This window comes from Pseudoxanthobacter sp. M-2, assembly GCF_046156265.1.
GTDB lineage: Bacteria > Pseudomonadota > Alphaproteobacteria > Rhizobiales > Segnochrobactraceae > CAMDHY01.
In genome coordinates this window covers 167603-255814 of record NZ_JAWDIR010000046.1, presented here as the reverse complement: position 1 = coordinate 255814, position 88212 = coordinate 167603, and the positions used below count along the sequence as shown (strand labels likewise).

Genomic DNA, 88212 nt, shown 5'->3' with positions numbered 1-88212 from the left:
TCTCAGCCGCAAGGCGGCCGTCGCGGGGCCGCGGTTGGCGCTAGCCGTGTTGCCCGTGATCCAGTCCGCATGACCAACTGTGCAGGGTCTTCGGCCCTGTCAACGGCCCCGTTCCCCTCCGAGCCCTCCGTTCACGGCCGGAGCTCAAGAGGGAGGCCCGGGACCCCGTCAGGGGCGCCACGTCGGCTTTCCCTTGGGCTTTCCCTTGGACGTTCCCTTGGGCTTTCCCTCGAAGGCCTTCGGGCCCCGGCCTTTCGGTGGGCGCTCGCTCTTGCCCTGCCCCCACGGCTTGACCTCGCGCGGCGCCTCGCCCGCGGGCTTGCCGTGGTCCGCTCCGCCATCGGCCGGTTTTCCCGGCACGGGGCCCTTGCGGAACTTGCGTCCGTGGGCGGGCTTCTCGGACGGCGGCAGGGCGCGCGGCGGCTTGCCGTGGTCGAGGCGCTTCGCGTGGCCCGCTCCCGCCGGCGGGCCGGGCAGCGGCTCGATGACCACCTCGTCGCCGTCCAGCTTCTTGACCGCCTTGAAGCGGTCGGCAGCGGCGAGGCTGACCTCGAAGGCCGTCTCCTCGTCGAAGATGCGGATGACGCCGATGTCCTTGCGCGTCACGTTCCCGCGCCGGCAGATCAGCGGCAGCAGCCATTTCGGATCGGCATTGTTGCGGCGGCCGATGTTGAGGCGGAACCAGGCACTGCCGACGCCCGAAGCGCCGCCGAAATCCCGACCGGCGGCGAGGTCGCGCGCAGCCCGCGGCTCGCCGGGATCGGCGACCTCCTCCGGCGCCGGCAGGCCGGCCCGGTAGAGGCGCACCAGCGCGGCGGCGAGGTGCTCGGGCGAATGCGCGGCGAGCAGCGCGAGGCCGGCGCTGGCGTCCTCCTCGTTCGGCTCCTCGGCGATCACGGCATCGTGCAGCATGCGCTCGTGGTCGAGCTTGCGGATGTCTTCGGAAGTGGGCGGGCCCGACCAGGAGGTCTCGATGCCCAGTTCCCGCATCAGACTTTCCGTCCGGCGCCGGCGGAACGGCGGCACCAGCAGCACGCTGACGCCCTTGCGGCCCGCCCGGCCGGTGCGGCCGCTGCGGTGCTGCAGGCTTTCGGCGTCGTTCGGCAGGTCGGCATGGATGACGAGGCCGAGGTTCGGCAGGTCGATGCCGCGCGCCGCGACGTCGGTGGCGACGCAGACCCGCGCCCGCCCGTCGCGCAGGGCCTGCAGGGCGTGGTTGCGCTCGCTCTGGCTCAGTTCGCCGGAGAGCGCCACCGCGGAGAACTGCCGCTCCTGCAGCATCGCGTGCCGGCGCCGGACGGCCTCGCGTGTGTTGCAGAAGACGATGGCGCTCTGGGTGTCGTAGGAGCGCAGCACGTTGACGACCGCATGGTCGACCTCGGTCGGCACGACGCGGATCATCCGGTACTCGATATCGGCGTGACCGCCTTCGCCGCTCGCCACCTCGATCCGCAGCGCGTCACGCTGGTAGCGCTTGGCGAGCGTGGTGATGGCGCGCGGCATGGTGGCGGAGAACAGCAGGCTGCGCCGCTCCGGCGGGGTGGCGTCGAGGATGAACTCGAGATCCTCGCGAAAGCCGAGGTCGAGCATCTCGTCGGCCTCGTCGAGCACGGCGACACGCAGTGCCGAAAGGTCGAGGCGGCCGCGTTCCAGATGATCGCGGAGGCGGCCGGGCGTGCCGACGACGACATGGGCGCCCTGGTTCAGGAGCCGCTGTTCCTGGCGCGGATCCATGCCGCCGACGCAGGCCACGATGCGGGCGCCGGTCGCGGCAAAGAGCCAGGCGAACTCGCGCTGGACCTGCAGCGCCAGTTCGCGCGTCGGCGCCACCACCAGCGCCTGCGGCACCGTCGCGGCCTCGAACGTCTCGGAGACGCCGAGCAGCGTCTCGGCCATGGCGAGGCCGTAGGCGACGGTCTTGCCGGAGCCGGTCTGGGCAGACACCAGCAGGTCGCGACCCGACGCCTCGGGCGCCAGCACGGCGAGTTGCACCGGCGTCGGGCTGGTGTAATCCCGCTCGGCGAGGGCGCGGGCGAGCGCCGGGTTCGTCGTCATGAAGGGCACGGCTGGTTCCGCCTATCTCGCAGGATCGTCAGGCGTCGAGGGGGAGCCGTCGGAAATGTCTGTGGGACGCTTACTTAGTGGGCTGGCAGTCGACACGCCACAGCCGCCGGGGTGCGCTTCTACGGCGCATGGCGTCGCTTTCGTCAAGCTGCCGCCAGAGATTGCCGGCGGCGATGGCCGGGCCGGCGTCGAACGGCCACCGGGCACCCTCGACGACATCGCCCGACGCCTGCGCTGAAGCGCGTCGACGAGGGTCGTCATTCTGCCCCCGACCGGCATCTTCCGGTTGCGATCGAGCCGCCGGCGGCTATCGTCGTCCCTGGAGCTGGCGCTGACGAACACCGGCATCCGATGCTCTCAAGCAGGAGAAGTGATGCCGCCTGCCGTCCCCGACGCCGGAGCGCCTCGTCGCCTCAAGATCCATTCCGCGGGCTGGATCGCCGCTCTGGTCATGCTTGTCGCCGTCGTCACCACCGCCGCAGCGGCCGATCGGAAGGCGACGGTTCCTCTCGCCAACCTGGAGGAGCTTTCGGCCTGGACCCCCGAACAGGCGCCGTGGAATGCGGCGCGGCAGCCGTTGCGGCCGCGAGCCGCGGCTTCTCATCCGCTCGCCGACCTCTGGGTGTCCCGCACGCCGCGCCAGCGCGCCAAAGGCGGCGTCATCGCCATGCACGACATGGGGGCGGGCTATCTCCCGGAGCAAGACCGCTTTCCCGGTGGAAGCCACAACAAGGCCCTCTACCGCTTCACCCACTGGCAATACATCGACACCTTCATCTACTTCTCCCACGCCCGCGTCTCCTATCCGCCGCCCGGCTGGACCGACAGCGCGCACCGCAATGGCGTGCGAAGCCTCGCGACCTTCAACATCGAGGGGGAGAGCGGCGAGAGCCGTGCCGAACTCCGCGCGCTCCTGGACGACGCGTCACGCCGGCGTGCCTATGCGCGGAAACTCGCCCGGGTCGCCCGCGCCTATGGTTTCGACGGCTATCTCGTGAACATCGAGACGGAGCTTCCCGGCAATGCCGAGCGCAAGCGGCGGCGGGCCAAGTCGCTGCAGCGGTTCGTCGCCGAGCTCCGGCGCGAGATGCGCAAGGTGACGCCCGCCGCGACCGTCATCTGGTACGATTCGATCGTCCGCTCCGGCAGGCTGCGCTACCAGAACGAGCTCAACGTGCAGAACGAGCCGTTCTTCGCCGCGGCCGACGGCATCACCGTCAACTACGACTGGAGCCCGCCCTATGACGCGGGCTCTCCACAACACTCGGCTAAGGTGGCGGGCGACAGGGCCCGCGACGTCTATTCCTCGGTGGACGTGTTCTGCCGGGAGAGTGAACGCGAATACTGCGGCTTCCGCTCCTTCCTCGGCGCCCGCGCGGCGTTCCGCGGCGGCACGTCCTTCGGCGTCTTTGGACCGGCGTGGACCTACGAGGGGGACGGCGCGAAGCCGGACCGCAGCAACTTCGTCGGGCGCGACCACCGCTTCTGGATCGGGACCGATGGCGAAGCGGTGCCCCGCCGCGGCATCGCCGAGTTCGTCGCCGCACGCCCCATCCCGCACGCGCTGCCGTTCGCCACGCACTTCGACCAGGGCTTCGGCACCGCCGTCTACCGCGACGGCGCGGTTTCGAAGCGTGGAGCCTGGGGCAACGTCGGTCACATCGACGTCCTGCCGACCTGGCGCGACGTCGCCATGGCGGGAGGCTCGGGATTCCGCGCGGCGTTGACCACCGACGCGGCGTTCGAGGGTGGCAGCAGCTTCCGCGTCGCAGCGGACGGACGGGCGACGGGCTACACGCTGCGGCCACTGTTCCGCAGCGCCTTCGCCGGTGTCGAGACGGTGACGTCGACGGTGCGCGAGGACGGCCTGCAGGCCGCCATCATCATCGTAGCGGCCCATCCGGAAAAGCCGGATGCGCCTGAGGTCCTGGTGCTGCTGCCGCCGGGCAAGGACCGCGCTCCGGCCCGCGTCCGTTTCGGCCTGAGCGGCAAGGCGAAGGTCGTCCGTCTCGGACCGGAGCGGACGAAGCATCTGCACGGCTGGTCCCGGCGCAGCTACTCCATCGGCGCCACACTCGAGGGGCGGACGATCGCCGCGATCGGTATCCTCGCCTATCCGGGAGCGAGCCCCGGGGCGAAACCGAGCGTCCTTCTCGGAGAACTGGGCCTGCGCTGAAGCCCGCGGCGTCTGCCCGAGGGCGCCCGAAACGACCGTCCTCTCGCCCGTCACAGCGGTTGTACCGTGCAAGCGGCGCGCGCCGTGGCTAAAGTGGCAGTTACCCTCCGATCTCCCGACCGCTCCTCCCGCGCCGTCGGCCCCACCGCAAGACCGGATCGATGATCGAAATCCTCCTCATTCTGTTCGGCGGCGAAGCCACGCGTCGTCGCTGGTGGCTCGTCGCCCTCGTCGGCGGACTCTGGATGGCGCTCGGCGCGTACTTCTTCATCAACGCCTTCACCGCCGAGCAGCGCATCAACCCCGTCTGGTTCGCGCTGCCCTTGCTGGTCGACGGCGTGCTGTCGTTCGCCTCCGCCTTCGGCAAGGCGGGGGCGGGCAAGCGGCTCAGGTTCGGCAAGGCCGGGATCTTCATCCTGATCGGCGTCCTGATCATCGGCACGGCCGGTCGCGGCGAGATGATCGTCGGGCTGCTGGTCGGCACCTTCCTCGTCGTCGACGCGGGCTGGCGTGGCACCAGCGCCTATATCGTGCGCTACCCCGGCTGGCGGCGGATGATCGGGTTCGCCTGCATCGAGTTCCTGCTCGGCCTGTGGTCGTTCCTGCCGTGGCCGACGCACTACCAGGGCGAGGTCGGCTCGGACGTCGGCCTGCTCCTGATGATCTCGGCCGCCAACATCTGCTGGATGGCCTGGCGCCTCGCCAGCCTGAGGCCCGGCCAGCCGATCTCGCGGCCCGTGGCGCAATGGGTGGGCAGCGAGGACGGCCCGCCGCCGCCAACGACGGCCGCCCCTCGGACGGCGGCGACGGTGCACGTCTGGACGCCGACGGGGGCGCTCACCTCCCTCGACCACACGGTCAGCCGCTACGTGGCCGCTCGGGACGAGAAGGGCATGATCTCCACCGGCCATGCCGCCATGGAGGCCCGCGACATCTACATCAGCCACTATCCGGCGGTGGAGATCGAGCACGACAGCGACGACTTCCGCAGACTTTTGCGGGCGACGGTCGAGAACGACGTCGCCGGCCATTTCCAGCCGAGCTACGCCCAGGAGAGTGCCGGCTGGTGCCCGTCGACGATGCAGGTGCGGGTCGACGGCATCGACTTCGCCGCCCTGCAGCGCTTCTGGAGCGCCTACAGTGCGGACAGGACCTACAACCTGACGCACCGCAACTGCTCGAGCACGGTTGCCACCGCCCTCGATGCCGGGCTGGAGGGCGTGTTCGCGCCCTACATCAACTCGCCGGTGTTCATCGCGCGCCTGCTGATCAGCCCAGAGCTCTGGGTCGCGGCGGAGTTGCGGGCGCGCGCGCGGGCGATGGCCTGGACGCCCGGGATCGTGCTCGACTACGCACGGGCGCTCGCCTACCTGCTGGCGCTGCCCGATCGCCTCGGCAGGGTGCCGTCCCGGCGGGACACCGGGACGGCCTGAGTGACGGAAGCATCAGGCCTCGTGCCGGACGACGCCGTTCATCATCGTCATCGCGACGCGGGCCGCGTAGATCTCCGCCTGCGGGACCTCGAAGATGTTGCGGTCGAGCACGATGAGGTCGGCGAGCTTGCCGACCTCCAGTGAGCCGACCTTGTCGTCCAGCCGGATCTGGCGGGCGGCACCGAGGGTGTTGGCGCGCACCGCCTCCTCGACGGTGAGACGCTGGTCGGCCGGACTCAGCACGGGCGCGTCCGGCCGGCCGACGAGTTGGCGCGTGACGCCGACCTGGATCGAATCGAGCGGCCTGTAGGTCGAGAAATAGCCGGCCGCCGGCCAGTCGGTGCCGAACGCGATGTTGCCGCCGGTGTCGAGCACCACCTTCGGGCGATAGAGCTTGCTCTGGCGCTCGGGGCCATAGCGCTCCAGCATGTTCTGCATCGTGTCGGGGTCGGCCGACATCCAGTTGGCGGAGAACTGCGCGGTGACGCCGAGCTCCGCGAAGCGCGGGTTGTCGCTTTCCTCCACATAGACGAGGTGGGCGATGGCGTGCCGGCGGTCACGCGGCGGGTTCGTGGCGATCGCCTTCTCGATGGCATCGAGCGCGGTGCGGGCCGTCCGTTCTCCGCAGGCGTGTACGTGGACGTCGTAGCCGGCCGCATCGACGGCGCCGATCATCTCGTGCCATTGCTCTTCGCTGAATGGCGAGGCGCCGATGAAATCGGGCTTGTCCGCGTAGGGCTCGAGCAGCCAGGCCGTGTAGCCCTCCTGCGAACCATCGCCGACGATCTTGACGACATCGACATTGACGAGTTCGCTCGAGACCCGGCTGCGGACGTCTTCGAGCTCCTCGACGATCTTGTCGATCGGCGGCGTCTTCACCGAATAGGAGGCGACGACGCGGAACGGCAGCGCGTCGCGCTTCTCGATCTCGGTGTAGATGCCGATCACCGAAGCCTGGTCGTTGCCGACCGGCGGCACGCCGGCGTCGAACACCGAGGTTATGCCGGCGGCGGCGGCCTTCGGCAGCCAGATCTCCACCAGCCGGGCCATCGCCTCGGACGTGATCGGATCAACGGCATTGACGAGGCCGAGAACGGCATTCACCTCGAGCACGTAGCCCGTCGGCACGCCGTTCACGTCACGCGCATAGTAGCTGAAGCCCGGGATGGGATCGGGCGTGTCTTGCTTGACCCCGGCCATCTCCAGGGCGCGGCTGTTCGCCCACAGGCTGTGGCCGTCGATCGAGAAGAAGAAGGCCGGTCGGTCGGGCAGGATGCTGTCGAGGTCCGCCCGCGTCGGCCCCTCCGGCGGAAACATGTCGACGCGCCAGCCGAAGCCGCGAATCGGGCCGTCCGGGTTCTCCTTGGCGTAGCGCTCGATGGAGGCGAGCGCCTCGGCCAGTGTGGGATACTGCAGGTCGACACCCGCCGACATGAAGGCGCCGAGAATGGGATGCATGTGACCCTCGACGAAGCCCGGCATCAGCAGCCGGCCGCCGAGATCGACGATGCGCGTCTCAGGTCCGACGAGGGCCATGGCACCGGCCTCGTCGCCGACATGGACGAGGGTCTTGCCACGCACCGCGACGGCCTCGGCCCGCGGCTGTTGCTCGGACACCGTGTGGATGACGCCGTTGCGGAAGACGAAGTCGGCCGGAGCGTCGGCCTCGGCCCCCTGCTGGGCGAAGGCTTCCGTCGCACGGAACACTGGCGCCGCCGCCACGCCGGCCGCCGCCAGGGCCCCCGCCCGCAGCACCTGCCGCCGCGAGGCGACGACTCCGGATGTCCCATAGCCGATGAAGTGCTGCCCCCACGCACACGCCAAGCACATCGAACGCCTCCCCACTCCGATACGGCGCGCATCTCCCTTGTGGGCGCGCCGAACACAACCTGGCTTCGCTTCAGGACAAAAGGCAATGGCCCCGTGGGGATAGAGGCAGGCAATGACGGGTTCGTCGTCAACGTCGATGGAATGCCGGGGACGCTGCGAGCGCTCAGGATCGGCTGCGGGCGTCGGCTTCCGGGGAGACGTTTGCTGGTGCGCTCATTGGCTCGAACTCGTGGACGCCGGCCGTTTCTTGAAGGCGAGCGTCACAGCCCGCGGCGATCAGGCACACGCTTGTTGACATGGTATATTGATATCAATACAACTTGGCCATGGACGATTTCCGAACCATCGGCTCGCGGTGTCTGGCGCTTCATCTGCGGCGCGCCGCACGGCGCATCGGGCGGCTCTATGACGAGGCGCTGCGACCGGTCGACCTCAACAACGGCCAGTTCTCGCTGATGGCGATGCTGGCGGCGAAGGACGACTGGACGATGCAGTCGCTCGCCGATGCCCTCGGGCTCGACCAGAGTTCGCTGAGTGCCGCGGTGAAGCCGCTGATGCGGCGAGAGTTGATCCAGGTCTCTGCGTCGGCGGAGGACCGGCGCGTCAGGACACTCGGATTGACGCCGACCGGTCGGGCCTTGGTCGAGGAAGCTCGGCCGCTATGGCACGGCGCGCAGGACCGCGCCGAGAGCTTGCTCGGCGCTCACGCCCCCGACGACATCCGCGCCGCCCTGCGGTCGCTGGCATAGAAGGGCGCGCGCGGCGATATCCACGACCAGAAACATTGATATCAATTCAAATACCCGTCTGCGTCTCGCCACGCTGGCTCACGCCCCTTTCGCGCTTGGCACCGTCGCGACCCTGCAGATCGCCCCGTCCCCCGCTTTCCCACCTCGACCGGAAGGAACCGCGCCATGACCATCGCCACGCCGACCCTGTCGCCGCCGGATACCCGCGGCATCACAATCGCCCTGTTCCTGACCGGCTCCGTCTGGGCCCTCGCCGTCGCCGTCCTTGCTGATCGCGGGGTGTTCCTGGCGATGCCGATGCCGGCGATCGCCCTTCTCGTGGCGGTCGGCATCCTTGTCCCGACCGCCGCCTACTTCTTCAGCCGGCGACTGCAGGGCTATATCGAGGAGATCGGCCTCTACCCGCTCACCGTCCTGCACATCTGGCGGATACCGGCGGCGCTCGCCTTCTTCGTCTATGGCCTCGCCGGGCAGTTGCCGACCCTGTTCTGGGTGCTGGCAGGCGTCGGCGACCTCGTCGCCGGCCTCTATGCCTGGAAGCTCGCCGTCTCGAAGCCAGACGCCGCCGCCTATCTGCGCTTCCACCTGTTCGGTTTCTCCGACTTCTTGGTCGCGGTCGGCACCGGTTTGACCTTCACCCTGCTGCAGGATCCGAAGATGGCGACGATCGGTGTGCTTCCGCTGGTGCTGATCCCGCTGTTCGGCGTCGGCATCTCCGGTGCGACGCACCTGATCGCCTTCGATCAGCTTCGCCGTTCGCGCCGCCTGCCCTCTTCCGCGATGCCGCCGACGGAGCACCAATCCGCCATGCGGTCAGGCCGGCGGTGATCCGGGTCCCTTGCCGCCGGTCTCCGCCGCCATCGTGAAATAATGGTCCTCCACCTCGAACCCCAGCCGGCGGTAGAAGGCGATGGCGGCGGTGTTGCCGCGGTGGACCTCGAGCTTGGCGAAGGTGCAGCCGTTCGGGGCCTCGCGCGCCAAGGTGGCGTCCATCAGCGCCCGGCCGAGCCCGCTGCCCCGTTCGGACGGATCGACATAGAGGTCCTGCACGAACACGCCGGGCCGGCCGCGCCAGCTCGAGAACGCATAGGTGTAGAGGCAGAGGCCGACGGGACGGTCGCCGCGCTCCGCGATCAGGCCGTCGAACAGGCGGAGGCCGGTCGGGCCGAAGCGCCTCAGGCTGGCGAGGTCCGCGAGCGGCACGAAGCCGGGCTTCAGGTGGTGGGCGAGTTTGGCGAGCATCTCGACGATCGCGGCGAGGTCGGCCTCCTCCACCGGGCGGATCGTCGGCGCGGCGTCTGTCTCGGGCACGTCCATCCCAGTCTCCCCGTCTCTTCCGGCCGGCCGCCGTCCTGCCCTGGCCCGCCAGGTCCAGTCACCGCGAGCGTCGCTGAGCGGCTCGACCTGCCGGGTTGCGGTGGCCCCTACCGTGGGCGGCCGGCCGTTCTGCGCCGTTACGGCTCCATCTTCAACAGGCCCTCGGCGAGACGGCGGAAGGCCTCGACGGCCTTGGCGAGCACGGCGGGGGGATCGTCAGCGGCGGCGATCCACAGGGCGGCGTTGAGGGCCGCACCGTTGAGGAGGCGGGCGGCGGCCTCCGCGTCCACGGACCGGATGGTGCCGGCCTCGATGAGTTCCTCGATCGTTTGCGCGGTCGCGCGCAGGCAGGCGCTCTGGTTCGGCCAGCGCGACGGGTCGCCGAGCACGGCCGGCCCGTCGAGCAGCATGATGCGCTGGATCTCCGGCTCGAGCGCCATCTCGAGATAGGCGATGCTCTCGTCGAGAAGCCCCTGCCACGGCGTCGCCGCCCGCTCGCGTGCGGCGCGCATGCGCACCAGGATCTCTGCGTCGAGCTGGTCGATGACGGCCTGCAGCAGGCCCTTCTTGTCGCCGAAGTTGTGGTAGAGCGCGCCCCGCGTGAGGCCCGCCTCGGCGGTGAAGTCGTCCATGGAGGACGCCGCATAGCCCTTCTCGGCGAAGGCCTTGCGGGCGGCACGCACGAGCTTGCCGCGCGTCTCCTCGACCATCTCCGCCCGCCGTTTCGCGACCACGCCCGCACCTCGGAACTCTGCATACGCGTCGTATGCTAGTTGACATACGCAGCGTATGATGGATTATGCCGGCATCCGTGGACGCCAGCAAGGCCCGCTTCGGCCGGCCATCCGTGGCCAGCCATCCGCATCACGCCCGGAAGATGGGCCGTACGACACCAACCGCTCGTCCCCCGCCGGCAGGACGACCGCGCGCCCTCGCGCGGGCGGTCCACCGCATGCAATTGGAGACCACACCGATGACCAAGCGCGACGCCGTCTTTCCCGCCGGCCGGCAGGCCCTCTACGAGATCAACCGCTACTCGGCCGCCGTCCGCTCCGGCGGCTTCTTGTTCGTGTCCGGCCAGGTCGGCAGCCGCGAGGACGGCTCGGCCGAGCCGGACTACGAGAAGCAGGTCCGCCTCGCCTTCGCCAACCTCAACGCCGTGCTCGCGGCCGCCGGCTGCACGTTCGACGATGTCGTCGACGTGACGAGCTTCCACACCGATCCGGCCGCGCAGTTCGAGACCTTCATGGCGGTCCGCCAGGAGATGATCGGCGAGCCGCCCTACCCGAACTGGACCGCCCTCGGCGTCACCTGGCTCGCCGGCTTCGACGCCGAGATCAAGGTGATCGCGAAGCTGCCCGAGGCAGCCTGAGCGACGGCATCGGGCGACATCGCGCCGTGGCGCGACGGCCGCGCGGCGATGCCGCCGCAGCCGGCCTCATCCCATCAGCAGCGAGCGGTGGGTGGCGATGCCCGCCATGGCGCCGTCGCCGACCGCGAGCGCAACCGAGCCTGCCGGCCGCGCGGCGTCGCCGCCGGCGAAGACGCCCGCCACGCTCGTCTGCTTCATCGCATCGGTGACGATGAAGGGTCCTGTCGGCCCCTCCTCCAGCATGCAGCCGAGATCATGGGCGAGCGTGCCGTTCGGCCGTGTCCGACCGGCGGTGAACAGGCCGGCAAGCGCCACGACGCGGCCATCGGCGAGCACGACGCTCGCAGCGTCGACGAGATGCGAGACGGGGACTGGCTCGACCCGCACACCGCGCGCGGCGAGCTGCTGCATCTGCTCGGCGGTCGGCTCGAAGGCGCCGTTGGTGAACAGCGTCGTCGGCCCCCACTCCGGGATCAGCATCGCCTGGTGCATCGACAGCTCGCCCACCGCGAGCACGCCGAGCGGGCCGCCGCCACGCTCATAGCCGTCGCAATAGGGGCAGTTGTAGACGCCCTTGCCCCAGCGCTCGGCGAGCCCCGGTACGTCGGGCAGAGTGTCCTCGACGCCGGGGGCGAGCACGATGCGGCGGCCGGTCGACGTTTCGCCACCGGCGAGCGTGACGGTGAAGCCATCTGCGGTGGCGGCGGCGCCGGTCGCCTCGTCGGCCACAAAGCGCACGGTCGGATAGGCGAGCACCTGCTCGCGCGCCTTCGCCGCGATGGCGCCCGGCTCCCAGCCGTCGTGGCCGAGGAAGCCGTGGGCGTGGGCGGTGAAGCGGTTGCGGCGCCGGCCGGCGTCGATCACCAGCACGGACTTGCGGGCGCGGGCGAGCTGCAAGGTGGCGGAAAGGCCGGCATAGCTGCCGCCAACGACGATGACGTCATGGATCATTGGGGGTCCTCCGAGGACGCGAGGATGGGAGCGGCGCGGTGCGCGGCGAAGCGGCGGGAGAACTCCGCCGCAAGCGAGGCGAGCGTCACCGCCTGGAAGCGCGCGAGCAGCAGCGCCTCGGCGGCCCGGAAGGCGTCGTCCAGCACGGCGTTGACCGACTGCTCGACCAGGCAGGCCGGGCGGTCGTTGTGGTTGCCGATGGCGAAGACCGCCGGCTCGCCGAGCACGGCATGGACGTCGCGCAGCGTCACGGTCGCGAGGTCGCAGGCGATCGACCAGCCGCCGCCCGGCCCCTTGCCGGAGCGCACAAGCCCCGCCTCGCGCAGGTGCGCCATCGTCCGCCGCACGACGACGGGATGGGTGTTCATGCAGACCGCCAGCTGCTGCGAGGTCATCGGCGCCTCGGCGTCGGCCATGTGCAGGAGGGCGTGCAGAACGGAGGAGAGGCGGCTGTCACGGTTCATGTAACATTCGTTATTACGAATTGCCGGCGGCCGTCAACCGGCCGGCGCCCGCGGGAACGGAAGCCGTCGCCTCCCACCTGGCGCGCAGGGTGAGCGCGCGCGGCCGAAGTTTTTTTTTCGCGTGCCCGTGGACTAGCAGCGGGGGGCGCTCCGTATACGGGGCATGAGCGACACTCCCGACCGCTTCGATGTGCTGGCCGAGCTCGGCGCGTTGCGCCGCTATGCCGGGTCGCTGTCGCGCGGCGGCGAGGAGGCCGAGGACCTCGTGCACGACACGCTGGTGCGCGCCTACGAGCGCCGCGCCACCTTCCGGCACGACCGCAACCTGCGCGTCTGGCTGATGTCGATCCTGCACAACTGCTTCATCGACCGCCTGCGCCGGCGGCGGGGCGAGACGGCGGGCGCGACCCGGGTGGCGGAGGTGAGCGAGACGGCGGCGCCGGCGGCGCAGGAACATTCCGTGCGCCTCGCCGAGGTGCGCGAGGCCTTCCTGGCGCTGCCGGACGACCAGCGGGCCGCCCTGCATCTGGTCGCCATCGAGGGGCTCACCTACGCGGAGGCGGCAGCCTCCCTCGGGGTGCCGGTCGGCACGGTGATGTCGCGCCTCGCCCGGGCGCGCGCGGCGCTGAGGGCGGTGGAGGACGGCACGCCGCTGTCGGGTCCCGCGCCGCGCCTGAGGATCGTCGGAGGCAACGATGAGCCACACTGAACCGGTGAGCGAGTTCGAGCTCGACGCCTATGTCGACGACCAGCTGTCGGCACCACGCCGCATCGCCGTCGAGGCATACCTCTCCGGCCAGCCGGCGCTGGCGATGCGCGTCATGGCGGACCTGCGCACCCGTGACGAACTGCGGCTGGCGCTCGCCGAGACCGCCCTGCCCCGTCGCCCTTCCACCACCGATGCCGCCCGCCGGCTGCAGCGCGGGCTCCGGCGCGGGGTGGTGATCGGCCACGTCCGCCGCGCCGCCGCGCTGGTGCTGCTCGTCGGCGCCGGCTGGATCGCCCACGCCGAGTTCGGGGCGCTCACCGTCGGCGACGTCGCCGCTTCGACGCAGCCCCCCTCCTACGTCGCGGCCGCCGTTATGGCGCATCGCACCGTGCTGCTGCGCGCCGAGATGGCGTCCCAGCCGGAGGTGCGCACCTTCGACCCGCAGGAGATCCGCGCCGCCACCGCCGTGGTGCTGCCGGAGCTGCCGGAGGGCTGGCAGGTGCGCGACGTGCAGGTGTTCCCCTCCGCCTACGGGCCGAGCGTCGAGATGGCGCTGCAGTCGCCCGAGCTCGGCGCCGCCTCGCTGTTCGCGGTGCGGCCCGGCGGCTTCGACGTCGTTTCGCCGACGGTGACCACCGAGGGCGAGCTCAGCGCCGCCCACTGGCAGGTGGGCGACGTCGCCTATGCGCTCGTCGCCGCCACCGGCGAGGGCGACGATCTCGACCGGGCGGCCGACCGGCTGGCCCGCACCCTCCACTGACCCCTTCAACGCAACCGGACGAGGCTTCGCCCATGACCAACGCAGGTTTCGGCTTCCCGCGCGGCACCGTCGCCGCCCCCATTGACCGCGCCGTCTTCGACGAGGGCCTGCGCCGCCACATGCTGCGCGTCTACAACTACATGGGCCTCGGGCTGGTGATGACGGGCCTCGTCGCCTTCATCGTCGCCTCGACGCCGGCCCTCTACGTGCCGATCTTCTCCACCCCGCTGAAGTGGGTGGTGATGCTGGCGCCGCTCGCCTTCGTGTTCTTCTTCGCCTTCCGCATCCAGACGATGACGGCCGCCACCGCCCAGCTGATGTTCTGGGCCTTCTGCGCCGTCATGGGGCTGTCGCTGTCGTCGGTGTTCCTGGTGTTCACCGGCACCAGCATCGCCCGGACGTTCTTCATCACGGCGGCGATGTTCGGGGCGACCAGCCTCTACGGCTACACGACGAAGCGGGACCTGTCGAAGTTCGGTTCGTTCCTGATCATGGGGCTGATCGGCGTGGTGATCGCGAGCCTCGTCAACCTGTTCGTCGGCTCGACGGCGCTGCAGTTCGCCATCTCGGTGATCGGCGTCCTCGTCTTCGTCGGCCTGACGGCGTGGGACACCCAGTCGATCAAGGAGCAGTACGCCGAACACTTCGGCGACGAGTCCCTGCAGAAGCTCGCCGTTTCCGGCGCGCTGTCGCTCTACCTCAACTTCGTCAACATCTTCCAGCTTCTGCTGGCCTTCACCGGTCAGCGGGAGGAGTGACACCCTCTCGGTACCAGCACGGAGCCACACCGATGGACAACAGCGACCGCCAGGCGATCGAGGGCCTGTTCCAGCGCCTCAACCAGGTCGAGAGCCAGTCGCCGCCGCGCGATGGCGAGGCCGAGGCGTTCATCCGCGCCGAGATCGCCCGCCAGCCCGGCGCGCCCTACTACATGGCCCAGACGATCGTCATGCAGGACTACGCCCTGCAGTCAGCGCAGGCCCGCATCGAGGAACTCGAGCAGGAGCTTTCCGCCCGCCCGGCCGGCGGGGGCGGACTGCTCGGCGGCCTGTTCGGCGGCGGCTCCCGCGAGCCGGCGCGGCCGCGGACGGTGCCACGCGTCGGCATGGGGGCCCAGCCGATGGCGGCCCAGCCGATGGGAGCGCCCGGCATGGGGGCACCGGGTGCCGGTGCCGCCGGCATGGGAGCGGCGGGCATGGGTGCCGCAGGCATGGCGCAGCGTCCGGGCGGCGGCTTCCTCGCCGGCGCGGCGCAGACGGCGATGGGCGTCGCCGGCGGCATGCTGCTCGGCAGCGCCATCGCCGGCATGTTCCAGGGCGATCAGGCCCAGGCGGCCGAGCCCGCCGCACCGCCGGCCGACGAGCCCCCCGCCGACGACGTCGGTGCCGCGGACATGGGAGGCGGCGACGAGGGCGGCGGCGGCTTCTTCGACAGCTTCTTCGGCGGCGACGAGCTCTGATCGACCGCGCGGGTGCGCCTAAACGGGCTCGCCGTGCCCACGACATGAAACCGCCGCCCCGGCCACCGGGGCGGCGCCCTCGTCCGACATCTCCGACGGCGCGCTATCTCCGCGCAAGCTCCGGCGGGACGGCGAGGACATCGAGCGGCGACGTCCGCAGCACCTGCTCCGTCACGCTGCCGAGGAACATCCGTGCGAGCGACGTCTTGGCGTGGGTCGAGACGACGACGAGATCCGCCTTCAGCTCCGCCGCCGCCGTAAGGATCTCGTTGGCGACCGTCGTGCCGTCATGACGGGCGATCGCCGCCGCGTCCCCGGCTCCACACGCGGCCATCAGCTCCGCCAGGGATTGCAACGCCGCGGCACGCTCTTGGTGCAGGTAGTCCTCCTGGTCCTCGTTCGACAGCGAATGCGCCATGGCGAGGCGCAGCGCCGGCGCGGCATAGACATGCAGCACCGTCCGGGCCGCATGCGCGCCGAACTTCAGCCTGCCCATGACCTGCAGGGTCTCGCGGGAGCCCTCCGAGAGATCGGTGGTCAGCAGGATGTGCCGGTAGGGTCCGACGGGGGGCGCATTCACCATCAGCACGGGCGTGGTAACGGCGCGGATCGTGCGCTCCGCCGTCGTCCCGACGAAGACGTCCCTCAGCAGCCGCCGACGGTGCGACCCGATCACCAACAGGTCCGGCTCACCCTCGGCGACCGCCTGCAGGATGCCGGCGAACGGATCGGCCAGCATCACACGCGCCTCGCAGGCGACGTCGTCCACGCTGCGCACCGTGGCGGCGAGCTCCTGCAGCAACGCTTCGGCATCCACTCGGTCCCGCTCGACAATACGGCGCGGCCGGTCGTCATCGACCACATGCAAGAGAACCAACCCCGCGTCGATCTCCTTCGCCATCAGGATCGCCCGACGCAGTGCACGGTCGGATCTTTCCGAGAAATCCGTCGCAAGCATGATCTTCGGCATCCGACACTCCTCGCAGATATATTGTCTCCCGTGGCGAATTCAGCATACTGAATTTGATCTTGGGTTGACGCAAATCAATTGAACTGGTCGCTTCGACACTACGGTTGAGGACGGACATGCGGCTGTCGGCGCCCGGATCTCGATCGGGCGGGGGGACCGTCGGCCGCCGGCGGTGTCGGCGCACCGTCGCGCGCGACGCCCGACCGATCTCGACAACCACCGCCGGGGGCGGGTCCGCTCTCGCGGCCTCTCTCCGCATCGACGAGGAGAACCGATGCCGCTGATGACACCATTCGCCGAAGTGGCACTTCTGCTCGCCATGGCGGCCGGCATCGGTCTCGTCGGCCTCCTCATGCGCCAGCCGCTGATCGTCAGCTTCATCGCAGTCGGCCTGATCGCCGGCCCCTCGGCGCTCGACGTCGTGCGATCGAATGACCAGATCGACCTTTTGTCGGAGCTCGGGATCGCCGTTCTGTTGTTCCTCGTCGGCATCAAGCTCGACGTGAAGCTGATCCGGTCGCTCGGTGCCGTCTCGATGATGACGGGCCTTGGCCAGGTCGCCTTCACCGCGTTCTTCGGCTACCTGATCGGGCTCGCCCTCGGCCTCGGCCACGTCACCAGCCTCTATGTGGCGGTGGCGCTGACATTCTCCTCGACGATCATCATCGTGAAGCTCCTGTCCGACAAGCGCGAGATCGATGCGCTGCACGGCCAGATCGCGCTCGGCTTCCTCATCGTCCAGGACCTGGTCGTCGTTCTGGCGATGATCCTGCTCTCCGCCATCGGCGTCGGCACGCCGGGAGACGGGCATGGCGGCGGCTCGCTGGTCTCCGCACTCGCCTCGGGCATCGCCCTGATCGTCGGCGTCGTCGTGTTCGTGCGCTATCTCGCCGACCCACTGACCGAGCGGCTCGCCAGAGCACCGGAACTGCTGGTGATCTTCGCCATCGCACTCGCGGCGATGTTTGCGGCGATCGGCGATGCGGTCGGTCTCGGCAAGGAGGTGGGCGGCCTGATGGCCGGCGTGGCGCTCGCCTCCACCCCCTACCGCGAAACCATCGCCGCCCGGCTCGCGCCGCTGCGCGACTTCCTGCTGCTGTTCTTCTTCATCGCCCTCGGGGCGACGCTCGACCTCTCGCTGCTGGGGGCCCACATCACCGGCGCGATCGTCTTCTCGCTCTTCGTGCTGATCGGCAATCCCTTGATCGTGCTCGCGATCATGGGTGCCATGGGCTACCGCAAGCGGACCGGGTTCCTCGCAGGCCTGACTGTCGCGCAGATCAGCGAGTTCTCCCTGATCTTCATCGCCATGGGCGTCAGCCTTGGTCATGTCGGCGAGGACGCCCTCGGGCTGGTGACGATGGTCGGCCTCGTGACCATCGCTGCGTCCACCTACATGATCACCTACTCTCACCAGCTCTATGCGTGGTGCGAGCCGCTGCTCGGCGGCTTCGAGCGCAAGGGCACGCCGCGCGAGCCGAGCGAGGCGGGCAGCCACCAGGGTGACGCCTACACGGTGATCGTCTTCGGGCTCGGGCGGTTCGGCACGGCGCTCGGGCTGCGCCTGAAGAAGCGCGGCATCCGCGTGCTGGGTGTCGACTTCAATCCTCTGGCGGTCCGGCGCTGGCGCGAGCTAGGTCTCGATACGGAGTTCGGCGATGCGACGGATCCGGAATTCGTGACGGAACTGCCGCTGGCGGGCGCCGCGTGGATCGTCTCGACCGTGCCGATCCACCCCACCGGCCTCAGTCACGAGGATACCCGTCGGACCCTCATCCAGCTGACCCGCACGGCCGGCTTCAACGGCCGCGTTGCCGTCGCCTCGCACAGCGCCAGCGATACGCAGGTGATGCTGAGCGCCGGGGCGGACATGGTGCTCGAGCCGTTCCAGGACGCCGCCGACCGGGCGGTGGCGCTTCTGTGTGGCGCCGAGGCGGAGGAGCGAACGCCGTTTCCACGGATCGCCACCGAAGAGCGATTGGGCATCTAAGATATCGTCGCTCCTCGGCCCGGGTGATCGCTGGGTCAACAGCTCTCCGGAGCCTCCGTGCCGCGCCCGTCCCGTTCCTGCGCCGCCAACCGGCTTGATCTGCGTCAAGTTCAAGGATCGATATCGACTGTAATCTTCACCTTACAAGAAGGGGAGGCAGTCGCATGAGGATCTTGTTCGTCCACCCGAACTACCGGTCAGGCGGCGCCGAGATCGCTGGCACCTGGCCACCCGCTTGGGTCGCCTACCTCACCGGCCACCTGCGGCAGGCGGGGTTCGACGACATCCACTTCATCGACGCGATGACGGACAACATCCCGGACGAGGAACTCGCCCGCAAGATCGCCGCCTGCGCCCCCGACGTCGTCGGCGTCACCTCGATTACCCCCTCGATCTACCGCGCGGAGGAGGTGCTGCGCATCGCCTCCGAGGTGGCGCCGCGGGCGGTCCGGGTGCTCGGCGGCGTGCACGCCACCTTCATGTACAAGCAGGTGCTGAGCGAAGCGCCGTGGGTGGACGTCATCGTCCGCGGCGAGGGCGAGGAGATCTGCACGGCGCTGATGAGCGCCATCCGCGACGGCCGCTGGCCGGCCGACCGGCGGGCGATCCACGGCCTCGCCTTCAGCGATGGCGAGGAGATCGTCGCGACGCCCGCCGCCTCCACCGTCAAGGACCTGTCGAAGATCAAGCCGGACTGGTCGATCCTCGAGTGGGCGAAATACATCTACATCCCGCTCGGCACGCGCGTGGCGATCCCCAACCTTGCCCGCGGCTGCCCGTTCACCTGCTCGTTCTGCTCGCAGTGGAAGTTCTGGCGCGACTACCGCGTCCGCGAGCCGAAGGACGTCGTCGACGAGATCGAGGATCTCGTGACGAACCACGGCGTCGGCTTCTTCATCCTCGCCGACGAGGAACCCACCATCAACAAGAAGAAGTTCATCGCCTTCTGCGAGGAACTGATCGCCCGTGGCCTGCCGGACCGCGTCAAATGGGGGATCAACACGCGGGTGACGGACATCTACCGCGACCGCGACCTGTTGAAGTTCTACCGCAAGGCCGGCCTCGTCCATGTCAGCCTCGGCACCGAGGCGGCCGCGCAGATGAAGCTCGACCAGTTCAACAAGGAAACGAAGGTCGACGAGAACAAGACGGCGATCCGGCTCCTACGCGAGGCCGACATCCTCGTCGAGGCGCAGTTCATCGTCGGCTTGGACAACGAGACGGCCGAGACGCTGGAAGAGACCTACAAGATGGCGTGGGACTGGCAGCCCGACCTCGCAAACTGGTCGATGTACACGCCCTGGCCGTTCACCCCGCTGTTCCAGGACCTCAAGGACAAGGTCGAGGTCTTCGATTTCTCGAAGTACAACTTCGTCACGCCGATCATGAAGCCGGCGGCGATGGAGCGCGGCGAGCTGCTCGATGGCGTCATGAACAACTACCGCCGCTTCTACATGAAGAAGGCGCTGTTCCACTATCCGTGGCGGGGCACGGGCTTCCGCCGGCGCTATCTGCTCGGCTGCCTCTACGCCTTCCTGAAGGCGGGCTTCCAGCGCACCTTCTACGACCTCGGCAAGGCCGGCTACTGGGGGCCGCAGACGAAGGCGACGGTGGACTTCCACTTCGACGAGACGCGCCAGATCGCCGAGGCGCAGGTCGACGACTGGGAGGCCGCAGCCGACCGGGCGGCGCGCGCCACCGAGCGGCGCGAGGCGGTCCGGGCGCAGATGAAGGAGCGCGGCGCGGCCCGCGTCTGCGGGGGCGGCACCGAGCAGATGGAGGCGGGCTGAGATGGCGCCGCCCCGCTCACCGGATCACACGCCGGCCTGATCGGCCCCAACGCCGTCCTCCAGCTCGTCGCCGTCCTCGAGCGCCACGAGGGGCCGGAGCGCGCCGCAGGCCTCCTCGCCGACGCCGGCCTCAAGGGCCTGCCGGACGGCGAGCACATGATCCCCGAGGGTGACGCCGCCCGCCTGCACCGGCGGCTGCGGGCGGAGTTTCCCGCCCGCGCCCCGGACCTCGCCCGCGAGGCGGGCTTCGCCACCGGCGACTACATCCTCGCCCACCGCATCCCGCGCATGGCGCAGGCCGTGCTGAAGCTCCTGCCGGCGCCGCTCGCCGCCCGCGCGCTGTCGAAGGCGATCGCCCGCCACGCCTGGACGTTCGCGGGCTCCGGCACGGTCCGCGCCGTCGATCCGTGGACCTTCGAGATCGACCACAATCCGCTCGTCCGCGGCGAGCACGGCCCGGCGCCGCTCTGCCACTGGCACGCCGCCGTCTTCGAGCGACTCTATGCGCGCCTCGTGCACCCCGGCGTGCGCTGCGTCGAGACGCGCTGCGGCGCCCAGCCGGGATCGCACACCTGCCGCTTCGAGGTGGTGCGCTGGCGGCGGGCGGACTGAGCGACCAACGCCGCCGGAGCCGGCGATGGGCGGATGTCTTTAGCCGGGGCCGACGCACCAACGTCGCCGCCGTTCAGAACCTTGTGAGCGGGACGGGTGGCGCCGTCGCCTTTCCCGCCAAGCTGGTGTATGCCGTCGCCTCCCCGCCCGGCCGTCGGCCGCGCCGGCGGGCCGCGGAGCCTCGTCCCGCTCGTGCAGTCCGGCCGAACGGAGCGCCGTCATGGACGCGCCAGCTATCGCCGGTCGCCCCCCGACCGTTCCCGACAGCACGCCGCTCGCGGTCAGGGCGCGCGGGCTCGTCAAGGTCTTCGGGACGATGCGCGCCGTCGACGGCATCGACCTCGACGTGCCGCGCGGCATGATCTTCGCCATCCTCGGCCCGAACGGCGCCGGCAAGACGACGCTGATGCGCATGCTCGCGACGCTGTCGACGCCGGACGCCGGTACCGCCACGGTGATGGGCCACGACCTGGTGGCGGATGCGCAGGCGGTGCGCGGCGAGATCGCGGTGACCGGCCAGTTCGCCTCGCTCGACGAGGACCTGACGGGGCGCGAGAACCTGATCCTGCTCGCCCGCCTGTGGGGCTTCCGCGGCCGGAGCGCCGGGGCGCGGGCCGACGAGCTGCTCGCTGCCTTCGACCTCTCTGATGCGGCTTCCAAGCAGGTGAAGGACTATTCGGGCGGTATGCGGCGAAGGCTCGACATCGCCGCCTCGCTGGTGGTGACGCCGGGTCTGCTCTTCCTCGACGAGCCGACCACCGGCCTCGACCCGAAGGCGCGCCAGGACGTCTGGCGCCTCATCCGGGCGCTCGCCGCCGGCGGCGTGACGATCCTCCTGACGACGCAATACCTCGACGAGGCCGACCAGCTCGCCGCCCGCATCGTCGTCATCGACCACGGCCGCAAGATCGCCGAGGGCACCAGCCGCGAGCTGAAGGCCGCCGTCGGCTCAGGCTTCCTGCACGTGGCGCTTGCCGACCCCACGCGCCTCGATGCGGCGGCGGAGCTGCTCGCGGCCCGCCTCGGCGCGGTGGTCAAGCGCAGTCCGGAGGGCGCGCGGCTGTCGGTGATGGCCGGCACCCCGCAGGCGGCAAACGAGGCGCTCGCCGCCCTCATCGCGGCGGGCATCGAGCTGTCGGACTTCTCGATGGCCTCGCCGAGCCTCGACGAGGTGTTCTTCGCGCTCACCGGCGGCGGCGACTCGGCGCCGGCGCAGGAGGTCAGGCCATGAGCGATGCGCCGATGAGCGACGCGCCGATGACAGAGACCGGCACCCCGCTGCTGCGCCCCGTCGCGCGTCCGCGGCCGCCGTCGGCGTTCTCGAACGCCCTCGTCTTCGGCTGGCGGGCGGTGCTGAAGTTCCGCCACGTGCCGGAGCAGTTGTTCGACCTTGTGATGACGCCGATCATGTTCACGCTGCTGTTCACCTTCGTGTTCGGCGGCGCGCTGGCTGGCTCACCCGGTGACTACCTGCAGGTGTTCATCCCCGGCATCCTGGTGCAGACGGTGGTCTTCAACGCCGTCTATTCCGGCATGGGGCTGTCGACCGACCTCGGCAAGGGGCTGTTCGACCGCTTCCGCTCCCTGCCGATCTGGCCGCTCGCCCCCTTCGCCGGCCTGATGGTGGGCGACATCCTGCGCCATCTGATCGCCGGCGGCATCATCCTCGGCATCGGGCTCGCGCTCGGCTACCGGCCGGAGGCGGGCGTGGTCGGTGTCGTCGCGGCGTTCCTGCTGCTCCTCGTCATCGGCTTCGGGGTCGGCTGGATCTTCCTCGTCCTCGGGCTGCTCTTGAAGACGCCGACGGCGGTGATGACCATCGGCTTCGCCTTCCTTTTCCCGATCAACTTCGCCTCCAACATCATGGTCGACCCGGCGACGATGCCCGACTGGCTGCAGTCCTTCGTCGACGTCAATCCGGTGTCGTTCATGACGACGGCCATGCGCGGCCTCATGGCCGGTACCGCGACGGTCAGCGAGGTGGCGCTGGCGCTCGCCGCCCCGGTGCTGCTGACGCTGGTGCTGGCGCCCGTGACGCTGGTTCTCTACCGGCGGCGGTGAGGGGCGGGGTGGCGGGAAACAGGTGCCCGTGGCCACTGCTGCCGCCCCGCCCTCTGAGCCACCCGCCGACGAGCAGTCGTCATTCCTTCGCCGCCGCTTCAGTCATCATTTTCCTTCCTCTCCGTCGTCATTCCCGGCCTTGTGCCGGGAACCCATGCAACGACAGCCCCGCCCGACCCCCTCGCGATGTCCCACCTGCGGCACCGAATGGGTTCCCGGCACAAGGCCGGGAATGACCTCGAGAGCGGGGAGAGGGCCGTGGCAACGTTCGAGAGCCCCCACATTCCCGTTGTGATCGCCCCCGTCCGGTGCTGAAATGCACTCCGGTGGCCGTGGCCGCCGTTCGGGCCGTCGCCAGCGACGTCGCGGCCCATCCCTCACCGACAGAGGCGCCTTCGCCGTCCGCATTTGCGGGCAGCGGGCGCCTTTTTTGCTTGCAGGTCCGATCAAGGGGTCCGGTCGCCGATACCCGCACGGGAGAAGCCGATGCCGCTCACCGCCTACCGCATCGCCGCCGAGCCGTTCTACCGGCCGGTCGCCGACGAGATCGCGCTGTTCGAGGCGGCCTGGCACCACCGCCTGCCGGTGATGCTGAAGGGCCCGACCGGCTGCGGCAAGACGCGCTTCGTCGAGCACATGGCCTGGCGGCTCGGCCGCCCGCTGGTCACCGTCGCGGCGCACGAGGACATGACAGCCTCCGACCTCGCCGGCCGCTTCCTGCTCGCGCCCGAAGGCACCGTCTGGCACGACGGGCCGCTGACGCTCGCCGTCCGCCACGGCGCCATCTGCTATCTCGACGAGATCGTCGAGGCGCGCCAGGACACGACAGTGGTCATCCACCCGCTCACCGACGCCCGCCGCATCCTGCCGCTCGACAAGAAGAACGAGCTCGTCCACGCCCACGAGGACTTCCAGCTCGTCGTCTCCTACAACCCCGGCTACCAGAGCGCGGTGAAGGACCTGAAGGAATCGACCAAGCAGCGCTTCATCGCCTTCGACTTTACCTATCCCGCCGCCGCCATCGAGGCGGAGATCGTCGCGGCCGAGGCGGGCGTCGGGAGCGAGGTCGCGGGCCGGCTCGTCGACATCGCCGCCCTGTCGCGCAACCTCAAGGGCCACGGCCTCGACGAGGGTGCCTCGACGCGCATGCTGATCCACGCCGGGCGGCTGATCCGCGGCGGCGTCGGCATCGAGGCTGCCGTGCGCTCCAGCATCGTGCTGCCGATAACCGACGACCGCGACGTCCGCGAGGCGCTGTCGAGCGCCATCGCCGCAGCCCTCCCCTGAGCGGCCCGTGACGCCCCCGCCACGCCTTGCGGTCGTCACCACGCCGCCCGACCGCTCGGTGACGCGGCTGCACCGGCTGGTGCGCCAGCGCGAGGCACTCCGGCCGACCTTCCAGGACGCCTGGACACGGATCGCTAATGCCGCCGACGACGCGGCGCTCGATCGCTGGGCCGAGGCCGTCATCGAGCTCGCCTTCGTCAATGCCGGCCCGGCCTGCCTGATCGCCTTCTGGCGGGCGAGCGCCGAGCAACAGGCGGGACTGGAGACCCACGCCGCCGTCGGTCGCAGCGCGGCGGAAGTTTGCCGCCATGCTGGCCAGGCGGCGACGCTTGCCGCCCTCGACGCCCTGCCCCGACTCGCCCGCCGGCTGCCGCCGCAGGAGATGCAAGCGTGGTGGCGGGCGCTGGAGCGGCTCGCCCGGGCGGCGCCGGAGTCCGTCTCGCCGGCGGCCCGTGCCGTGGAGCGCATTCAGGAGAGCTGCGGCAGTGCGCACGGCTTCGAGGCCTTCGTCTCGGCCGGGCTCAAGGCCTGCGGCGGCGACAAGGGCAAGCGCCGGGCGTTCTTCGCGCTGGAGGACCCGGCGGCGCGCCAGGTGCTCGACCGTCTCGCCGGCAGCATCGGCTTCGCCGAGGTGGAGAGGCCGCTGAAGGTGCTTTTGACGGCGCTGTTCGGCGAACCGCCGCAGCTGCGCGCGCTCACCGCCGGCGCCGACCGCGCCCTGCCGCGGCGGGCGAACATCGCCGGTCCGCTGATCCGCCTGCCCGAGGTCTTCCGCGGCGTGCCGGCGGCGGAAGCGACGCGGCTCTACCGGGCGGCCGCCGTGCACGCCGCCGCCCACCAAGCCTTCTCCGGCCCGCCGGTGCCGGTCGGCACGCTGAAGCCCCTGCAGCTGGCGCTGACCGGCGTCATCGAGGACGCCCGCGTCGAGGCGCTGGCGATGCGCCGGCTGCCGGGCCTCCGGCGGCTGTGGGCGCCGTTCCATGTCGCAGCACCCGCGGGCTTCGCCACCGCCGGCACCATCCTCGCCCGCATCGCCCGCGCCCTGTTCGACCCGAATCACGCCGACGACAGCGGCTTCGTCGAGAAGGCGCGCGCGCTGTTCGCGGCCGAGGTCGCGAGCGGCAACCTCGAGGACCGCGCCATGAGCCGGCGCATCGGCGGTCTGATCGGCAACGATATCGGACAGGCGCGCCTGCAGTTCGACGCCAAGGGCTACGTGGTCGAGCCGGCCTATCGCGACGACAATCTCGGCCTGTGGGACTTCGACGATCCCTCGGCGCCGGTCGAGAGCGTCGAGGTGGCGGTCGACGCCGTCCGCCTCCGCCAGACGGAGGAGCCCGAGGAGGCCGACCGCGAGCGCGAGGAGACCGAGGAGCGCCGCGGCGCCGCCGGCCGGGCCCGCAGCGTCGCCGCCGACGACCGCGGCGTCGTCGTGGCCCGCTACCCCGAGTGGGACCGCGCCGCCGCAATCGAGCGGCCCGACTGGACCACCGTGCGCGAGGTCGCCGCTCCGCCGGGCGATCCGGCCGTGATCGAGCGGCTTCTCGACGGCGAGCCGGGCCTGCGCGCCCGCGTCACCCGGCTGGTGCGCGCCAGCCGCATCGGCCGCGCCGGCGTGAGGAAGCGCCAGCCGGACGGCTTCGACCTCGACCTCGACGCGGTGCTGGAGGCCGGCATCGCCCAGCGCACCGGCGAGCTCCCCGACGACCGCCTCTACCGCACCCGCGCCCGCCCCGCCCGCGACCTCGCCGTCTCGGTGCTGGTCGACGTGTCGGAATCGACCCGTGACCGCGTCGACAAGGGCGTCACCGTGCTCGACATCGAGCGCGCCGCCGTCGCCCACCTCGCCGAGGCGATGACGAGCCTCGGCGACCGCTTCGCCCTGTCCGCCTTCGCGTCCGCCGGCCGCGACGACGTCCGCCACGTCCGCATCAAGGATTTTGTCGAGCCCTACGACGGCGGCGCGCGGTCGCGGCTCGCTGGCCTCGCGCCGGGGCTCTCGACCCGCCTCGGCGCGGCGCTCCGCCATGCCGGCGCGGAGATCGCCGGGATCCGCAGCCACCGCAAGCTGGTGCTGGTGCTCTCCGACGGCGAGCCCGCCGACATCGACGTCGAGGACCCGCTGGACCTCGTCGAGGACGCCCGCCGCGCCGTGCTGGGTCTCAAGCACCGCGGCATCGACGTCTTCGGCATCGGCATCGGCGCAGGGACCGCGGGGGCGGGTGCGGCGGTGTTCGGCCGCTCGAACCACCTGGCACTGAGACGGATCGCCGACCTGCCGGCGCGGTTGTCGGAGTGCTACTTCCGACTGTCGCGGGCCTGAGCGGCCAAGCGGGCTTGGGCCTTAACCGGCCGATCCGTCTGCACGCCATCTGTGTTCACGGCGCCCGCGTGCATCCCCTTCTCCCACCGGCAGGTGGGAGAAGGTCCCGGCAGGGGGATGAGGGCGCGCGGCGTGAGCCGCGCGGGCGGCAAGTAAGGCCGACGCCCTGCCCGCGGCCCCCCTCCCTACCCTCCCCCACGAGGGGGGAGGGTTCGCGTTGCGTTTTTGGGCAGGCCGTTTGCCCCAAGCACAAGGGAAACCCTCCCCCCTCGTGGGGGAGGGTAGGGAGGGGGGCCCCACGGCATACCGCCTGCGGGGTTCGCGCGACTGCCGCGCAGACCGCGCGACCGGCGGCACATAGATATGAGAGCGATGGAGTCCGCGTCTTCCGCTCCTGCGGAGCGGCCCTCATCCGCCCTTCGGGCACCTTCTCCCGCTAGACGCGGGAGAAGGGATGCGTGGCCGCGCTGTGCCTACTTCCGCCGCCGCGCCGGCGGTGTCCCGAGCATCGCCTCGAACCCGACTGCGAACACGGCGTCCATCGCCCGCGCCAGCGCACCGCCGGCGGGCGCAAGAAGCCGCACCGCGAGGCCGGCGCCGTTCGGGGCGGGGCCGGTGCCGGCGATGCAGCCGTGCGCCGCCACCGCCGCCTCGATCGCCACCGGCGCCGGCAGCCGATCCGGCGGCGCCAACAGCAGCGCGGTGCCGAAGGCGGCGTAGCAGCCGAGGGGCGAGCGCGGGCCGGCAAGCTCCGCGCCGTCGACGCCGCCACGATCGGCGAGTAGCACGCGGCCGGCGGTATCGCGCACCACGGTCGCGCCGTCCCAGCGCTCGAACGCCGCGGCGTGGCCTCCCGGATCGTGGCGGCAGACGCCGTCGGTGAGGATCGCCATCGCGCCGGGCGCGAGATCGACGGTGATCTCGGAGGCGAAGGCGGCGCCGGGGAACATCACCACCGGGTCCGGCACGAAGGCGCAGAACGCCCCCTCCCCCACCGAAATCGACACCGCCTGCCGGCAGCCCTCGCCGCGGCTGTCGTGCACCACCGTCGCCGCCTGCGTGGTGACGTGCACCGCCGCGCCGGCGGCGACCTCCAGCGCCAGCGCCACGTCGTCGCCGCGATAGAAGCCGCCGGAGGCGGACTGCAGGTAGAGCGTCGCGAGCCCCGGCCGCGCCGCCTCGATGTGGAACGGCCGGGTGACGTGCACCGGATAGGGGACGTGCTGGCGGACGAGGCGGGTGCAGCCGCCGGCGACCGCGAAGGCGAGCCGCGCCTCGGCGCGGCGGCCGGCCGGTGGCGCGGGCGCCAGCATCAGTCGCGGAACAGGACGGCCGAGGCGATGGCGTCCGCCACGTCCTCGACACCGTGACCGGCGCGCAGGTCGGTGGCAATCACCGGCTTGCCCTGCCGAACCGCCCTCGCCTCGGCCAGCATGCGGTCGAGATCGACGCCGACGTGCGGGGCGAGGTCGGTCTTGTTGACCACCAGCAGGTCGCAGCGCACCACCCCCGGCCCCTTCTTGCGCGGGATGTCGTCGCCGCCGGCGACGTCGATGACGAAGATCCACCAGTCGACGAGGTCGAGCGAGAAAGTCGAGGCGAGGTTGTCGCCGCCGGATTCGAACAGGATCAGCTCGAGGCCATGGAAACGCGCCTCCAGCTCGTCGCCGGCGACGATGTTGAGGGTCGGGTCCTCGCGGATGACGGTGTGCGGGCAGGCGCCGGCCTCGACGGCGGATACCCGCGCCGGGTCAATCAGGCCGGAGCGGCGCAGCCGTTCGGCGTCTTCCTTGGTGACGAGGTCGTTGGTGACCACGGCGAGGTCGACGCCGCGTGCCGTCAGCGCCGGGATCAGCCGCTCGATCAGCGCCGTCTTGCCGGAGCCGACCGGCCCGCCGATGCCGACGCGGGCCGCCGAGGGTGCTGCCTGCGCGGCGGTGGCGGCGAGGGAGGGACGCATCGCGGTCATCGCAGCATGTAGCGCTGGGCAAGCGGCAGCACCGCCGCCGGCTCGCAGGTGGCGAGCACGCCGTCGACGAACACATCAAACGTCTGCGGGTCGACGCGGATGTCCGGGCAGGCGTCGTTGAACAGCATGTCGGACTTGCGCAGGGTGCGCGTGCCCGAGGCCGGCAGCAGCCGCTTCGACAGCCCGAGGCTGGCGGCGAGCCCGTTCTCGATCGCCAGCGGATGGACGAAGCAGGCCGACAGCGCCGGCGCGGCACGGCCGAAGGCGCCCCATTGCGGGCGCAGCATCACCGGCTCGCAGGTCATCAGCGAGGCCGCGCTGTCGCCCATCGCCCCCCAGGCGATGAAGCCGCCCTTGATGACGAGCTCCGGCTTGATGCCGAAGAAGGCCGGCCTCCAGACGACGATGTCGGCGAGCTTGCCGTCTTCCAGCGAGCCGATGTGCTCGGCGATGCCGAAGCTGCGGGCGGCGTTGATCGTGTACTTGGCGATGTAGCGGCGGATGCGGGCGTTGTCGCCGAAGCCCGGCCGGTCCTCCGGCAGAGGCCCGCGCTGGTCCTTCATCTTCGAGGCGAGCTGCCAGGTCCGGCAGATCACCTCGTGGATGCGCCCCATGCCCTGGCTGTCGGAGCCGAGCATGGAGATCGCGCCGATGTCGTGCAGCACGTCTTCCGCCGCGATCGTCTGCGGCCGGATGCGGCTCTCGGCGAACGCCACGTCCTCGGGGATCGCCGGGTTGAGGTGATGGCACACCATCGTCATGTCGAGGTGTTCGTCGAAGGTGTTGACCGTGTAGGGGTTGGTCGGGTTGGTCGACGACGGCAGGCAGTTCGCCACGCCGGCGACGCGGATGATATCCGGCGCGTGGCCGCCGCCCGCCCCCTCGGTGTGGTACATGTGGATGGTGCGGTCGCCGATCGCCGCCAGCGTGTCCTCGACGAAGCCCGACTCGTTCAGCGTGTCGGTGTGGAGCTGCACCTGGAAATCGAGCTCGTCGGCCACCGCCAGGCAGGCGTCGATGGTCGCCGGCATCGCCCCCCAGTCCTCGTGGATCTTCAGGCCCAGGCACCCGGTCTTCAGCTGCTCGACGAGCGAGGCCGGCTTGTGGGAGTTGCCGCGGCCGAGGAAGCCGAAGTTCATCGGCCAGGCTTCGGCCGCCTGCAGCATCTTGCCGGTGTTGAACGGCCCGCCGGAATCGATGCCGACCGTGATCGGCCCGAGCGAGCCGCCGAGCATCGTCGTGATGCCGCTCGAAATGGCGTGCTCGACGAGGCCTGCGGAATCGAAGTGGACGTGCACGTCGATCGCGCCGGGCGTGGCGATCAGGCCCTCGCAGTCGCGCACGGTGGTGGCGGCGGAGACGATCAGGCGCGGGTCGACGCCGTCCATGATCGCCGGGTTGCCGGCCTTGCCGAGCCCGACGATGCGGCCGTCGCGTATGCCGAGGTCGCCCTTGATGATGCCGAGAACGGGATCGATGACCAGCACATTGCAGAGCAGGAAGTCGAGCGCGCCCTCCGCACTGGTGACGCCGGCGGCCAGCCCGATGCCGTCGCGCAGCGTCTTGCCGCCGCCGTGCAGGCACTCGTCGCCGTAGACGGCATGGTCCTTCTCGACGACGGCGATGAGGGAGGTGTCGGCGAGGCGGACGCCGTCGCCGACGGTCGGGCCGTAGAGGGCGGCGTAGTCGCGGCGGGGGATGACGGCCATCCTCAGGCTCCCTTGAAGCCGGCGGCGCGGGCACGGGCGAGCGCGGCCGGCAGGGCGTCCGGTCCGGTGGCGCCGTCGGCGAGCGCGTTGAGGCCGGTCACCTCGCGCCGGCCGCCGAAGGTCACCAGCGGCACGGTCTTCTCCACGCCCGGCTCGAAGCGGACGGCGGTGCCGGCGGCGATGTCGAGGCGCATGCCGAAGGCCGCCGCGCGGTCGAAGTCGAGCGCCTTGTTGACCTCGAAGAAGTGGAAGTGCGAGCCGACCTGGATCGGCCGGTCGCCGGTGTTGACCACTGTCACGGCGGCGCGAGTTCGGCCGGCATTGAGCTCGACGTCGCCTTCGCCGGCGAGCACGGCGCCGGGCACCAGCGGGTCGGCAGCGGAGCCTTCGACCGGGCGGATCGGCTCGTGGACGGTGACGAGCTTGGTGCCGTCGGGGAAGACGCATTCGACCTGCAGGATCGGCACCATCGTCGGCACGCCGGCCATGACGTCGCCGGCCGTCAGGATCGCCGAGCCGAGGCCCATCAGCTCGGCCACCGTGCGCCCCTCGCGGGCGCCTTCGAGAATCTCGTCGGTGATGATGGCGACCGCCTCCGGGTGGTTGAGCTTCAGCCCTTTGGCGCGGCGCTTTCGGGCGAGCTCGGCCGCCGTGAAGATCGTCAGCCGCTCGAGCTCGGTGGGCGTCAGCAGCATCGCGTGTCCTCAGTTGGAAAAGAGCCGCACCTCGGCCGTGCCGTGGCGGGCGGCAGCGACGTCGAGGAGGGTGGCGAAGCTGCCGATCGGCTCGTCGTCGGCAACAGCGAGTGCTGCGAGCGGGGTGATGGTCGCGAAGCTCTCCGCCACAACCGCCTGCGCCTCGACGATGCCGATGCGGCCGAGGCGGACGGAGGCGGTGGCGAGGCCCTGCACCGCCGTGTAGGCCGACACCGCCACCGCCGCTTCCTCCGACAGCCCGGCCTCCCGCCACAGCGCCCCCTGCACGACTGCGATATGGCCGAGCATCCGGCCCGCCCGCAGCGCCACCTGCAGGTCGCTCGCGCCGGTGGTGCCGATGCGGGCGTGGGCAGCGACGAGGGCGGCCCCCTGGCGGCGCGAGCCGGTGCGCAGCGCTTCGACGAGCGTCGCCGCCTCCACCGCGGAGTCGATGGCCGCAAGCCGGTCGAGGTCGCCGGCGGCGTGGAAAGCGTGGACGAGGGCGACGCGGTCGGCGCTGCGCCAGCGGTGCTTCAGATGCATCTCGACCAGTGCCGCGAAACCCTCGCGCCCGTCGGCGGAGCCGAGCGCGACGGCGCCCTCGAGCCCGTTCGAGAAGGCGAAGGCGCCGCTCGGAAAGGCGGTGTCCGCCTGCCAGACGGCGGCGAGCAGGCCGGCCGCCGCGCTCACGCCGGCTCCTCGCCGGAAACGACCGAGGTGGCGACGCGGCGGTCCTCCATCAGTTCGCCGAGGCGCGTCGTGTACTGCTCGACCGGCGCCTCCAGCGCGACGAGCACCGCCTCGCCCTCGAAGCGGACGCGCCAGTGCAGGTTGCCGGCGTGATAGCCGAGCGCCAGCGCGTCGGCGATCGAGCGCGGTGCGAGGCGCAGCCAGCGCTCCGCCTTGGCGCGCACGACGATGGCGCGGCCGGGCTCCAGCACCAGCACCGCGCCGTCATAGAGCTTCTGGTCGCGCGGCAGCGCGATGGTGAGCTCGGTGCCGCCCCGCGTCGTCGCCCGGAGCCGCCGGCGCGCCATGTCCTCGGTCGCCAGCGTCAGCTCGTCCACCGCCCCGTGGTGCTCGAGATGGTGGAGCCGCTCGTGGAGATCGGCCTCGAGGCGGCTGCCGACGACGCTGTCGATGTGAAGCATGACGATCCGGTGCTCGGGTTGGGACGCGGGGCAAGGAGTCGCGAAACGGCGACGGGCGGGCTCAGCTCGCGAGCAGCTCCTTCAGCTTGCCGTCGAGGAAGTCGACGTCGACCGGGTTGGTGCCCGGGCCGCCGGCGAAGTGGCCCCAGATCGACGGTACCGGGATCAGCTCGGCGTTCGGCATGTTGGCGACCTCGAACTCGCTATCCGCCACGGGGAAGTAGAGGTCGGTCTGGCCGGGCATGACGTAGGCCTTCGCCTTGATGGCCCCCAGCGCCTTCTTGAAGTCGCCGCCGTAGACCTCGTTGGCGCTGATGTCGCCGTTCTGCCAGGTCCACAGCATGGTGAGCAGGTTGTTCGCGTCCTTCGGCAGGAAGAAGCCCTCCCAGAAGGCGACGAGGAAGTCTTCCAGTGACGAGTAGCCGAGCGTCTTGAGGTCGAGCTCGGCGCGGTAGAAGTCCTGCGAGAAGCCCCAGCCGGCATAGACGCGGGCCATGGCGCGCAGGCCCTTCTCGGGCTTCGACTTGTACCAGCCGTTGTCCCAGGCGGCGTCTGCCTGCAGGGCCGCCTTGACGCCTTCGAGGAAGACGAAGTTGTGGCGCGAGCACTTCGCCGAGCCGCAGAACGGCGCGATGGTGTCCATCATGTCGGGATAGAGCGCGCCCCAGTGGAAGGTCTGCAGCGCCCCCATCGACCAGCCGGTGACCAGGCGGATGTGCTCGATGCCGAACTTCTCGGTGACGAGGCGGTGCTGGGCGCGGACGTTGTCGTAGGCGGTCACCAGTGGGAAGCGCGCCGCGTTGTAGGGCTCGGGCGTGTTCGAGGGCGACGAGGACAGCCCGTTGCCGAGCATGTTCGGGATGATGATGAAGTACTTCGCCGGATCGAGCGCCCGGCCCGGTCCGATCAGCCACTCGTTGTCGTAGTGCTGGCCGGAATACCAGGTCGGATAGACGATGACGTTGTCCTTGGCGGGGCTCAGCGTGCCGAAGGTCTTGTAGGCCATCTTGCAGCCGCGCAGCGTCGCACCGCGCTGCAGGACGACTTCGCCGAGATCATGGATTTCGTAGTCGAGGCTCATTTTGTTTATCCCCAGTCGCAGTCACGGTGCCCGCCCTGCAGGAGGCGAGCCAGATCGGTCTTGAAGGCCGGCGCTCAGGCGTCGAGCACCGGCGGGCGAACATGCGCCCACGGACGCGCCTTCTCGAAGGCAGCGGACGCTTTCAGCACCAGCGCGTCGTCGAGGTGGCGGCCAATGATCTGCAGGCCGACGGGCAGACCGTCCTCGGTGAAGCCGGCTGGCACGGTTGCCGCCGGCTGGCCGGTCATGTTGAGCGGGAAGGTGAAGGCGAGCCACTCGGTGGTCGCCACCATCCGACCGTCGATCTTCTCGGGCCCCTGGATGTGGACCGGGAACGGCGGCACGGCGAGCGTCGGCGTCAAAAGCAGATCGTAGGTCTGCATCAGGCGCCACATCTTGTTGTTCACCGCCTTGCGCACCATCAGCGCGTCGGTGAGTTCCTCCGCCGTCCACGGCCGCGTCAGGAAGGCGACGAGGTGCGGCGACATCTTGGAGCCGTGCTCCTCCACCATCTTGCGCATGCCCTTGAGGTCGGTCTCGGCGGCGACGAGGCCCCAGAAGGCGCCGAAGGGGTTCTCCCAGCCGGGATGCGCCTCCTCGACGGTGCAGCCGAGGTCGGTCTCGAACGCGCGCGCCGCCTCCGTCACGATGCGGCGGACGGCAGGGTCGACGGCGGCGTAGCCCCAGTCGATCGACAGCGCCACCTTCAGGCCCTTGAGATCCCCCTTCACCGTCTCGCGCCAGTCATAGGGAGCGGCGGGCAGGGTGAAGCGGTCGCGCGGGTCGGGGCCGGCGATCACCGACATCATCAGCGCCGCGTCACCGACGGTGCGGCTCATCGGGCCGATGTGCTCGAGGCTCTCCCAGCTCGACACGCCCGGATAGCGCTCGTCCTTGGTGCCGGGATAGAGCGGCACGCGGCCCATCGAGGCCTTCAGGCCGTAGATGCCGCTGTGGGCGGCGGGAATGCGGATCGAGCCACCACCGTCGCTGCCGAGCGCGAACGGGCACATGCCGGAGGCCACCGCCGCGCCCGAGCCGGCGCTGGAGCCGCCCGGCGTCATGTCGAGGTTCCACGGGTTGCGGGTGGTCTCGAAGATCGGGTTGTGGCCGACGCCACTGTAGCCGAACTCCGGCACGTTGGTCTTGCCGAGGCTGACGGCACCGGCCGCCAGCAGGCGCTCGACGACGACGTCGTCCTCGTCCGGCACGAAGTCCTTGTAGGCGTAGGAGCCCGATGCCGTCCGCACCCCCTTGGTGCAGATCAGGTCCTTGATGCCGACCGGCACGCCGGCGAGCGGCCCGACCGGCTTGCCGGCCATGATGTCGGCGTCGATCGCCTTGGCGGTGGCGAGCGCCAGATCCGGCGTCGGCGTGCAGAAGGCGTGCAGCTTCGGCTCCAGCGCCTCCATGCGGGCGATGTGCGCCTCGGTCACCTCCACCGCGGTGATTTGCTTCGCCTTCACGAGGTCGGCGATGGTCGCCGCCTCCATGGCGCAGATTTCGTCGGTTGATTTCGAGGATGACGCTGACATGGGACCTTCGGCCTTCTTCTCGCCCGTGCGGGGCGTCGTCGGGAGCGGAGTGACTGGGCGGGCGTGGGTGGTGACCGGCGGCGGGGGCGCCGCCGGTCTCGTCGCGTGCGGGCGGACCCGCCTCAGGTCGTCGCGAGCTTGCGGGCGCCGAAGGCCGACAGCACCCAGTAGGCGATGCCGGCGACGATCATCGCCGAGAGCGCCGTCGACAGGCCGGGCATCATCTTCTCGACGATGAAGGCGACGACGGAGCCGATCACCCAGGCGCCGAAGGCGGTCGGCCGCCAGTCGGCCGAGGCTTCCACGCCGGGCCGGGTGACGAAGCGGTCGACCAGGATGATCGCGCCGATCGGCGGCACCAGGATGCCGAGGAGCGACAGCCACTCGATGAAGAAGGCCCAGACGTTGCCGGCGGCGACGACGATGCCGATGGCGCCGAGGATGACGGCGAGCAGCCGCATGTGGCTGCCGACGATCCGCGACCAGCCGGTGGCGGCGTTGTAGAGGCAGTGCGAGCAGACCGAACCGAGGTTGATGTAGAGGAACAGGAAGGCGAGCACCGAGAGCCAGCCGATCTGCATGCTGTTCATGTAGCCGAACATGTTGTCGGCGCCGAACGGGTTGGCGTTCGGAACGGCGAGCGCTGCCGTCATCACGCCGCCGACCAGCATGGCGACGAGGTTCGACACCGGGAAGGCACTGAAGGTCGAGATCAGCGAGTGGGTGGAGTTCTTCGCCCACCTGTTGAAGTCGGCCGTCACCGTGCCGGCATCGATGAACAGCGCGATCACCACCGTCAGCCCGACGCCCATCGACATCGAGGCGACGCCGTTGTTGCCGGCATAGGCAAAGATCGCGTCCCACGAGGTCGTCGCCGCGGCGTGGCCGGCGACGAAGATGCCGAGTACCAGGAACAGCGGGATCGAGACGACGCCGATCCAGTGCAGACCCTTCACGCCGACGAAGGTGATGGCGATGTAGAGGACGCCCGCCAGCACCGTCATCGCCACGTAGTTGAGGTCGTAGGTTGAGGAGACGAGCGCCCCGGTGATGCCGGTCTGCACGGCGTACCAGCCGAGCAGCAGCGTCGAGAGCAGGCCGGAGGCGAGGATGTAGCCCTTCTTGCCGAACACCTGGCTGGCGATGAGGGCGAAGTTCATGCCCGTCTTGGTGCCGAGATAACCGAGCGCGCCGACATAGGCGAACATCACGAGGTTGCCGATGATCATGGCGATCAGAGCGTTCGTGAAGCCCATGCCGAGGACGAGGATCGAGCCGGTCATCGCACCGGTGATGATCATCGGGAAGCCGGCCCAGACCATCGTCACCGAGAACAGCGAGTGCCGCGCCGCGAGCGGCACGGGCGTGTGTTCATATTCGGCGCCGAGGATGAGATCGACCTGGTCTTCGGCCTGCTCGAGGCCACCGTGTTTCGTCGCGTTGCCAGCCATTGCTGTAAACCCCATGTTGAGAGGAAGATTTTTCTGTCGCCAGTCCGGCTCGGCGCGCGGTCACCTTGGCGCGTGCCGTCCGGATACTCTTCTCGTCGGAGACGCTCGCCTCTCGGCGGGCGGGCCCGGGCATCCGTCACGCCACCCGGGCGTCGTTCGTGTCGGCGCTTCCTCGCGACGCGGCACGGCGGTGGCGGCACCGGCGGCGACTGCCGCCGGTGCCGCGCACCTCAGCGGTGCGCTGTCTTCTTGGTCGGGATGCCCTCGATCGGACACTCGTCGGTGCCGACCGTGCCGCGCGTGATGGATTCCACCATCTCGCGCGTGCCTTCCGGGTCGGTGACCCACTTCTTGTAGAAGTCATAGGGGCAGGCGGCGTCGCCGCGGACGTCGTCGCCGGAATTGATCATGCCGGTGTAGCCGCGGTGGACGAGCTTGAAGAGGTGGTTCTGCGACTGGCCGTTCTTGCGGGCGTCGCGGATCAGCGACACCGACAACTGCGCGTACTGGATGCCCATCTCTTCTTCGCCGCACTCGCCGAGGGTGCGGCCGTCGAAGCCGACGATCGCCGAGTGGCCGAAGTAGGAATAGACGCCGTCGAAGCCGGCGGCGTTGGCGACGGCGACGTAGACGTTGTTCGCCCACGCCATCGCCTTCGACATCACGACCTGCTGGTCCTTCGCCGGGTACATGTAGCCCTGGCAGCGGATGATCAGCTCGGCGCCCTTCATGGCGCAGTCGCGCCAGATCTCCGGATAGTTGCCGTCGTCGCAGATGATCAGCGAGATCTTCATGCCCTTCGGGCCGTCGGAGACGTAGGTGCAGTTGCCCGGATACCAGCCCTCGATCGGCACCCACGGCATGATCTTGCGGTACTTCTGGACGATCTCGCCCTTGTCGTTCATCAGGATGAGAGTGTTGTACGGCGCCTTGTTCGGGTGCTCCTCGTGGCGCTCGCCGGTGAGCGAGAACACGCCCCACACCTTGGCGGTGCGGCAGGCCTCGGCGAAGATCTCCGTCTCGTCGCCCGGAACCGTCGACGCCGTCTCGTACATCTCCTTCGAGTCGTACATGATCCCGTGGGTCGAATATTCCGGGAAGATGACGAGATCCATGCCCGGCAGGCCGAGCTTCATGCCCTTGATCATCTCGGCGATCTTGCCGGCATTGGCCAGCACTTCCGCCTTGGTGTGCAGGCGCGGCATCTTGTAGTTGACGACCGCGACGCCGACGGTGTCCTTGCTGGAAGAGATGTCACCGTGCAACATTTGCTTTTTCTCCTTGGGACGCGAGACTTGTCGCGGGTTGGCAGAGCCTGTTTGGGAATTGGAGACGGTCGTGACGCGAGCAATTCGACCGATCCGTCAGGAGGTGGCCGCAGCCGATGCCGGGGGCATCGGCAAGGGCACCGACGCCGCGGGCGGTCGAATTCCTCGCGCCGGAGGTGGAGTTCCGGCGGCCGCCTGCGGCGTCGGAACGGCTCCGCGATGCGCGGCATCGCCGTCGCCGCTCCTCCTTGCATCCGACTCGCCGGACCTCCATCACGACCGCCTCCAATTCCCAAACAGGCTCTCAGACCGCCATGTGGCGGTGAACGACGGTGTCGGTGAGGGTGTCGATCGGGCCGAAGGCGACGACGCGGCCCTTCTCCATCATCGCGAAGCGGTGGCCGGCGCGGCGGGCGAAGGCGACATTCTGCTCGACCAGCACCACGGTCATCCCGAGCTCGCGGTTGAGCCGGACGATGATCGCCTCGATCTCCTCGACGATGTTCGGCTGGATGCCTTCGGTCGGCTCGTCGAGGAGAAGGACCGAGGGCCGCGCCGCCAGCGCCCGGGCGATGGCGAGTTGCTGCTGCTGGCCGCCGGAGAGCAGGCCGCCCGGTCGGCCGAGATTGGCGGTGAGATAGGGAAAGAGCTCGCCGACGAGCTTCGGCACCTCGCGCCCGCCCCCGTTTGCGGCGAACGAGCCCATCAGGATGTTCTCGGCGACCGAAAAGTCCGGGATGATCTCGCGCCCCTGCGGCACGTAGGCGATGCCGGCGCGGGCGCGGCGGAAGGTCGGCTCCTGGCCGATCGGCCGGTCCTTCAGGCGGATCTCGCCGGTGGAGCGGTCGGTCAGCCCCATCAGCGTCTTCAGGAGCGTCGTCTTGCCAGTGCCGTTGCGGCCGAGCACGACGGTGATCTCGCCGGCCGGCACGCTGATGCAGACGTCGTGCAGGATGTGGCTGCGGCCGTAGAAGGCGTTGACGTCGACGAGTGTCAGCAGGGCGGGGGCATCCGTCATGACAGGATCCCCTTCGAGCCGAGATAGGCCGCGCGCACCCGCTCGTCGGATTCGATCGCCGCGATGTCGCCCTCGGCGAGCACCTGGCCGAGGTGCATGACGGTGATGCGCTCGGCGATCTCGCGCACGAACGCCATGTCGTGCTCGACGACGAGGAGCGTGTGCCGGCCCTTCAGCGCGTTGATGATGGCGGCGGTGCGCAGCGTCTCGGCCTGCGTCATGCCGGCCGTCGGCTCGTCGAGCAGTAGCACCTTCGGGTCCTGCACCATCAGGATGCCGATCTCGAGCCACTGCGTCTCGCCGTGGCTGAGGTTGCCGGCGAGGCGGTCGGCGGCGTCACCGAGCCCGGTCAGCGCCAGCACCTCGTCGACGCGGGCGCGCTCCTTCGCGGTGAAGCCGAAGCGCAGGTTGCGGAAGACGCTCGGGCTCGAACAGCTCGCCACCTCGAGGTTGCGGCGGACGGTGAGTTCCTTGAAGACGCTCGGGATCTGGAACTTCCGGCCGAGACCGGCGCGGGCGATGTCGTTCTCCTCGCGGTTGGTGATCTCGGCGTCGTAGAGGAAGACGCGGCCGCTTGTGGCCTTGGTGCGACCGGAGACGAGGTCCATGAGCGTCGTCTTGCCGGCGCCGTTGGCGCCGAGCAGCACGCGCAGTTCTCCCTCCTCCACCACCATCGACACCCCGTCGACGGCCTTGAAGCCGGAGAAGTCGACGCCGATGCCGTCGATCGTGAGGGCTGCCGCCATGATCGCGCCCTCCCCTACTCGGCCGCCTGGGCGGGCGCGGTGCCGCCACGCGCCGGATCGCCGGAGCGGCGACGGTTGAGCCGCGCCAGCAGGAGGTTGCTGAGGTCGTCGGCGAACCCGGCGATGCCGCGCGGCAGGAACAGCACGACGAGCACGAAGACGAGGCCGATGATCGCCTTCCACGCCTCGACGAGCGCCTCGGTCTCGCTCGCCGTCGCCTCGATGGTGTTGATGAGGATGGCGCCGATGCACGCCCCGAGCAGCGACGAGCGCCCGCCGACCGCCGCCCACACCACCATCGTGATGGAGAAGGTGAGGTCCATGAAGGTCGGCGAGGCGAACTCGGCGACGACGACGTAGAGCATTCCGGCGAGGCCGGCGATGAGCGCCGACACCGAGAAGAAGAACACCTGGTAGTGCGGCACGTCGAAGCCGAGATAACGCACCCGGTTCTGGTCGTCGCGGATCGCCTGCAGGATCAGTCCGGCGCGGGTCTCGACGAGAAGCCGCGTCAGGATCAGCACCACCGCCAGCGACCCGGCGACGACGTAGTAGGTCTCGACCATGTAGGGGTCGAACTCGAAGCCGCCGACGGTGAACCAGCCGAGGTCGGTGAGGCCGTTGAAGCCGTTGGTGATCGGCTGCAGATCAATGATGAGCAGGCGCACCAGCAGCACAAAGGCGAGCGTGATGATCGACACGAACACGCCGGCGATGCGCTTGCGGAAGACCACCCAGCCGATGGCGCCCGCCACCAGCGCCGGCACGACGAGGCCCATGGCGACGCCGAACCACTGACTCTGGAACGGGATCCACAGCCACGAGGCGCGGTTGATGCAGCAGAGATCGGTGACGGCGCCGGGCTCGGCGTTCCACAGCATGAAGTCCGGCACCGGGGTGTCGGAGCCCTGGGCGAGGCTCGTCGGGCTCGCGAGCTTCAGGGACATCGCCAGCATGTAGGCGCCGAGGCCGAAGAACAGGCCCTGGCCGAGATTGAGGATGCCGGCATAGCCCCATGACAGCGCGACCGCGATGCCGAGCATGCCGAAGACGAGATACTTGGCGACGCGGTTCAGCCAGAACTCGTCCATGACGAGCGGGGCCGCCATGATCAGGATGATGAAGATCGCATAGGCCGCGAAGTCGAGGTGGCGCTTCGTCAGCATCGCTCAGCGCCCCTTGTAGGAGAACAGACCCTTGGGCCTGAGCACGATGACGAGGATGACGACCCCGAAGACGAGGGCGCGGGCGAGGATGTCGTTGGAGAAGGAGGCGAAGACGCCGTTGATCTGGCCGAGGATGCCGGCCGAGAGCACCGTGCCGAGCAGGCTGCCGACGCCGCCCATGACGACGACGAGGAAGCCGTCGACCACCATCGCGGTGCCCATGTCGGGGAACACCGTCTTGAAGCCCGACATCATCACCCCGGCGACGCCGGCAAGGCCCGAGCCGTAGGCGAAGGTGAGCGCGTTCACCCGGGCCACGTCGATGCCGCAGGCGGCCGCCATCTTCGGGTTGCGCATGATGGCGCGCACCTGCACGCCGATGTCGGTGCGGTAGAGGATGAACCAGGTGACGAGCGCCAGGACTGCCGTCACCAGGATGATGAAGGAGCGGTAGACGTTGATCTCGACGCCGCCGAACGGCACCGCCCCCATCAGCCACGCCGGGACCGAGACGTTCTGCAGCCCCGGTCCGAGGCCCTCGATGTGGATGCCGAGGAAGGACAGGCCGAATTCGAGCCGCACCGCCTGCTGGATCAGGATCGCGACGCCCCAGGTGGCGAGCAGCGTGTCGAGCAGCCGCCCGTAGAGCCGCCGCACCACCACCCGCTCGATCACCCAGCCGAGCAGCGCCGTCACCACGAAGGCGAGCGGGATCGCGGCGAGGATGCCGAGGTTCAGCCAGATGCCCGCCATCACGGTGGTGTAGGCGCCGACCATCACGAGCTCGCCGTGCGCCATGTTGATGACGCCCATCGCCCCGTAGGTGATGGCGAGGCCAAGGGCGACCAGCAGGAGGATCGAGCCGAGGCTGAGGCCGATGAAGACGACGTCGATCATGCGGGCTCCGCATTGAGACGCGGGAGGAAGGGGTGGCCGGCGCGCGCGGGGGACACGCGCCGGCCGGGGCGAGCGTGGCTCGGCCCTCAGAGCTTGGCGGTGTCGAGGCCCTTTGCCGTGCAGAACAGGTTGTCCGCCGTCTCGCCGTAGGCGACGTAGGGCAGCGGGATCACCGGCTCGGGATAGGCGTCGACGATCTTGCCCTGGCCGTCCGCTTGCCACTCGGCGATGCGCGGTGTCAGGTAGGTGTGCAGGTTGTCGGCATCGACCTTCACGTGGCCGTTCGGCGCGTCGTATTCCTGGCCGCGCACGCCCTCGCGGATGGCGTCCGGCGTCGCCTCGCCGGCCTTCTCCACCGCCTGCTTCCACAGGAACACCTGGAAGTAGGACGACTCCAGCGCGTGGTGGGTCACCGCCTTCGGATCGTTGACGTATTTGCGGTAGCGCTCGATGAAGGCGTGGTTCACCGGCGTGTCGATCGCCATGAAATACGGGAACGAGGTGTAGCTGCCGACGGCGTATTCCGGCCCCATCGCGGCGATCTCGATCTCCGAGGTCACGGTGGCGCAGATCGGCAGCGTCTCGTGCGACAGGCCCTGGTTCTTGAACTCGCGATAGAAGGCGACCACCGAGTCTCCGACGACGTTGGACAGCACGACGTCGCAGCCGGACGACTTGATCTTGTTGACCATGGCGCCCCACTCGGAATGGCCGAGTTCGAGGTACTCGTCGGCGACCCACTCGGCGCCATTCTGCTCGATCAGGATCTTGCAGACCTTGGCCATCTCGCGCGGGTAGATGTAGTTGGAGCCGACGATGAAGAACTTCTTCTTGCCCAGGTTCTTGATGATCCAGGGAATGAAGTTGGAGAGCTGCTGGTTCGGGACGGCGCCGGTGTAGACGACGTTCTTCGAGCACTCGTACCCCTCGTAGTAGGTGGGGTAGAAGTACATGCTGTTGCGCTTCTCGAAGACCGGCAGCACCGCCTTGCGGCTGGCGGAGGTATAGGAGCCGAAGACGGTCGGCACACGGTCGCGGATGACGAGCTTGGACGCCTTCTCGTTGTAGGTTTTCGGGTCGGAGGCCCCGTCCTCGACGATCGCCTTGACCTGCTTGCCGAGCACGCCGCCGCTCGCGTTGATCTCGGAGATCGCCATCAGGGTGGCATCGGCGAGCGACTTCTCGATGATCGACAGACCGCCGGTCTGCGAGAACAGCACGCCCACCTCGATTTCCTCGGCGGCGAGTGCCGTGCGCGAGAAGAAGTAGGGGGCGGCAATGAGGCCGGAGGCGCCGAGCGCGCCGTTCCTGAGGAGAGTCCGACGGCTGATCGTCATCGTGGAAGGCTCCCTGGTCGTTGGTGCGCAGGCCGATCACCGTCCGGAGCGCACAGGTTTCCGGTCGTGACCGCGGTGAGCGATCACGTTGACTTCGCGGGCAAACCCAGAAGTGCGGCGCCGAGGCTCGCGCCCCGCGCCGAAAAGCTCGAGTGTTCGCGGCGACAACGCTGTCGACGCGGGATGCGAAAACAAAAAAGCCCGCACAGCTCTGATCGGAGCTGTCCGGGCTGCTTCGCCATACCGAACCAACGACGCTGGTGGCTCGGTCAGTGCAGGCGGGAGAACTTCACATGCTCATCCCGCGAGCACGGTCAAATGCTAATCACCCTTGCCGCGATAGGTCAAGAGGTCGTTTGCATTGATGATCGCCGAGGCCATCTCCTCCATCGGGATTCGCTTGGCCATCGCCTGCTGGCGGATGGTGGCGTAGGCGTCCTCCTCCGACAGCCCCTGGTTGGCGATCAGGATCGACTTCGCGCGCTGGATCTTCTGGATGCCGGCGAGCTTGCGCTCGAGCTTGCGGACGCGCCGCTCGGCGTCCTGGCGCTCCATCCACAGGCTGCGGGCGAGCGTCAGGTGGGTGAGCAGCCCGAACGGCCGCACCGGCCGCTCGATGACGGCGAGCGCGCCGGCCTCCAGCACGAGTTGCAGCGTGGACGGGTTCTCGTAGCCGACGATGGCGATGATCGTCGGCGGGATGCCGTCGACGGTCTTCAAGAGCTTGCGGATGGCGTCGCGGCTGTCGGAATCGACCGCGAGCAGCACCACGTCGGCCGTGCTGGCGAAGGCCTCGGGCACCGGCCACTGCGCCTCGACCGAGCAGCCGATGCGGCGCAGGTGCTCGACCAGGCTCACCCCCTCGCCATCCGGCGGGTGGATCACCTGGACCCTCAGTCCGCGCAGATCCCTCAGGATCTGGATCGACATCGCCCCGTCCCCCTCGGATGAGCGCCGCTAGGCACGGATCTGTTGCAAGCCGTCGGCCGACCAGTCGTCGAGGCTCTGCGACACGCAGTAGGGATCGGGCTTTACCCGCACGCCGGGGTTCCAGACGATCTGGAAGCGGCCGCGCGCGTCGAGACGGGCAATGCGGGGCCAGAGGTAGGTGTGGTTGTTCTCGCGGTCGATGCGGACCCGGCCCTGGGGCGCGTCGAACTCGGCGTCGCGGAGCTCCTGGCGGATCTGCTCGGGCTCGTCGGTGCCGGCCCGCGCCAGCGCGGCGGCGGCGAGATGCACCTGGAAATAGGCGCTCTCGGCCCCCGCCGTGACCGGTGCATCGCTGCCGGCGCGGCGCTTGAAGGCGGCGACGAAACGTTTCGCCGCCGGCGTCGCGATCACCTCGAAGAAGGGGGCCGCCGTGATGTGGCCCTCCGCCACCTCGGCGCTCATCGAGGCGACCTCCGCTTCCGAGGTGGTGAGGCTGGCGATCGGCATCGTCGCCGGGTCGAAGCCGGCCTTGCGGTAGGCCTCGTAGAACACCGCTGTCGACTGGCCGACGACAGTCGAGAAGATCACGTCCGGCCGCGCCTTGTCCGCCTGCTTCAGCGCCTTGGCGAAGTCGTCCTCGCCGGCATTCAGCGGCACGTAGATCTCGTCGACGACGGTGCCGCGCGACTGCGTGACGAAGTCGGTCATGATGCGGTTCGACTCGTAGGGATAGACGTAGTTCGAGCCGACCAGCAGGAAGCGGTTGCCGTAGTGCTCGAACAGGAACTTCGCCAGCTGCAGCGAATTCTGGTTCGGCGCGGCCCCGGTATAGATGCAGTGCGGCGAGTATTCGAAGCCCTCGTAGAGCGTCGGATAGAACAGCAGCCCGCGGCCGGCTTCCACCACTGGAAGCACCGCCTTGCGCGTTGAAGACATGTAGCAGCCGAAGATCAGCCGCACGCGGTCGACCTGCAGCAGCCGCTCGGCGAGCACGCGGAACTGCTTCGGGTTGGAGGCCGGGTCGTAGACGACCGGCTCCACCGGCCGGCCGAGCACACCGCCGCCAGCGTTGATCTCGTCGATCGCGAGCAGCGTCGCGTTGAGCTGCGAGCTCTCGATCGCCGACGTCACCCCCGTCTGCGAGAACAGCACCCCGACCTTCCAGGCGGCTCCCGCCTCCGCCGCATCCGTCATCCAGGCTCTCCCCAAGCGCCGCCGAGATCGCGTCGCGACGGCACAAAAAAGCCCTCGTCCCCGAAGTGTCGGGGCGAGGGCTGCACCACCCTGGACGCGGGGTCGCCACACTGCGACCCGCACTGGCGGCACCATAGCACCGCCGCGCGGGGATGGAAGGTGGCTAAACTGCGTAGGCGCGAGCGGGGCGACGCCCGCCCCGGCCGTCAGGCCGCCGCCGCTTCGCCGAAACCGAGAGCCGCGGCCCGCTCCGCGAGCCGCCGCCGCGTCGCCTGCGGAACCTGCCGCGCCGACTTCACCCGCGGCACCGCCATCTCCGGGATGCGCGCGGTCGCCGCCCCGAAGCACGCCTCGTAGTCGGCGGCGTTGTCGAAGCGCCGGCGGGTGACGGTGTCGAGGAAGCTCTCGGCGGGAACATCCTCAGCGAGAAGCAGCGCGTGCTCGTCGAGCTCGACGTGGACGTAGCGGAAGGTTTCCGGCACCTCGGCGACGCGGCAGACCGTGGAGCCGTTGACGAGGGCGCCGGCCTGCACGAGGGCGCCGTCGAGGAACAGCGCGTGGTCCGGTGAGACGAAGAGGTCACGCACCGGCAGGCCCTCGCCGAGGGCGCCGGCCGCGATGCGGATTGGGAAGGAGCGCAGCGGTTCCGCGAAGACCTTCACGATCGTCTGCACCCCGAGCCACCGAACCGGCACGGCCCGGCCGTCGGCGAGACGGACGAGGTCTCCGGCCGCCAGCGTCTCGACAGCGCGCGGCCCCTCCGGCGTCGCGATCATCGTGCCGGGGAGGAAGCAGACGGTGAAGGGGTTGGTGTCGGCGTTGATGACCGTGCCGTCCGCAATCGTGCTGTCGTTGGTGAAGAGCCAGAAGATGCCCTCGAGGGACTCACCGATCCACCCGGATCCGAAGCTGCCGACGAAGGTGTAGTCGTCCGGGTCGCCCTGGAGGTCGATGGTCTCCCCGAAGGTGAACTGCGTGTCGCCGAGGCCGTCGGATGCCGTGAGGCCCGCGGTCAACGGGGTGCCGTCGGTCTCGTAGACGTTCTCGCTGGTCTCGATCAGCAAGTACCGGAATTGACTGACGAACGTCGCCATGAAATCCCCCGATCTCAACGGGCCCTGCAGGGGCGATGGCAATCTAGGGCACGGGTCCGAGGAGAGGAAGAGGGGCTGCGCCTGCGCCCGGTGATGGCCGAGCGGCTCGTTTGACACCACCCCCTCATACGATTGTATTACGAGATGAGGGCAGTAAGCCTACGTCAGACCGAGGAAGCGTCGATGGGAGAGCGTGGCGTGAGCGAAGCAGGAACGAGCAAGGCAGCGGGCGCCGCACACGGCGGGCGGCCGCATACGCGGCGGTGGGCCGATCAGCGCTGGCTCGTCGACAACGTCATCCAGGCGAACGGCATCGACTGGGACCAGCCGCGCTCCGTCTACCTCAACGCCCCCTGCGGGCCGGAGGCGAACGCCGACTTCGCCGCGCTCCGGGCGCAGGTGAAGAAGTTCGCCGATGCCGCCCCCGCCTTCGAGGCGGCCGCCCGCCGGCGCCAGGCCAAGGCCGAGGCGGCGGAGGCCGAAGGCCGCCCCGTCACCGCACGTGAGAACTACTTCATCGCCTCAATCCTGTGGGGCGGCGCGCAGTGGCCGATCGACGAGGCCGACGAGACCAACCACCGCTACAACACGGCCAAGCGCGACTGCTACCGCGCCTACGCCCGCCTCGCCGACCACCGCGTCGAGGAGGTGTTCGTGCCCTTCGGCGACAAGGTGCTGCCGGCGTGGTTCCACCTGCCGCCGGGCTACACCGGCGGAAAGCTGCCGACGGTGATCTCCATCCCCGGCATGGACTCGTTCAAGGAAGGCGTCGTGTCGATGTACGGCGACCGCTTCCTGTCGCGCGGCATGGCGGTGCTCGCCCTCGACGGCCCCGGCCAGTACGAGGCGCCGCTGATGGACGTGTTCTTCAGCATGGAGAACTGGATCGCCACGGGACCTGCCGCCGTCGACTGGCTCGCCGCGCGGCCTGAGGTGGATGCGGGCCGCATCGCGCTCGCCGGTCGCAGCTTCGGCTCGTTCTTCGGCACGATCCTGACCGCCCACGAGCCGCGCATCCGCGCCTGCGCCGTCAGCGCCACCTGCCACGAGCCGGGTTGCCAGACGATCTTCGAGGAGGCCTCGCCGACCTTCAAGCAGCGCTTCATGTTCATGTGCGGCATGACCGACGAGGCGGAGTTCGACAGCTTCCGCCAGACGATCTCCTGGAAGGGCCACGCCGACCGCATCAAGGTGCCGTACCTCTGCATGGCCGGCGAGTTCGATGAACTGAGCCCGATCGAGCACACCCGCGGCCTGCTGGCGGCGCTCAGTGGCCCGAAGCAGCTCCTCGTCTACCAGGGTTCGCGCCATTCCGTCGGCGGCCCGGCGGCGGCGAACGGGCCGCACCCGCAGGGCTACATGGCCGACTGGATCGCCGCCCGCCTCGACGGCCAGCCGATGGCGAGCGAGGAGTGGTTCGTCGAATCCTCCGGCAAGGTCGTCAAGTCGCCGCTCTGAACCGGCCCACTCGGCGGCCCGTCGACGGCGGCCTTGATTTCCGCGGCATTCGCGCGCGAAATCGACGCCGTCACCGCTGGGGCGGTGCCGTCGGGGGACGGGGTCATGTGGCGTTGGCTGGCGGCGTTTGCCGCTCTGGGACTGTCGTGCGCGCCGGCGGCGGCGCTGCGCATCACCGACGGCTGCGAGCAGTCGCGGGAGTATTTCCACCAGATCATCGAGGCGGAGCGGGCCAAGAAGGTGGCCGCCGGGCAGAGCGCTGCCGACGAGGAGGCGATGGCGACGGCCCTCACCGCCAATCTCGCCGCCTGCAAGGCGCTCGATGGCGAGGCGGCCGTCCGCTTCGCCTTCGTCTCCTATTCGTCGTTCTATCTGGTGCTCGAGCCCGACGGCCGCGCCGCCCGCAAGGCGAACTGGCTGCGCCTCTGCGAGGTCGCGAACGCCGGCGCGGCGACGGGCGCCAAGCAGCGCAGCCTGATCTTCGTGCCGCTCGAGTCCGTCGGCCGCACCCAGACCTTCGGCCGGCTGACGCTCAACAACGACAACCAGTTCGCCGCCTGCGGCGGGCCGGAGCCGTTCTGGAAGTGAGGGCCGCCTAGCGCCGCCCGAGCTTCTCGAAGAGCGCCTGCAGTTCGCCGACGATGCCGCGGCGGAACAGGAGGACGACGACGACGAAGATCGCCCCCTGGATGATCGTCACCCAGGCGCCGAAGCTCGAGAAGTAGTTCTGGATGGTGACGACCAGCGCCGCGCCGACGGCCGGCCCGAGGATCGTGCCCATGCCGCCGAGCAGCGTCATCAGCACCACCTCGCCCGACATGTGCCAGTGCACGTCGGTCAGCGACGCGAGCTGGAACGTCAGCGCCTTCAGCGAGCCGGCGAGGCCGGCGAGCGAGGCCGACAGCACGAAGGCCATCAGCTTGTAGCGATCGGCGTCATAGCCGAGCGAGATCGCGCGCGGCTCGTTGTCCCGGATCGCCCGCAGCACCTGGCCGAACGGCGAGTGCACCGTGCGGTGGATGAGGAAGACCGCCGCGACGAACACCGCCAGCACGAAGAAGTACATGGCGAAGGGGTTCGACAGGTCGATGAAGCCGAGGAGGTAGCCGCGCGGCACCGCCTGGATGCCGTCCTCGCCGCCGGTGAACGGCGCCTGCAGGGCGAAGAAGTAGACCATCTGGGCGAGCGCCAGCGTGATCATCGCGAAGTAGATGCCCTGGCGGCGGATGGCGAGCACGCCGAAGAGAACGCCAAGTCCGGCCGCGACCACCACGCCGGCGAGGATGCCGAGCTCGGTCGGCAGCGCCCACACCTTCACCGCGTGCGCCGTCACATAGGCCGACATGCCGAAGAAGGCGGCGTGGCCGAACGACAGCAGCCCCGCATAGCCGAGCAGGAGGTTCAGCGCGCAGGCGAACAGCGCGAAGCACAGCGCCTTGATGACGAAGACGGGGTAGAGCACGAAGGGTGCAGCCACAGCGAGCACGACGCAGACGGCGACGATCGCCACCGTCTTCATCGACAGGCCGGACTTTCCGGCAACAGAAGCCTTGCCGGCGGCGGGAGCTTCGAGGGAGCGGTCGACCATGGTCCGTCTCCTCAGGCCGCGCGGCCGAACAGGCCTGCCGGGCGGACCAGCAGGACGATCGCCATGATGACGAAGATCACGACGCTCGCCGCCTCCGGGTAGAACACCTTGGTCAGCCCCTCGACGAGGCCGAGGGCGAAGCCCGTGACGACTGAGCCGAGGATCGAGCCCATGCCGCCGATCACCACCACGGCGAAGACGACGATGATGAGGTTCGAGCCCATCAGCGGGTTGACCGAGTAGATCGGCGCGGCGAGCACGCCGGCGAAGCCCGCGAGCCCGACGCCGAGCCCGTAGGTGAGCGTCACGAGCTTCGGCACGTCGACGCCGAAGGCACGCACCAGCGTCGGGTTCTCCGTCGCGGCCCGCAGCAGTGCGCCGAGGCGGGTGCGCTCGATCGCCAGCCACACGACGAGGCAGACGACCACCGCCGCCACCACCACCCACGCCCGGTACCAGGGCAGGAACATGAAGCCGAGATTGACGCCGCCGGAGAGCTCCGGCGGGATCGCATAGGGCAGGCCCGAGACGCCGTAGGCTTCGCGGAACACGCCCTCCATCAGGAGCGCCAGTCCGAAAGTGAGCAGCAGCCCGTAGAGGTGGTCGAGGCCGGCGAGCCGGCGCAAGAGCACCCGCTCCATCAGCGCGCCGACGATGCCGACGATCACGGGGGCGATCAGGAGCGCCCCCCAGTAGCCGACGCCGAGATAGGTCAGCGTCATCCAGGCGACGAACGCCCCCATCATGTACTGGGCGCCGTGGGCGAAGTTGATGATGTTGAGGAGCCCGAAGATCAGCGCCAGCCCCATCGAGAGGACCGCGTAGAAGGCGCCGTTGATCAGGCCGAGCAACAGCTGGCCGAACAGCGCCTGGGGCGGGATGCCGAGGAGTTCGAACACGGGCGGGCTCCGGGGAACGTCGACGAAACGTCGACGGGACGTCGGGCAATCGTCGGCCGGGCGGCCCGCCGCCGCACGGGGCGGCAGCGGGCGCTGGCGTCAGCGTGCCGTCACTGGGTGACGAGCGGGCAGTCCGTCGAGAGCGGCTTGTAGGCCTGGTCGCCCGGGATGGTCGCGACGATCTCGAAATAGTCCCAGGGCTTCGTCGACTGCTCCGGCTTCTTCACGCGGGCGAGGTACATGTCGTGCACCAGCCGGCCATCGACGCGCAGTTCGCCGTTGCGGGCGAAGAAGTCGTCCACGGGCATCTCGTGCATCTTGGCGGCGACCGTCTTGCCGTCGTCGGTACCGGCGGCATCCACGGCCTTCAGATAGTGGAGCACCGAGGAATAGACGCCGGCGTGCACCATCGTCGGCATCTTGCCGGTCTTCTCGAAGAAGCGCTGCGCGAACGGCCGGCTCTCGTCGTCGAGATCCCAGTAGTAGCCGGTGGTGAGCAGCAGGCCCTGCGCGGCCGGCAGGCCGAGGCTGTGCACGTCGGAGATGAACATCAGCAGCGAGGCGAGGCTCTGGCCGCTCTCGACGATGCCGAACTCCGCCGCCTGCTTGATGGCGTTGGTGGTGTCCTGGCCGGCGTTGGCGAGGCCGATCACCTTGGCGCCGGAGGCCTGCGCCTGCAGCAGGAAGGAGGAGAAGTCGGAGTTCGGGAACGGATGGCGGACGGCACCGAGCACCTTGCCGCCGTCCTTCTCGATCACCGCCGAGGTGTCGGCCTCGAGCGCGTGGCCGAAGGCGTAGTCGGCGGTGATGAAGAACCAGGTGTCGCCGCCGTTCTTCACGGTGGCGCCGCCGGTGCCGTTCGCCAGCGCCGCGGTGTCGTAGGCCCAGTGGAAGCCGGTCGGCGAGCACGCCTTGCCGGTCAGCGCCGTCGTCGCGGCGCCCGATACCATGTCGATCTTGCCGCGCTCGCGCGCCACTTCGCGCACCGCAAGCGCGGTCGCCGACGTCACCAGGTCGAAGATCGCGTCGACGCCCTCAGCGTCGTACCACTGCCGCGCCGTCGCCGAGGAGATGTCAGCCTTGTTCTGGTGGTCGGCGGAGACGACCTCGACCGTCTTGCCGTTGAGCGGCTTGCCGAAGTCCTCGATCGCCATCTGGGCGGCGACGACCGAGCCCTGGCCGGCGATGTCGGAATAGGTGCCCGACATGTCGGTCAGCACGCCGATCTTGACGCCGTCGTTCTGGAAGCCCTGGGCGGCCGCGCTGCCGGCGAGGATGCAGGCGCCGGCGGCGCCGAGCAGAAGGGTTCTGAAGGTCATTTGCGTTCTCTCCCTTGAAGTCTGTTGCGGGCTCCCGCCCGTGGGTGGTGAGAGGTCGCCGGGGGCGGCGTCCGCTCAGATGCCGAGGTATCCCCTCAGACGTTCGAGGTTCGCCGGAAGGCCAGCCCGGTCGAAGCTGTCGACGACGGTACCGTGCTCGACGACGTAGTGCCGGTCGGCCACCGCCGAGGCGAAGGCGAGGTTCTGCTCGACGAGCAGCACGGTGAAGCCGCGCGTCCGCAGGTCCTCGACGATCGCCTGGATCTGCTGGACGATCACCGGGGCGAGGCCCTCGGTCGGCTCGTCGAGCAGGAGCAGCGTCGCGCCGGTGCGCAGGATGCGGGCAACCGCCAGCATCTGCTGCTCGCCACCCGACAGCTTCGTGCCGGGGCTCTCGAAACGCTCGGCGAGGCGCGGAAACAGCTTGATCACCTCGGCTTCCGACATGCCGCCGCGCTTCACCACCGGCGGCAGCAGCAGGTTCTCGCGCACGGTGAGGCTCGCGAAGATGCCGCGCTCCTCCGGGCAGAGCGCGATGCCGAGGCGGGCGATGCGGTTCGACGGCAGGCCGATCGTCTCGGTGCCCTCGAACGTCACCGAGCCCTTGCGCTGCCCGAGGATGCCCATGATCGCCTTCAGCGTCGTCGTCTTGCCGACGCCGTTGCGGCCGAGCAGCGTCGCGACCTCGCCCTTCTGCACGTCGAAGCTCATGCCGTGCAGGACGTGGGACTCACCGTACCAGCCGTTGAGATCGCGCACCGACAGCAGCGGCGCAGCGGCGCCGGCCGGCCGCGTAGCGGTTGCAGTCATTGCCTCAGCCATGACCGGCTCCTGCGAGGGCTGCCCCGTGGCCGGAGCCCATGTAGGCCTGCACCACTTCCGGGTTCTTCGAGACGACCGCGTAGGGCCCCTCCGCCAGCACAGCGCCGCGCTGCAGCACGGTGATGGTGTCGGAAAGGTCGGCGACGACGGAGATGTTGTGCTCGACCATCAGCACCGTGCGGTCCTTGGAGATGCGGCGGATGAGGGCGGCGGTGCGCTGGATGTCCTCCTGGCCCATGCCGGCCATCGGCTCGTCGAGGAGGAGCATCTCGGGCTCGAGCGCCAGCGTCGTGGCGATCTCGAGCGCCCGCTTGCGGCCGTAGGAGAGGTCGCCGGCGGCCGTATCCAGGAACTCGGCGAGGCCGACCCACTCGGCGAGTTCGGCGGCGCGGCCGTCGAGGCGCTTGAGCGTCTTCTCCGAGCGCCAGAAGTCGAAGGAGGCGCCCTCCCGCCGCTGCAGCGCGACGCGGACGTTCTCGCGCACCGACAGCCGCGGGAACACCGCCGAGATCTGGAACGAGCGCACCAGCCCCATGCGGGCGATCCGCGCCGGCCGGGTGCGGGTGATGTCGTGGCCGTTGAAGACGATCGTGCCGGCGGTCGGCTCGAGGAACTTCGTCAACAGGTTGAAGCAGGTGGTCTTGCCGGCGCCGTTCGGCCCGATCAGCGCGTGGATGGTGCCCCGCTTCACCGCGAGGTCGACATTGTCGACGGCGCGGAAACCGCGGAACTCCTTCACGAGCCCCTTCGTCTCGAGGATGACGTCGCCGGCCGCCGTCATGTCAGCGCCTTCGCCTGTTCGCGGAGCTGGAACTTCTGGATCTTGCCGGTGGAGGTCTTCGGCAACGGCCCGAACACCACCGTCTTCGGCGCCTTGAAGCGGGCCATGTTGTCCCGCGCCCAGGCGACGATCTCCGCCTCGCTCACCGTCGCGCCGTCCTTCAGCGCGATGAACGCGCACGGCGTCTCGCCCCAGGTCGCATCGGGCCGCGCCACCACCGCCACCTCCTGCACCGCCGGGTGGCGGTAGAGGATGTCCTCGACCTCGATGGACGAGATGTTCTCGCCGCCGGAGATGATGACGTCCTTGGAGCGGTCCTTCAGCTGGATGTAGCCGTCGGGGTGCATGACGCCGATGTCGCCGGTGTGGAACCAGCCGCCGGCGAAGGCTTCCGCGGTCGCCGTCGGGTTCTTGAAGTAGCCCTTCATGACGATGTTGCCGCGCATCATCACCTCGCCCAACGTCTCGCCGTCCGGCTCGACCGGCGTCATTGTCGAGGGATCCATCACCGAGAGCCCGTGCTGGACGTGGTAGGTGACGCCCTGGCGGGACTTCTGGCGCGCCCGCTCCTCCGGCGGCAGACCGTCCCACTCCTCCTTCCAGGCGCACATCACCGCCGGCCCGTAGACCTCGGTGAGGCCGTAGACGTGGGTGATGGCGAAGCCCTCCGCCTCCATGCTGGCAATGACCGCGGCGGCCGGCGGGGCGCCCGCCGTCATCACCTTGACGGCGCGCGGCAGCGGCCGCTTCTCGGCGGCCTTGGCGTTGATCAGGAAGGTCAGCACCGTCGGCGCCGCGCAGAAGTGGTCGACCTTCTCGGTCTCGATCGCCTCGTAGATCGCCGCGGCGCTGATGCGGCGCAGGCAAACCGCGGTGCCGGCGAGCATCGCCAGCGTCCACGGGAAGCACCAGCCATTGCAGTGGAACAGCGGCAGCGTCCAGAGATAGCGCGGGTGCGCCGGCATCTGCCAGGCGAGCGCATTGCCGATGGCGTTGAGGTAGGCGCCGCGGTGGTGGGTGACGACCCCCTTCGGGTTGCCGGTGGTGCCGGACGTGTAGGAGAGCGCGATCCCCCGCCACTCGTCGTCCGGCAGCGACCAGGCGAACGCCGGATCGCCCTCGGCCAGCAGCGCCTCGTAGTCCGGCAGCCCGGGGTTCTCGACGCCGGAACCGTCGTCGATGACGATGATCGGCGGCTTCGTCACCGACAGTGCCACGGCTCGCTGCACGACCTCGAGGAACTCCGCCGCGACGATGAGGATCTTCGCCTCGGCATGGTCGAGGATGAAGGCGATCGCCTCGGCGTCGAGGCGGGTGTTGATGGTGTTGAGCACGGCGCCCGACATCGGCACGCCGAAGTGCGCCTCCATCATCGCCGGGATGTTGCTCGCGACCACCGACACGGTGTCGTTCAGCCCGAGCCCGCGCTGCTGCAGGGCGGACGCGAGGCAGCGGCAGCGCGCGTAGGTCTCCCGCCACGTGTACCGCTCGTCGCCGTACACGACCGACGGCCGGTCCGGATAGACGAAGGCGGCGCGCTCGAGGAAGACGAGCGGCGACAGCACGGCAAAATTGGCGTCGTTGCGGTCGAGACCGATCTCGTACGGATCGACGGCGCGCGCCGGACGCTCCATCTTGTTCACGGCGCCCTCCCCTCATGTTTGTTGCGGGACTCTTGGGCCCCGATCTTATCGACAATCGGTCCGGAATGTAACGCGATTGTAACAAGCTCCGCGTCGCGCTTGATCTACACGCGCCGGCGGCGCAACGATCGTATCCGAACGACAATCCCGGCAAGGGAGAGGCAGGGGTGCCTAATCGCAGGCGAGCAGAACCGGACGAGGCGACGTTCCTCCTGATCCAGGCCGGGCTCGACCACATCGACCAGGGGATCACCATCTTCGACCGGAAGCTCGAGCTGGTCGCGTGGAACCGCGTCTTCTTCCAGATGTTGGAGTTTCCCGAGAAGCTGGCGCGGCGCGGCACGCCGTTTTCCGCCTTCATGCGCCACAACGCCGAGCGCGGCGAATACGGGCCGGGCGACGTCGAGACGCTGGTGACCCAGCGCGTCGAGACCGCCCGCCGCTTCCTGCCGCACGCGATCGAGCGCGTCCGTCCGAACGGCCGCATCATCGCGGTCCGCGGCGAGCCGCTGCCGGACGGCTCCGGTTTCGTCACCGTCTATTCCGACGTCACCGAACAGCGCCTGCAGGAACGGCGCATCCTGGCCGAGAAGGTCGGGCTCGAATCGCGCCTCCGCCTCATCACCGATGCGGTGCCGGCGCTGATCGCCTATATCGACCGCGACGAGCGCTACCAGTTCGTCAATCGCGGCTATGCCGAGTGGGTCGGCCGCCGCAAGGAGGGTGTGCTCGGCCGCAAGGTGCGCGCCATCCTGGGCCCGCGCGTCTACGACGCCATCAAGCCGCACATCGATGCGGCCTTCCGCGGCGACCGCGCCACGTATGAATACTCCGCCGAACGCGCCGGCCGCACCGTGCACGCCCGCTCCACCCTCGTTCCCGAGGTGCTCGACGACGGCGCGGTGGCGGGCCTGTTCGTGCTCTCCTCCGACATCACCGCCGAGAAGGCGGCGCAGGCGGCGCTGGTGCAGGCGCAGAAGATGCAGGCGATCGGCCAGCTCACCGGCGGCCTCGCCCACGACTTCAACAACCTCCTCACCATTGTCATCGGCAACCTCGCGACGCTCGCCGAGCGCCCCGACACGGCGGAATTCGTCGAGCCCGCGCTCGCCGCCGCCCGCCGCGGCGCCGACCTCACCCGCCGCCTGCTCGCCTTCGCCCGCCGCCAGCCGCTCGCCCCGCAGCCGACCGAGATCAACGCGCTGATCGCCTCGATGGTCGGCCTGCTGGATCGCTCGCTTTCCAAGGACGTCGAGATCGCCCTCTCCCATCGCGCCGGCACGGCCTATGCTCTGGTCGATCCGCACCAGATGGAGAACGCGCTGATCAACCTTGCCCTCAACGCCCGTGACGCCATGCCCGACGGCGGCCGGCTGTCGATCGCCACCAGCCTCGTCGACGCCGCCGCGCTCGACGGCTTCGACGATACGGTGGCGCCGGGCCCCTACGTGCGCGTCGACGTCACCGACACCGGCACGGGCATGGATGCCGAAACGCTGTCGCGCGCGCTCGAGCCCTTCTTCACCCGCAAGCGCCCCGGCACCGGCAGCGGCCTCGGGCTGCCGATGGTCTATGGCTTCGTCAAGCAGTCCGGCGGCCACATCCGCCTCGCCTCCGCCCCCGGCGCCGGCACGACGGTGACGCTGCTGCTGCCGCGCGCCGAGGAGCCCGCCGCCACCGTCGAGGCGCCCGAGATCGCCGCCGCCCTGTTGAGCCGCTCGCCGCTCGCCGAGCAGCGCCTCGTCCTCGTCGTGGAGGACGAGCCGGACGTGCGGGCCCTCCTGCGCCGCCAGCTCACCGAGGCCGGCCATGCCGTCCTCGTCGCCGCGAGCGGCGCCGAGGCGCTGGAGCTGATCGAGACGGTGGAAGACCTTGACGTCCTCGTCACCGACGTCGTCATGCCCGGCCGCCCCGATGGCCTCAGCCTCGCCGCGATCGCCCGCCGCCGCCGGCCGGACCTCAAGATCATCGTCGTCACCGGCCACGCCGAACGCCTCGCCGCGCCCGGGCGACCCGCCGCGCCCCTGCCCTATCCGGTGCTGATGAAGCCCTTCACCGCCGCCGAGCTCGCCGCCGCGGTGGCCGCCGACGGGCCGGCGCGCCGGTGAGCGAGGCCGCCCCCCTCGTCTTCCTGCTCGAGGACGAGGACGACATCGCCGCGCTGGTGGTCCGAGCGCTCGAATCCTTCGGCATGCGGGTGGAGCGTTTTGCCCGCGGCCGCGACTTCCTTGCCCGCTTTGGGAAGGAGCCGCCGGACCTCGCCATCCTCGACCTCGGCCTGCCCGACGTCGACGGCCTGGAGATCGTCAAGGCGGTGCGCCGCCAGGGGGGCACCGGCATCCTCGTCGTCACCGGCCGGGCGGACACCGCAGACCGCGTCCTCGGGCTGGAGCTCGGCGCCGACGACTATGTCGTGAAGCCCTTCGAGCCGCGCGAGCTCGTCGCCCGCGCCCGCTCCGTTCTGCGTCGCCTCGCGGGCCCCGATACGGCGATGGCCGCCAGCGCCACCGAGGTCGCCCGCTTCGCCGGCTTCACCTTCTCCACCGCCACCAACGCGCTGACGACCCCCGCCGGCGAGACGCGGCCGCTCAGCGTCGCCGAGGCGGCCCTCCTCGTGCTGCTCCTGAAGGCGCCGAACCGCATCCTGTCGCGCGACCAGCTGATGGACGGCCTCGGCATCGCCGCGCAGCGCACCCCCTTCGACCGCTCCGTCGACGTGCGGGTATCGCGTCTCCGCCGCAAGCTCGACGACACCGCCGCCGAGCCGACGCTCATCCGCACCGTCTACGGCGCCGGCTATCTCTTCAACGCCCGCGTGACATGGGGCGCCGGCGAGTAGGGCGGCGGCGGAAGGGGAGGCCTTCCCGCGGCAGTTGCAACCGGCCGACGGTGGAGGGGCGAACCCGCATCGGCTATCGAGGGCCCCGCTTTCCGGGGGGCCGTGCCGAGGCGATCCGCGGCGGTTCGGGTCCCCACCGCGGAGGCAGCGAAGCCGCGCCGATGATCGGGCCGCATCGGCGTCGCAAGAGTGTCGCGAGGATCCCATGAAGCTTCCGAAGCCGTCGGCGAAGGCCCTCGTCCCCGTGGCAGAGCGCTGGGCGGATCCGAAGGAGACCTACGGCCACGCCAACCCGCAACGCGCCCGTGAGGTGGCCGACAAGCTCATCGCCTTTGGTGTCACAAGCGTTCTCGACATCGGCTGCGGGAACATGAAGCTCGGCGAGCTTCTGGGGCCGGCCGGCATCGGCTACGTCCCGGCCGACGTCGTCGCGCGCTCTCCCGAATGCCTGGTCGTCGATCTCAACCGGGACCCGGTGCCGGTCTGCGACGCCGAATGCGCGGTGATGATCGGCGTCCAGGAGTTCCTCGACGACCCCGCTCGCGTGCTGCAGGACGTCGCGGCCAAGTACGCGCGGATCCTGATCACGCTGTCGCCGCTGCAGACGATCTACGAACAGGTGTGGCACGGACGTCCGCACGCGATCACCAGCACCCACGTCACCGCCTTCAGCCTCAAGGACTACAAGAAGATCTTCGCTCGCCACTTCGTCATCGAAGACCTCGACGTCATGTCCAACGGCCAGTACGTGCTGCTCGGCCGCTCGAAGCAGGTCCTGCGGCCGGCCGCGCCAGCCGTCGCAGCTTCGGGACCCGAGACAGCGACGACCCAGCCCGGCGTCGTCGGCAACGACATCGACTTCGACCAGCTGGCGAGCCGGTTCGAGGCGCATATCTTCAAGTCCGTGCCCTTCCACGGCGTGTTCCTGCGCACCGCGGCGATGCTCGCCGCCAGCGTGGTGCGGCCAGGCACCGTGTGCCTCGACCTCGGGTGCTCGACCGGGCGCTTCCCCCGGCTGTTGCGCCGCCAGCTGCGCGGGATCGCCCCCGTGCAGATCGTCGCGGTCGACAACTCGCCCGAGATGATCGCCGAGGCGCGGCGGCGCGATCCGAGCCCGCTGACAGAGTACGTGCTGGAGGACATCGTCAGCTTCGAGTTCCCCGCGTCCCCCGTCTTCGTCTCCTCCCTGTTCACCCTGCAGTTTCTCGACACCCCGGACAGGCAGACCGTTCTCGCCAGGATCCACGACGCGCTGGAGTGGCGCGGCTGTGCCGTGATCGCCGAGAAGGTCCTGGAGGAGAGCGGCAAGGGCCAGATGACCAACCACTACATGCTCAACGCCTACAAGCGCTCGATGGGGCTCTCCGATCCCGAGGTGCTGGAAAAGGAGCGTGCCGTGCGCTCGACGCTCCGACCCCTCAGCCGGCGGGACAACGAGGCGCTGTTCCGCGACGCCGGCTTCCACAATGTGCACGTCGCACTGTCGGCCTTCGGCTGGGACCTCTATCTGCTCGAGAAGGTCTGAGCAGGCGAGGCCGTCCGCCTCGCACTCGCCACGACCCTCACCTATATGCGGCCAGCACCGCGAGCACGCGGCGGCGCGGCAGGACGGGACGACGGACAGGATCATGGCGAACGAACGCGTCTCGCGCTTTCTCGGCGGCTCGCCCTTGCGGGTTCTCGTGCAGCTCCTGCTCTTGTCGCTCGTCGTCGGCGTGGTGATGGCGGCGCTCGGGCTGGAGCCGTTCGATCTCGTGAACTGGATCGTCCGCGCCGCCGAGCGCATCGTCGACATGGGCTTCGGCGCGGTCGAGCAGGTCGGCCGCTACCTGCTGCTCGGCGCTGTCGTGGTGATCCCGATCTGGCTCATCCTGCGCCTCGTCAACGCCGGCAAGAGCTGACTGGCGACTGAACTTCGCAACGGAGGCGCCGCCTCTTCCTTCTCCCGCTCGCGGGAGCAAGATCCGCGGTGCTTCTCCCTTCTCCCGCCCCGCGGGAGAAGGTGGCGCGCAGCGCCGGATGAGGGCCGGCGCACGCGAGTGCGCCGGAACCCACGGGTGCCCAGGCTTTCGTCAGCGACACCCTTCCGCGCGTTCCGCGCGGCCCTCATCCGCCCTTCGGGCACCTTCTCCCGCTCGCGGGAGAAGGAAGCCGCCCTCTCACGCATCCCCGATCAGCGTCAGCCAGCCGTCCTCGTCGATCACCTCGATGCCGAGCTCGGCCGCAAGCTTGAGCTTCGAGCCGGCGCCCGGCCCGGCGACGACGAGGTCGGTCTTCTTCGACACCGAGCCCGCCACCTTGGCGCCGAGCGTCTCCGCCCGCGCCTTAGCCTCGTCGCGTGTCATCTTCTCGAGCGCCCCGGTGAACACCACCGTCTTGCCGGCGACCGGCGAGCCCGTCGCCTTCGGCGCCTCGACCTTCTCGACGCTCACCTCGGCGAGGAGCCGGTCGAGCGCCTCGCGGTTGTGCGCCTCCTGGAAGAAGTCGACGACGGCTTCGGCCAACGTCTCCCCGATGCCCTCGATGGCATCGAGCTCGGCCACCGCCGCCTCCGCCGACTGCCCGGTCATCGCCGTCCAGAACGCCTCCCACGTCCCGTAGGTGCGGGCGATCAGGCGGGCCGTCGTCTCGCCGACGTGGCGGATGCCGAGCGCGAAGACGAAGCGGTCGAGGCCTACCCGCCGCCGCGTGTCGATCGCCTTGAAGAGGTTCGCGACCGACGTCGCCCCGAACCCCTCGCGGTCCTTCAGCTTCTTGAGCGCCGCCTTGTCGCGCGCCTCCAGCGTGAAGATGTCGGCCGGCTCGTTGATCAGTCCATCAGCGTGGAAGGCGGCGATCTGCTTCTCGCCGAGGCCCTCGATGTCGAAGGCATGGCGCGACACGAAATGGCGCAGCCGCTCCACCGACTGCGCCGGGCAGATCAGCCCGCCGGTGCAGCGCCGCACCGCGTCCTCCTTGCCGGTGCGCGGGTTGATCTCGCGCACCGCGTGGCTGCCGCAGGCCGGGCATACCGTCGGGAAAACGAACGGCTCTGCCCCCTCCGGCCGGCGTTCAAGCACCGGGCCCACCACCTGCGGGATGACGTCGCCCGCCCGCTGCACGATCACCGTGTCGCCGACGCGCACGTCCTTGCGGGCAATCTCGTCCTCGTTGTGCAGCGTCGCGTTGGCGACGACGACGCCGCCGACCGTCACCGGCGTGAGGCGCGCCACCGGCGTCAGCGCGCCGGTGCGGCCGACCTGGATCTCGATCGCCTCCAGCACCGTCGTCGCCTGCTCGGCCGGGAACTTGTGGGCGATCGCCCAGCGCGGCGAGCGCGAGACGAAGCCGAGGCGGGCCTGCAGATCGAGCCGGTCGACCTTGTAGACGACGCCGTCGATGTCGTAGCCGAGCCCGGCCCGCTCCGCCTCGGTCTCGCGATAGTAGGCGATGACGTCTTCGACCGTCTCGCAGCGGCGGATGCGCGGGTTGACCGGGAAGCCCCAGGCGCGGAACAGCGCCAGCATGTCCGACTGCGTCTCGGCTGGCATGGCGCTCATCTCGCCCCAGGCATAGGCGAAGAAGCGCAGCGGCCGGCTCGCCGTGATCGCCGGATCGAGCTGGCGCAGCGACCCCGCTGCGGCGTTCCTGGGATTGGCGAACACCCGCCCGCTCTCCGCCATGCGCGCGTTCAGCGCCGTGAAATCGGCGTGGGACATGTAGACCTCGCCGCGCACCTCGACGACCTCGGGCGCGCCCTTGGGCAGCGTGTCGGGGATCTCCGCGATCGTCTGGACGTTCGCCGTGACGTTCTCGCCCACCGACCCGTCGCCGCGCGTCGCCGCCGTGACGAGCCTCCCGCCCTCGTAGCGCAGCGACAGCGACAGGCCGTCGATCTTCGGCTCGGCGTCGATGACGAGCGCCTCCTCGGCCGGCCAGCGCAGGAAGCGGCGGATGCGGGCGACGAAGTCGGCGACGTCCTCTTCGGCGAAGGCGTTGTCGAGCGACAGCATCGGCACGGCGTGCCGCACCTGGCCGAACGCCTCCGACGGCGCCGCCCCCACCGTCTGGGTCGGGCTGTCGGCGCTGACGAGCTCGGGGTGCGCCGCCTCGATCGCCGCCAGCCTCTGGCGGAGCGCGTCGTACTCGGCGTCGGAGACCGTCGGCGCGTCCTCGCGGTAGTAGCGCACGTCGTGGCCGCGGATCTCCTCCGTCAGCCGCGCGTGCTCGGCCGCCGCATCCTCCATCGTCAGGTTGGCGACATCGTCGCCGGCCGCCGCCGCGGCCGTCTCCGCCGCGCCGTCCGCCTTCCCCGTCCCCCGGTCTTTGGACCTCGCCATCGCCGGTTCACTCCCGCTCGCCTGCCGTGCCCTCCATAACCCGAAGCGACCCCGTTCCGGCACCCCCCGCCGCGCGGTCACCGGTGGAGGGTTTGGCGACGGCCGCGAGCGCGCTATGGATGCGGCCGCCGCGCACGCGGCGGTGCACGCATGGAGGGTGGGCCTTGCCGGAGATCGTGGCGGTGCTGGCGGAGATCGCCGATCAGATGGCGCGCGAGAGCGAGCGCGGCCGGGTGGCGAGCTACATCCCGCAGCTCGCCCGCGTCGATCCGAAGAAATTCGGCATCGCCGTCGTCACCGCCGAGGGTGCCGTGCACGTGGCGGGTGACGCCGAGGAGCCGTTCTCGATCCAGTCGATCTCGAAGGTGTTCACGCTGACGCTGGCGCTCGGCCGCGTCGGCGACACCTTGTGGCGCCGCGTCGGCCGCGAGCCCTCGGGCAACGCGTTCAACTCGATCGCCCAGCTCGAGCGCGAGAACGGCGTGCCGCGCAACCCTTTCATCAACGCCGGCGCCATCGTCGTCACCGATGTCGTGCTGTCCGGCCATCCGCCGAAGGAGGCGCTCGGCGACATCGTCCAGTTCATGCGCTTCCTCGCCGGCAACGAGGAGATCGTCGTCGACAAGGCGGTGGCGCAGTCGGAGACGGCGACCGGCTACCGCAACGTCGCGCTCGCCAACTACATGAAGGCCTTCGGCAATATCGAGAACCCGCCGGAGATGACGCTCGGCGTCTACTTCCACCAGTGCGCCATCGCCATGAGCTGCCGCGACCTTGCGCACGCCGGCCGCTTCCTCGCCGAGGACGGCCACCACCCGGCGACCCGCCGCCGCGTCGTTTCACGCGAGCGGGCGCGCCGCATCAATGCGCTGATGCTGATGTGCGGCCACTATGACGGCTCGGGCGACTTCGCCTTCAAGGTCGGCATCCCCGGCAAGAGCGGCGTCGGCGGCGGCATCCTCGGCATCGTGCCGGGCGAGGCGTCCATTTGCGTCTGGTCCCCGGGCCTCAATGCCACCGGCAACTCCCACCTCGGCTCGCTGGCACTGGAGCGCCTGACCAAGGCGATGGGCTGGTCGGTCTTCGGGGCGTGAGGGGGGGTTCCCTACGGTTCTCCGAGCGGTCGATGTTCGGTTTGGATCGAAGTGGGTCTGGCTTTGGAGCATAGCGCAGGCGACGACGACGAGGTGGTCTGCGGGATGGGCCCTTCGAAAGGTGTGCATCCCGCAGCCTCGCGGGGGAGGGAAAGCGCCGCCGTCCCCGCGCTCACCGCCTCACGCCGCCATCGCCGCCTCCGGCGCGGTGAACGTCTGCCCCAGCGCCGCCGCCACCGCCGGATGGGTCACGCGGCCGCCGGAGACGTTGAGGCCGTTGCGCAGGTGGGCGTCGTCGGCGAGCGCCTGCTTCCAGCCCTTGTCGGCGAGCGCCAGCGTGAAGGGCAGCGTCACGTTGTTGAGCGCGAACGTCGAGGTGCGCGACACCGCGCCCGGCATGTTGGCGACGCAGTAGTGGACGATGCCGTCGACGACGTAGGTCGGCTCGGCGTGGGTAGTGGCGCGGCTCGTCTCGCAGCAGCCGCCCTGGTCGATCGCCACGTCGACGATGACGGCGCCGGGCTTCATGCGCTTGACGAGGTCGCGGGTGACGAGCTTCGGCGCGGCCGCACCCGGCACCAGCACCGTGCCGATGACGAGGTCGGCGTTGGTGACGAGGCGGTCGATGGCGTCGCGGGTGGAGAACACCGTGCGGATCTCGGTGCCGAAGCGGTCGGCGGCGCGGCGCAGCGCCACCGGCGAGCGGTCGACGATCGTCGTCGTGGCGCCCATGCCCAGCGCGATCAGCGCGGCGTTGGAGCCGGCGACGCCACCGCCGAGGATGACGACGTCGCCCGGCGGCACGCCCGGCACGCCGCCGAGGAGCACGCCGCGGCCGCCGTGCGCCTTTTCCAGGCAGGCGGCGCCGACCTGCACCGACATGCGGCCGGCGACTTCCGACATCGGGGTGAGCAGCGGCAGCGTGCCGTCCGCGGCAGTCACCGTCTCGTAGGCGATGCAGGTGGCGCCCGACGCCATCAGGTCGCGGGTCTGGTCGGGATCGGGAGCGAGGTGGAGGTAGGTGAAGAGGATCTGGCCGGGGCGCAGGCGGGCGCGCTCGACGGCGAGCGGCTCCTTCACCTTGACGATCATCTCGACGGCGGAAAACACCTCCTCCGCCGTGGCGGCGATGGTGGCGCCGGCGCGGACATAGTCGTCGTCGGAGAGGCCGGCGCCGAGGCCCGCCCCGGTCTCGACCATCACCGTGTGGCCGTGCAGGACGAGCTCGCGGACGCTCGAGGGCACCAGCCCGACGCGGTACTCGTGGACCTTGATTTCCTTCGGAACACCGATGCGCATGACGGCCTCCCCGCCGTGGGTTCTAAAACGATGGGAGAGAGGAGCACGGGGGCGGCGAAATGTGCTGCCGAAGTGGCCGAATGGGCACCGCCGGACGCAATACGATTGCGTGATGGCGCCGTTTCTGGGAGATTTCTGCGAAGCCTGTCCCGGGGAGCCGCATGATCGACGTCGATGGCCGCGACCGGGCGATCCTGACGGCGCTGCAGAAGGATGGCCGGCTCAGCAATCTCGACCTCGCCGCCGCGGTCGGGCTGTCGCCGTCGGCGTGCCTCCGGCGCGTCAAGGCGCTGGAGGATTGCGGGCTGATCGCCGGCTACGCGATGCTGCTCGACCCGAAGGCGGCGGGGCTCGCCGGCAACGCCTTCGTGTCGATCTCGCTCGACCAGCAGGGCCGACAGGCGCTCGACCGCTTCGAGGCGGCGGTGGGCGGCATTCCCGAGGTGATCGCCTGCTACCTCATCGCCGGCCAGGCCGACTATCTGCTGCAGGTCGCCTACCGCGACAGCGCCGACTTCGAACGCATCCACTCGGAGATCCTGACGCAGCTGCCGGGTGTCGTGCGCGTGCAGTCGACGCTGGCGCTCAGGACCGTCAAGCGAACCACGGCACTGCCGATCTAGACTCCCGGAGCTTGTCGGGGCCGAGCGCGGCGGCTAGTCACGGCGGCGCCCTCTTGCGCCACACGAGCACCCTCCCGATGCCCCACCCGTCCATCTCCGCCATCCTGTTCGACAAGGACGGGACGCTGCTCGACTACCAATCGAGCTGGGGTCAGATCAACCGGCGGGCGGCGATGATCGCAGCAAAGGGCGACGCGGCGTTCGCCGCACAGTTGATGCGGTTCGGCGGCATGGACCCGGACAGCGGCATCACCTTTGCCGATGGGTTGCTCGCCGCCGCGACGGCGCGCGAGATCGCCACCGCCTGGGTGGCGGAGGGCGCGCCGTTTTCCGCCGACAGGCTGACCGCCCTGCTCGACGAGGAATTCTGCAATTCCGTCGGCAGCGTCGTGCCGGTGACGGACCTCGTCGCGCTGTTTTCGCGGCTGAAGCGGCGCGGCATGACGCTCGGCATCGCCTCCAGCGACGGCAAGGCCTCGATCGAGAAGACGGTGGAGCGCTTCGGGCTGGTGCCTTTCGTCGACTTCATCGCCGGCTACGACAGCGGCTACGGCGTGAAGCCCGGCGGCGGCATGGTGACGGCGTTCTGCGCCCACACGGGCGTCGCGCCGTCCGCGGTGGCGGTGGTCGGCGACAACGGCCACGACATGGAGATGGCGCACGCTGGCGGCGCGGGCCTGCGCATCGGCGTGCTCACCGGCACCGGCACCCGCGAGAGCCTGACGCCTATGAGCCACATGGTGCTGGGGTCGATCGAGGAACTCGAGGGCGTGCTGTTCGGGTAGAGTTCAGCCGGCTCCGAACAAGCGGCGGTGATCGACGGCCACGTGAAGGACACGCAGGATCAGAACGACCTCGGCCGACGCCCTGTAGAAGATGAGATAGTTGCCGAAGACCCGTCGCCTGACGCCCGTTCTCCCGAGGCGTGGCGCCAGCGGGAAGGCGAGCGGGCGGCGAGCCACGCCATCGCAAGCGGATCGCAGCTCATCGACAAAGGTCGCCGCACGCGCCGGATTGGATTCGGCGATGTGCGCGGCGAGGCTCTCCAGATCAGCCTCCGCCTTGTCGGTAAACGCGAGGCGCAGCGCGCTACTCGGCTGCACCGTACTTCGCTTGCAGACGGGCAAAGACCTCTTCGGCCGGCTTGATGCGCCCGGCGTCCGCGTCTGCGAGGCCTTCCATCACGGCGGCATCGATGCGCGCCAGGACGGCCTCGCGCTCCTCGACGAGACGAAGCCCATCGCGCAGAACCTCGTCTACGGAGGCGTATCGGCCAGAGGAGACGAGGTCTGCGACCAACGTCTCGAAGTAGTGCCCGAGCTCTGCCCTGATTGTCACGGCGTGTGCCCTTCGGTCCAAAGAGGCCCCGACTCTAGCAGCTTGGTCGGGCACGGCAACGCGAGCGTGCGCTTTACCGTGACCGACCTTGGCAGCCTCGCGGACCGCCCGCGCCTACCTCAGCTTCTCGATGTAGGCAACGAAGGCGGTGAGCTGGGTGGTGATGAACTGGCGGGTCGGCTCGTCCGTGAGCTTGCCCGTCGCGGCGTCGATCTTGTTCTGGCCCTGGCCGATCATCACCTCGGGCTTGTTGAGGACGTGGGCGTCGAGGAAGACCAGCGCCTGGCGCAGGTGGTACTGCATGCGGGCGCCGCCGAGCGTTCCGCCGGAGACGGACTGGATCGCCACCGGCTTGCCTGCGAAGGGCTGCCCCTTCAGGCGGGAAATCCAGTCGATGGCGTTCTTCAGGCCGCCCGGCATCGAGTAGTTGTACTCCGGCGAGACGATGACGACGCCGTCGGCGGCGCGGATCGCCTCGCCCGCCTCCTCCACCACCGCTGGGATGCCCTCGGCCTGCAGGTCGGCGTCGTAGATCGGGTAGCCGGCGATGGAGGGCAGGGCGGCGAATGTCATGCCGGCCGGCGCGAGCTCCGGCAGGGTGCGGACGACGGCGGCGTTGAGCGAGCCCTTACGCAGGCTGCCGAGCAGGGTGACGAGGTGGAGCGGCTGGACGTCGGTCAAGGGTGTTTCTCCTTGCAGGGTTGAAAGCGCGACGCCACTTCAGGGGGAGGAGGCTGGCGTCGAAAGGGCGGGCAATGGGTGCGTGAGGCGAAGGGGGCGTGCGGAACCCTCTCTCCCGTATCAACGTCATCCTCTCGTGCAACAGTTCCGTTACGCTGGCAGCCGATAAGATCACGACTTCAGGGTCAGCCGCGGTGGCCATGGCCCTGTCGCATCCTGAGGTCTGCTACGCACCGTGAAGGGACCGGACATCCTGACGCCCGACCAGACCAGAGGCGGCGCCCCGAGGGGCCGGAGGATCGGCCTCCCCAGTGCGCTTCGCGCGCAGGCGTGCGGCGGCACCGCGGCGGCTCGGGTCCGATGACCTCTCACGAATACACCGACGGCCTCGCCGGAGCGCCGCCACACGAGGAGCGGCGGCTGTCGGCGATCCTGGCGGCGCTGGTGGCCGATGGCACCCGCACGCGCATCGGCATCGGCGAACTCGTCGGAGCGATGCAGGGCCGCGCCTTCGGCGTCTTGATGTTCATCTTCGCCATTCCGAACGTGCTGCCGACGCCGCCCGGCGTCTCCTCGGTGCTCGGGGCGCCGCTCCTGCTCCTGTCGCTGCAACTCGCGCTCGGGCGGCCGGCGCCGTGGCTGCCGAAGTTCATCGCCCGGCGCTCGCTGCCGGCGGCAGAGTTCGGCGCGGTGGTGCGGCGGGTGGTGCCGTGGATCGCCCGCGCCGAGCGGCTGCTGAAGCCGCGGCTCGGAACTCTGGCGCGGCCGCCGGCGGAACGGCTGATCGGCTTCGTCTGCCTGTTGCTGGCGATCGTGCTGTTCCTGCCGATCCCGCTCGGCAACATGCTGCCGGCCTTGGCGATCTCGATTTTCTCGCTGGCGATCCTGGAGCGCGACGGCGTCGCCGTGCTGATCGGCTACGTGACGGCGGCGGTGTCGGTGTTCGTCGTCGCCGGCGTCGTCTATGCGATGGTGGTGAGCGCGATCTTCCTGCTGAGGCACGCCGTCGGCTGGCTCTGAGCGGGTCGGCCCGCCGTCAGAAGCCGAGCGCCGGGCGCCAGCCGTCCTTCTCGAGCTTGGCGCGCAGGCCGTTGCACGGGGCGATGCGGATGCCCGGCAGATAGGGCACGCGCCGGCCCTTGTTGGCACGAGCCAGGCTGTCGGCGGATTCCTTGCAGACGATGACGACGAGATCGGGGTGCTTGCGCTTGATCTCCATGTACTCGCGCTGCACCACCGCGACGCCGCGGACCGCCGAGAGCACGCCGTAGCCGTCGAGCATGATCTGGAAGCTGCGCCCGGACCCGCCGGCGAGGAAGTCGGCGCCGGTGCGCAGCGCGTTCGAGAACTTGTTCTGGTCGTGGTCGTACTGAACGACGTAGTGCCGGTCGCCGATGCGGGCGGCGTCCGCGGGCGCGACCAGGGTTGCCAGCGCGAAGGCGGCCGCGACGGCGCCGCGAATGGTCGCGCAGGTCACGGCTCGTGGCCCGCCAGTCGCTGGGCAAGCGCGTCGAAGTCGCCGCCGTCAACGGCCGCGGCGACGTCCTCGCCGGTGAGCGCGCCGAACTTGAAGCCGTGGCCGGAGCAGGCGCTGACGAACACGGCGCGGCCGTCGCGCAGGAGCACGAAGCGCTCCTCCGGCGCCATCGTCCAGAAGTTGGTCGGGGCGGAGCGCACGGTGAAGCGCTCGATGCCGTGGAAGCGGCCGCCATAGGCGGCGCGCACGCCGGAGACGTCGGCCGGCAAGGTGCCGCGCTCGTGGTCGGGGTCGCCCCCCCGCGAGCGCTCGCCGGCGCCGAGCTTGAGCGACAGCCCGGCGACCGGAGGCATGCCCCACAGCTCCTCGTCGGTGCCGAGGTCGACCCACGACGGCGCGCCCTCCCAGAACGAGGCGAGGTCTTCCGGCGGGTCGGCATAGAGGACGGTGGTGCGGTAGGGCACGAGCTCGGGCTTGCCCGGAAAGGCGAGCCTGGCCGCGCCGACGCCGGCGGCGACGATGACGCGGTCGGCGGCGAGGCGTTCGCCGGCGGCGGTGACGACCGCCCCGCCCTCCCCGTCGATGGCGGCGACGGGCGTGTCGGGCCGCAGCTCGGCGCCGCGCGCGGTGAGCAAGCGGACCAGCCCGTCGAGGATCGCCTCGGCCATCAGCGCGCCGCCCTCGGGCGTGAAGAGGGCGTAGCGGACGCCGGCGGCGTTGACGAAGGGCAGCCGCGCCGAGATCACCACGGGATCGAGGATCTCGTGCGCGACGGCCAGCTCCTCCATCATCGGCCGGCAGCGGTCGGTCCAGTCACCGTCCGCGCGCGACAGCGCGAAGACGCCGGTCTCGACATAGTGGCGCTCGCCGAGGACGCCCCACAGCCGCTCCCAGGCGGAAAACGCCTCCGGGATGCGGCGGGCATAGACCGGGCGGTCGGGATAGTGGTGGCGGATCAGCCGGTGGTGGTCGAAGGAGGAGGCGGTCGGGTTGGGGATCGCCCCGCGGTCGAGAACGGTGACGGTCCAGCCGCGCTCGGTAAGCTGCAGGGCGGTCGACAGGCCGACGATGCCGGCGCCGACGATCAGGGCGTGCATGGGTGGTCTCCGGAGCCTGTCGCCGCGGTCACATCCGGAACACGCCGAAGCGCGTCTCCGGGATCGGGGCGTTCAGCGTCGCCGCGAAGGCGAGCGCCAGCACGCGGCGCGTCTCCGAGGGGGCGATGATGCCGTCATCCCAGAGCCGCGCGGTGGCGTAGTATGGGTTGCCCTCGGCCTCATAGCGGTCGCGGATCGGCGCCTTGAAGGCGGCCTCCTCCTCGGCGCTCCAGGTACCGCCGTCGGCCTCGATGTTGTCGCGCTTGACGGTCGCGAGCACGCTCGCCGCCTGCTCGCCGCCCATGACGGAGATGCGGGCGTTCGGCCACAGGAACAGGAAGCGGGGCGAGTAGGCGCGGCCGCACATGCCGTAGTTGCCGGCGCCATAGGAGCCGCCGACGATGACGGTGATCTTCGGCACGGCCGCGCAGGCGACCGCGGTGACGAGCTTCGCCCCGTCCTTGGCGATGCCGCGGCTCTCATAGTCGCGGCCGACCATGAAGCCGGTGATGTTCTGCAGGAACAACAGCGGCACCTTGCGGCGGCAGGCGAGCTCGACGAAGTGGGCGCCCTTCAGCGCGCTTTCGGAGAACAGGATGCCGTTGTTGGCGAGGATCGCCACCGGCATGCCGTGGATGCGGGCGAAGCCGCAGACGAGCGTGGTGCCGTAGAGCGCCTTGAACTCGTCGAACTCCGAGCCGTCGACCAGGCGGGCGATGACCTCGCGGGCGTCGTACTGGCGGCGGAGGTCGACCGGCACGACGCCGTCGAGCTCGGCCGGGTCGTAGAGGGGGGCGCGCGGCGGGGCGAGCGACAGGTCCGGCGCCTTGGCGGTGTTCAGCGTCGCGACGATGCGGCGGGCGCGGTCGAGGGCCTGCAGGTCGTCGAGGGCGTAGTGGTCGGCGACGCCGGAGATGCGGGCGTGCACGTCGGCGCCGCCGAGGTCCTCGGCAGAGACCTCCTCGCCGGTCGCCGCCTTCACGAGCGGCGGCCCGGCGAGGAAGATCGTGCCCTGGCGGCGGACGATGATCGTCTCGTCGGACATCGCCGGCACGTAGGCGCCGCCGGCGGTGCAGGAGCCCATGACGACGGCGATCTGGGCGATGCCGGCCGCCGACATCTGCGCCTGGTTGTAGAAGATGCGGCCGAAGTGGTCCCGGTCGGGGAAGACCTCGGTCTGGTTCGGCAGGTTGGCGCCGCCGGAATCGACGAGGTAGACGCACGGCAGCCGGTTCTCGAGCGCGATCTCCTGGGCGCGCAGGTGCTTCTTCACCGTCATCGGGTAGTAGGTGCCGCCCTTGATGGTGGCGTCGTTGCAGACGACCATCACCTCGCGGCCCATGACGCGGCCGATGCCGGTGATCAGACCGGCGCCGTGGATGGCGTCGTCATAGAGGCCGTGGGCGGCGAGCGGCGACAGCTCGAGGAACGGGCTACCGGGATCGAGCAGGCGCATGACGCGCTCGCGCGGCAACAGCTTGCCGCGCTTCAGGTGGCGGGCGCGCGACTTCTCGGGGCCGCCGAGCGCCGCCTCGGCGCGCTTGGCCTGCAGCGTCTCGACGAGGGCGTGCATCTCCGCCGCCTGGGCGGCAAAGCCGTCGGATGCCGTGTCGATGGCGCTCTCGAGGATGGTCAAGCCGGGCTCCCTGTCCGCCCCTCCCGCCGCGGGAGAGCGGGCGCGAGACTAGCGCGCCGCCGGTGCGGCGGCCAAGGGCGGGAACGCGGGCCGGGATCGACGGTGCTGGGCGTGCCTCAGATCGTCACCCAGGCGCCGCTGTCGGCCGAGCGGGCGACGGCGTGGATGACCCGTTCGACCTTCAGCCCTTCGGCGAAGTCGAAGGCGGGGGCGCGGGTGCCGGCGATGGCGGCGAGGAAGTCGGCCAACTCGATCACCTTCAGGTCGTTGAAGCCGAGGCCGTGGCCGGGCGCCGGGCAGAAGCGGCCATAGGGCGGGTGAACCGGGGCGGTGAGGATGGTGCGGAAGCCGCGCGTCGCCTCGTCGCCCTCGGCGAGGAACAGCGACAGCTCGTTCATCCGCTCCTGGTCGAAGCGGAGCGTGCCGCGGGTGCCGTGCAGCTCGATGCGGATGGCGTTCTTGGTGCCATGGGCGGCGCGGCTGGTGGTGAGCACGCCGGTGGCGCCGGAGGCGAAGCGCAGGAGCGCACTCGCGACGTCGTCATTGTCGGCGACGCCGCGCTCGCCCGGCTTGCCAGCGATCGGCCGGGTCGGGTGCGCCGTCGCCATGTCGGCGACGACGGCGTCGATGGGGCCCGCGAGCATCGTCAGGATGGCGACGGCGTGGCAGCCGATGTCGCCGAGGGCACCGAGCCCCGCCTCGCTGCGCCGGCAGCGCCACGACCACGGCAGCTCCGGGTCGGCCATGTAGTCCTCGTCATAGAGGGCGCGGACATGGACGAGGCGACCGAGGGTGCCATCGGCGACGAGGCGGGCGGCGTGGGAGAGCGCCGGGTTGGCCGTATAGTTGTAGCCGAGGCGGGTGAGGCCGGCGGCGGTGGCGGCAGCGGCAGCCATGCGCTCGGCGTCCTCGAGGCTCACCGCCATCGGCTTCTCGCAGTGGACGTGCTTGCCGGCTTCGAGCGCCGCGATCGCCATCTCGGCGTGGACGGCGTTCGGCGTGGTGATCGAGACGATGTCGACGTCGGGATCGGCGACGACGGCGCGCCAGTCGGTCGACGAGCGCTCGAAGCCCCAGGCAGCCGCCGTGGCGGCGGCGTGGCCGGCCTCGACGTCGCAGAGGACGGCGAGCCGCGGCCGCGGCAGGCCCTCGAAGGTGGCGCCCACGGTGCCGTAGGCGAGCGCGTGGCACTTGCCCATGAAGCCGGTGCCGATGAGGCCGAGGCCGGGTCGCTTCATCTGTCGTCAGCCTGTTCGGTGGGGGAAGGAGCGCATGGGGTGGGCAAAGAAAAAGCGGCCGCCGCCTGCCGCGAGCAGTCCGTGCGGCGGCCGAGTTTGGGAGGGTGTCCGGAGCTCAGACGGTGCCGCCGAGCTCCATCGAGAGGTCCTGCAGTTCCTTGTCGCCGGCCATCAGCTGCTGCAGGGCGTCGATGTCGATCTCCGCCTTGTCAAAGGTGCCGAGGGTGCGGCCGCGGTTCAGCACCGTGAAGCGGTTGCCGACGGCATAGGCGTGGCGGACGTTGTGGGTGATGAAGATGACGCCGAGGCCGCGCTGGCGGACCTGGTGGATGTATTTCAGCACCATCGAGGTCTGGGCGACGCCGAGCGCGGACGTCGGCTCGTCGAGGATCAGCACCTTGGCGCCGAAATAGACGGCGCGGGCGATCGCCACGCACTGCCGCTCGCCGCCCGACAGCGTGCCGACCGCCTGGCTGGCGTCGCGCACGTCGATGCCGATGCGGGCCATCTCCTCGCGCGCCACCCGGTCGGCGTGGGCCATGTCCATGAACGCGAACGGCCCGAACTTCCTGACCGGCTCGCGGCCCATGAAGAAATTGCGCGAGATCGACAACAGCGGGATCATCGCGAGGTCCTGGTAGACCGTGGCGATGCCGGCATCGAGCGCCTCGCGCGGGCTCGCGAACGCCACCGGCCGGCCCTCGACCAGATAATCGCCGCCGCTCGGGCGGTGGCAGCCGGACAGCGTCTTGATGAGGGTCGACTTGCCGGCGCCGTTGTCGCCGAGCAGGCACATCACCTCGCCGGCGCGCACCGTCAGCGAGACGCCGGCGAGCGCCACCACCGGGCCGTACTGCTTGGTGATGTCGCGCACCTCGATCAGCGGCGCGGCCGTGGCGGCAGCGTGCGCGGCGGTGCGGACGGCAGCGGTCTGCATGGATGCGGCCATCTCAGCGCTCCCCCGTGACGCGGCGGCGGATGACGTTGTTGAAGAGGACCGCAACCAGCAGCATGGCGCCGAGGAAGACGCGGAACCAGTCGTTCGGCACGCCGGTGAACAGGATGCCCATCTGCACGACGCCGAAGATCAGCGCGCCGAGGCAGGCGCCGATGACGGAGCCGTAGCCGCCGGTGAGCAGCGAGCCGCCGATCACCGCCGCGATGATCGCCTCGAACTCCTTCAGCATGCCGCGGTCGGCCGCCGCCGAGCCGAACTCGAAGACCTGGCAGGCGGCGTAGATGGTGGCGCAGAAGGCGGTCGCCATGAACAGGCCGATCTTCACCCGGTCGACCGGCACGCCGACGTTTCGCGCCGCATTGGCGTCGCCGCCGGCGGCGAAGATCCAGTTGCCGACGCGCGTCTTCGTCAGCACCACGTGGCCGACGATGGCGATGAGGAGCGCCCAGACGATCACCATCGGAATGCCGTTCACCACCGGGGCGCCGTTCGGCAGCCGGCCGATGACGCCGGCGTCGGCGAGCCAGACGAAGACGGGCGCGCCGATCTTGCCGCCGAACATCCAGGCGACGAACGAGTCTCCCGCCGCATCGCGGACGCCGGAGACGATGGTGCGGTTGGTGAACATGATCGACAGCGCGATCGTCAGGCCGCGCAGGATGAACAGCGAGGCGAGCGTGACGATGAACGACGGCAGCCGCGTCTTCACGACGATGATGCCGTTGAGGTAGCCGATGAACAGCGCGCCCACGAAGGCGAAGAGGACGCTCGCCTCCACTGGCCAGCCGAAGTAGACGGTCGGGATCGCGATCATCATGCCGGCGAAGCCGATCATCGAGCCGACCGAGAGGTCGAACTCGCCGCCGATCATCAGGAGGGCGGCGGCGACGCCGATGATGGCAAGCTGCGCCGAGACGGTCGTCCAGTTGAGGATGCCGTCGGCGGCGAACATGCCGGTGCCGGACGCCGTGACGGCGAAGAAGGCGAAGACGAGAATGGTGCCCGCGAGCGCGCCGAGCTCCGGGCGCGCCATCAGTCGGCGCAGGCCGGTCTGGCGGCGCAGGCGCTCGTCGGCCGGGGTGGCAGGGGTGGCCTGGGTGGCGGGCGCCACCATCCCCACGTCCGCCGCATCGCTGCGATTTGCCATGCGATGTCCTCCTGGGACTCAGGTCTCGAAGCTTGCCGGAGCACGTCCCTCCCCTGCCAGGGGGAGGGACCGGCCGCGAAGCGGCCAGGGTGGGGCCTGTCAATCCAAACGCAGGTTCGCATTGGGATTGACGGGCCCCACCCTGACCGGCTGCGCCGGTCTGTCCCTCCCCCTGTCAGGGGAGGGACGGAAGCACGCGTCTTGCCCGCCCACTCTCAGCGGAACTCGCCGGCGAACTCCTCGACGAGGCCGATATTGTCCTTCGTCACGAAGCCCGGCCCGGTGTTGATGTCGTTGGCCGGGACGAGGCCGTAGCGGGCGTTCATGGTGAGGAACACGACCGGCAGGTAGCCCTGCATGTAGGGCTGCTGGTCGATGGCGGATTCGACGACGCCGTCCTTGATGCCCTGGGCGATATCCGGCGACAGGTCGAAGGAGATGAAGTTGTACTTGCCGGCCGAGCCGGTGTCGTTCAGCAGCTTCAGCGTCGGCTCGGCGGAGTTCGGCCCGAGCGTCAGGATGCCGTTGGTGTCCGGGTGCTGGGCGAGGTGCGCCTTCACCCGGTTGTAGACCTCGGTCGGGTCGATGCCGGAATCGATCATCTGGTCGCCGAGGGGCACACCGAGGGCGTCGGCGTAACCCTGGCAGCGCTCCACCGAGGCCGGGTTGGTGATGTAGTGGTTGACGCAGACGAACTTGGTGACGCCGGCCGCCTTTGCCCGCTCGCCGGCGCCCTTGCCGGCGTCGTACTCCGGCTGGCCGATGTGGACGAGCGCGCCGAGCTTCTTCGACTGCTCGGCGGTGCCGGAGTTGACGGTGATCACCGGGATGCCCTTGGCGATCGCCGCCTGCACCGGCCCCTCGAGCACGTCGTAATCGGCGATGGTGATGATCAGACCGTTCGGGTTGGTGGCGGTCGCCTGCTCGATGATGCGCGCCATGTCGGCGAGGTCGCCGGTCGGCGGGTTGCGGTACTCGACCGAGACCTTCTGGTCGGCACCGGCATTGTTCAGCGCGTTCTTGATGACGTTCCACCACGAGTCGGAATCCGGCGCGTGGCTGACGAAGACGAAGCGCTCGCCGTCGGCATGGGCCGGTCCGGCGAGGCCGACGAACGGCAGCGCCAGGGCTGCGGCGGCGGCGATGGTGCGGATGATGGCGGTGGTCATGGCTGTCTCCTCCCTTGTGTCGCTCCCGGGGCCGCGCACGCGGCCGCCGGCCTCCCCCGCGCGGCACCCTTGGGGCGCGGCGGTGTACGGCGAGGTGCGCCGGTGACGGCGGCCGAAAAGGGTGGCCGGGGGCGGGCGTTCCTGCCGGGCTGGGCCCTTCCCTGCCCGCGGCCGCCCGGTCCCTCCCGGCGGCGTTGGACAGAATGAATGGACCCATTTATTCTTCTCTTGGAACTTTTATTCCATTACCCGCCGCCGGCTGTCAAGGGTAGCGTGGGGCCAGAGCACGGTGCCGCGGCGGGCGGCACGACAGGGGGGCGCCGATGGCGAGCGAGACGACCGAGCCACCGCGCGACTTCGAGGCGCTGAAGGAGCTGCTGCTCGCCCGCCACGACAGCCTGCCGCGGCGGCTCGCCCAGGTGGCCGCCTTCGCGCTGGAGAACCCCGACGAGATCGCCTTCGGCACGGTGGCGAGCGTCGCCCAGCAGGCCGACGTGCAGCCCTCGACGCTGATCCGCTTCGCCCAGCAGCTGGGGTTCGCCGGCTTTTCCGACCTGCAGGAGGTGTTCCGCCAGCAGCTGCGCTCGCGCTGGCCGGACTACCGCGAGCGCCTCGCGCGGCTGAAGGTGGACGGGCCGCAGGCCTCGGGCGGCGGCGCGGCGGCCCTGCTCGCGGGCTTCGTGGAGAGCGCAACGGTGTCGCTGGAGCGGCTCGGCGACACCGTCTCGGCGGAAGAGGTGGAGCGGGCGGCGGGCATCCTCGCCGGCGCCGACACGATCTTCCTGCTCGGGCTCCGGCGTGCCTTCCCGGTCGCCGCCTACCTCGCCTATGCGCTCGGCAAGCTCGGCCTGCGCGCCGTGCTGGTCGACCACGTCGCGGCGCTGGCGCCGGAACAGATCGGCGGCGCGCGGCCGGGCGACGCGGTGGTGGCGATCTCGTTCTCGCCCTACACGCCGACGACGATCGAGCTCGCCGCCCGCGCCGCCGAGATCGGCGTGCCGGTGGTGGCGATCACCGACAGCCCGTTCTCGCCGCTCCGCCCGAGCGCGACGGTGCAGTTCGAGGTGGCGGAGGCGGACTTTTCGGCGTTCCGCTCGCTGTCGGCGACGCTGGCGCTGGCGATGGCGCTCGCGGTCGCGACCGGAGCGCGGCGCGGCGGGGGGTAGAGCGGCCCCTCCCCTGCCCCTCTAGCTCTTGTCCTGGCGCAGGTAGATCGAGCCGAGCGCGGCCGGCTCGGCGGTGTCGCGGCGGCCGATCAGGCTCGACAGCACCAGCACGATGAGCGTCAGCGCATAGGGCAGCATCATCATCAGGTAGGTCGGCACCGGCGCGCCGACCGCCTGCAGGCGCGGGCCCAAGGCCTCGGCGGCGCCGAAGATCACCGCGCCGAGGAGCGCCCGGCGGGCGTCCCAGCGGGCGAAGATGACGAGCGCGACCGCGATCCAGCCGCGGCCGGCGATCATCCCCTCCACCCAGACGTGGCTCGCCGCCACCGAGAGATAGGCGCCGGAGAGGCCGCAAAGCGCACCACCCGCCACTACCGCGCCGATGCGGACCATCTGGACATCGACGCCGGCGACGTCGGCGGTGCCGGGGTCTTCGCCGACGGCGCGCAGCTGCAGTCCCGCCCGGGTGCGCTCGAGGAACCACCAGACGGCGACGACCAGCACCAGCGCCACCAGGATCAGTGGGTCCTGCTGCAGGAAGAAGCGCTCGAAGGCGTTGGTGGCGGGCGCCGCGTCGGCGCCGAAGCGCTCGATGCCAGGGAACGGTTTCTGCACGAAGTCGCGCCCGAGCACGCCGGCGAGGCCGATGCCGACGGCGACGGTGGTGAGGCCGGCGAGTGTCTGGTCGCCACGAAAGACGACGACGACGATCGCGAAGACGAGCGACAGCCCGGCCCCGGCGGCGACGCCGGCGAGAATGCCCAGCGTCGGCGCGATGCCGCTCAGCACGACGGCGGCGCCCGTCATCGCGCCGATCGCCATGACGCCCTCGGCGCTGAGGTTCAGCACGCCCGCCCGCTCCGACAGGATCAGGCCAAGGGCGGCGAGCAGCAGCGGTGCGGCGTAGGCGGGAATCGCGGCGAGCCAGCCGACGAGGAAGCCGCTCATTGGGTGGCTCCCCAGTTCGCCCGCGAGATGCGGTAGGCGCCGAAGAACTGCGCCACCAGCACGCCGAACAGCACGAGGCCCTGCAGCAGCACCACCACCGCCTCCGAGATCCCGTAGAACACCTTGAAGACGTCGCTCGCGGTGAAGACGCCGCCGATGATCACCGCCACCACCACGGTGGCGAGCGGCCGGAAGCGGCCGAGGAAGGCGATGACGATGCCGGAGAAGGTGTAGCCGGCGCCGAGCGTCAGGCTCATCCGGTGCTCGGTGCCGGCGACGATCAGCCCGCCGGCGAGCCCGGACAGGGCGCCGGAGAGGAGCACGAAGGCGCAGGTGACGGCGATGACGGGAACGCCCGCCGCCCGCGCCGCCTCGATGTTCTCGCCGACGGCGCGGCCGTAGAAGCCGAGGCGCGTCACGTCGACGAGGAACCAGACGAGCAGCGCCGCGGCGAGCGCGATCGGCAGGCCGAGGTGCGTGCGGCCGAAGCCGAGGGCGGAGAGGCGCTCGGCGGCATCGAAGGCGAGCGAGATCGGAAAGCCGGTGGCCGGGTCGCGCCAGGCACCGAACAGCAGGTGCTGGGCGAACAGGAAGGCGATCGAGCCGAGCAGCAGCGTCGTGATCACCTCGTTGACGCCGAGGCGGAGCTTCAGCACCAGCGGCAGCGCGATCCAGGCAGCACCTGCGAGCGCCGCGGCGAGAAGCATCAGCGGCAGGCGCGTCGCCTCCGGGCCGACATCTCCCAGCGCCACGGCGGTGGCGCCGAGCGCCCCGAGCCAGAGCTGGCCCTCAATGCCGATGTTCCAGAAGCGCAGGCGCAGCGCCACCGCCGCCGAAAGCCCGACGCAGATGAGCGGGGTGGCGAAGGTCAGCGTCTGGGCGAGGCCGGACGCGGTCATGAAGGCCTCGCCGATCACCTCGTCGAACAGCGCCGAGGCCGGCACGCCGATGGCGACGAGGAGCGCCGTGGCCATCGCGAGGCCCGCGGCGATGCCGGCGAGGAAGACCAGCGCCGACAGCCAGGCCGGCGTGTCGAAGCGGCGGGTGATGACGAGACCGTCAAGCATGGCCGACCATCAGGGCTCCGAGCGCCGCGGCAGAGGCCGCCTCGACGGGCATCTCGCCGACGATGCGGCCGCGGTTGATCACGGCGATGCGGCCGGCGAGCGCCATCAGTTCCTCGAGGTCCTCGCTGATCAGAAGGCAGGCGACGCCGCGCTCGGCAGCAGTCGCGATCGCCGCCTGCACGGCCTGGGCGGCGCGCACGTCGAGGCCGCGGGTCGGCGAGTGGGCGACGAGGACGCGCACGGCGTCGTCGAGCTCGCGGGCGAGCAGCACCTTCTGGGCGTTGCCGCCGGAGAGCAGGCCCGTCGAGCGGCCGGGGGTGGCGCCGTGGATCTCGTGGTCGCGGATGGCCGCTTCCGCGTCGCGGCGGATGCGGCGGCGGGCGACGCCGAGCGGCGAGCCGTAGCGGCCACGTCGGAGAGCCGCGAGCGCGAGGTTGTCGGCCACCGTGAAGCCGCGGATGAGGCCGAAGGCGAAGCGGTCGGCCGGCACGACGCGCAGGCCGAGGTCGCGGCGCGCCGCAGGCGAGGCAGTCGTCACGTCATGGCCGGCGAGCGCGACGCTGCCGGCGCGTGGCGTGGCGAGGCCGGCGAGGCAGGCGACGAGTTCGCTCTGGCCGTTGCCGCCGACGCCGGCGAGGCCGAGCACCTCGCCTTCGCGGACGGCGAGTGTCAGTCCGTCGAGGGTGACGCCGCCGTCGTCGCGGCGGTGGGCGAGGCCATCGACATTCAGCGCCGGTCCGCCGGGCGCCCGGCGCGGCCGCGCCACCGGGGCAACCGTGGCGCCGACGGCGAGGCGTGCCACTTCCGCCGGCGTGACGCTGGCGATCGGCGCGCCATCGAGGACGGTGCGGCCCTGGCGCATGACGGTGACGCGGTCGGCGCGCGCCGCCACTTCGCGCAGCTTGTGGGTGATCAGCACCACCGAGCCGCCCTGGGCGGCGAGGCGGGCGGTGAAGGCGAGGAGAGCGTCGGACTCCTGCTCGGTGAGGACCGCCGTCGGCTCGTCGAGGATGAGCACGCGGGCACCGAGCAGCAGGACCTTCAGGATCTCCGCCCGCTGGCGCTCGGCGACCGAGAGGTCGGCGACACGGGCGTCCGGGCGGACGGGGAAGCCGATCTCCGCGGCCTTGGCGGCGACCAGGGCAGCGGCGGCAGCCGGCGAGCCGGCACGGCGCCCGAGGGCGAGGCGGACATTCTCGGCGACGGTGAAGCGCGGCACCAGCCGAAAGTGCTGGTGGACCATGCCGAGCCCGGCGGCGGCGGCATCGACGGGCCCGCGGATGCGCACGAGCTCGCCATCGACGAGTTCGCGGCCGGCGTCCGCCGCATAGACACCGGTAGCGACGTTCATCAGCGTCGACTTGCCGGCGCCGTTCTCGCCGACGAGGGCGTGCACCTCGCCGCGGCGGAGCGTGAAGCCGGCGTCGATCAGCGCCGGCTTGCCGTCGAAGGCCTTGTGGACGCCGGCGAGCTCCAGCGCCGGCGGCGTCCCCGGAGGAGCGCCGACGCCAGAGGATACGGGGCGGCCGTCGCCCGCGGGATGGGCGATGGCCGTCTCCGTCATTGCGCGGCGGGCATCGTTCCGATGGCGCCTTTCACGAAGTAGTCCATCGACCACAGCGCCTCGTCGGAGACCTTCTCGCCGGCCGGCACGGCGACCGAGCCGTCCTGCTTCTCGATCGGTCCGGTGAAGGGGTCGAACTCGCCGGCCACCATCTTCGCCTGGACCTCCTCGATCTTCGCCTTGGCGGCGTCCGGCACGCGCTTGCCGAAGGGGGCGAGGCCGATCACGCCCTTGTCGATGCCCTCGAAGGCACCGTACTCCTGCGGCGTCCAGGTGCCATCGGTGATCGACTTGATGGTCGGCACCAGGTAGCGGTCCCAGTGGAAAACCACCGAGGTGAGGATGCCCTCGGGCGCCGCGTGGCTCATGTCGAGCTGGTAGCCGACGGACGAGGCGCCGCGGCGCTCGGCGGCGGCGAGCGGTGCCGTCGACGACAGGTCGGTGGCGATCACGTCGGCATTCTGGTCGAGGATCGCCTCGGCGACCTGGCCTTCCTTCACCGGGTCCCACCAGGAGTTGGTGTAGACGACGACCGTCTCGATCGACGGGTCGACCGAGCGGGCGCCGAGGATGAAGGCATTGGCGTCCCAGTTGACGACGCCGACCGGGAAGCCGGCGACCATGCCGAGCTTCTTCGACTCGGTCACCGAGCCGGCGGCGATGCCGGCGAGATACCAGGCCTGGTAGGTGCGTGCGTAGAAGCTCTCGAGGTTGGCGCCGTTGGTGGTGCCCGAGGCATTCAGGAAGGCGACGTCGGGATAGGCCTTGGCGGCCTCGGCGATCGGCTCGGAATAGCCGTAGGTGGTGCCGACGATGATGTTGAAGCCGCGCTTGACGAACAGGTCGATCGCGGCGCGGAGCTTGGTGGCGTCCTCCGGCACGTTCTCGGCGACGGCGACGGTGAGGCCGAGGTCCTTCTCGACGGCGGCGCGGCCAGCGTCGATCGCCTCGTTCCAGCCGCCGTCCTTCGCCGCCGCCGCGTAGATGAACGCGACCTTCGGCTCGGCCTTCAGCTCGAACGACCAGGCCGAGGTCGCCGTGCCCGCGAGCAGCGTCGCCGTGGCGCCAAGCGCCAGCAGGCCGGACGCAAATGACTTCACCATCTCTTTCCCCTTTTCTTTGAGATCGAACGCCTCTTCATCGGAGGCTGCGATCACGAGCCGAAAGCGTTGCGGAACCGGACATCACTGCTGTCGAATTCGGACGATATAGCCTGACATTGTTGCCGTCACCGCTTGCGGCGGCCCCCACCTTGAGATTATGATCGTCCACACATTGGAGCTTCTCAAGCTCGTTTTTTGATCACTTCGGCCAAAAATATGGACGGTGGCATGGACTTCGAGGCGCTGCGCTGCTTCGTGCGGATCGCGGAGGGTCAGTCGATCTCCGCGGCGGCGAAGCTGCACGGGCTGCCGAAGTCGACGCTCAGCCTGAAGCTGCGCCAGCTCGAGGCCGACGTCGGCTCCGACCTGTTCGGCCGCGACGGCCGGGCGCTGCGTCTCACCGACGCCGGCGAGGAACTGCTCCGCCACGCCCATGCCATCCTCGCCGCCTGCGAGAGCGCCCGCTCGGCGGTGGCGGAGGTGCGCGAGGAGATCGCCGGCACGCTGCGCGTCGGCTTCTCCGGCGAGTTCGGCACCGCCTTCAACGCGCAGATGCTCTACGCCTTCCGCCGCCGCCACCCGAAGGTGAAGCTCGACCTCGTGTTCTTCTCGGCGAGCACGCTGTTCGACCTCGACCGGCTGCAGGCGATCGACGCCATCGTCGCCTGGGACGCCGTCGGCGCGGGCGGCCACGACAGCGTGCGGCTGTCGTCGACGCGCTTCGGGCTGTTCGCGAACCCCGCCTACCTCGCCGAGGCCGGCGTGCCGGAAGCGCCGGCGGACCTGCGCCGCCACCGCGGCGTGCTCTACCGCACCGCCACCGGCCTTCAGAGCTGGCGGCTCTGCAGGGACGAGGAGACGGTCGACGTGCTGCCGGCCGACGACCTCGTCGCCAACGAGTACTGGACGGTGAAGTACTTCGCCGTCGGCGGCGACGGCATCGCCTACCTGCCGCGCTTCTTCACCCGCATGGAATGCGCCCGCGGCCATCTCGTGCCGGTGCTGCCGGACTGGCTGTCGGAGGAGCGCTTCGTCCACCTCTACTTCCCGCGGGGACAGGACAGTTCGCGCAAGTCGGCCGCCTTCCGCGACTTCTGCGCCGACTATTTCCGGCCGGAGTTCGCCTTCGACGGGCCGGAATACTACTTCGAGGCCCTGAGCGGGCCGGACATGAAAGGGCCAGCGACGACGGGGCCCGAAAGGAGAGTGGCATGAAGGTTCTGCAGACGGGCAACGGCGCCCGCGCCGTGTCGGCGGGGCTCGAGCCGCGCCAGGCGAGCCGCGAGGAGATCCCGATCCTCGACCTCGAGCCGATGTTCACCAACAGCCCGGCCGGCAAGGCGGAACTTGCCGCCGCGTTGCGCCAGGCGTGCACGAATTCCGGCTTCTTCTACATCCGCAACCACAACGTTCCCCAGGCGGCGATCGACGGCATTTTTGCAGCTGCCCACGGCTACTTCGCCCAAGGTACAGAGGCGAAGATGGCGACCCACGTCGCCAAGTCGCGCAACAACCGCGGCTATGCGGCTCTCTTGGAAGAAAACACCGACCCGACGGCGCGCGGCGACCTGCACGAATCCTTCGACATCGCGCTCGAAGTGCCGGCGGACGATCCCGACGTGCTCGCCGGCAAGGTGCTCTACGGGCCGAACCAGTGGCCGGCGGGCGAGCCTGGCTTCCGCACGGCGCTCGAGACCTACCACAAGGAGATGATCGCGCTGTCGCATCATCTCCTGCACGCCTTCGCGCTCGCCCTCGACCTGCCGGAGACCTACTTCGACGGCTTCGTGAAGAAGCCGCTCGCGACGCTGCGCGTGCTGCACTACCCGCCACAGTTCGGCGAGATCGACGACCGCCAGATCGGCATCGGCGCCCACTCCGACTACGAGTGCTTCACCATCCTCGCCCAGGACGGCGTGCCCGCCCTGCAGGTGCTGACGAAGTCGGGCGAGTGGATCGCGGCGAACCCGATCCCGGGCTGCTTCGTCGTCAACATCGGCGACCAGATGGCGCGCTGGACGAACGACCTGTTCGCCTCGACCGTGCACCGGGCGATCAACCGCTCCGGCCGCGAGCGCTACTCGGTGCCGTTCTTCTTCGGGCCCGACTACGACACCCTCGTCGAGGCCCTGCCGTCCTGCGTGTCGGCCGAGCGGCCGGCGAAGTACGAGCCGATCACCTCCGGCGACTACGTCAACGGCCGCTTCGCGGCGACGCTCGCCCACTACGACCCGGCATCGAAGGCGCCCTGAAGGGCCGGCCACTCCGCCACACCATCAGAGTCTGACCGCGGCCGCCGATCACCCGATCGGCGGCCGTTGGCGTAGAGAGGGCACGGCGCCGACTACACTTTTTTCGTGTATCAATGCAGTAATACACTTTTAACTTGCTCGTCCGCATCCTGTGATGGAAAGTGGCCTCGTCACCCCAGGGGGGAGGAGCGGGGCGCAATGGCGGGGACCGGGAAACTGCGGACCGTGCTGATCGGCACGGTCGTCGCCTCGATCGCGCTGCAGGGCTGCGCCACCACGTCGGGCGCACCGGGGGTCGCCGGCTCGACGGCCACGGAGCAGGCGATCGGCCAGTGCGCCGCCAGCCTGATCATCTCCGCCGGCGTCGGTGCTCTGATCGGCGCCGCCATCGGCGGCAGCAACAGCGCCGGCACGGGGGCGCTGGTCGGTGCCGCGGTCGGCGCGGGCGCGTGCGCCGTGCTGCTGCAGGTGGCCGACGAGGAAGACAAGCGGCAGATCCGCGAGGCGGAACGCGCAGCGGTGCTGGCGAACGCCAGCCGCTCGAAGACGATCCGCACCAAGTCCGGAAAGACCGCCGAGGTCACCACCAAGGTCACCGCGGCCCCGATCCCCCGCGCCCCGCCGGCGGACGGCGGGACGACGACGACCGTGGCCTCCTCCGAGCCGCCGGCGGCCTTCACCAACTGCCGCTACTCCGAGCAGACGATCTCCGTCGACGGACAGTCCGCCGGCAGCGGCAAGCAGCTGTGGTGCCGGCTCGACACCGGCGACTGGCAACCGATCAAGTCGTAGGAGCGCGCCCGTGTCCCTCCTCGCTCCGCCGCCCTATCCGCAACTGCCGAGCGCCGTCGACACCTACGTCGCCATCGACCTGTCACCGGATGGCGAGCCGGCGCGGAGCCTGTTCGCCGAGGTCGACGACGAGGCGCGCAACAAGGCGATCCAGCTCACCGACCATGTCGGTCCGCTGCCGAGCAACCTCACCCCGGCGATGGCGCGCTGGTACGCGGCCCACGTCGCCGGACCACGCAGCGCGGCGCTCGACCAGGTTGCCGCCGTGCTCGGCGAGAACGATGCCGAAGCAGGCACCCGCGGCACGTTCCTGGAACGCGAGATCTCACGGGCCGAGGATCTGCGGCTCGCCGGCAAGCGGCAGGTCGTCAAGGCGCACCGCGAGAAGAACGAGGCCGACTACGAGCGGCTCGCCGAGGCGCGCATCCGCTGGCAGAAGGCGCGCAACGCCTACGATGAGCTGCACGCTCGCCACGGCCGGGAGGCGCGGTTGCCGTCGTGGTGGTACATCCCCTCGCTCCTTGTCATCGGCGCCGCGGAAATGCTGGTGAACTACGAGAGCTTCGCGGCCGTGAAGTTCTTCACGCCCGCGATCGCCACCGGTGCGACGATCGTCGTCGCCGCCGCCCTCGCCTTCTCGTCCCACCTCTACGGGACGTTCCTTCGGCAAGTGGAATCCCGCTTCGGCCCGCACCGGCGCGACGGCGACCGCGCCGCGGCGGCGCGGATGTTCGGGCTCGGGACCTTCTGCCTGTCCGTCGTGCTCGGCTCGGTCTGGTACGCGCGGACGAGCTACCTCGCCGACGAACTCATCGAGATCGCGGTAATCGGCGGGGCGGCGCCGAGCTGGATCTCGATCGTCGGCGGCTCGATGATCATGAACATGGTCGTCTGGATCGTCGGCGTGATCCTGGCCTTCTTCGCCCACGACGAGGATCACATGTATCCGGTCGCCCTGAACGACCGAAACAAGGCCGAGAAGGCTTTGCGGGCACTGCAGAACCGCATCAACCAGCCGATCCAGCGCCAGTTCGAGAGCGTCGACGCCCAGGCCGACCGCAACATCGGCCAGTTGCGCACCAAGGAGCAGTCGCTGGCGAGTTCGCCCCGGCACGCCGAGGGGCGCAAGCTCTTCGCCCGCATCAAGGAGCAGGACGCGCGGGTGCTGTCGGTGATCGACGCCTATCGCGGCAAGCTGCGCAGCCGCGCCCGCGAGAACCCGATCGTGTTCCGCAAGCAGGCCGAGCTTCCGTCCCAGCCCGCGGGCACGCTCGACGCCGACCAGTACGCGGCCGAGCCGATCGTCATGAAGTACGGTTGAGGAGAGCCCGATGCGAGCCCTGGCGCTCCTCGCGCTGCTCAGCGCGATCCTCCCCGTCTCCGCCGGCGCGCAGACGCTCGTCGACGAGAGCGCCTGCCGCGCATCGGCGCCGGACCAGCACCGGCGTCAGACCGTGCTGGTCGTCGACGGCGGCATCGTCGTGCCGGACGGCCCGGAGGGCCCGTCGGAAGCGAACCGGCCGTGGCGGCACTTCGTGTCGCTGTTCGTCGACGCCGAGAACCCGGTGATCCAGCAGCTCGTCGGTCCGGCCGAGCGGCTCACCATCGCCATCGCCAACGCCGACGGCTCCGGGCTGACGACCTTGTTCGGCGGCTGCGTGCCGCTCGTCGATCCACAACAGGCCGCCCGCCTCGACGGCGAGACGTCGGGCGTCGCGACCTTCTTCGGCACCGACTGGCGGAGCCAGCAGGGCAAGCTCGCAGAGAGCTTCGCGCGCTCGGCCCGGCTGTCGCTCGTCGAGGGTGTCGGCCGCGCGAAGGTCGGCGCACCCTCGCGGCAGCCGTTCGCCTCGGGCGGCCTCGTCCGCTCGCTCGCGAAGTTCCGCGGGTTCACGCTGGAGGCGGGACTGCCGCGGCTCGTCATCGTCACCAACGTCGGCCTCTACGAGTTCCCGAGCGGCACCGTCGAGGCGGCGCGGCGGCAGGCGCGCGCCGACGCGGAGGCCTCCGGGCTCGACCTCGCGCGTGCGGAGGTCAATTTCTTCAGCGTCGGCCCGGATGCGACGGACGCGACGGCGGCCTATCTCTCGGCCTTCTTCCTCGCCGCCAAGGGCAAGCTCGAAACCACCGGCGGTCTCGGCGGCACGCCGTCGTCGAACAAGCTGCCGATCGTCGTCGACGTCTACCAGGGCTCCGTCGCCTACCCGGACGGCGAGTATCCCGTGCGCATGCGCCTCGCCCGCGACCGCAACGGCTCCGTCATCCACTCGTGGCTGGAGGTGCAGTCCGACCGCGCCCGTTTCGTGCCCTTCGCCGGCCTGCTCAACTGCACCGGGCCGAACGACTGCGACTATGTCGGCGACCGCGTCTTCGCGCAGATCTGGAGCGACAAGCCGGATCCGGACCCGGAGTGCGAGGCATGGATGCCGTTCGCCGGCCTGCGGGAGCTGAGCTTCCGCATCAATGGCGACGGGCTCTCGGGGAAGATCACCGACTCCGGCTGCTACGTCGCCGGCAAGGAGGACGGCCTCGAATTCGAGATGAAGCGCGTGCCGAATGGGATCTTCTAGCCGTCTCGCCTGCCTCGCGGCGGCGGTTCTCGCCGGGTTCGCGGTCTTCGCCTGTGGACCGTCGCGCGCCCAGCCGGCGTGCGGGACGCCGGGCGGCCTGCCGTGCGTGCAGGAGCCGTGGCAGACGGTCGGGCTCGAGCATCGCGACCGCGTCGCGCGGCTGCACCGCCTCGCCGACCGGCGCGTCGGCTTCGAGTTCTTCGAGGAGACGATCACGCCGCAGGAACACGGGCTCGCCAACTTCCCGACCGAAATCCCGATCCTGCGCATCGTCGCCCGCCAGAACGTGTTCTTCGACAGCGGCCGCGACGTCATCCGCGCCGAGGCGCTGCCGCTGCTCGACATCATCGCCGAGAGCCTGAAGCGCGAGCCGCCGGACGTCGCGCTGTTCGTCGCCGGCCACACCGACTGGGACGGGTCGGACGCGTACAACATGGAGCTCGGCCTCGCCCGGGCCGACCGCGTCGCCTCGGCGCTGGTCCGCCGCGGCGTCTACCAGGCGGCGATCTACCGGGTCTCGTTCGGCGAGCACGTGCCGATCGCCTCGAACGAGACCCGGGTCGGCAAGGCACGCAATCGCCGCGTCGAGTTCCTGTTCGGTGCGCGCACGGAGGCGGTGACGACGTACATCGTGAAGCAGAAGGTCGACTTCTGCCCCGAGCACCGGCGCGACCCCTTCGGATCGTGCCGGATCGGCGTCGTCACCGAGGCGGTCAAGGTCTCCGTGTCGATCGAGGACGCGGCCGAGATCAGCCGCCTCGACAGCGAGGTGAAGTCGCTGACGCTGCGATCCGATCTCGACCAAAGCGAGATCGTCACGCGCCGGCAGCAGATCGAACTGCAGCGCAACAAGATCCCCGTCATCCTCAGCACGAAGAAAATCATCGTCGAGCTCGATTGATGGTCCGCCGCCGCCATCCCGGCCTCGCAGCGGCTGCATGGCTCGGCGCGGCGACGGTGTCGCTCTGCATGGCGGTTGCGGGCTGCCAGGCCATGACCGCGCACCCGGATGACCGGATCGCGCCGCCCATCGCCGCCTGCCGGGCCGAAGACGAGGTCGGCGCGCCCAACCCGAACGCCCCCGGCGGCTGGAACCTCGTCCGCAGCGGCTCCATTGACGTCCTCTGCCTCACCGGCACGCTGGAGGCCGTCCGGGTCGCCGACGTCGCGGCCGCCCTGCGGCGGCGGCCGGGGTCGCTCGCGATCGTCGTCCGCTCGACCGGAGGGCCGGTTCCCGTCTGGCTCGGCCTCGCCGAGCACCTCGTCGGCCGCGTCGGGCTGCTCGTCGTCGACGATGCCTGCATGTCGAGCTGCGCGAACTACATGGTGCCACTGGCGGACACCGTCCTCGCCACCCCCGACAGCCTCGTCGTCTGGCACGGCGGACCGGTCGGCTCCGTCGGCGCGATCGAGCGGCAGGGGATCGACGACATCGGCACGATCGTCGCCTATGACGAACTGGCCAGGCGCACCGACGCGCTCTACGGGCGCCTGGGGCTCGACACCGCGATCCTCGAAGTCTCGGCCGAGCCGCCTGAGGGCGGCAAGCTCCGGCGGACCATCGCGGCCCTCGGACGGCAGCACGACGCGCCCCGCACCGTCGGAGGCTATGCCTTCGCTCCGGCCCGGCTCGCGCGCTGCTTCGGCTTCCGCAATGTCGAGCGGATGTGGCACGCCGGCGACGACGTCGCGGTCGCCCGGCTGACCGGGCAGCGCGTCCCGGGGCTGATCATCCTCGAAAGCCCCGGCGACCGTTCGGCCCCGGCG

81 protein-coding genes (1 of these 81 running past the window's edge) are annotated in these 88212 nt (G+C 70.2%); 34 read left to right on the top strand and 47 right to left on the bottom strand.

The features are described 5' to 3' along the window. Nucleotides 1-168: 168 nt before the first annotated feature. A complete protein-coding gene (locus RUR49_RS24085; protein WP_409149004.1) occupies nucleotides 169-2055 on the bottom strand; it encodes a DEAD/DEAH box helicase in 1887 nt (628 codons plus the stop codon). Between the two features lie 382 nt (nucleotides 2056-2437). On the opposite strand from RUR49_RS24085, the gene RUR49_RS24080 reads away from it, so the two are divergent. Beyond that, nucleotides 2438-4240 carry an endo-beta-N-acetylglucosaminidase gene (locus tag RUR49_RS24080; RefSeq protein ID WP_409148987.1) on the top strand — a complete coding sequence of 601 codons (1803 nt, stop codon included), beginning with the start codon at nucleotides 2438-2440 and terminating at the stop codon, nucleotides 4238-4240. Nucleotides 4241-4401: 161 nt separating this feature from the next. After that, nucleotides 4402-5673: an HdeD family acid-resistance protein gene (locus tag RUR49_RS24075; RefSeq protein ID WP_409148986.1), complete on the top strand. Its 1272-nt coding sequence runs from the start codon at nucleotides 4402-4404 to the stop codon at nucleotides 5671-5673. A 12-nt stretch (nucleotides 5674-5685) separates the two neighbouring features. Here the strand turns inward: RUR49_RS24075 and RUR49_RS24070 are convergent, their stop codons facing one another. Continuing rightward, the gene (locus RUR49_RS24070; RefSeq protein ID WP_409148985.1) at nucleotides 5686-7503 is read right to left on the bottom strand and encodes an amidohydrolase; all 1818 of its coding nucleotides are present in this window, start codon (nucleotides 7501-7503) and stop codon (nucleotides 5686-5688) included. 326 nt (nucleotides 7504-7829) lie between these two features. Between RUR49_RS24070 and RUR49_RS24065 the strand changes: the two genes are divergently transcribed. Next, entirely contained in the window at nucleotides 7830-8252 is a 423-nt protein-coding gene (locus RUR49_RS24065) for a MarR family winged helix-turn-helix transcriptional regulator (RefSeq protein ID WP_409148984.1), read from the top strand. 165 nt (nucleotides 8253-8417) lie between these two features. Beyond that, nucleotides 8418-9080: a permease gene (locus RUR49_RS24060; protein ID WP_409148983.1), complete on the top strand. Its 663-nt coding sequence runs from the start codon at nucleotides 8418-8420 to the stop codon at nucleotides 9078-9080. Here RUR49_RS24060 and RUR49_RS24055 read toward each other — a convergent pair. Both RUR49_RS24055 and RUR49_RS24050 read right to left on the bottom strand, forming a co-directional pair. After that, a complete protein-coding gene (locus tag RUR49_RS24055) occupies nucleotides 9066-9569 on the bottom strand; it encodes a GNAT family N-acetyltransferase (RefSeq protein WP_409148982.1) in 504 nt (167 codons plus the stop codon). The genes RUR49_RS24060 and RUR49_RS24055 overlap by 15 nt on opposite strands. 137 nt (nucleotides 9570-9706) lie before the next feature. Further along, nucleotides 9707-10279 carry a TetR/AcrR family transcriptional regulator gene (locus RUR49_RS24050; RefSeq protein WP_409149003.1) on the bottom strand — a complete coding sequence of 191 codons (573 nt, stop codon included), beginning with the start codon at nucleotides 10277-10279 and terminating at the stop codon, nucleotides 9707-9709. 263 nt (nucleotides 10280-10542) lie between these two features. On the opposite strand from RUR49_RS24050, the gene RUR49_RS24045 reads away from it, so the two are divergent. Then, the gene (locus RUR49_RS24045; protein ID WP_409148981.1) at nucleotides 10543-10941 is read left to right on the top strand and encodes a RidA family protein; all 399 of its coding nucleotides are present in this window, start codon (nucleotides 10543-10545) and stop codon (nucleotides 10939-10941) included. A 66-nt stretch (nucleotides 10942-11007) separates the two neighbouring features. Here the strand turns inward: RUR49_RS24045 and RUR49_RS24040 are convergent, their stop codons facing one another. Next, entirely contained in the window at nucleotides 11008-11892 is an 885-nt protein-coding gene (locus RUR49_RS24040; protein WP_409148980.1) for an NAD(P)/FAD-dependent oxidoreductase, read from the bottom strand. Continuing rightward, complete coding sequence (locus RUR49_RS24035; protein ID WP_409148979.1) at nucleotides 11889-12356, bottom strand: Rrf2 family transcriptional regulator; 468 nt, start codon at nucleotides 12354-12356, stop codon at nucleotides 11889-11891. Before RUR49_RS24035 ends, RUR49_RS24040 begins: the two co-directional genes overlap by 4 nt. Nucleotides 12357-12519: 163 nt before the next feature. Between RUR49_RS24035 and RUR49_RS24030 the strand changes: the two genes are divergently transcribed. From RUR49_RS24030 to RUR49_RS24015, 4 genes are read left to right on the top strand one after another with little or no spacing between them, the layout of a single operon-like run. Continuing rightward, complete coding sequence (locus tag RUR49_RS24030) at nucleotides 12520-13065, top strand: sigma-70 family RNA polymerase sigma factor (protein ID WP_409148978.1); 546 nt, start codon at nucleotides 12520-12522, stop codon at nucleotides 13063-13065. Further along, nucleotides 13052-13825 (top strand): anti-sigma factor family protein, encoded by a 774-nt coding sequence (locus RUR49_RS24025; RefSeq protein ID WP_409148977.1) that lies wholly within the window; start codon nucleotides 13052-13054, stop codon nucleotides 13823-13825. The genes RUR49_RS24030 and RUR49_RS24025 overlap by 14 nt, the downstream gene beginning before the upstream one ends. A 32-nt stretch (nucleotides 13826-13857) precedes the next feature. Further along, on the top strand, nucleotides 13858-14583 hold the full coding sequence (locus RUR49_RS24020) for a Bax inhibitor-1/YccA family protein (protein WP_409148976.1): 726 nt from the start codon (nucleotides 13858-13860) through the stop codon (nucleotides 14581-14583). Between the two features lie 32 nt (nucleotides 14584-14615). Beyond that, on the top strand, nucleotides 14616-15284 hold the full coding sequence (locus tag RUR49_RS24015) for a DUF2076 domain-containing protein (RefSeq protein WP_409148975.1): 669 nt from the start codon (nucleotides 14616-14618) through the stop codon (nucleotides 15282-15284). A 103-nt stretch (nucleotides 15285-15387) separates the two neighbouring features. On the opposite strand, the gene RUR49_RS24010 is transcribed toward RUR49_RS24015, so the two are convergent. After that, nucleotides 15388-16254 carry a universal stress protein gene (locus tag RUR49_RS24010; RefSeq protein WP_409148974.1) on the bottom strand — a complete coding sequence of 289 codons (867 nt, stop codon included), beginning with the start codon at nucleotides 16252-16254 and terminating at the stop codon, nucleotides 15388-15390. 283 nt (nucleotides 16255-16537) lie between these two features. Here RUR49_RS24010 and RUR49_RS24005 point away from each other — a divergent pair, with 283 nt between their 5' ends. From RUR49_RS24005 to RUR49_RS23975, 7 genes are all read left to right on the top strand, one after another. Then, entirely contained in the window at nucleotides 16538-18244 is a 1707-nt protein-coding gene (locus tag RUR49_RS24005; protein ID WP_409148973.1) for a cation:proton antiporter, read from the top strand. 164 nt (nucleotides 18245-18408) lie between these two features. Next, entirely contained in the window at nucleotides 18409-20034 is a 1626-nt protein-coding gene (gene bchE, locus RUR49_RS24000; protein WP_409148972.1) for a magnesium-protoporphyrin IX monomethyl ester anaerobic oxidative cyclase, read from the top strand. Between the two features lie 36 nt (nucleotides 20035-20070). After that, a complete protein-coding gene (gene bchJ / locus RUR49_RS23995) occupies nucleotides 20071-20646 on the top strand; it encodes a bacteriochlorophyll 4-vinyl reductase (RefSeq protein WP_409149002.1) in 576 nt (191 codons plus the stop codon). A gap of 220 nt (nucleotides 20647-20866) precedes the next feature. After that, entirely contained in the window at nucleotides 20867-21877 is a 1011-nt protein-coding gene (locus RUR49_RS23990; RefSeq protein ID WP_409148971.1) for an ATP-binding cassette domain-containing protein, read from the top strand. Then, nucleotides 21874-22707 carry an ABC transporter permease gene (locus RUR49_RS23985; RefSeq protein WP_409148970.1) on the top strand — a complete coding sequence of 278 codons (834 nt, stop codon included), beginning with the start codon at nucleotides 21874-21876 and terminating at the stop codon, nucleotides 22705-22707. The genes RUR49_RS23990 and RUR49_RS23985 overlap by 4 nt, the downstream gene beginning before the upstream one ends. Before the next feature lie 486 nt (nucleotides 22708-23193). After that, a complete protein-coding gene (locus tag RUR49_RS23980) occupies nucleotides 23194-23994 on the top strand; it encodes a CbbQ/NirQ/NorQ/GpvN family protein (protein ID WP_409148969.1) in 801 nt (266 codons plus the stop codon). Between the two features lie 7 nt (nucleotides 23995-24001). Continuing rightward, nucleotides 24002-26317 (top strand): VWA domain-containing protein, encoded by a 2316-nt coding sequence (locus RUR49_RS23975; RefSeq protein ID WP_409148968.1) that lies wholly within the window; start codon nucleotides 24002-24004, stop codon nucleotides 26315-26317. A gap of 473 nt (nucleotides 26318-26790) precedes the next feature. Here RUR49_RS23975 and RUR49_RS23970 read toward each other — a convergent pair whose 3' ends face one another. From RUR49_RS23970 to RUR49_RS23885, 18 genes are all read right to left on the bottom strand, one after another. After that, nucleotides 26791-27630 carry an urease accessory protein UreD gene (locus tag RUR49_RS23970; RefSeq protein WP_409148967.1) on the bottom strand — a complete coding sequence of 280 codons (840 nt, stop codon included), beginning with the start codon at nucleotides 27628-27630 and terminating at the stop codon, nucleotides 26791-26793. Then, on the bottom strand, nucleotides 27630-28277 hold the full coding sequence (gene ureG, locus RUR49_RS23965) for an urease accessory protein UreG (protein WP_409148966.1): 648 nt from the start codon (nucleotides 28275-28277) through the stop codon (nucleotides 27630-27632). Before ureG ends, RUR49_RS23970 begins: the two co-directional genes overlap by 1 nt. A gap of 5 nt (nucleotides 28278-28282) precedes the next feature. After that, nucleotides 28283-29995, bottom strand: coding sequence for an urease subunit alpha (gene ureC / locus RUR49_RS23960; RefSeq protein ID WP_409148965.1), 1713 nt, complete (start codon nucleotides 29993-29995; stop codon nucleotides 28283-28285). Nucleotides 29996-29997: 2 nt separating this feature from the next. Continuing rightward, nucleotides 29998-30690, bottom strand: coding sequence for an urease subunit gamma (locus RUR49_RS23955; protein ID WP_409148964.1), 693 nt, complete (start codon nucleotides 30688-30690; stop codon nucleotides 29998-30000). Nucleotides 30691-30699: 9 nt separating this feature from the next. Further along, on the bottom strand, nucleotides 30700-31380 hold the full coding sequence (locus tag RUR49_RS23950) for an urease accessory protein UreF (protein WP_409148963.1): 681 nt from the start codon (nucleotides 31378-31380) through the stop codon (nucleotides 30700-30702). Beyond that, nucleotides 31377-31841: an urease accessory protein UreE gene (gene ureE / locus RUR49_RS23945; protein WP_409148962.1), complete on the bottom strand. Its 465-nt coding sequence runs from the start codon at nucleotides 31839-31841 to the stop codon at nucleotides 31377-31379. The genes RUR49_RS23950 and ureE overlap by 4 nt, the downstream gene beginning before the upstream one ends. A 61-nt stretch (nucleotides 31842-31902) precedes the next feature. Further along, complete coding sequence (locus RUR49_RS23940) at nucleotides 31903-32922, bottom strand: alpha/beta fold hydrolase (RefSeq protein WP_409148961.1); 1020 nt, start codon at nucleotides 32920-32922, stop codon at nucleotides 31903-31905. Between the two features lie 74 nt (nucleotides 32923-32996). Further along, nucleotides 32997-34457 carry an amidase gene (locus tag RUR49_RS23935; RefSeq protein WP_409148960.1) on the bottom strand — a complete coding sequence of 487 codons (1461 nt, stop codon included), beginning with the start codon at nucleotides 34455-34457 and terminating at the stop codon, nucleotides 32997-32999. Between the two features lie 122 nt (nucleotides 34458-34579). Continuing rightward, complete coding sequence (locus tag RUR49_RS23930; RefSeq protein ID WP_409148959.1) at nucleotides 34580-35908, bottom strand: purine-cytosine permease family protein; 1329 nt, start codon at nucleotides 35906-35908, stop codon at nucleotides 34580-34582. 230 nt (nucleotides 35909-36138) lie between these two features. Continuing rightward, entirely contained in the window at nucleotides 36139-37176 is a 1038-nt protein-coding gene (locus RUR49_RS23925; protein ID WP_409148958.1) for an aliphatic amidase, read from the bottom strand. A 304-nt stretch (nucleotides 37177-37480) separates the two neighbouring features. Continuing rightward, on the bottom strand, nucleotides 37481-38176 hold the full coding sequence (gene urtE / locus RUR49_RS23920) for an urea ABC transporter ATP-binding subunit UrtE (RefSeq protein WP_409149001.1): 696 nt from the start codon (nucleotides 38174-38176) through the stop codon (nucleotides 37481-37483). A gap of 14 nt (nucleotides 38177-38190) precedes the next feature. Beyond that, nucleotides 38191-38943: an urea ABC transporter ATP-binding protein UrtD gene (urtD, locus tag RUR49_RS23915; protein WP_409149000.1), complete on the bottom strand. Its 753-nt coding sequence runs from the start codon at nucleotides 38941-38943 to the stop codon at nucleotides 38191-38193. Nucleotides 38944-38954: 11 nt separating this feature from the next. After that, nucleotides 38955-40106 (bottom strand): urea ABC transporter permease subunit UrtC, encoded by a 1152-nt coding sequence (urtC, locus tag RUR49_RS23910; RefSeq protein ID WP_409148957.1) that lies wholly within the window; start codon nucleotides 40104-40106, stop codon nucleotides 38955-38957. 3 nt (nucleotides 40107-40109) lie between these two features. Further along, nucleotides 40110-41003, bottom strand: a complete 894-nt coding sequence (urtB, locus tag RUR49_RS23905; protein WP_409148956.1) for an urea ABC transporter permease subunit UrtB — start codon at nucleotides 41001-41003, stop codon at nucleotides 40110-40112. 86 nt (nucleotides 41004-41089) lie between these two features. Next, complete coding sequence (locus RUR49_RS23900) at nucleotides 41090-42340, bottom strand: ABC transporter substrate-binding protein (RefSeq protein ID WP_409148955.1); 1251 nt, start codon at nucleotides 42338-42340, stop codon at nucleotides 41090-41092. Nucleotides 42341-42661: 321 nt separating this feature from the next. Beyond that, nucleotides 42662-43270, bottom strand: coding sequence for an ANTAR domain-containing response regulator (locus RUR49_RS23895; protein ID WP_409148954.1), 609 nt, complete (start codon nucleotides 43268-43270; stop codon nucleotides 42662-42664). Nucleotides 43271-43297: 27 nt separating this feature from the next. Beyond that, the gene (locus RUR49_RS23890) at nucleotides 43298-44464 is read right to left on the bottom strand and encodes a transporter substrate-binding domain-containing protein (protein WP_409148953.1); all 1167 of its coding nucleotides are present in this window, start codon (nucleotides 44462-44464) and stop codon (nucleotides 43298-43300) included. A gap of 206 nt (nucleotides 44465-44670) precedes the next feature. Further along, on the bottom strand, nucleotides 44671-45558 hold the full coding sequence (locus RUR49_RS23885) for a Hint domain-containing protein (protein ID WP_409148952.1): 888 nt from the start codon (nucleotides 45556-45558) through the stop codon (nucleotides 44671-44673). Between the two features lie 198 nt (nucleotides 45559-45756). Between RUR49_RS23885 and RUR49_RS23880 the strand changes: the two genes are divergently transcribed. Beyond that, nucleotides 45757-47016 (top strand): alpha/beta hydrolase family protein, encoded by a 1260-nt coding sequence (locus tag RUR49_RS23880; RefSeq protein ID WP_409148951.1) that lies wholly within the window; start codon nucleotides 45757-45759, stop codon nucleotides 47014-47016. 105 nt (nucleotides 47017-47121) lie between these two features. Next, nucleotides 47122-47604 carry a hypothetical protein gene (locus RUR49_RS23875; RefSeq protein WP_409148950.1) on the top strand — a complete coding sequence of 161 codons (483 nt, stop codon included), beginning with the start codon at nucleotides 47122-47124 and terminating at the stop codon, nucleotides 47602-47604. A 7-nt stretch (nucleotides 47605-47611) separates the two neighbouring features. Here RUR49_RS23875 and RUR49_RS23870 read toward each other — a convergent pair whose 3' ends face one another. The 6 genes from RUR49_RS23870 to RUR49_RS23845 all read right to left on the bottom strand — a co-directional run bounded on the left by RUR49_RS23870 (nucleotide 47612) and on the right by RUR49_RS23845 (nucleotide 54059). Next, entirely contained in the window at nucleotides 47612-48604 is a 993-nt protein-coding gene (locus RUR49_RS23870; RefSeq protein WP_409148949.1) for a branched-chain amino acid ABC transporter permease, read from the bottom strand. A gap of 11 nt (nucleotides 48605-48615) precedes the next feature. After that, entirely contained in the window at nucleotides 48616-49503 is an 888-nt protein-coding gene (locus tag RUR49_RS23865) for a branched-chain amino acid ABC transporter permease (RefSeq protein WP_409148948.1), read from the bottom strand. Between the two features lie 110 nt (nucleotides 49504-49613). Further along, a complete protein-coding gene (locus RUR49_RS23860) occupies nucleotides 49614-50822 on the bottom strand; it encodes an ABC transporter substrate-binding protein (protein WP_409148947.1) in 1209 nt (402 codons plus the stop codon). Between the two features lie 75 nt (nucleotides 50823-50897). Next, nucleotides 50898-51644, bottom strand: coding sequence for an ABC transporter ATP-binding protein (locus tag RUR49_RS23855; RefSeq protein WP_409148946.1), 747 nt, complete (start codon nucleotides 51642-51644; stop codon nucleotides 50898-50900). Continuing rightward, nucleotides 51637-52425, bottom strand: a complete 789-nt coding sequence (locus RUR49_RS23850; RefSeq protein WP_409148945.1) for an ABC transporter ATP-binding protein — start codon at nucleotides 52423-52425, stop codon at nucleotides 51637-51639. Before RUR49_RS23850 ends, RUR49_RS23855 begins: the two co-directional genes overlap by 8 nt. After that, nucleotides 52422-54059: an acyl-CoA synthetase gene (locus tag RUR49_RS23845; protein WP_409148999.1), complete on the bottom strand. Its 1638-nt coding sequence runs from the start codon at nucleotides 54057-54059 to the stop codon at nucleotides 52422-52424. Before RUR49_RS23845 ends, RUR49_RS23850 begins: the two co-directional genes overlap by 4 nt. A 176-nt stretch (nucleotides 54060-54235) precedes the next feature. Here RUR49_RS23845 and RUR49_RS23840 point away from each other — a divergent pair, with 176 nt between their 5' ends. From RUR49_RS23840 to RUR49_RS23825, 4 genes are all read left to right on the top strand, one after another. Beyond that, nucleotides 54236-56176, top strand: a complete 1941-nt coding sequence (locus RUR49_RS23840; protein ID WP_409148944.1) for a PAS-domain containing protein — start codon at nucleotides 54236-54238, stop codon at nucleotides 56174-56176. After that, nucleotides 56173-56907 carry a response regulator gene (locus RUR49_RS23835; protein WP_409148943.1) on the top strand — a complete coding sequence of 245 codons (735 nt, stop codon included), beginning with the start codon at nucleotides 56173-56175 and terminating at the stop codon, nucleotides 56905-56907. The genes RUR49_RS23840 and RUR49_RS23835 overlap by 4 nt, the downstream gene beginning before the upstream one ends. Before the next feature lie 205 nt (nucleotides 56908-57112). Then, nucleotides 57113-58432, top strand: coding sequence for a methyltransferase domain-containing protein (locus RUR49_RS23830; RefSeq protein WP_409148942.1), 1320 nt, complete (start codon nucleotides 57113-57115; stop codon nucleotides 58430-58432). Between the two features lie 103 nt (nucleotides 58433-58535). Beyond that, the gene (locus RUR49_RS23825) at nucleotides 58536-58808 is read left to right on the top strand and encodes a DUF6460 domain-containing protein (RefSeq protein WP_409148941.1); all 273 of its coding nucleotides are present in this window, start codon (nucleotides 58536-58538) and stop codon (nucleotides 58806-58808) included. 258 nt (nucleotides 58809-59066) lie between these two features. Here the strand turns inward: RUR49_RS23825 and ligA are convergent, their stop codons facing one another. Further along, nucleotides 59067-61226, bottom strand: coding sequence for an NAD-dependent DNA ligase LigA (ligA, locus tag RUR49_RS23820; RefSeq protein ID WP_409148940.1), 2160 nt, complete (start codon nucleotides 61224-61226; stop codon nucleotides 59067-59069). Nucleotides 61227-61390: 164 nt separating this feature from the next. Between ligA and RUR49_RS23815 the strand changes: the two genes are divergently transcribed. After that, nucleotides 61391-62320 carry a glutaminase gene (locus RUR49_RS23815; protein WP_409148939.1) on the top strand — a complete coding sequence of 310 codons (930 nt, stop codon included), beginning with the start codon at nucleotides 61391-61393 and terminating at the stop codon, nucleotides 62318-62320. Nucleotides 62321-62500: 180 nt separating this feature from the next. On the opposite strand, the gene ald is transcribed toward RUR49_RS23815, so the two are convergent. Then, a complete protein-coding gene (gene ald, locus RUR49_RS23810) occupies nucleotides 62501-63619 on the bottom strand; it encodes an alanine dehydrogenase (RefSeq protein ID WP_409148938.1) in 1119 nt (372 codons plus the stop codon). Between the two features lie 161 nt (nucleotides 63620-63780). Here ald and RUR49_RS23805 point away from each other — a divergent pair, with 161 nt between their 5' ends. Then, nucleotides 63781-64242, top strand: coding sequence for an Lrp/AsnC family transcriptional regulator (locus tag RUR49_RS23805; protein WP_409148937.1), 462 nt, complete (start codon nucleotides 63781-63783; stop codon nucleotides 64240-64242). Nucleotides 64243-64319: 77 nt separating this feature from the next. Continuing rightward, nucleotides 64320-65027: an HAD family hydrolase gene (locus RUR49_RS23800; RefSeq protein WP_409148936.1), complete on the top strand. Its 708-nt coding sequence runs from the start codon at nucleotides 64320-64322 to the stop codon at nucleotides 65025-65027. Between the two features lie 3 nt (nucleotides 65028-65030). On the opposite strand, the gene RUR49_RS23795 is transcribed toward RUR49_RS23800, so the two are convergent. The 3 genes from RUR49_RS23795 to RUR49_RS23785 form a co-directional block, all read right to left on the bottom strand. Continuing rightward, the gene (locus RUR49_RS23795) at nucleotides 65031-65345 is read right to left on the bottom strand and encodes a type II toxin-antitoxin system RelE/ParE family toxin (RefSeq protein WP_409148935.1); all 315 of its coding nucleotides are present in this window, start codon (nucleotides 65343-65345) and stop codon (nucleotides 65031-65033) included. Further along, nucleotides 65332-65580 carry a type II toxin-antitoxin system ParD family antitoxin gene (locus RUR49_RS23790; protein WP_409148934.1) on the bottom strand — a complete coding sequence of 83 codons (249 nt, stop codon included), beginning with the start codon at nucleotides 65578-65580 and terminating at the stop codon, nucleotides 65332-65334. The genes RUR49_RS23795 and RUR49_RS23790 overlap by 14 nt, the downstream gene beginning before the upstream one ends. Before the next feature lie 114 nt (nucleotides 65581-65694). After that, nucleotides 65695-66261: an NADPH-dependent FMN reductase gene (locus RUR49_RS23785; RefSeq protein ID WP_409148933.1), complete on the bottom strand. Its 567-nt coding sequence runs from the start codon at nucleotides 66259-66261 to the stop codon at nucleotides 65695-65697. Nucleotides 66262-66621: 360 nt separating this feature from the next. On the opposite strand from RUR49_RS23785, the gene RUR49_RS23780 reads away from it, so the two are divergent. Continuing rightward, a complete protein-coding gene (locus RUR49_RS23780) occupies nucleotides 66622-67281 on the top strand; it encodes an exopolysaccharide biosynthesis protein (RefSeq protein WP_409148932.1) in 660 nt (219 codons plus the stop codon). A 16-nt stretch (nucleotides 67282-67297) separates the two neighbouring features. On the opposite strand, the gene RUR49_RS23775 is transcribed toward RUR49_RS23780, so the two are convergent. From RUR49_RS23775 to RUR49_RS23745, 7 genes are all read right to left on the bottom strand, one after another. Next, on the bottom strand, nucleotides 67298-67738 hold the full coding sequence (locus tag RUR49_RS23775; protein WP_409148931.1) for a hypothetical protein: 441 nt from the start codon (nucleotides 67736-67738) through the stop codon (nucleotides 67298-67300). Next, nucleotides 67735-68835, bottom strand: a complete 1101-nt coding sequence (locus tag RUR49_RS23770) for an FAD-dependent oxidoreductase (protein ID WP_409148930.1) — start codon at nucleotides 68833-68835, stop codon at nucleotides 67735-67737. The genes RUR49_RS23775 and RUR49_RS23770 overlap by 4 nt, the downstream gene beginning before the upstream one ends. Nucleotides 68836-68863: 28 nt before the next feature. After that, the gene (locus RUR49_RS23765; protein WP_409148929.1) at nucleotides 68864-70471 is read right to left on the bottom strand and encodes a carboxyl transferase domain-containing protein; all 1608 of its coding nucleotides are present in this window, start codon (nucleotides 70469-70471) and stop codon (nucleotides 68864-68866) included. 116 nt (nucleotides 70472-70587) lie between these two features. Then, a complete protein-coding gene (locus RUR49_RS23760) occupies nucleotides 70588-71709 on the bottom strand; it encodes a Gfo/Idh/MocA family protein (protein ID WP_409148928.1) in 1122 nt (373 codons plus the stop codon). A 115-nt stretch (nucleotides 71710-71824) separates the two neighbouring features. Next, nucleotides 71825-72646, bottom strand: a complete 822-nt coding sequence (locus RUR49_RS23755; RefSeq protein ID WP_409148998.1) for an ATP-binding cassette domain-containing protein — start codon at nucleotides 72644-72646, stop codon at nucleotides 71825-71827. 13 nt (nucleotides 72647-72659) lie between these two features. Further along, nucleotides 72660-73781 (bottom strand): ABC transporter permease, encoded by a 1122-nt coding sequence (locus RUR49_RS23750; RefSeq protein WP_409148997.1) that lies wholly within the window; start codon nucleotides 73779-73781, stop codon nucleotides 72660-72662. Nucleotides 73782-74029: 248 nt separating this feature from the next. Next, the gene (locus tag RUR49_RS23745; RefSeq protein WP_409148927.1) at nucleotides 74030-74983 is read right to left on the bottom strand and encodes a sugar ABC transporter substrate-binding protein; all 954 of its coding nucleotides are present in this window, start codon (nucleotides 74981-74983) and stop codon (nucleotides 74030-74032) included. Between the two features lie 323 nt (nucleotides 74984-75306). Here RUR49_RS23745 and RUR49_RS23740 point away from each other — a divergent pair, with 323 nt between their 5' ends. Further along, nucleotides 75307-76149: a MurR/RpiR family transcriptional regulator gene (locus RUR49_RS23740; protein WP_409148926.1), complete on the top strand. Its 843-nt coding sequence runs from the start codon at nucleotides 75307-75309 to the stop codon at nucleotides 76147-76149. 21 nt (nucleotides 76150-76170) lie between these two features. Here the strand turns inward: RUR49_RS23740 and RUR49_RS23735 are convergent, their stop codons facing one another. Genes RUR49_RS23735 through RUR49_RS23720 form a run of 4 tightly spaced genes read right to left on the bottom strand, consistent with a single transcriptional unit; the run spans nucleotide 76171 to nucleotide 80831 of the window. Continuing rightward, nucleotides 76171-77097, bottom strand: coding sequence for an ABC transporter permease (locus RUR49_RS23735; protein ID WP_409148925.1), 927 nt, complete (start codon nucleotides 77095-77097; stop codon nucleotides 76171-76173). Next, the gene (locus RUR49_RS23730) at nucleotides 77094-78164 is read right to left on the bottom strand and encodes an ABC transporter permease (protein ID WP_409148924.1); all 1071 of its coding nucleotides are present in this window, start codon (nucleotides 78162-78164) and stop codon (nucleotides 77094-77096) included. Before RUR49_RS23730 ends, RUR49_RS23735 begins: the two co-directional genes overlap by 4 nt. After that, entirely contained in the window at nucleotides 78157-79728 is a 1572-nt protein-coding gene (locus RUR49_RS23725; protein WP_409148923.1) for an ABC transporter ATP-binding protein, read from the bottom strand. Before RUR49_RS23725 ends, RUR49_RS23730 begins: the two co-directional genes overlap by 8 nt. Then, nucleotides 79725-80831 (bottom strand): BMP family ABC transporter substrate-binding protein, encoded by a 1107-nt coding sequence (locus RUR49_RS23720; protein ID WP_409148922.1) that lies wholly within the window; start codon nucleotides 80829-80831, stop codon nucleotides 79725-79727. The genes RUR49_RS23725 and RUR49_RS23720 overlap by 4 nt, the downstream gene beginning before the upstream one ends. A gap of 228 nt (nucleotides 80832-81059) precedes the next feature. Between RUR49_RS23720 and RUR49_RS23715 the strand changes: the two genes are divergently transcribed. The 7 genes from RUR49_RS23715 to RUR49_RS23685 form a co-directional block, all read left to right on the top strand. Next, nucleotides 81060-82046, top strand: a complete 987-nt coding sequence (locus tag RUR49_RS23715; protein ID WP_409148921.1) for a LysR family transcriptional regulator — start codon at nucleotides 81060-81062, stop codon at nucleotides 82044-82046. Then, nucleotides 82043-83083 carry an isopenicillin N synthase family dioxygenase gene (locus RUR49_RS23710; protein ID WP_409148920.1) on the top strand — a complete coding sequence of 347 codons (1041 nt, stop codon included), beginning with the start codon at nucleotides 82043-82045 and terminating at the stop codon, nucleotides 83081-83083. The genes RUR49_RS23715 and RUR49_RS23710 overlap by 4 nt, the downstream gene beginning before the upstream one ends. A gap of 198 nt (nucleotides 83084-83281) precedes the next feature. Continuing rightward, the gene (locus RUR49_RS23705) at nucleotides 83282-83875 is read left to right on the top strand and encodes a hypothetical protein (protein WP_409148919.1); all 594 of its coding nucleotides are present in this window, start codon (nucleotides 83282-83284) and stop codon (nucleotides 83873-83875) included. 10 nt (nucleotides 83876-83885) lie between these two features. After that, complete coding sequence (locus tag RUR49_RS23700; protein WP_409148918.1) at nucleotides 83886-85196, top strand: hypothetical protein; 1311 nt, start codon at nucleotides 83886-83888, stop codon at nucleotides 85194-85196. 10 nt (nucleotides 85197-85206) lie between these two features. Further along, complete coding sequence (locus RUR49_RS23695; protein WP_409148917.1) at nucleotides 85207-86445, top strand: hypothetical protein; 1239 nt, start codon at nucleotides 85207-85209, stop codon at nucleotides 86443-86445. Beyond that, the gene (locus RUR49_RS23690; protein ID WP_409148916.1) at nucleotides 86432-87346 is read left to right on the top strand and encodes an OmpA family protein; all 915 of its coding nucleotides are present in this window, start codon (nucleotides 86432-86434) and stop codon (nucleotides 87344-87346) included. Before RUR49_RS23695 ends, RUR49_RS23690 begins: the two co-directional genes overlap by 14 nt. Next, on the top strand, nucleotides 87346-88212 hold the 5' portion of the coding sequence (locus RUR49_RS23685; protein WP_409148915.1) for a hypothetical protein. It continues 24 nt past the right edge of the window; 867 of the gene's 891 nt are visible here — the first part of the coding sequence; it begins with the start codon at nucleotides 87346-87348; its stop codon lies off the right edge, out of view. The genes RUR49_RS23690 and RUR49_RS23685 overlap by 1 nt, the downstream gene beginning before the upstream one ends.

Excerpts from the sequence above, each read along its gene's own strand:
- RUR49_RS24045 (WP_409148981.1), top strand. The coding sequence starts at position 10,543 with ATGACCAAGCGCGACGCCGTCTTTCCCGCCGGCCGGCAGGCCCTCTAC.
- RUR49_RS23745 (WP_409148927.1), bottom strand. The coding sequence starts at position 74,983 with ATGACCACCGCCATCATCCGCACCATCGCCGCCGCCGCAGCCCTGGCG.
- RUR49_RS23850 (WP_409148945.1), bottom strand. The coding sequence starts at position 52,425 with ATGACGGCGGCCGGCGACGTCATCCTCGAGACGAAGGGGCTCGTGAAG.
- RUR49_RS23690 (WP_409148916.1), top strand. The coding sequence starts at position 86,432 with ATGGGATCTTCTAGCCGTCTCGCCTGCCTCGCGGCGGCGGTTCTCGCC.
- RUR49_RS23715 (WP_409148921.1), top strand. The coding sequence starts at position 81,060 with ATGGACTTCGAGGCGCTGCGCTGCTTCGTGCGGATCGCGGAGGGTCAG.
- RUR49_RS24060 (WP_409148983.1), top strand. The coding sequence starts at position 8,418 with ATGACCATCGCCACGCCGACCCTGTCGCCGCCGGATACCCGCGGCATC.
- RUR49_RS23990 (WP_409148971.1), top strand. The coding sequence starts at position 20,867 with ATGGACGCGCCAGCTATCGCCGGTCGCCCCCCGACCGTTCCCGACAGC.
- RUR49_RS24040 (WP_409148980.1), bottom strand. The coding sequence starts at position 11,892 with ATGATCCATGACGTCATCGTCGTTGGCGGCAGCTATGCCGGCCTTTCC.
- RUR49_RS24025 (WP_409148977.1), top strand. The coding sequence starts at position 13,052 with ATGAGCCACACTGAACCGGTGAGCGAGTTCGAGCTCGACGCCTATGTC.
- RUR49_RS23770 (WP_409148930.1), bottom strand. The coding sequence starts at position 68,835 with ATGCACGCCCTGATCGTCGGCGCCGGCATCGTCGGCCTGTCGACCGCC.
- RUR49_RS24055 (WP_409148982.1), bottom strand. The coding sequence starts at position 9,569 with ATGGACGTGCCCGAGACAGACGCCGCGCCGACGATCCGCCCGGTGGAG.
- RUR49_RS23895 (WP_409148954.1), bottom strand. The coding sequence starts at position 43,270 with ATGTCGATCCAGATCCTGAGGGATCTGCGCGGACTGAGGGTCCAGGTG.
- RUR49_RS23955 (WP_409148964.1), bottom strand. The coding sequence starts at position 30,690 with ATGCTGCTGACGCCCACCGAGCTCGAGCGGCTGACGATCTTCACGGCG.
- ald (WP_409148938.1), bottom strand. The coding sequence starts at position 63,619 with ATGCGCATCGGTGTTCCGAAGGAAATCAAGGTCCACGAGTACCGCGTC.
- RUR49_RS23760 (WP_409148928.1), bottom strand. The coding sequence starts at position 71,709 with ATGAAGCGACCCGGCCTCGGCCTCATCGGCACCGGCTTCATGGGCAAG.
- RUR49_RS23725 (WP_409148923.1), bottom strand. The coding sequence starts at position 79,728 with ATGACGGAGACGGCCATCGCCCATCCCGCGGGCGACGGCCGCCCCGTA.
- ureE (WP_409148962.1), bottom strand. The coding sequence starts at position 31,841 with ATGCTTCACATCGACAGCGTCGTCGGCAGCCGCCTCGAGGCCGATCTC.
- RUR49_RS23860 (WP_409148947.1), bottom strand. The coding sequence starts at position 50,822 with ATGACCTTCAGAACCCTTCTGCTCGGCGCCGCCGGCGCCTGCATCCTC.
- RUR49_RS24010 (WP_409148974.1), bottom strand. The coding sequence starts at position 16,254 with ATGCCGAAGATCATGCTTGCGACGGATTTCTCGGAAAGATCCGACCGT.
- RUR49_RS23740 (WP_409148926.1), top strand. The coding sequence starts at position 75,307 with ATGGCGAGCGAGACGACCGAGCCACCGCGCGACTTCGAGGCGCTGAAG.
- RUR49_RS23985 (WP_409148970.1), top strand. The coding sequence starts at position 21,874 with ATGAGCGATGCGCCGATGAGCGACGCGCCGATGACAGAGACCGGCACC.
- RUR49_RS23705 (WP_409148919.1), top strand. The coding sequence starts at position 83,282 with ATGGCGGGGACCGGGAAACTGCGGACCGTGCTGATCGGCACGGTCGTC.
- RUR49_RS23930 (WP_409148959.1), bottom strand. The coding sequence starts at position 35,908 with ATGGCTGGCAACGCGACGAAACACGGTGGCCTCGAGCAGGCCGAAGAC.
- RUR49_RS23695 (WP_409148917.1), top strand. The coding sequence starts at position 85,207 with ATGCGAGCCCTGGCGCTCCTCGCGCTGCTCAGCGCGATCCTCCCCGTC.
- RUR49_RS24075 (WP_409148986.1), top strand. The coding sequence starts at position 4,402 with ATGATCGAAATCCTCCTCATTCTGTTCGGCGGCGAAGCCACGCGTCGT.
- RUR49_RS23845 (WP_409148999.1), bottom strand. The coding sequence starts at position 54,059 with ATGGAGCGTCCGGCGCGCGCCGTCGATCCGTACGAGATCGGTCTCGAC.
- RUR49_RS23855 (WP_409148946.1), bottom strand. The coding sequence starts at position 51,644 with ATGGCTGAGGCAATGACTGCAACCGCTACGCGGCCGGCCGGCGCCGCT.
- RUR49_RS23925 (WP_409148958.1), bottom strand. The coding sequence starts at position 37,176 with ATGTTGCACGGTGACATCTCTTCCAGCAAGGACACCGTCGGCGTCGCG.
- bchE (WP_409148972.1), top strand. The coding sequence starts at position 18,409 with ATGAGGATCTTGTTCGTCCACCCGAACTACCGGTCAGGCGGCGCCGAG.
- RUR49_RS24080 (WP_409148987.1), top strand. The coding sequence starts at position 2,438 with ATGCCGCCTGCCGTCCCCGACGCCGGAGCGCCTCGTCGCCTCAAGATC.
- RUR49_RS24070 (WP_409148985.1), bottom strand. The coding sequence starts at position 7,503 with ATGTGCTTGGCGTGTGCGTGGGGGCAGCACTTCATCGGCTATGGGACA.
- RUR49_RS23875 (WP_409148950.1), top strand. The coding sequence starts at position 47,122 with ATGTGGCGTTGGCTGGCGGCGTTTGCCGCTCTGGGACTGTCGTGCGCG.
- RUR49_RS24085 (WP_409149004.1), bottom strand. The coding sequence starts at position 2,055 with ATGACGACGAACCCGGCGCTCGCCCGCGCCCTCGCCGAGCGGGATTAC.
- RUR49_RS23710 (WP_409148920.1), top strand. The coding sequence starts at position 82,043 with ATGAAGGTTCTGCAGACGGGCAACGGCGCCCGCGCCGTGTCGGCGGGG.
- RUR49_RS23940 (WP_409148961.1), bottom strand. The coding sequence starts at position 32,922 with ATGAGCCTCGACTACGAAATCCATGATCTCGGCGAAGTCGTCCTGCAG.
- ligA (WP_409148940.1), bottom strand. The coding sequence starts at position 61,226 with ATGGCGAGGTCCAAAGACCGGGGGACGGGGAAGGCGGACGGCGCGGCG.
- RUR49_RS23780 (WP_409148932.1), top strand. The coding sequence starts at position 66,622 with ATGACCTCTCACGAATACACCGACGGCCTCGCCGGAGCGCCGCCACAC.
- RUR49_RS24050 (WP_409149003.1), bottom strand. The coding sequence starts at position 10,279 with ATGGTCGAGGAGACGCGCGGCAAGCTCGTGCGTGCCGCCCGCAAGGCC.
- urtB (WP_409148956.1), bottom strand. The coding sequence starts at position 41,003 with ATGATCGACGTCGTCTTCATCGGCCTCAGCCTCGGCTCGATCCTCCTG.
- urtC (WP_409148957.1), bottom strand. The coding sequence starts at position 40,106 with ATGCTGACGAAGCGCCACCTCGACTTCGCGGCCTATGCGATCTTCATC.
- RUR49_RS23750 (WP_409148997.1), bottom strand. The coding sequence starts at position 73,781 with ATGGTGGCGCCCGCCACCCAGGCCACCCCTGCCACCCCGGCCGACGAG.
- RUR49_RS23805 (WP_409148937.1), top strand. The coding sequence starts at position 63,781 with ATGATCGACGTCGATGGCCGCGACCGGGCGATCCTGACGGCGCTGCAG.
- RUR49_RS24035 (WP_409148979.1), bottom strand. The coding sequence starts at position 12,356 with ATGAACCGTGACAGCCGCCTCTCCTCCGTTCTGCACGCCCTCCTGCAC.
- RUR49_RS23720 (WP_409148922.1), bottom strand. The coding sequence starts at position 80,831 with ATGGTGAAGTCATTTGCGTCCGGCCTGCTGGCGCTTGGCGCCACGGCG.
- RUR49_RS23900 (WP_409148955.1), bottom strand. The coding sequence starts at position 42,340 with ATGACGATCAGCCGTCGGACTCTCCTCAGGAACGGCGCGCTCGGCGCC.
- RUR49_RS23870 (WP_409148949.1), bottom strand. The coding sequence starts at position 48,604 with ATGGTCGACCGCTCCCTCGAAGCTCCCGCCGCCGGCAAGGCTTCTGTT.
- RUR49_RS23970 (WP_409148967.1), bottom strand. The coding sequence starts at position 27,630 with ATGCTGGCGCCCGCGCCACCGGCCGGCCGCCGCGCCGAGGCGCGGCTC.
- RUR49_RS23800 (WP_409148936.1), top strand. The coding sequence starts at position 64,320 with ATGCCCCACCCGTCCATCTCCGCCATCCTGTTCGACAAGGACGGGACG.
- RUR49_RS23885 (WP_409148952.1), bottom strand. The coding sequence starts at position 45,558 with ATGGCGACGTTCGTCAGTCAATTCCGGTACTTGCTGATCGAGACCAGC.
- RUR49_RS24020 (WP_409148976.1), top strand. The coding sequence starts at position 13,858 with ATGACCAACGCAGGTTTCGGCTTCCCGCGCGGCACCGTCGCCGCCCCC.
- RUR49_RS24030 (WP_409148978.1), top strand. The coding sequence starts at position 12,520 with ATGAGCGACACTCCCGACCGCTTCGATGTGCTGGCCGAGCTCGGCGCG.
- RUR49_RS24065 (WP_409148984.1), top strand. The coding sequence starts at position 7,830 with ATGGACGATTTCCGAACCATCGGCTCGCGGTGTCTGGCGCTTCATCTG.
- RUR49_RS23825 (WP_409148941.1), top strand. The coding sequence starts at position 58,536 with ATGGCGAACGAACGCGTCTCGCGCTTTCTCGGCGGCTCGCCCTTGCGG.
- RUR49_RS23830 (WP_409148942.1), top strand. The coding sequence starts at position 57,113 with ATGAAGCTTCCGAAGCCGTCGGCGAAGGCCCTCGTCCCCGTGGCAGAG.
- RUR49_RS24015 (WP_409148975.1), top strand. The coding sequence starts at position 14,616 with ATGGACAACAGCGACCGCCAGGCGATCGAGGGCCTGTTCCAGCGCCTC.
- RUR49_RS23755 (WP_409148998.1), bottom strand. The coding sequence starts at position 72,646 with ATGCAGACCGCTGCCGTCCGCACCGCCGCGCACGCTGCCGCCACGGCC.
- RUR49_RS23935 (WP_409148960.1), bottom strand. The coding sequence starts at position 34,457 with ATGTCAGCGTCATCCTCGAAATCAACCGACGAAATCTGCGCCATGGAG.
- RUR49_RS24005 (WP_409148973.1), top strand. The coding sequence starts at position 16,538 with ATGACACCATTCGCCGAAGTGGCACTTCTGCTCGCCATGGCGGCCGGC.
- ureC (WP_409148965.1), bottom strand. The coding sequence starts at position 29,995 with ATGGCCGTCATCCCCCGCCGCGACTACGCCGCCCTCTACGGCCCGACC.
- RUR49_RS23735 (WP_409148925.1), bottom strand. The coding sequence starts at position 77,097 with ATGAGCGGCTTCCTCGTCGGCTGGCTCGCCGCGATTCCCGCCTACGCC.
- ureG (WP_409148966.1), bottom strand. The coding sequence starts at position 28,277 with ATGCGTCCCTCCCTCGCCGCCACCGCCGCGCAGGCAGCACCCTCGGCG.
- RUR49_RS23730 (WP_409148924.1), bottom strand. The coding sequence starts at position 78,164 with ATGCTTGACGGTCTCGTCATCACCCGCCGCTTCGACACGCCGGCCTGG.
- RUR49_RS23890 (WP_409148953.1), bottom strand. The coding sequence starts at position 44,464 with ATGACGGATGCGGCGGAGGCGGGAGCCGCCTGGAAGGTCGGGGTGCTG.
- RUR49_RS23980 (WP_409148969.1), top strand. The coding sequence starts at position 23,194 with ATGCCGCTCACCGCCTACCGCATCGCCGCCGAGCCGTTCTACCGGCCG.